The organism is Aquibacillus salsiterrae (genome assembly GCF_028416595.1).
Classification (GTDB): domain Bacteria; phylum Bacillota; class Bacilli; order Bacillales; family Amphibacillaceae; genus Aquibacillus_A; species Aquibacillus_A salsiterrae.
This window is the reverse complement of the sequence record NZ_JAMQKC010000004.1, coordinates 1-115,343: the sequence shown is the minus strand read 5'-3', so window position 1 is coordinate 115,343 and position 115,343 is coordinate 1. Positions and strand designations below refer to the sequence as shown.

Annotated in this window: 112 protein-coding genes and 4 pseudogenes (1 of these 116 running past the window's edge); 94 read left to right on the top strand and 22 right to left on the bottom strand. The window is 37.8% G+C overall.

Annotation, left to right across the window (positions count from 1 at the left end; genetic code table 11):
• The 3 genes from NC799_RS07165 to NC799_RS07155 form a co-directional block, all read right to left on the bottom strand.
• Window positions 1–18, bottom strand: the 5' end (the start) of a protein-coding gene (locus NC799_RS07165) for an SDR family oxidoreductase (protein ID WP_272445710.1). 723 nt of this gene lie to the left of the window's left edge; the window shows 18 of its 741 coding nt (coding positions 1–18); the start codon lies at window positions 16–18; the stop codon falls past the left edge of the window.
• Between the two features lie 105 nt (window positions 19–123).
• Window positions 124–1,482 carry an FAD-binding oxidoreductase gene (locus NC799_RS07160; protein WP_272445709.1) on the bottom strand — a complete coding sequence of 453 codons (1,359 nt, stop codon included), beginning with the start codon at window positions 1,480–1,482 and terminating at the stop codon, window positions 124–126.
• 84 nt (window positions 1,483–1,566) lie between these two features.
• Window positions 1,567–2,463, bottom strand: a complete 897-nt coding sequence (locus tag NC799_RS07155; RefSeq protein WP_272445708.1) for a decaprenyl-phosphate phosphoribosyltransferase — start codon at window positions 2,461–2,463, stop codon at window positions 1,567–1,569.
• A gap of 1,249 nt (window positions 2,464–3,712) precedes the next feature.
• Between NC799_RS07155 and NC799_RS07150 the strand changes: the two genes are divergently transcribed.
• The 12 genes and pseudogenes from NC799_RS07150 to NC799_RS07095 all read left to right on the top strand — a co-directional run bounded on the left by NC799_RS07150 (window position 3,713) and on the right by NC799_RS07095 (window position 14,375).
• Entirely contained in the window at window positions 3,713–5,179 is a 1,467-nt protein-coding gene (locus NC799_RS07150; RefSeq protein ID WP_272445707.1) for an O-antigen ligase family protein, read from the top strand.
• 18 nt (window positions 5,180–5,197) lie between these two features.
• Complete coding sequence (locus NC799_RS07145) at window positions 5,198–6,472, top strand: nucleotide sugar dehydrogenase (RefSeq protein ID WP_272445706.1); 1,275 nt, start codon at window positions 5,198–5,200, stop codon at window positions 6,470–6,472.
• A 4-nt stretch (window positions 6,473–6,476) separates the two neighbouring features.
• Entirely contained in the window at window positions 6,477–7,202 is a 726-nt protein-coding gene (locus NC799_RS07140) for a WecB/TagA/CpsF family glycosyltransferase (protein ID WP_272445869.1), read from the top strand.
• A gap of 394 nt (window positions 7,203–7,596) precedes the next feature.
• Window positions 7,597–10,233, top strand: a complete 2,637-nt coding sequence (locus NC799_RS07135; RefSeq protein WP_272445705.1) for an S-layer homology domain-containing protein — start codon at window positions 7,597–7,599, stop codon at window positions 10,231–10,233.
• A gap of 77 nt (window positions 10,234–10,310) precedes the next feature.
• Window positions 10,311–11,069: a hypothetical protein gene (locus tag NC799_RS07130; protein ID WP_272445703.1), complete on the top strand. Its 759-nt coding sequence runs from the start codon at window positions 10,311–10,313 to the stop codon at window positions 11,067–11,069.
• 144 nt (window positions 11,070–11,213) lie between these two features.
• A complete protein-coding gene (locus tag NC799_RS07125; protein WP_272445702.1) occupies window positions 11,214–11,480 on the top strand; it encodes a hypothetical protein in 267 nt (88 codons plus the stop codon).
• 12 nt (window positions 11,481–11,492) lie between these two features.
• Window positions 11,493–11,657, top strand: a complete 165-nt coding sequence (locus NC799_RS07120; protein WP_272445701.1) for a hypothetical protein — start codon at window positions 11,493–11,495, stop codon at window positions 11,655–11,657.
• A gap of 201 nt (window positions 11,658–11,858) precedes the next feature.
• Window positions 11,859–12,005, top strand: coding sequence for a hypothetical protein (locus tag NC799_RS07115; protein ID WP_272445700.1), 147 nt, complete (start codon window positions 11,859–11,861; stop codon window positions 12,003–12,005).
• Between the two features lie 541 nt (window positions 12,006–12,546).
• Complete coding sequence (locus NC799_RS07110) at window positions 12,547–12,714, top strand: hypothetical protein (RefSeq protein WP_272445699.1); 168 nt, start codon at window positions 12,547–12,549, stop codon at window positions 12,712–12,714.
• Between the two features lie 162 nt (window positions 12,715–12,876).
• The gene (locus NC799_RS07105; protein ID WP_272445698.1) at window positions 12,877–13,239 is read left to right on the top strand and encodes an acetyltransferase; all 363 of its coding nucleotides are present in this window, start codon (window positions 12,877–12,879) and stop codon (window positions 13,237–13,239) included.
• A gap of 802 nt (window positions 13,240–14,041) precedes the next feature.
• Window positions 14,042–14,200 (top strand): annotated as a pseudogene (locus tag NC799_RS07100) (UPF0236 family transposase-like protein); the annotation flags it as partial.
• A gap of 34 nt (window positions 14,201–14,234) precedes the next feature.
• Window positions 14,235–14,375: a hypothetical protein gene (locus tag NC799_RS07095; RefSeq protein WP_272445697.1), complete on the top strand. Its 141-nt coding sequence runs from the start codon at window positions 14,235–14,237 to the stop codon at window positions 14,373–14,375.
• A 17-nt stretch (window positions 14,376–14,392) separates the two neighbouring features.
• Here the strand turns inward: NC799_RS07095 and NC799_RS07090 are convergent, their stop codons facing one another.
• The 5 genes from NC799_RS07090 to NC799_RS07070 form a co-directional block, all read right to left on the bottom strand.
• The gene (locus NC799_RS07090; RefSeq protein ID WP_272445696.1) at window positions 14,393–14,665 is read right to left on the bottom strand and encodes a hypothetical protein; all 273 of its coding nucleotides are present in this window, start codon (window positions 14,663–14,665) and stop codon (window positions 14,393–14,395) included.
• 393 nt (window positions 14,666–15,058) lie between these two features.
• On the bottom strand, window positions 15,059–15,343 hold the full coding sequence (locus NC799_RS07085; RefSeq protein ID WP_272445695.1) for a hypothetical protein: 285 nt from the start codon (window positions 15,341–15,343) through the stop codon (window positions 15,059–15,061).
• Entirely contained in the window at window positions 15,343–15,609 is a 267-nt protein-coding gene (locus NC799_RS07080) for a hypothetical protein (RefSeq protein WP_272445694.1), read from the bottom strand. Before NC799_RS07080 ends, NC799_RS07085 begins: the two co-directional genes overlap by 1 nt.
• A gap of 644 nt (window positions 15,610–16,253) precedes the next feature.
• Window positions 16,254–16,658 carry a zeta toxin family protein gene (locus NC799_RS07075; protein WP_272445693.1) on the bottom strand — a complete coding sequence of 135 codons (405 nt, stop codon included), beginning with the start codon at window positions 16,656–16,658 and terminating at the stop codon, window positions 16,254–16,256.
• Window positions 16,655–16,930 carry a transposase gene (locus NC799_RS07070; RefSeq protein ID WP_272445692.1) on the bottom strand — a complete coding sequence of 92 codons (276 nt, stop codon included), beginning with the start codon at window positions 16,928–16,930 and terminating at the stop codon, window positions 16,655–16,657. Before NC799_RS07070 ends, NC799_RS07075 begins: the two co-directional genes overlap by 4 nt.
• A 205-nt stretch (window positions 16,931–17,135) precedes the next feature.
• On the opposite strand from NC799_RS07070, the gene NC799_RS07065 reads away from it, so the two are divergent.
• The 3 genes from NC799_RS07065 to NC799_RS07055 all read left to right on the top strand — a co-directional run bounded on the left by NC799_RS07065 (window position 17,136) and on the right by NC799_RS07055 (window position 19,218).
• Complete coding sequence (locus NC799_RS07065; protein WP_272445691.1) at window positions 17,136–17,366, top strand: DarT ssDNA thymidine ADP-ribosyltransferase family protein; 231 nt, start codon at window positions 17,136–17,138, stop codon at window positions 17,364–17,366.
• 61 nt (window positions 17,367–17,427) lie between these two features.
• On the top strand, window positions 17,428–17,772 hold the full coding sequence (locus tag NC799_RS07060) for a macro domain-containing protein (protein ID WP_272445868.1): 345 nt from the start codon (window positions 17,428–17,430) through the stop codon (window positions 17,770–17,772).
• Window positions 17,773–18,231: 459 nt separating this feature from the next.
• Complete coding sequence (locus NC799_RS07055; RefSeq protein ID WP_272445690.1) at window positions 18,232–19,218, top strand: RpnC/YadD family protein; 987 nt, start codon at window positions 18,232–18,234, stop codon at window positions 19,216–19,218.
• 340 nt (window positions 19,219–19,558) lie between these two features.
• Here the strand turns inward: NC799_RS07055 and NC799_RS07050 are convergent, their stop codons facing one another.
• The gene (locus tag NC799_RS07050) at window positions 19,559–20,161 is read right to left on the bottom strand and encodes a hypothetical protein (RefSeq protein WP_272445689.1); all 603 of its coding nucleotides are present in this window, start codon (window positions 20,159–20,161) and stop codon (window positions 19,559–19,561) included.
• Window positions 20,162–20,438: 277 nt separating this feature from the next.
• Here NC799_RS07050 and NC799_RS07045 point away from each other — a divergent pair, with 277 nt between their 5' ends.
• The gene (locus tag NC799_RS07045; protein WP_272445688.1) at window positions 20,439–20,912 is read left to right on the top strand and encodes an ImmA/IrrE family metallo-endopeptidase; all 474 of its coding nucleotides are present in this window, start codon (window positions 20,439–20,441) and stop codon (window positions 20,910–20,912) included.
• Here the strand turns inward: NC799_RS07045 and NC799_RS07040 are convergent.
• A complete protein-coding gene (locus NC799_RS07040; protein ID WP_272445687.1) occupies window positions 20,882–21,658 on the bottom strand; it encodes a helix-turn-helix domain-containing protein in 777 nt (258 codons plus the stop codon). The two genes, NC799_RS07045 and NC799_RS07040, sit on opposite strands and share 31 nt — an antisense overlap.
• A gap of 1,636 nt (window positions 21,659–23,294) precedes the next feature.
• Between NC799_RS07040 and NC799_RS07035 the strand changes: the two genes are divergently transcribed.
• From NC799_RS07035 to NC799_RS07020, 4 genes are all read left to right on the top strand, one after another.
• A complete protein-coding gene (locus NC799_RS07035) occupies window positions 23,295–23,816 on the top strand; it encodes a hypothetical protein (protein ID WP_272445686.1) in 522 nt (173 codons plus the stop codon).
• A 1-nt stretch (window position 23,817) separates the two neighbouring features.
• On the top strand, window positions 23,818–24,300 hold the full coding sequence (locus tag NC799_RS07030; RefSeq protein WP_272445685.1) for a site-specific integrase: 483 nt from the start codon (window positions 23,818–23,820) through the stop codon (window positions 24,298–24,300).
• A gap of 13 nt (window positions 24,301–24,313) precedes the next feature.
• Window positions 24,314–24,586 (top strand): 26S proteasome regulatory subunit family protein, encoded by a 273-nt coding sequence (locus tag NC799_RS07025; RefSeq protein WP_272445684.1) that lies wholly within the window; start codon window positions 24,314–24,316, stop codon window positions 24,584–24,586.
• Between the two features lie 214 nt (window positions 24,587–24,800).
• Window positions 24,801–25,229, top strand: a complete 429-nt coding sequence (locus NC799_RS07020) for a hypothetical protein (RefSeq protein WP_272445683.1) — start codon at window positions 24,801–24,803, stop codon at window positions 25,227–25,229.
• Here the strand turns inward: NC799_RS07020 and NC799_RS07015 are convergent, their stop codons facing one another.
• Entirely contained in the window at window positions 25,230–25,634 is a 405-nt protein-coding gene (locus NC799_RS07015; RefSeq protein ID WP_272445681.1) for a hypothetical protein, read from the bottom strand.
• 269 nt (window positions 25,635–25,903) lie between these two features.
• On the opposite strand from NC799_RS07015, the gene NC799_RS07010 reads away from it, so the two are divergent.
• The 5 genes from NC799_RS07010 (at window position 25,904) to NC799_RS06990 (ending at window position 32,179) form a co-directional block, all read left to right on the top strand.
• Window positions 25,904–26,152, top strand: coding sequence for a hypothetical protein (locus tag NC799_RS07010; protein ID WP_272445680.1), 249 nt, complete (start codon window positions 25,904–25,906; stop codon window positions 26,150–26,152).
• Window positions 26,153–26,601: 449 nt separating this feature from the next.
• Complete coding sequence (locus NC799_RS07005; protein WP_272445679.1) at window positions 26,602–27,852, top strand: replication protein; 1,251 nt, start codon at window positions 26,602–26,604, stop codon at window positions 27,850–27,852.
• 180 nt (window positions 27,853–28,032) lie between these two features.
• Window positions 28,033–29,415, top strand: a complete 1,383-nt coding sequence (locus tag NC799_RS07000; RefSeq protein WP_272445678.1) for a S41 family peptidase — start codon at window positions 28,033–28,035, stop codon at window positions 29,413–29,415.
• Window positions 29,416–29,693: 278 nt separating this feature from the next.
• Window positions 29,694–31,358: an AIPR family protein gene (locus tag NC799_RS06995; RefSeq protein WP_272445677.1), complete on the top strand. Its 1,665-nt coding sequence runs from the start codon at window positions 29,694–29,696 to the stop codon at window positions 31,356–31,358.
• A gap of 434 nt (window positions 31,359–31,792) precedes the next feature.
• Window positions 31,793–32,179 (top strand): ACT domain-containing protein, encoded by a 387-nt coding sequence (locus NC799_RS06990; protein WP_272445676.1) that lies wholly within the window; start codon window positions 31,793–31,795, stop codon window positions 32,177–32,179.
• 221 nt (window positions 32,180–32,400) lie between these two features.
• Here the strand turns inward: NC799_RS06990 and NC799_RS06985 are convergent, their stop codons facing one another.
• On the bottom strand, window positions 32,401–32,805 hold the full coding sequence (locus tag NC799_RS06985; RefSeq protein ID WP_272445675.1) for a hypothetical protein: 405 nt from the start codon (window positions 32,803–32,805) through the stop codon (window positions 32,401–32,403).
• 338 nt (window positions 32,806–33,143) lie between these two features.
• Between NC799_RS06985 and NC799_RS06980 the strand changes: the two genes are divergently transcribed.
• The 6 genes from NC799_RS06980 (at window position 33,144) to NC799_RS06955 (ending at window position 36,264) form a co-directional block, all read left to right on the top strand.
• Window positions 33,144–33,305, top strand: a complete 162-nt coding sequence (locus NC799_RS06980) for a hypothetical protein (protein ID WP_272445674.1) — start codon at window positions 33,144–33,146, stop codon at window positions 33,303–33,305.
• 145 nt (window positions 33,306–33,450) lie between these two features.
• A complete protein-coding gene (locus NC799_RS06975; protein WP_272445673.1) occupies window positions 33,451–34,293 on the top strand; it encodes an Rpn family recombination-promoting nuclease/putative transposase in 843 nt (280 codons plus the stop codon).
• A gap of 356 nt (window positions 34,294–34,649) precedes the next feature.
• Window positions 34,650–34,901 (top strand): AbrB/MazE/SpoVT family DNA-binding domain-containing protein, encoded by a 252-nt coding sequence (locus NC799_RS06970; protein ID WP_272445672.1) that lies wholly within the window; start codon window positions 34,650–34,652, stop codon window positions 34,899–34,901.
• Window positions 34,901–35,299 (top strand): type II toxin-antitoxin system death-on-curing family toxin, encoded by a 399-nt coding sequence (locus tag NC799_RS06965; RefSeq protein WP_272445671.1) that lies wholly within the window; start codon window positions 34,901–34,903, stop codon window positions 35,297–35,299. The genes NC799_RS06970 and NC799_RS06965 overlap by 1 nt, the downstream gene beginning before the upstream one ends.
• 114 nt (window positions 35,300–35,413) lie before the next feature.
• Window positions 35,414–35,674, top strand: coding sequence for a hypothetical protein (locus NC799_RS06960; protein ID WP_272445669.1), 261 nt, complete (start codon window positions 35,414–35,416; stop codon window positions 35,672–35,674).
• 74 nt (window positions 35,675–35,748) lie between these two features.
• A complete protein-coding gene (locus NC799_RS06955; RefSeq protein WP_272445668.1) occupies window positions 35,749–36,264 on the top strand; it encodes an LURP-one-related family protein in 516 nt (171 codons plus the stop codon).
• A gap of 264 nt (window positions 36,265–36,528) precedes the next feature.
• Here NC799_RS06955 and NC799_RS06950 read toward each other — a convergent pair whose 3' ends face one another.
• Entirely contained in the window at window positions 36,529–37,710 is a 1,182-nt protein-coding gene (locus NC799_RS06950; protein ID WP_272445667.1) for a DHHW family protein, read from the bottom strand.
• Window positions 37,711–37,728: 18 nt separating this feature from the next.
• Window positions 37,729–39,135 (bottom strand): MBOAT family O-acyltransferase, encoded by a 1,407-nt coding sequence (locus tag NC799_RS06945; protein ID WP_272445666.1) that lies wholly within the window; start codon window positions 39,133–39,135, stop codon window positions 37,729–37,731.
• A gap of 1,098 nt (window positions 39,136–40,233) precedes the next feature.
• Between NC799_RS06945 and sda the strand changes: the two genes are divergently transcribed.
• Window positions 40,234–40,410 carry a sporulation histidine kinase inhibitor Sda gene (gene sda / locus NC799_RS06940; protein ID WP_272445665.1) on the top strand — a complete coding sequence of 59 codons (177 nt, stop codon included), beginning with the start codon at window positions 40,234–40,236 and terminating at the stop codon, window positions 40,408–40,410.
• Window positions 40,411–40,723: 313 nt separating this feature from the next.
• Here the strand turns inward: sda and NC799_RS06935 are convergent, their stop codons facing one another.
• Window positions 40,724–41,512, bottom strand: coding sequence for a hypothetical protein (locus tag NC799_RS06935; RefSeq protein WP_272445664.1), 789 nt, complete (start codon window positions 41,510–41,512; stop codon window positions 40,724–40,726).
• A 161-nt stretch (window positions 41,513–41,673) separates the two neighbouring features.
• Here NC799_RS06935 and NC799_RS06930 point away from each other — a divergent pair, with 161 nt between their 5' ends.
• The 7 genes from NC799_RS06930 to NC799_RS06905 all read left to right on the top strand — a co-directional run bounded on the left by NC799_RS06930 (window position 41,674) and on the right by NC799_RS06905 (window position 47,718).
• Window positions 41,674–43,677 (top strand): S-layer homology domain-containing protein, encoded by a 2,004-nt coding sequence (locus NC799_RS06930; protein ID WP_272445663.1) that lies wholly within the window; start codon window positions 41,674–41,676, stop codon window positions 43,675–43,677.
• 213 nt (window positions 43,678–43,890) lie between these two features.
• Entirely contained in the window at window positions 43,891–44,178 is a 288-nt protein-coding gene (locus tag NC799_RS06925) for a hypothetical protein (RefSeq protein ID WP_272445662.1), read from the top strand.
• A 219-nt stretch (window positions 44,179–44,397) separates the two neighbouring features.
• A complete protein-coding gene (locus NC799_RS18490; RefSeq protein WP_334313849.1) occupies window positions 44,398–44,634 on the top strand; it encodes an ATP-binding cassette domain-containing protein in 237 nt (78 codons plus the stop codon).
• 6 nt (window positions 44,635–44,640) lie between these two features.
• The gene (locus NC799_RS18485; protein ID WP_334313852.1) at window positions 44,641–44,832 is read left to right on the top strand and encodes an oligopeptide/dipeptide ABC transporter ATP-binding protein; all 192 of its coding nucleotides are present in this window, start codon (window positions 44,641–44,643) and stop codon (window positions 44,830–44,832) included.
• A gap of 100 nt (window positions 44,833–44,932) precedes the next feature.
• Window positions 44,933–46,537: a gamma-glutamyltransferase family protein gene (locus NC799_RS06915; protein ID WP_272445867.1), complete on the top strand. Its 1,605-nt coding sequence runs from the start codon at window positions 44,933–44,935 to the stop codon at window positions 46,535–46,537.
• Between the two features lie 72 nt (window positions 46,538–46,609).
• Window positions 46,610–47,191 carry a chromate transporter gene (locus tag NC799_RS06910; protein ID WP_272445661.1) on the top strand — a complete coding sequence of 194 codons (582 nt, stop codon included), beginning with the start codon at window positions 46,610–46,612 and terminating at the stop codon, window positions 47,189–47,191.
• Complete coding sequence (locus NC799_RS06905; protein ID WP_272445866.1) at window positions 47,191–47,718, top strand: chromate transporter; 528 nt, start codon at window positions 47,191–47,193, stop codon at window positions 47,716–47,718. Before NC799_RS06910 ends, NC799_RS06905 begins: the two co-directional genes overlap by 1 nt.
• Window positions 47,719–48,025: 307 nt before the next feature.
• Here the strand turns inward: NC799_RS06905 and NC799_RS06900 are convergent, their stop codons facing one another.
• Together NC799_RS06900 and NC799_RS06895 are read right to left on the bottom strand one after the other, a co-directional pair.
• Window positions 48,026–48,400 carry a hypothetical protein gene (locus tag NC799_RS06900; RefSeq protein WP_272445660.1) on the bottom strand — a complete coding sequence of 125 codons (375 nt, stop codon included), beginning with the start codon at window positions 48,398–48,400 and terminating at the stop codon, window positions 48,026–48,028.
• A gap of 2 nt (window positions 48,401–48,402) precedes the next feature.
• Complete coding sequence (locus NC799_RS06895; protein WP_272445659.1) at window positions 48,403–48,573, bottom strand: hypothetical protein; 171 nt, start codon at window positions 48,571–48,573, stop codon at window positions 48,403–48,405.
• A 325-nt stretch (window positions 48,574–48,898) separates the two neighbouring features.
• On the opposite strand from NC799_RS06895, the gene NC799_RS06890 reads away from it, so the two are divergent.
• The 10 genes from NC799_RS06890 (at window position 48,899) to NC799_RS06845 (ending at window position 58,963) form a co-directional block, all read left to right on the top strand.
• Window positions 48,899–49,945, top strand: a complete 1,047-nt coding sequence (locus NC799_RS06890) for an RpnC/YadD family protein (RefSeq protein WP_272445658.1) — start codon at window positions 48,899–48,901, stop codon at window positions 49,943–49,945.
• A 170-nt stretch (window positions 49,946–50,115) separates the two neighbouring features.
• A complete protein-coding gene (locus NC799_RS06885; RefSeq protein WP_272445657.1) occupies window positions 50,116–51,093 on the top strand; it encodes a hypothetical protein in 978 nt (325 codons plus the stop codon).
• Between the two features lie 168 nt (window positions 51,094–51,261).
• A complete protein-coding gene (locus NC799_RS06880; protein ID WP_272445656.1) occupies window positions 51,262–51,801 on the top strand; it encodes a glycerol-3-phosphate responsive antiterminator in 540 nt (179 codons plus the stop codon).
• 553 nt (window positions 51,802–52,354) lie between these two features.
• The gene (locus NC799_RS06875) at window positions 52,355–53,185 is read left to right on the top strand and encodes an MIP/aquaporin family protein (RefSeq protein WP_272445655.1); all 831 of its coding nucleotides are present in this window, start codon (window positions 52,355–52,357) and stop codon (window positions 53,183–53,185) included.
• 21 nt (window positions 53,186–53,206) lie between these two features.
• The gene (glpK, locus tag NC799_RS06870) at window positions 53,207–54,697 is read left to right on the top strand and encodes a glycerol kinase GlpK (RefSeq protein ID WP_272445654.1); all 1,491 of its coding nucleotides are present in this window, start codon (window positions 53,207–53,209) and stop codon (window positions 54,695–54,697) included.
• A gap of 214 nt (window positions 54,698–54,911) precedes the next feature.
• Window positions 54,912–56,603: a glycerol-3-phosphate dehydrogenase/oxidase gene (locus tag NC799_RS06865; protein WP_272445653.1), complete on the top strand. Its 1,692-nt coding sequence runs from the start codon at window positions 54,912–54,914 to the stop codon at window positions 56,601–56,603.
• A 93-nt stretch (window positions 56,604–56,696) separates the two neighbouring features.
• A complete protein-coding gene (gene dhaK / locus NC799_RS06860) occupies window positions 56,697–57,689 on the top strand; it encodes a dihydroxyacetone kinase subunit DhaK (RefSeq protein WP_272445652.1) in 993 nt (330 codons plus the stop codon).
• Between the two features lie 102 nt (window positions 57,690–57,791).
• Window positions 57,792–58,409, top strand: a complete 618-nt coding sequence (dhaL, locus tag NC799_RS06855; protein ID WP_334313848.1) for a dihydroxyacetone kinase subunit DhaL — start codon at window positions 57,792–57,794, stop codon at window positions 58,407–58,409.
• A 4-nt stretch (window positions 58,410–58,413) separates the two neighbouring features.
• Window positions 58,414–58,785 (top strand): dihydroxyacetone kinase phosphoryl donor subunit DhaM, encoded by a 372-nt coding sequence (gene dhaM / locus NC799_RS06850; RefSeq protein ID WP_272445651.1) that lies wholly within the window; start codon window positions 58,414–58,416, stop codon window positions 58,783–58,785.
• Window positions 58,786–58,810: 25 nt separating this feature from the next.
• Window positions 58,811–58,963, top strand: a complete 153-nt coding sequence (locus NC799_RS06845) for a hypothetical protein (protein ID WP_272445649.1) — start codon at window positions 58,811–58,813, stop codon at window positions 58,961–58,963.
• Between the two features lie 262 nt (window positions 58,964–59,225).
• Here NC799_RS06845 and NC799_RS06840 read toward each other — a convergent pair whose 3' ends face one another.
• On the bottom strand, window positions 59,226–59,546 hold the full coding sequence (locus NC799_RS06840; protein WP_272445648.1) for a hypothetical protein: 321 nt from the start codon (window positions 59,544–59,546) through the stop codon (window positions 59,226–59,228).
• Between the two features lie 297 nt (window positions 59,547–59,843).
• The gene (locus NC799_RS06835) at window positions 59,844–61,454 is read right to left on the bottom strand and encodes an amidase family protein (protein WP_272445647.1); all 1,611 of its coding nucleotides are present in this window, start codon (window positions 61,452–61,454) and stop codon (window positions 59,844–59,846) included.
• Between the two features lie 411 nt (window positions 61,455–61,865).
• On the opposite strand from NC799_RS06835, the pseudogene NC799_RS18480 reads away from it, so the two are divergent.
• The 37 genes and pseudogenes from NC799_RS18480 to galE all read left to right on the top strand — a co-directional run.
• A pseudogene (locus tag NC799_RS18480) lies at window positions 61,866–62,090 on the top strand (IS4 family transposase); the annotation flags it as partial.
• A 264-nt stretch (window positions 62,091–62,354) separates the two neighbouring features.
• On the top strand, window positions 62,355–63,371 hold the full coding sequence (locus NC799_RS06830; protein WP_272445646.1) for a LacI family DNA-binding transcriptional regulator: 1,017 nt from the start codon (window positions 62,355–62,357) through the stop codon (window positions 63,369–63,371).
• Window positions 63,372–63,398: 27 nt separating this feature from the next.
• On the top strand, window positions 63,399–64,727 hold the full coding sequence (locus NC799_RS06825; protein ID WP_334313847.1) for an ABC transporter substrate-binding protein: 1,329 nt from the start codon (window positions 63,399–63,401) through the stop codon (window positions 64,725–64,727).
• A 179-nt stretch (window positions 64,728–64,906) separates the two neighbouring features.
• Window positions 64,907–66,178 carry a carbohydrate ABC transporter permease gene (locus NC799_RS06820; RefSeq protein WP_272445863.1) on the top strand — a complete coding sequence of 424 codons (1,272 nt, stop codon included), beginning with the start codon at window positions 64,907–64,909 and terminating at the stop codon, window positions 66,176–66,178.
• A gap of 12 nt (window positions 66,179–66,190) precedes the next feature.
• A complete protein-coding gene (locus tag NC799_RS06815) occupies window positions 66,191–67,012 on the top strand; it encodes a carbohydrate ABC transporter permease (protein ID WP_272445644.1) in 822 nt (273 codons plus the stop codon).
• Window positions 67,013–67,345: 333 nt separating this feature from the next.
• Window positions 67,346–67,699 (top strand): IS66 family insertion sequence element accessory protein TnpB, encoded by a 354-nt coding sequence (gene tnpB, locus NC799_RS06810; RefSeq protein WP_272445643.1) that lies wholly within the window; start codon window positions 67,346–67,348, stop codon window positions 67,697–67,699.
• Between the two features lie 100 nt (window positions 67,700–67,799).
• Window positions 67,800–69,392 (top strand): IS66 family transposase, encoded by a 1,593-nt coding sequence (gene tnpC, locus NC799_RS06805; protein WP_272445862.1) that lies wholly within the window; start codon window positions 67,800–67,802, stop codon window positions 69,390–69,392.
• A gap of 1,107 nt (window positions 69,393–70,499) precedes the next feature.
• Complete coding sequence (locus tag NC799_RS06800) at window positions 70,500–70,700, top strand: hypothetical protein (RefSeq protein ID WP_272445642.1); 201 nt, start codon at window positions 70,500–70,502, stop codon at window positions 70,698–70,700.
• Between the two features lie 519 nt (window positions 70,701–71,219).
• A complete protein-coding gene (locus NC799_RS06795) occupies window positions 71,220–72,542 on the top strand; it encodes an ABC transporter substrate-binding protein (protein ID WP_272445640.1) in 1,323 nt (440 codons plus the stop codon).
• 61 nt (window positions 72,543–72,603) lie between these two features.
• Window positions 72,604–73,557: a carbohydrate ABC transporter permease gene (locus NC799_RS06790; RefSeq protein ID WP_272445639.1), complete on the top strand. Its 954-nt coding sequence runs from the start codon at window positions 72,604–72,606 to the stop codon at window positions 73,555–73,557.
• A 12-nt stretch (window positions 73,558–73,569) separates the two neighbouring features.
• Window positions 73,570–74,403: a carbohydrate ABC transporter permease gene (locus NC799_RS06785; protein WP_272445638.1), complete on the top strand. Its 834-nt coding sequence runs from the start codon at window positions 73,570–73,572 to the stop codon at window positions 74,401–74,403.
• A gap of 65 nt (window positions 74,404–74,468) precedes the next feature.
• A complete protein-coding gene (locus NC799_RS06780; RefSeq protein ID WP_272445637.1) occupies window positions 74,469–75,347 on the top strand; it encodes a sugar phosphate isomerase/epimerase family protein in 879 nt (292 codons plus the stop codon).
• Between the two features lie 78 nt (window positions 75,348–75,425).
• Window positions 75,426–76,397 carry a Gfo/Idh/MocA family protein gene (locus NC799_RS06775; protein WP_272445636.1) on the top strand — a complete coding sequence of 324 codons (972 nt, stop codon included), beginning with the start codon at window positions 75,426–75,428 and terminating at the stop codon, window positions 76,395–76,397.
• A 13-nt stretch (window positions 76,398–76,410) separates the two neighbouring features.
• Window positions 76,411–77,499, top strand: coding sequence for a Gfo/Idh/MocA family protein (locus NC799_RS06770; protein ID WP_272445635.1), 1,089 nt, complete (start codon window positions 76,411–76,413; stop codon window positions 77,497–77,499).
• Between the two features lie 63 nt (window positions 77,500–77,562).
• On the top strand, window positions 77,563–78,246 hold the full coding sequence (locus NC799_RS06765; RefSeq protein WP_272445634.1) for a YesL family protein: 684 nt from the start codon (window positions 77,563–77,565) through the stop codon (window positions 78,244–78,246).
• Between the two features lie 24 nt (window positions 78,247–78,270).
• The gene (locus NC799_RS06760; protein WP_272445861.1) at window positions 78,271–79,578 is read left to right on the top strand and encodes a glycoside hydrolase family 125 protein; all 1,308 of its coding nucleotides are present in this window, start codon (window positions 78,271–78,273) and stop codon (window positions 79,576–79,578) included.
• 195 nt (window positions 79,579–79,773) lie between these two features.
• Complete coding sequence (locus tag NC799_RS06755; protein WP_272445633.1) at window positions 79,774–80,871, top strand: GntR family transcriptional regulator; 1,098 nt, start codon at window positions 79,774–79,776, stop codon at window positions 80,869–80,871.
• A 235-nt stretch (window positions 80,872–81,106) separates the two neighbouring features.
• Window positions 81,107–81,349 (top strand): hypothetical protein, encoded by a 243-nt coding sequence (locus tag NC799_RS06750; RefSeq protein WP_272445632.1) that lies wholly within the window; start codon window positions 81,107–81,109, stop codon window positions 81,347–81,349.
• Window positions 81,350–81,671: 322 nt separating this feature from the next.
• Entirely contained in the window at window positions 81,672–82,400 is a 729-nt protein-coding gene (locus tag NC799_RS06745) for a YveK family protein (RefSeq protein ID WP_272445631.1), read from the top strand.
• A complete protein-coding gene (locus tag NC799_RS06740; RefSeq protein ID WP_272445630.1) occupies window positions 82,393–83,085 on the top strand; it encodes a CpsD/CapB family tyrosine-protein kinase in 693 nt (230 codons plus the stop codon). The genes NC799_RS06745 and NC799_RS06740 overlap by 8 nt, the downstream gene beginning before the upstream one ends.
• Before the next feature lie 283 nt (window positions 83,086–83,368).
• Window positions 83,369–84,133, top strand: coding sequence for a tyrosine-protein phosphatase (locus tag NC799_RS06735; RefSeq protein WP_272445629.1), 765 nt, complete (start codon window positions 83,369–83,371; stop codon window positions 84,131–84,133).
• 97 nt (window positions 84,134–84,230) lie between these two features.
• Window positions 84,231–86,063 (top strand): polysaccharide biosynthesis protein, encoded by a 1,833-nt coding sequence (locus NC799_RS06730; protein ID WP_272445628.1) that lies wholly within the window; start codon window positions 84,231–84,233, stop codon window positions 86,061–86,063.
• A gap of 179 nt (window positions 86,064–86,242) precedes the next feature.
• A complete protein-coding gene (gene galU / locus NC799_RS06725; protein ID WP_272445626.1) occupies window positions 86,243–87,115 on the top strand; it encodes a UTP--glucose-1-phosphate uridylyltransferase GalU in 873 nt (290 codons plus the stop codon).
• A 149-nt stretch (window positions 87,116–87,264) separates the two neighbouring features.
• Window positions 87,265–87,669 carry a prepilin-type N-terminal cleavage/methylation domain-containing protein gene (locus NC799_RS06720; protein WP_272445625.1) on the top strand — a complete coding sequence of 135 codons (405 nt, stop codon included), beginning with the start codon at window positions 87,265–87,267 and terminating at the stop codon, window positions 87,667–87,669.
• A 467-nt stretch (window positions 87,670–88,136) separates the two neighbouring features.
• Entirely contained in the window at window positions 88,137–89,147 is a 1,011-nt protein-coding gene (locus NC799_RS06715; RefSeq protein ID WP_272445624.1) for a virulence RhuM family protein, read from the top strand.
• Window positions 89,148–89,799: 652 nt separating this feature from the next.
• Complete coding sequence (locus NC799_RS06710; protein ID WP_272445623.1) at window positions 89,800–90,429, top strand: sugar transferase; 630 nt, start codon at window positions 89,800–89,802, stop codon at window positions 90,427–90,429.
• A 28-nt stretch (window positions 90,430–90,457) separates the two neighbouring features.
• Window positions 90,458–91,357 carry an SDR family oxidoreductase gene (locus tag NC799_RS06705; RefSeq protein WP_272445622.1) on the top strand — a complete coding sequence of 300 codons (900 nt, stop codon included), beginning with the start codon at window positions 90,458–90,460 and terminating at the stop codon, window positions 91,355–91,357.
• Between the two features lie 23 nt (window positions 91,358–91,380).
• Window positions 91,381–92,487, top strand: a complete 1,107-nt coding sequence (locus tag NC799_RS06700) for a glycosyltransferase family 4 protein (protein WP_272445621.1) — start codon at window positions 91,381–91,383, stop codon at window positions 92,485–92,487.
• Between the two features lie 17 nt (window positions 92,488–92,504).
• The gene (locus NC799_RS06695) at window positions 92,505–93,887 is read left to right on the top strand and encodes a nucleotide sugar dehydrogenase (RefSeq protein WP_272445620.1); all 1,383 of its coding nucleotides are present in this window, start codon (window positions 92,505–92,507) and stop codon (window positions 93,885–93,887) included.
• A gap of 2 nt (window positions 93,888–93,889) precedes the next feature.
• Complete coding sequence (locus NC799_RS06690) at window positions 93,890–94,864, top strand: SDR family oxidoreductase (RefSeq protein WP_272445619.1); 975 nt, start codon at window positions 93,890–93,892, stop codon at window positions 94,862–94,864.
• Complete coding sequence (locus NC799_RS06685) at window positions 94,864–95,982, top strand: glycosyltransferase family 1 protein (RefSeq protein ID WP_272445618.1); 1,119 nt, start codon at window positions 94,864–94,866, stop codon at window positions 95,980–95,982. The genes NC799_RS06690 and NC799_RS06685 overlap by 1 nt, the downstream gene beginning before the upstream one ends.
• A gap of 33 nt (window positions 95,983–96,015) precedes the next feature.
• Window positions 96,016–97,002 carry an EpsG family protein gene (locus NC799_RS06680; RefSeq protein WP_272445617.1) on the top strand — a complete coding sequence of 329 codons (987 nt, stop codon included), beginning with the start codon at window positions 96,016–96,018 and terminating at the stop codon, window positions 97,000–97,002.
• Between the two features lie 62 nt (window positions 97,003–97,064).
• Window positions 97,065–98,153 (top strand): glycosyltransferase, encoded by a 1,089-nt coding sequence (locus tag NC799_RS06675; protein ID WP_272445616.1) that lies wholly within the window; start codon window positions 97,065–97,067, stop codon window positions 98,151–98,153.
• Between the two features lie 210 nt (window positions 98,154–98,363).
• A complete protein-coding gene (locus tag NC799_RS06670; protein WP_272445615.1) occupies window positions 98,364–99,260 on the top strand; it encodes a glycosyltransferase family 2 protein in 897 nt (298 codons plus the stop codon).
• Window positions 99,261–99,798: 538 nt separating this feature from the next.
• Window positions 99,799–99,937 (top strand): annotated as a pseudogene (locus tag NC799_RS18405) (DapH/DapD/GlmU-related protein); the annotation flags it as partial.
• 251 nt (window positions 99,938–100,188) lie between these two features.
• The gene (gene murJ / locus NC799_RS06660) at window positions 100,189–101,706 is read left to right on the top strand and encodes a murein biosynthesis integral membrane protein MurJ (RefSeq protein WP_272445613.1); all 1,518 of its coding nucleotides are present in this window, start codon (window positions 100,189–100,191) and stop codon (window positions 101,704–101,706) included.
• A gap of 23 nt (window positions 101,707–101,729) precedes the next feature.
• Window positions 101,730–102,725 carry a UDP-glucose 4-epimerase GalE gene (galE, locus tag NC799_RS06655; protein ID WP_272445612.1) on the top strand — a complete coding sequence of 332 codons (996 nt, stop codon included), beginning with the start codon at window positions 101,730–101,732 and terminating at the stop codon, window positions 102,723–102,725.
• Window positions 102,726–102,820: 95 nt separating this feature from the next.
• On the opposite strand, the gene NC799_RS06650 is transcribed toward galE, so the two are convergent.
• Genes NC799_RS06650 through NC799_RS06640 form a run of 3 tightly spaced genes read right to left on the bottom strand, consistent with a single transcriptional unit; the run spans window position 102,821 to window position 106,058 of the window.
• A complete protein-coding gene (locus tag NC799_RS06650) occupies window positions 102,821–104,605 on the bottom strand; it encodes an AAA family ATPase (RefSeq protein ID WP_272445611.1) in 1,785 nt (594 codons plus the stop codon).
• A complete protein-coding gene (locus NC799_RS06645; protein WP_272445610.1) occupies window positions 104,606–105,061 on the bottom strand; it encodes an ABC-three component system middle component 2 in 456 nt (151 codons plus the stop codon).
• Window positions 105,054–106,058, bottom strand: coding sequence for an ABC-three component system protein (locus tag NC799_RS06640; RefSeq protein ID WP_272445609.1), 1,005 nt, complete (start codon window positions 106,056–106,058; stop codon window positions 105,054–105,056). Before NC799_RS06640 ends, NC799_RS06645 begins: the two co-directional genes overlap by 8 nt.
• Before the next feature lie 227 nt (window positions 106,059–106,285).
• Here NC799_RS06640 and NC799_RS06635 point away from each other — a divergent pair, with 227 nt between their 5' ends.
• From NC799_RS06635 to NC799_RS06600, 8 genes and pseudogenes are all read left to right on the top strand, one after another.
• Window positions 106,286–106,630 (top strand): rRNA biogenesis protein rrp5, encoded by a 345-nt coding sequence (locus tag NC799_RS06635; protein WP_272445608.1) that lies wholly within the window; start codon window positions 106,286–106,288, stop codon window positions 106,628–106,630.
• Window positions 106,627–107,817 carry a DUF2800 domain-containing protein gene (locus NC799_RS06630; protein ID WP_272445607.1) on the top strand — a complete coding sequence of 397 codons (1,191 nt, stop codon included), beginning with the start codon at window positions 106,627–106,629 and terminating at the stop codon, window positions 107,815–107,817. The genes NC799_RS06635 and NC799_RS06630 overlap by 4 nt, the downstream gene beginning before the upstream one ends.
• A 17-nt stretch (window positions 107,818–107,834) precedes the next feature.
• Window positions 107,835–108,380 carry a DUF2815 family protein gene (locus tag NC799_RS06625; protein WP_272445606.1) on the top strand — a complete coding sequence of 182 codons (546 nt, stop codon included), beginning with the start codon at window positions 107,835–107,837 and terminating at the stop codon, window positions 108,378–108,380.
• A 5-nt stretch (window positions 108,381–108,385) separates the two neighbouring features.
• Window positions 108,386–110,335 (top strand): DNA polymerase, encoded by a 1,950-nt coding sequence (locus NC799_RS06620; protein WP_272445605.1) that lies wholly within the window; start codon window positions 108,386–108,388, stop codon window positions 110,333–110,335.
• Between the two features lie 22 nt (window positions 110,336–110,357).
• On the top strand, window positions 110,358–111,179 hold the full coding sequence (locus NC799_RS06615) for a phage antirepressor (RefSeq protein ID WP_272445604.1): 822 nt from the start codon (window positions 110,358–110,360) through the stop codon (window positions 111,177–111,179).
• A gap of 180 nt (window positions 111,180–111,359) precedes the next feature.
• Window positions 111,360–113,762, top strand: a complete 2,403-nt coding sequence (locus tag NC799_RS06610) for a virulence-associated E family protein (protein ID WP_272445603.1) — start codon at window positions 111,360–111,362, stop codon at window positions 113,760–113,762.
• 255 nt (window positions 113,763–114,017) lie between these two features.
• Complete coding sequence (locus tag NC799_RS06605; protein WP_272445601.1) at window positions 114,018–114,296, top strand: VRR-NUC domain-containing protein; 279 nt, start codon at window positions 114,018–114,020, stop codon at window positions 114,294–114,296.
• Window positions 114,293–114,922 (top strand): annotated as a pseudogene (locus tag NC799_RS06600) (SNF2-related protein); the annotation flags it as partial. The gene NC799_RS06605 and the pseudogene NC799_RS06600, both read left to right, overlap by 4 nt.
• Window positions 114,923–115,343: the final 421 nt, after the last annotated feature.

The following is a 115,343-nucleotide window of genomic DNA, read 5'->3' as shown; positions in this document are numbered from 1 at the left end:
CACAAGTATAGAGCCCATTCTCATCACTCCTTAAAATTTGTTGGGAGACGGTTATCCTGCTCCCATTTCGAGCCTCAAAGCAAGGATAGAGAACCTGTCCCCTTCCTGCCCGCAGTAGTCAGCTTATTTACTTAATCCTAATCGTCGTCCCATCGAGGAAGAGAACAAATGACCCGGGTCAACTTTCTCCTTCACGTCTAAGAAATCCTCCCATGTCGGGTACATTTCTTGGAACGCCGAGATTTCTAAGGATGAATCCTTCGCCAAATAGACGCGTCCGCCGTAATCAAGCACCAACTCATCAAGCTCCCGTAAAAACGGGAACAGACCGTCGTCCTTGATCGGGATATCGAGTGCCAACGTATAGCCTTCCACCGGGAACGACAACAAGCCGCCATTCCACGGGCCCGAGCTCTTTAACACGGCTAGGAAAGAGGAGCGCCGTGCATCACTAAGCTTCGTCAACAGCTTGCGCAACCCTTCTTTCGGGTTATTATGTTTAGGAAAAACAGCTTGATATTGGATGAAGCCGTTTTTACCATACATTTTGTTCCAATCAGTAATCGCATCGAGCGGGTGGAAAAACGACGATTGCTCGACCAACTTGTCTTCATCCTTGTACATACCGTAGTATAATTTGTTAAAAGCCGAAATGCTATAATAATTGAGTGCCATCCCTGGTGCATGAATCGGCATCTTCAGCTTAAATTTATCGGCCGGCTTTAACGGGTCAACAATCGATGCTGGCAAATCATCGACCCGAGCATGGTCACCGCGCATCAACACCGATTTACCAAGCGAGTCGCCACTTGCCAAACAGTCAATCCACGCCACCGAATATGTAAAATCAGCGTCTGCTTGAAATTTAGCAAACGCCTCATCCAAGTTCGAAGCCTTTTCATAACGAACATTAATGTAAGCCGTCTCGACTGGAATTAGCTTAAATGTAGCCCGCAAAATCAAACCAGTTAGCCCAATCCCACCGACCGTTGCCCAGAAAATATCAGCATGACGGTCACGCGTACATGTAATTATTTCACCAGAAGCGGTCAGCAAGTCAAACGATGCGACAAATTCACAAAACGTGCCATCGACATGATGGTTTTTGCCGTGGACATCATTCGCAATCGCACCACCAACGGTAACCATCTTCGTCCCCGGTGTGACCGGCAAGTAATATCCGCGTGGTAAAAATACGTCAATAATTTCGTGTAAGGTTACACCAGCTTCACACGTGAGGAAGCACGTTTGTTCATCAAAATCAATAAAATGATTCAAGCGGCTCGTCCCAATCACGCCAGCCCCGCGATTTAGCGGAGTATCCCCGTAACTACGACCGAGTCCATAAGCTATGTAACTACTATATTCCTTCGCTGTTACTATTTGCTTCAATTCATCCAAATGCTCTGGCCGAAACACATACCCAGACTGAACCGGATAATTGCCCCAACCACTAAGCCTTTCCTTTCGTGCCTTCACCATCCAACCGCATCCTTTCATAGGAAAAGAGGGAAGGCTCTCGTGCTTCAACGTAAATGAAGCACGAGAACGGTCCCCAAGCTTCCGTTATTCAAATATCGCAAAAATAATGACAACGGCTACCGCATAGAGGATAACTGTCACCAATATATGTTTGTCTTCCAATAAAATCCGCTCTGGTGCGCCGCCTTTTTGCTCGACATGGATCAAATACAAATAACGAAACATGCCGTAAATAACAAATGGGATGGTCCACATTAAATGGACCGTGTTGCCAGAGGTGAATGTAAAGACCGCATAGCTGACAATCGTTGCCGCTGTCACAATACTCGTCATTTGATCGAGCAGCGTAATCGTGTAATCATTTAACACTTTCCGGTGCGAACCGGAACTTTCCTTTTCAAGCACCAACGACAGCTCATGCCTCCGCTTACCGATTGCCAAAAATAACGATAACAGCATCGCACATAGCAAAAACCACGGGGTAAACGGCACATTAATAATGACCGCACCACCAATCGCCCGAAGCACAAACCCGGCAGCAATAATCATAATATCAATAATGACAACATGCTTGAGCCAAAAGCTGTATAATAAATTCATCACAAAATAAATGAGTAACACCGTAAAATATAGCTTGTTTAAAACGAACGAACTACCGAGCGCAAGTAAAAGTAGTAGAAACCCGGCGACGATTGCTAGCTTCGGATCAAGTACCCCCGACGCCATTGGACGGTGCTTTTTCTCCGGGTGATGCCGGTCAGCCTCGCGGTCATTATAATCATTCATAATATAAATGCTACTTGCTGTGAAACAAAAACTAATAAACCCATAAATCGACAGGATAACCGCATCTAATTGAACGATGCGAAATGAAAACAACAGCGCGGCAAACACAAGCACATTCTTCGCCCATTGTTTCGGACGAAGCTGCATCCACAGTGCCGCTAGTACGGATTGTTTTGCCAAAACTATTTCCCCCAACTTAAAATCTCTAGGCTCATTATAGCACGAACAATATCCATTATTCACCAACATTGTGGCGAATCAAATCACATAAAAAATGAATGTGGTTGTAGTTTCGTCCAATCGTGTGTAAAGATACGTAGGTACGGTCAAAAACGGGAGAAAAGTACCGAAAATCTATTGCGAGGTAATTGGTAATTTTGATGAAGGGGTTAGTTAATATGTTAACCCCCGAGCGCAATGACGCTCGAGCGAGCCCAATTAACGAGCGCTCGGTAGTCAATCGAGCGCAATGCCGCCCGAGCGAGCCCAATTACCGAGCGCTCGGTAGTCACCCGAGCGCAATGACGCCCGAGCGAGCCCAATTAACGAGCGCTCGGTAGTCAATCGAGCGCAATGACCCCCGAGCGAGCCCAATCACCGAGCGCTCGGTAGTCAATCGAGCGCAATGACCCCCGAGCGAGCCCAATCGCCGAGCGCTCGGTAGTCACCCGAGCGCAATGACCCCCGAGCGAGCCCAATCGCCGAGCGCTCGGTAGTCAATCGAGCGCAATGACCTCCGAGCGAGCCCAATCACCGGGCGCTCGGTAGTCACCCGAGCGCAATGACCCCCGAAAGAGCTCAATCGCCGAGCGCTCGGTAGTCACCCGAGCGCAATGACGCCCGAGCGATCCCAATCGCCGAGCGCTCGGTAGTCAATCGAGCGCAATGCCGCCCGAGCGAGCCCAATCGCCGAGCACTCGGTAGTCAATCGAGCGCAATGCCGCCCGAGCGAGCCCAATCGCCGAGCGCTCGGTAGTCACCCGAGCGCAATGATGCCCGAGCGAGCCCAATCGCTGAGCACTCGGTAGTCACCCGAGCGCAATGACCCCCGAGCGAGCCCAATTATTATGCCAACCTTAACCTAAGCCGTGGAACGCTTCTATGAATGGACTCACAGAAACAAGTGGCATTTATTAAATAACAAGTACTTTTTTTATTTAATAAACACCCAATTTAAAAAATCTATCGACAATCTTCATTTAATTGTTGCAAGATATCGACCAAAATGTATATGCTATTATCGTGTGCAAGTAATATAGGGAAGAAAATTATCCCGATCGACCACATCGCAAAAATATCAAAGCGTAAACCATGGCGAGCGCCGCCAAGATTAACTGTGCAACCATGGCAAAGCAACAAGCCAACTGCCAGCGCCCGCATGGCCAAGCGCCCAGGACCAGATCAGGTCGCCTTGCACGACAATCATGATTTTGGAGTTGAATGTATGAATAGTCAAAGGAATTTTTACTTATTTATTATCGCAACCATTGCTGTTCTGGGATTTGGACTTATCTTACCTCCAACCGTATCAATGGTACTATCATCTGCATTCTTCGCGGCGATCACTTGGTTCAAGCCAAAGTGGATCATGCCGCTGTTGATTTTATATTTCCCAGTTCGCCCGTTTTTAGTGGAAATAAATAGCGGATTAAAGTTAGCAGGCGACCTCGCGATTCTCGTCCTTGTCATCGTCGTCCTTTACCATGCATTGAAAAAAAAGGACATCAAATCAATCTTTCAACTGGAAATCTATGAATGGGCCTACCTTGCCTTCTGTGTCGTCGGAGCCATCTCCGCACTCATCACCGGAGTCTCGCCAACGGCCATCATTTTCCAACTAAGAAAATTTCTAACGATGTACTTGCTGTTCTATGGAATAAAGCGCCTATCCTGGACCAGTCAAGACTTCACCACGATTGCAAAAGTGATCGTTGGCGTTGGTGTCGTGCTTAGCTTACACGGCTTCGTCGAAAAATTATCGCAACGTAATTGGCTGCTACCAGACGCTTGGGTCGATATGTTTGTATCACAAGCAAATGCTGACCGAATCTATGGTCTAATCGGAAACCCGAATTCGATGGGTTTATATATGATTATCGCCATTATGGTAACCTTTATGCTCCTTCGCACGACAAATGATAAGAGATGGTACATTGCCTTATCCTTATTTGTCGGAACGATGCTGCTTACGTATTCGCGCGGTACATTTCTCGGCTTCCTTATTGCTGGCGCCGTTTACCTCGCCCTATCCAAGCGCTGGATCATTCTGAAGCAGTTAGCAATAGCGACCATTGCCGGTCTCATTCTCGTTTACTTACCAATTGATTTTGCTGACCAAGCGTTAGAAAATGCCGGCGTCGAGCAAAGTGATGGGGTGAAAGGGGAATCGTCAGACGATAACGGTGGCTTAGCCGGCCGGTTCAACAATAAAGAAGAAATCGAACGGAGCTCGAACAGTGGTCGTGTCTTTTTTGTTAAAAAAGGCTTCGAGATCTTCATGGATTACCCAATCATCGGTACCGGCTTTGGTACGTTCGGTGATTCAGCAGCACTCGTATATTCTTCGCCGATTTATGAAGACTATGGCATAGCAGGTATTTATGATTATTTAGATAAAGATTTTTATTCCGATAACCAATACATTCAAATTATCGTTCAGACAGGTGCAGTCGGTGTCATTTTGTTCGCTATCTTCCTATTAAACATGGCGTACCGGATATGGCAGCTCAGACCGACCAACAAAGCGGTCGCTAATGCAACAATTGCACTGTGGTTGTTCACCAGTCTCGTTGGAGTCGTTTATAACATATGGGAGAATCAAGTGTTCCCAATGTTCGTGTTTGCTATTATTGCATGGGTGGAAACAATTAAACAAGGCAAGACCGTTTCCGTACCCGGAGATAACAACTAGAAAGGGAGATATATCTTTATGGAAAAAATTTGTGTAATAGGCCTTGGCTATATCGGTTTACCAACATCGATCATGTTTGCCAAGCACGGTTTTCAAGTACATGGAATGGACGTTAATGAAACAGTGATTGATAAATTACAAAAGCAACAGCTTCATATCGAAGAGCCAGGCTTACAAGAAGCATTAGATGAGGTCGTTGCAGCTGGAAAGCTCACGTTCTCGACAGCACCAATCGAAGCAGACGTATTCATCATTGCGGTGCCGTCACCAATTACGAAGGAGAAAACAGCGAACCTTGACTATGTCCGTGCAGGTACAGAAAGCATCGTACCGTTCGTAAAAAACGGCAACCTCGTTATTTTAGAATCAACTGTACCACCACGTACAGTCGAGGACGTGATGATGCCAGTCTTGGAAAAAACAGGCCTAGACCTGCATGAAGACATCTATATTGCCCATTCACCAGAACGCGTCATTCCGGGCAAAATTTTTCAAGAATTGGAAGAAAATGACCGAATCGTCGGTGGGATTAATCAGAAATCAAGCGAGCTAACAAGAAAGCTTTACAAGTCGTTTGTCAAAGGTGAAATCCACCTTACCGACGCAACAACGGCTGAAATGGTAAAAGTCATCGAGAATACGTACCGTGACGTCAACATTGCGTTTGCCAATGAGCTTGCAAAAATTAGTGAAAAAATTGGTGTCAACGCCTGGGAAGCGATTAAGCTTGCGAACTACCACCCGCGCGTTAATATTCACCAGCCTGGACCTGGTGTCGGTGGACATTGTATTGCGGTTGATCCGTGGTTCCTTGCCGAACTACAACCAACGATCGCGAACATGATTACCCTGGCACGGAACACAAACGACGACATGCCAGCATATACGGTTGACCGGATTGCTGCAATTGCTGAGGAACATAATCTGATCCGGCCCAAAGTAGCGTTGCTCGGTTTATCGTTCAAAGGAAATGTCGATGATATGCGAGAAAGCCCGTCCTTAACGATCATGGAGCATTTAAATAAGAAGAAGATCGATTACAACGTATTCGATCCGTACATTAAAGACATTCGCGTCCCAAACCAAGTACTTACCCTTGATGAGGTAACAAAGGATGCCGATATTATCGTAATTTTGACCGATCACAAAGTATTTAAAACGTATGAACCAAGCGACATTAAGCAAAACATGCGAGCAAACATCGTATTTGATACTAAAAACTGCATCGGCGAACAAGCATGGCGGGAAGCTGGCTTTGATTACATTCGTCTTGGCGATGCAAAAAACAGGTGAGCAGATGACACAACAAAAAGAAACGATACTAGGCGTCAACGTTTCCGATGAGACGTACACAACTATAGCGAAAAAATTATTCCTTGCTATCGAAGAGAAAAAGCAATCCTTTATCGTCGCGGTGAACCCAGAGAAGATCATCAAAGCTTCGAAGGACCCCGAGTTAAAAGAGCTTATTAATAGTGCGGATTATCAAATTCCTGATGGGGTTGGCGTCCTGATTGCTTCCAAGCTTCAGGGCGGCAACATTTCTAACCGGATTACCGGAATCGATTTAATGAATACATTAATCGGTGTCGCAGCGAAACAACAAAAGCGCATCTTCCTTTACGGGGGAAAGCCCGGTGTTGCCGAAGCTGCCAAACAAAAGCTAATACAAATGTATCCAGATTTAAAAGTCGCTGGTGTGATAGATGGTTACCAAAAGGATAACCAGTTGATCATTGACACAATAAACGCGGCAAAGGCAGATCTGCTTTTTGTTGCGATGGGAAGTCCAAGGCAAGAAGAGTGGATTCGGGCCAATCGAGATAAGTTAGATGTGTCTGTCTTCCAAGGAGTGGGCGGGTCATTTGACGTCGTCGCTGGCAACATTAAACGTGCACCAGCAAGCTTTCGTAAATTAGGCCTTGAATGGCTATACCGATTGATGATCGAACCGTGGCGGATGAAACGACAATTAGCTTTGCCGTTGTTTCTTGTTGAAGTATTCAAACAAAAGAATAAATAATTGGTCTAACGACAGTATCTAGTCATATAGTAGATAGGGTGATTCGAAAGGGTTTGGCAAAACTGGTAAAACTTGCTGATAGGAAAACACTTTCAAAGCCTTGTATTCTAGCAGATATGCTAGTAAAATAAGAATCAACCCAAGGACAACTGATTGGTCATTATTCCGGCAGTCACTGACTACATACTGTCAGTCTGTAAACTAGTAATTATTTAATATATCATTTTCATTTACAAATTACTAGAAATAGTTGACAAATCATGCCATCATTCTCTATACTAGTCATGTGCCAATAGTTTACTAGGGGAATTACTATTTTCCAAGGCTTACATATTTGGCCGAAGGAATAGTGTTATATAAATTTTACAGTTATACTAAGGGAGGATAAAGATTTATGAGTCAGAAAAAATTACGCAAAATTACAGCTACCTCTATCGCAGCAACAGCAGCGTTAGCAGCAGTAGCACCAGCAGCGGTTGCAGCTGCGGAAGATTTCAACGACCTTAAGCCAGGAGAGTCACACTACGATGCGGTTCAAGCATTAGTAGAACAAGGTGTATTCAAAGGATATCCAGACGGATCATTCAAGCCTTATCAAGAATTATCTCGTCAACATGCTGCAGTAGCATTCGCAGCTGCACTTGACTTACAAGCTGAAGATGTTGAAGGAACTCTAGCTGCTTTCACTGACGTTGATGCAAGCTCCCCATACGCTGAGCAAATTGCTGCAGTAGTAGAAGCTGGAATCTTCGTTGGTAACAATGGTGAATTCAACCCTAACGATACATTAACTCGCCAAAACATGGCAGTAACACTTGTTAATGCATTCGGACTAGAAAACACTGGTGAAGCGGTAAACGTTAACCTTGATGGTGTTTACTACAAAGATGCTGTTACAGTTCTTGCTCAAAACGGAGTAACTACAGTAACTGACTTCCGTCCAAACGATGCAGTAACACGTGGAGCATTCTCTACATTTGTTTATAGTGCACAAGCAGCTGTTGAAGCGCAGACTCCTGCGGTTGAGAGTGTAAGTGCGATTGACCGTAATGGAGTAACTGTTACATTCCCAGCAACAGAAGAAGCTCAAGAAGACTTCTCAATTGAAGTTATTGACAACAATGGTGATGTTGTTGCTGTTGATTCAGTTGATTTAGTTAAAGGTGAAACAATCGCAACATTCTACTTCAAGTCTCCACTTGGTGAAGACCCAGAAGGTACTTGGACTGTAGGTGGACTTGAAATCGATCTTGATTTCTTAGCATTGCTAGATGATGTGAACACTGCTTCTACTCAAGTTGATCTATATAATGCATTAAAAGCTGTTGGAGCTGAAAATCTAGTAGTTTCTAATGCTGATGAGTATTTTGCTGAATTTGGTACTCTAACAGACGATTTCACTTCTTTAGAAGGAGTACAAGAATTTGTTGATGGAGTAAACAAAGATGTTATTGAATTAGGGGACACTGAAACGATTATTGAAGGAATTAATGATGCTTTAGAAGCTCAGAATATGGTTCAACTTCTTTCAGCTTTAGAAGCTTCATTTGACCGTGTAAACCCTGACAATATTGATGATTATGAAGTAGCACTTGATGGAGCAGACCCTGGTGATGATGCTACAAGCCTTACAACACTAACTGGTGTTCAAGATGCTATTGATGGGGTTAACCTAACTGCTGCAACAAATCTAGTTGCCGCAGCACAAGCTGCAGATGCTGATCGTGACGATTATAATGCTGCTTTAGAAGCGGTATCATTTGTTGCTCCAGATGAAGAAGATGTAACTACAAAAGCTGATTTTGAAACTACTTTGAAAGAAGTAGACCGTGTTCTAAGAGTATTTGAGGCATCAACTGTTGCTCAGTTGTCAGTTGCTTACAATAACTTAGTATCTCTTGTAGATGATGAAGGTATCATTGGAGATGCTCCATTCTTCGATGAAGCTCGTTCTTTCTACTTAACTAAATTAGAAACAGCTGGTCTTGCTCGTACTTCTAGTGCTGTTGAAGCACAAATCGTTGCTGGTAACGCTGAAGCTCAACTTGATGCAGTTACAACATTAGATGGATTAGCTGCAGATGCAAGCACATCTACTGTATTATCTGCACTTGAAGGACTTGCAGCAGTAACTGAAGATACTGTATTTGATTTCGCTGATGTAGCAACTGATGATGATACTGTAGCTGATTACAGAGACGCAATCCTAGCTATTACTACTTATGGTGCTGGGGATAATGCTGAAGCTCCAACTCTTGCTTCAGTAACAAATGATATTGCTGATGTGGTAGGAGCAGTTGACTTAGTGAACAACCCTGCTGCAGGAACTATCTTAGCTGATATTGATGATCTTGCAACTGCTGCAGGAACTGAAACAGCAGGTACAGCAGGTACAGCAGCGCAATTCTATGATGGAGTAAATGCTGTACAAGGTCTATCAGATCTTTTCGAAAGATTTAATGTTGTTGAAGATTATCAGGCTGCATACTTTACAAACGTAGATGCTTTTGCGGGAGCAATCACGAATGAGGGAGATGCTGTAAATACGGTAGAAGAACTTAAGGCTGCTTCAACTGCAACTGAAGCTAGAGCTGCACTTACTACTTTAGCATTAAACACTTATGCTAGTGGAGTATCAGAAACAGTTAACTATATTAACCTGACATCTACTCAAAAGCTTGAATTAGCTGAAAGCATTCTTGATGTAGACTTCTCAGGCGATACTGCTGAAGAAGTTGCTGTAGCAATCTTTGATGATGCTACACCTGCTGCAGCTGGTTATGTATCTGATTATGTAGGTTTATTAGATGGTGTAAATGCTGCAGACACTATTGCTGAAATGCAATCTGCTTTAGCGGCTATTGGTTATGATGCATTTGATGATCTTACAGCTCAACGTCAAGTTGAAGTTTCAGAATCATTCCTTGCAGAATTCCCTATGAACGATGCTGATACACCAGCTCGTATTGACTACAAATCATTAGCATCTATTAAAGCTGATGTTGATGTAGCAATTGATGCAACTAATTAATATATTCTACTAATTTATAAAGGCCAATCACAATAGTGGTTGGCCTTTACTTTTAATAATTATAGGAGGTTCTATTCATGGATTTATTTCATCAAGGAACAATAGCAGAAACAGAAGAATTAGAATTGATAATATCTCCTGAGTGTCGAATTACAGTAACAGAATGCTACAATAACGAGTTAATTGTTGAAAAGATGGAAGCTATAATCACAAAGTTAGAAAGTAAAACGCAAGGCAACATAAATGATTTTGCTGAATTATCCCCTTTATTAAAACTTCTCCCACGTAAATATGAGCCAAGATTAGAATTAGAAATTCGTATGAATTCTTTAAAAAAGAAGTGGAATATAGAAAACTTTGAAAAGAAAGAAACAGTTAAGGATAAGAAAGCAATAGACTCTTATGAAAATATTTTAATTGAAAATAATCATACTGATTTTATTAACCTGGGAAAAGAAGGTAGAAAATGGGTATTAGATAGAATAAGTAAAGCAAATGATGATATTGATTTGAATATACTTTTTAAAAAAGTAGATAGTCTGATTAAAGATATAAAAGAAAAAGTCGTAATAGTACAGACCCATGTTGATATAAATGTTATTCTAAGCACTCTTAATTCACTATTTGGAGAGTCTTTTGGTATATTAAATAGTAGTATTAAAAAGGAAACTGTAAATAAAATTATCGAAATGGAGAATAAGCAATTTGAAACCCTCAATGATCTGAAAGGAACCCTTGCTAGAATATATACAACAATATTAAAAGAGAGAAATATGGCTTCTACAATTAATAAAGAAGAGTTTCGATCTTTTTCTGAAAAAGTAGAACAATTTTAAAATCAAAAACAGGAGAATCGGTACCAGGTACCTAAAAAAGACAAAATGGTGTTTTGTCTTTTAGAAGTGGACACTTGATTAGAATATAGGATCTAGTGTCAGGTACCACAAATGTAGTTGCATATGAAATTAAAGAGGGATGGATTGAATTACAGCTTGTTGAAAGCGCACCGTGGAATATTGGACGTGACAAAGACTTTATTGGGGTTGGTGCTCATCTATCTCTTTGCTGTTGCTTGTAAAAAAAGCTTTGAATTAGGCTTTGAAGGATATATGGCATTACATGCGAAGTCCAAGTTAGTAGAGCATTACCAAGAAGTTTATGGTGCAATTTTAATAGACCCTAGTACAAGTAGAATGATAATCGATCCTTATGGTGCAAGGAAATTGGTGAATCAATATTTTGATTAAGGAGGTACCTTCATGAGTGCACAAACTTTTAGTCAAGAATATCTAGAAAAAATAAAAAAGTTAGAAGAAGCCGCTGAAGGAGTATATGTAGTACCAAATTACCACCTGAAAAATCAAGATGAAATGACCAAAGAAGCAATTAGGAAATTGAAAGAAAGAAATAATATTAAAAATTAAAAGGTATGGTCACAGTGACGACTCGAATTTTGTCGAATGATAAGAAGAAAAAGCTCTGTGGAGAGAAACCTCTCTGCAGAGCTTTTTTTTTAATATATATATGTAATAGTTGGATTGTAAAATGATAGAATGAAATAGCAGCTGAATATGAGGGTGGTTGGTTGTTGTTCTTCTTTCCGTTTAGGAAAGGAGGTGATAATCATGGAAACATTTCTTGAATTTCTACGAGAAGTTCTGAAGGGAATTGTGCGTGAAGTAAGCGCTTATTTCTTTCGAAAGTACATATTAGAAAACAAGAAAACCACCCTACGCCGTCGAAAGCAAAAGGGTGGTTCTCATAAAAAATAGATAAACATAGACAACTACCACCCTTACGGTAGAAGTTGCAGGGTGAAGTGTTAGTAGCACTTCACCTTTTATTATATTCCTATTATACATAATAATATTCCTGATGAAAAGGGAAGGGAAATATTTAGGTTTTGGTTTTGGTGTCTGTAGGTATGCTCACAGTGACGTCCGAAATATGTCGAACTATCAAGGAAAGCTCTGTGGAGAGAAATCTCTGCAGGCCTTCTTTTTAAAAAAAGGAACAATTGCTCTTATAAGCATATATTATATTCATGTATAGAGCGTATGTTCTGGGTCTTGGTGTCAGGCACCACATATGTACCATTCTCTTGGCTAGGGAGTCTTGGTGTCAGCGTATAATAGGAAAACATAGGGGCCAACATAGGTGCCTGACCCTGTCGAAAGACAAATTAACAATAATTCCACCTACGTAGGAATCTGGTGTCTAGGCATCACAAATGCAGCCTTTGAACGAAATAGCTGAACGGACCATTTATTTTTTTAGAGAAATGACATATAATAGGTATAAGAGGTGATAGGTATGGCTACATCTTCTTTTGAAAAGCCGATTGAAATCCAATCAGACGAGGCTGCCAAACGTCTTGTTGACGTATTAGAGTCTCAAAGTAGCCAACCTGTTAAAAAAACAGGGGTATTGAAGAATATTGAAAGAAGCGAAGAATTATTAAAAAGACTATATTCTCATTAAGAACATTATTGGAACTAGCAGGTCTAGACAGAGTTATTCCTGCTGTTTCCGAATTTGATTGTAAGGTGAAATAGGGATGTCCAAGATTTCCTTCGCTCCAAAGCCATTGAATTTGAATATAAAAACATAGGTCGTACTTATGTATTTTTGGATGAAGACCAATTGGCGAATGATGATGTAATTGCTATACTTGGTTATTTTACCATTACAATGAAATCCATCACTTTTAACGATGCAGTATCCAAGTCGCTAAGAAAAAAAGTAACAAGCAACAAAAATGCTGATCAAGCAATAGGTTACTTAATTGGGCAATTAGGAAAAAGTGATGATTACACAGAATACATATCTGGACAAGAATTAGTTAAAAACTGTATCGAACTCATTTATGAATTGTTTGATAAGCTTGGTGGAAGGTTTGTACTTATTGAATGTGAAAACCACCCCAGCTTCATTGGGTTTTATGAACGATTTGACTTCAAGGTGATTCAGGAGGACGTGTATGTTCAACTGTATCGTGCCTTATAAAATTATATTAACCAGAACATATACATATATCCGATAAAATGCTTGGAATTATTTGATCAATAGGACTCCTTATAATATACAATGGTCCTTTTTTTCTGGTTGGGCAACACCCTTACCCAGGCGCTATGGTGTCAGACACCACATATGTACCATTCTCTTGGCTAATTTTGTGAGAGTATAAACATTTGAACACATGGGATAGAAACGAAAAAGACCTCCACCGGTTGGGTAGAAGTCTGATTCAGGGGATCATGTGGCTGGTTTTACGCTTAAAGCAACCCTTCCACTACATTTCCCTTATTACTATTATATATTTCAACTATTTAATTATTCATTTAAGTTAATATAAAAAGAGATTAACTGTAATTAAAAATTAATCTCTTCATTCAGGTTACCTGTGGCTGGTCTTAAGTATAATACTGCCCTTCCACACTAATCAAGTTTTATATAAGGCTGGATTTACACTTCAGTTACCCTTCCTTAAATTCATGATAACAAGTTCATACATTTCTGTCAAACACTAATTTACTTGTATTGTCATAAATGAATTGTCGTAGTTAATATTATAATTAGCTATATTAAAAACTCTCTTACATATTTCATTGATGTCTTGTTCAGTTAGCCAATGAAGCTCACTTTTTTTGGAAGGTCTTGGTGTCAGGCACCACAAATGGACAAATGAGTGTTTATTCCGTGTAACGTGGAAATAAAGAAAATGGGGGACTGTCATGATAAATGACAGTCCCCTTTTGCGAGTGGCAGCACAGAATCGGTACCAGGTACCTAAAAAGAAAAGCTTAGAGAAAAGGGAACTGATACGGAGGGATTCCGTCCGATGAGAAGCGCAGAGGGAACAATGAGTGTCTTCGCTAAACGATTGAAAAATGGCCGAAGTTGGAGCGAAGTAGGCCTGGAGAAGTTTAGTGATATCATGGTCGCTCTGAAAGAACTTGGACATTAAAACACTCCAGGGAAGACTAGAACAGGTCATAGAAATGGATGATAAAAAAGAGCAAGAGAAGCCACCGAAACACTTCGTAGAAAAGCTTACAAAGCATGTTGGAGAAGCAACAAGAAACAATATCGCATACCTTCAGCAAACGATTCCCAAATTAAGCATAATTCAAATTCAGTAAAAAGGACTTTATATCCCTTATAATTTTCTTTTTTCATTACGCTTAGCTTTCAGTTCACTTCCGGTGTATCGCTTCATACCTGGGTTATCTAAATACCTTGTCAATGACTCTTTTAACTCAGGATAACCTTCAATCTCTTGGGATAAATCTTCCTGTGGTAAATCATTATGTGAATCATTATTTTCAACTTCAATGGAGACTAATTTACCATCTACAACAAAGACCCCAGACTGCTTTCCATTTAATGCATTAAATAATTCTTGTTTAGCATCTTCACTTAAAGTGTTCACTTAACATCACCTCAGCTAAATTATAACAAATTTAAGTTAGTGAATTCCATTTGTTTACTAAATTAATGATAAACATTGTTTTCAAGGTTTCAGTTAAACAGCTCTATAATAAAATTTCCATCCTTCTTATTATTCTTTGAACTCGCAACTCTTTCGGGGCGTCACTGTGACCAAGAGTTAACTGTCTAGTTTCCATCCAAATCTGATAGTTAATTTTTAAAAAAGCTATTTATGTCTAAGGGGGAAGTATGCCCTTTTTTTGGCATAATATTAGCGAATATTCAGTTAATTACACTACATCAAAATAAATTTACTTTAATTTCCATTTATGGAAATTCAGGTGGACATTGCTGGGCTGAATTTTTTGTTGTTTGGGTGCTTTTTGAACAACCTCTAATATTTATTTTCACCTGGAAACAATACCGCAATAACAATTACATCATTGTCGTCTTGTTTAAAATAAAATTGAAACTTCCTTACTACAATTCGAGATATTCCTTTATATTTTCCAAATTCCTCAGTATAATTCTTCCCGATCACAGGATTTTTCAAAACATCCTCTGTTTCTAATACGACTTGGGAAATAAAATCGAGTGTTTCTACCGGCGTAAATCTTTCACTCCTAAATTCAATAAGCTTTTCCCTTACAATTGGTGTCCATGTAATATTACGAGACATTACATGAAATCCTTCTCTGAAAATGATTTTAAGAGGTCTGCGGTTGAAATTCCTAGTCCTTTTTTGTATTGTTCTTCACTTTCTTTAAACATACGTTCAAGTTGAGGATTCTTCTCAACATCTGATTTTATTGACTGTTCATCCTCTTCTTGTAAAACAAGAGTAAACTTACCCTTACCAGGAATAGAAAACTGGACAACTGAGTTATCACTATTCATTTCATTGATATACTTCATAAGCTCCTCTGAAGATTGAACTTTCCCCATACTATCACCGCCGTATAAAATAACTTATATAAACATAATACCACACACCATGAATTCAAAGAAACGGCTTAACTATTCTAATATTTCCTCTTTTGATTACGTTTATATCTTAAGAGTCGGTACCAGGTACCTAAAAAAGACAAAATGGTGTTTTGTCTTTTAGAAGTGGACACTTGATTAGAATATTAAATAAATGGGTTTCTAATCGGTAATATATTAGGTATTCCACAGAGCCATATAAGTAATGGAAGATTATTTACCTTAATAGCATTTCTTAAGCTTGTTTTACCAAAAAAGGATCATAAACAACGCATTAGTAGACTTAAATTACTATTCAAAGAATACAATAATGAGTTTTCATCTGTCACTTTTGACGACATTCTTTTTAAAATGAGCTTTCGCAATAACGGGGAACCATATTTTTAGTGCGCTATAACCAAACAGCTTAAATAGAGATCACCAGAGGATGATTTCTATTTTTTTGCGAGTGGCAGCACATGCGCTACAGGGTGTTTTTGTATCAGTAGCGATTAAACCAATCACTACTCTAAATAAACTATGTGTATCTCATCGGACAGTTGTTCAATTAACAGTAAAAAAACCGATTATCTTAAAAAATCGGTTTTTATTATGGTATTGGTTATTTATTTCTTTTTGAATTGTTCCCATACTGGTAGTGTCCAATCAGGGAGGTTACTTGATTCATAAGTAACAATACCATTATTTATTTCGAGTACCCTATCACCATCATCTTCGCTGTTATCAACTAAATTATCAATGATAGCTGCATAGTCATAAAGGTGTTGAAAAGAAGTTTTGTTTCTTCTAATGATATCTTCTGTTGGGATGTGATGACCACCATTTTTAACTCGCAGCGCAGCCCGTTCGATATTTTGGTTGACATTACTGAGTGCAACGTAGAACATGGTTACTTCATAGCCCATCTTTTTCGCTTTTTGTATTTGCCTGATGGCGTTTTTCCCGGCAAGAGTTGTCTCGATGGAAAAATCTTTTCCCTCTTTGATATACGCATGAACGGATTTAATCACTTCTTTGCCCGCTGTAACTCTTTTGGACTCCGGTCTACGAGCTGTCTGCATAATTCTCGAAAAGACGTAACTTCTGGGCAAGTAAAATACAAATAATGCATCCGAAAGTATACCCTCGGATCCACAGGAGGACGACCGCCGTCCTTATAAAGTGGTTTGCTTTTCTCTAATACAGTGGAATCGTCTACATGATCTATGTAATCTATCAGTTCAACATCAAACCCGAGTGTGTTATAATAGTGGAAAGGAATTAGTTCCAATTGAAATTCCATGAAAATGCACCTCGCAAATTGGTATTTTTGGTTGTTTAGCCACTTCCATTTTACCATATTTAGCTGAGGTGCATTTTTCTTTTTTATAAAATTATAGGGCTTTTTGAACACGCTCTTATAGTGAACTTTATTTACAATGTAATAATAATGTGGCATAATTAAGCAGGAATATATGTTCGTATATTTTAAACTGAAGGATAAATTTATGACTTATCTTAATCGCTATCTATACCACTTTACCCATATTAGTAATTTTGAATCAATTCTTAAGAATAAAGGACTCTATTCTAATAATCTAATGAAAGTACACGGACTTCATTACAAGGATATTGCTCAAAATGAAATTCAAACTCGAAGATCAGCTACTCTAATTCCTGTACCACCATTTGGTAATTTACATGACTATGTACCATTTTATTTTGGGATAATGGCTTAGATACTAGTGTCAAAATATTGGATCGTTGGTATTTTTAAAGGAGGTGCAGTAGTTGATTAAAGTGAGGAATGGTAACCTTTTAGAAGCGCGGGTGGAAGCGTTAGTGAATACGGTTAATTGTGTTGGAATAATGGGAAAAGGTATTGCTTTACAGTTTAAACAAGCATACCCGGATAATTTTAAAGAATACCTAAAAGTATGCCGTTTACAAGAAATACAAGCTGGTAAAGTTTTTACTGTTTCAACTGAATCGATGCTGAACCCTAAATATATTATCAACTTTCCAACGAAAAGGCATTGGCGACAAAAATCAAGGATGGAAGATATTGAATTAGGATTAGGTGATTTAGTCAGAGAAATTAAGCATTTGAGCTATGGTACCTGGTACCCAAAAAGGACAAAATGAGATATTTGTCTGTGTGATAAAGACAGAAGAAATTAAATAGTTTATTAATTTATAAGAAGCCTTGTGGAGAGAAAACTCTGCGAGGCTTTTCTTTAAGGTTTGGTCACAGTGACACCCCGGATTATCATTTCTTTTACTTTTTCTAACAATTGTCTAATCGGTTTGGTGTCAGGCACCACAAATGGGTACAGGTACCCAAAAAGTGAGTTAAATATGATAAGTCTAGACCGTAATTGACCGAATTTTGAAGCGCATATCTCTCACCTTTTCCTCTAGTTTAAAACGAATCTAGTTTCCATACCTTCATCAATCGTTAATTGAACCAACGAGATAAAAGACGTTGTTTGTTATATTTTTTAATCTACCGCCAAACACCAAGAAAGGAAAAATTAATATAGAACATTTGTTCTTGATTGTGATATAATCATGTTATCAAAAAGTAAAGGTTGTGGTAAAATAATGCTAACAAATATCGTATTAGAACGACCAAATGATTATCGTGTAATTGATCATGATGGCTTGTGGAAAAAGATTATTCAAGAATTATTTGAGGAGTTCATTTTGTTTTTCATCCCAGATTTAGCAGAAGAACTTGATTTTTCCAAGCGGCCTGAGTTTCTTGAACAAGAATTGTTTAAGGAGATTATTCAGGAAAAGAAAGGGAAACAAATCGCAGACCAAATTGTTAAGGTATATTCTAAGACTGGCGAAGAAAAATGGCTGATTATTCACATTGAAATTGAGGGAAGTCCAAGAGAGAATTTCTCGAAAAGAATGTTTCGATATTTCTACCATATTTATGATAAGTTCAATGTCGATGTTGTGGCAATGGCGGTATTAACGAACAATTCCAATGTTCTAACAAAGGGTGAATATCACTATGCGCTGCATGGGACGTCGTTAACGTATCAATATAATTTGTTTAAAATTAGTGACTACAGCGAAGACGAGCTACTTAATTCGGATAACCCATTTGCAATGGCGATACTAGCAGCGAAATACGTTCATGAAACAAAAGATGACGTGGAGAAACGCTATCAATTTAAGATCAAATTGATGAAAATACTGTCACAGAAAAGAAAATATCCTCACGAATATAATCGCATGTATATTTCGGTATTAATCTACTTCATTGACTACTTACTACAAATTCCACTAGAACTAACAAAAAAGCTGAGAGAACAATTAATCGAAATAAAGGAGGGAAAAGAAATGGTTTATATTAATCGCGATAGTATGCCAATTTCTTGGGGCGAGTTTGAGAGAATAGTGAAGGCTGAGGGGAGAGAGGAAGGTAAAGCTGAGGGTAAATTAGAAGGCAAAAAAGAAGGAAAGAGGATTGTTGCGAAAAAATTGCTAGAAGATGGAATGTCTTTTGAGTTTGTAGCAAAATATACGGAAATACCAATGGAAGAATTGAAAAAATTAGTTAATATACCAAATTAAGCTAGGTTTCTTGGTGTCAGGTACCACATATGGACAAATGAAGGCTTATTCCATGAAATGTGGAGAATAAAAAAATGGGGGACTCTTATTGCTCTCTCTAAAATAAATTGGGTCACATAAGTCCGAATACGTGCTCCATTCGGACAGGGAAAGCGTCAACAAATGTTTTTAACATTTAAAACTCCTTTTCTTTTTAAGCATAAGAAAAAAGTATGATAAAATAAGGAAAAATCCCAGGGCGACCAACCATTTGGGATTTTTCCTTTAATTATTTAATTCTGTAGTGGTTGTTTATGATTGTATCGGATGGTAAACAAAGGGTCTTTTTGATAGGCAAAAGTTACAATTGGCGGTTCACATTAGGCGTTGGGTATGGGACCTCGTTTATTTCTGCACCTTGTTCGTCTACTCCCTTTGTTAGGTTACCATCCAATTCAGCCATTCTTGGTAAAACAACAGTAACCTCTACCCGTCCACCTTGTGGATGGATACCTAATCCATCAAATGGGACACGAATCTCAAATTCATAACTGTTTGCATTTCCTTGTTGTGGAAATATTTTATATTCGTATGTTAATTCGTAGGTATTTTTTGAGCCAGCAACGGGAACTAGTTGAGACTTTTCCATTAATGATAGTAAAAGTAATTTCGCTGCATCACTTAGTGTTTCTGAAGGATTTCCGTTTAACGCTTGTTCTTGGATATCCTCTGTACCTTTAAGAAGAGTACTTGCTTTAAAAGGAGTAATTTCTAATCCTTGTAACTCCAATATTTTAAAAATGTCGGGGTTTGCTGTGACACCACTTGGTACATAGTACTCTTCCGTGATAGGCTCGTCCGAGTGTAAGAGTGTTTTGATTAAAACTGTATCAAAGGCATTTTTGTTGTAACGAGAAGTTCCATTAACAAAAATCATAACATCTTGTAGTTTAATATTTGGCATGTAACATCGCTCCTTGGCAATTTATTATAGGACTTGCTATGACGTGACTGAAAAGCTGGTTATTTCTTAAGGGACTTTGTAACGGAATAACATATCTAAACACTTCCCTTCTCTAAATTTTAAAACAGGGTCTTAAATGATGTTTCCTATAGTTTATATGTGTTGACCAATATGATATCTTTTGTTTTTTGAAAATTTATTTTAAAAAATTTAGCCACCTGTATAACAAGGTGGCTAAATTAATTTGACAATAATCTTATAGAAGGAGTGAAACTCAATGCGTACAGCTTATGTTCGCCGCATAACGAAGGAGTTAATTGAAAAATATAATTATCAACCGCCTATTCCAGTTGAAGATTTAATAGCAAAGTTAGGTCTTACGATAAGAGAAGTTTCTACAGAGTTAGATATTGATGCTAAATTGGATGCTAATAAAATGAGAATTACAGTCAATCGTTTTCAGACAAACCCTTTTAGACGTAGATTTTCGCTTGCTCACGAACTTGGCCACTTTGTATTAAACCACCATATCAAACCTTGGGAGTTTGAGGATCCTGAAACTGGTAAATCATTTGTTGAACCTGAAGCAGATGAATTTGCTGGTTCATTACTTTTACCACAACAGTTATTAACGGAACATATTAAAAAGGGAGTACCTCTAAATGATATTCAGACTAAATTTCAGGTCAGTAATCAAGCTTTATGGGTACGTCTAGAAATTTATCGATTAACAAAATTTTTGAGAGTTTGAATAAACTCATCTCTTTCTTCTGCTTCGTCTTGAACCATAATTTGCTTTTCCATATCAATCATAGCTTTTTTTTGTTCTCTTTTATTCATATTCTTTGCTCTAGGTAATTGGATTCCATCTATATTTACGTCCTTAGAATTAATAATAATTGTTTTATTTTTCAAGCCTTTAATAAATTCATCGATAGATATATTTAACGTATGGAGAATTTGAGCTACTTCTTCTATTGTTAATTTCCAGGGCATCATTTTACCATTAATAATTTTCTTTAAAGTTTGTATATTAATTCTTGTTTTATCACTAAGTTGATCAATAGTCATATTGAAGTCTTCTAAAGCAAATTGAATTAACATTGTGCTATCTAAACTATGTTCTTCATTCATAAAATCATCTAGTTCTTCTTCTGTACAAAAATTAGATATGGAATTGTTATTTTCCGATGTATCTATGAGAATAGCTTTCTTTTTACGGATGAAGTTTTTGGTTACCCACTTTGTAGATTGGCAGATCCACGACCGAAAGGGAACTCCTGGTTCTACTTCTTCTATCTTCTCGACTATTAAAATGATTAATTTTCCTGTGATTGCTTCAAAATCATCATTTCTTAATTTTGTATTCATTTCTACAGCAACTTCATTCGCTAAATACTTTACTTTTTTAGGTAGCCAGTTGTGTAAAAACTCTATAATAATAGGGTCATCAACTGATTCTTCCTTAAAGCATTGGTGCAAGGTAACAAAATCCATTTGTAACATTCCTTTCGCCTAACATGACCCAGGTGGTAATAGAGGATATTATACCTCTTTATGTTATATATGTGTTTAATCATAACAAATCTTTACTTTATGCCATAAAAAATTTGTTCAGGTTTTTAATCACAAAGCAACCATTGAAGAGGGTAGAGGTAAAATATCCCCCTTAAATTCCGTTATTAGAGATAGTCCCTTCTATACCCTTCATTTTTTGTTTTTTTAAAAGGTTTAAGTAAAACAGAACATTTGTAAACGAGATATTTCTTGAAATTCCAGAAACATTGTCTTATATTAAAGTTATATATTTATTTAATTTTGTTTATTTTTTGCGCGGAGCAAGCGCTCTGCAGCGGTGTAGTTATTAAACAGTGGGGTCTTTGGGACTCAACAAATAGACACTACCAGTGTGTCTAAAAAAGACGTTAAAGTCTGTCGGTTAATGCTATATAGTAAACATTCAAAAGAAATTCCTTATTTTCAAGGGATTTTCATGTATGAGAGTAATGCCCTATGGGTCAATCATTCCTTTTGGGAGAGGTGTGCCTATAGGGCTTTTTTGCGGAATCAGGTATATCCATTTATTGAATAATTTGATAGAATTAGAGCATAAAGTTTTTTATTTGCTCTATGGAGCCTGATTTTGAAGAGATAAGCCCTATTGGTGGGTGGTGTAGATTTCTAGGAGGAAGTCTGTCCACATGTCCAATAAGGGCTTTTTTGTGTGACAGATAAGATGTTAAACTTTATTACACTGTTAGAAGCTGAATAGAAAAATCAAAAGTCCATGCCTGGAGAGGAATTACATGAAATGCGGTATACCGTAGAGGAATGTGTAATGAATCATCTTTAGGTATGGACTTTTTTACATAGATGAGAGGTATAGAGAACAATTACTTGGACGCTATATCGTCCTAAGGAGTATTGCAATGGGCGGGTTGCTACGACGTTCATTATTCAACACAAAATAGGTAGCCGGATTGCAGGACGCCGTAAAGGTTCGATCGCCAAGGATGGGGCGGTTTATAAAAGTTCCTCCCTCAGATTCCAGGTGCCGGCCTTGGATTCGGAGTATTTCGCTGGATAAGTAACGACTACACGAAGGAAAGTCAGTGTAGTCAGCTCTTCTGCAAGGGAATAAGGCACAGGAGATAACGGTAAAGAATGGTTTGATCAATGGATTTAAGATCATCCGACTCTAATCGATGGAAGGACGATGGAGTATAAAACTTTAGAAGAAAAGACTCGATCAATGGAAGGAAGATCGATTGAACCTCCAAGCCAAGGAAGAAGGTAAGGAGAAAAGGGAACAGATAGATGTCAATGAGAGACGCTATCAGCTCGACCGAATGGAAGACACGGGAGCATAAATGAAATGGATGAAAAGACAGAGGGTTAATAGCTCCCCTCTATAAAAAAGAGCGGACTCAATGATGAGGTTAAATAGTTGTCCTTTGATAATTGGATAGACAAAAGATCTTTCTTTAAATACCACACCTTATGACAGGGTTGGTTAAAGAACGCTATAGCCCAAGAGTTTTGTTTTTAGATTGATAGAAAGATCATACACCAAATGATAAACGATTTTCTTTGAAAGGATGTGATAAAAGTGGGACGAAAAGGGAGAAGCAGTATGGTTCATGAGGTAAAGGTAGCCATTACAGCCGTAAATAAAATTGGTGAAAGTAAACGAGAAGCACGACTTCAGGGGAGAAAAGAAATTCATTCAATTAAGCAAGTAAAAGAGACCTTGTCGGCTGCTCAAAACTTTGTGAAATGGGTTCGACAAGAATATCAGGTTAGAAGTATTTATGCGCTGACCGAAGAACATTACCTGCAATATCTCGATGATAAGAAAGATAAGGGGCGTAGTGGAGGCCACCTGCAGAACATTGAAACGTCTTTACGGCACCTTCAAGAAGGGATGAATATCCGAAGTAACCAGCTTGGACTTGATCCAGTTCAATTCGTTCCCAAAAAGCGCGTCATCATGTGGGAGGAATTAAAGAAACCAGAGGATAGAAGTTATGCACTAGAGGAATTTGAATTGATCGCTTCGTTAGTATCGAAAGGGGTAAGAGAGGCTATTTCGCTTTGTTATCATTTAGGACTCCGTGTTCGGGAAGCGACTAATGTTCAGGTGAAACCATTTTAAATTGGATGGACATTCTATTCGATTAGATATAGAGGATGGAAACGGAATTACCAAAGGAGGTCGTTTTCGAAAAACACCTGTCCCTTTGTATTTTGAAAAAGATATTCTTCGCATGGTTGGAGGAAAGGGACCTGAAGAACGTTTGGTTTCAGTGAAAGAAGCTACGGTTCGAAAAGGGGTATATGTGGTATGTAAAAAAGCTGGAATCAACCAGAATGGTCGTGGTACCCATGGTTTCCGGCATAGTTATTGTCGGAGAAGACTTCAAGAGTTGCTGAAGGAAAAAGGGATTTATGCAGAAGGGAAAGCTATGATGGACCGTATCATGAATAATCGAGACGTGGGTAGAGATGCAGATTATGGAATACTTACTACTCAAGACCAGTCTGTATATATGCAATTAAAAGAAGTGATTGACCAGGTACACAGTGAAATTGGCCACGGGAAAGACCGTTGGGATTTAGGTGAACGTTATTTACGATAAAGAGAGAATGGAAATGTCAGTTAACATAGAAATGGAAAAGAAGTATTTTCAACAAAAGATACATGATTTAGAGGAACGAAATCGCCTTTTAGAACAACACCTTCGTTTATTGGAGGAGAAAAACAAAAAACAGCAAAAGGAGTTGGATCTTCAAAAGGATCATGTTAAACGACTGCAAGAATCTGTAGGAAGTTGGAAACGAAAGGCCAAAGAACAACCGGCACAATATAATTTATACGGGAAAGCCATGATGGAGGAAGTCATTATAAGAATTTGCTTTAAATGATATTCCTGGTGACCTTCTATATCGAGAAGATGAACGGGGGAAGTACGCCCCTTATCACTCCTTTCGTCGTTCCTAGCGTCTTGGTATGGAGGGTTTGTCAACTCCTTATCCTCCCTTCGGTCCGGTACCGTTGACAAAAAACCTTCCAATTATGGAAGGTTTTTTATAAAAATATAGAATATGTAAAATAAATACATAAAAAGGAGATAGAGAAATGAAAAAAATATTTATTATTTTAACTGTTTTTACACTAATCACTGTGGCAATTCCATCATCAGTATTTGCTAGTGGTGGAATTCAATATGGTGCAGGAGAATGGGATTTGTTATATGAAGGTGGACTTTATCTCACAACAGATTCATATGAAGAAATTCAAGTTAGTTCTGGTGGTGGAAACTTAGAAATTTGTGTGTTTGATATGAGTCCAAGTAATAATGGTAATTTTATCGTTGAAGAACAAGATCCAAGTGGAAGGGACTTCGTAGCTTATGGTTATATATATCCGGATTCTAGCGGTCAAGATTGTGTTGTATTAACGGACTTAAATTCATATGTAGATGGTGATAATAACAAAGCAGAGTTTGTTATAGGATTTGATGTAAATGGATTTAATGAAACGGTTACTGTTAGAATAAGAGATTAATTAACTTTTATTTTCTCTAAATACTATTTCAAATTTTTCTTTTTCACTGAAATTTTTCGACTGAATTATATTATGAATTGTATTTTTTATATTTTGTTTTTCTTTTAACGTTGTATTTTTAATAGATTTTATGTAGATTACTTGAGTTGGATACTTTTCAGCACGTAATAAAATAGTATTAAGCTGAAATTTAGTCCCATCTAGCTTTTTAATAATGCTTTCTCCTAAGTCTGCGGTTCTTTCGTTTAAATCATTAAAATATTTAGACGATACCTCTTTATTATTTATTACAAGAGGTTCATCTGAAGATTTTTTTTGATTAGCCATTAATGAAACGCTAAAAAATGAAATTACTGCAATAGTTATACTTAAAAAGAATATTAGAATAAAATTCTTTTTTTTCACTATGATCACCAACCTTATTTTCTAACTTTGTCCTGTTAATAAATAAATATGCGCTTTAAAGGCAAATAATGATAACAGTTATTTTAAATTACAAATAAAAGCCATAGATCATTGACGGTCTATGGCTTTTATTTTTTTACTTCAACCCCAATATCTTCCCTTCATGTGGTTTAAGACATGTGAAACGAAACGTTTTGCCTAAGCCTTATCCATATAAATACCATAACCTTTATGTCAGTAAACGTTATGGTGGATGGGTGGTTAAACTTTTGAAAAAGGATCCAGTAGATATGAGTTATGCCCCAAAAGAAAAACAAGTAACGGCAAGAGAGGAGCTACATCAGCTGCAGTGGTATTTAATGGAGGATATTCGCCGTTGGGAAACGGCAATTGTTGATACAGCCATAGATGCAGAAAAAAGTGACCAGGATAAAGCCGATTATTTAGTTGCCTTATTATGGGAAATTTTCTCAAAGGTACAGCAAACACGGTTCGATGGATGGGGGGATTCTCAATAAACTTCAAATCATAAACTACCAAAATTAATAGTGTTATAACCGTAAATCATAGCAATTTAAATACCAATATTGTGATATTATTAATAGCAGTAAAAAATAAACTAGATGTGAAGGTTTAATTTTATAAGCATATTAGGGATGATAAAGAAAATTGCCAATCCTCTCTATAAGGGTAATATAAACATCATTCTTTAAAAGATAGTTTTTTTAATATTTTAATAGAAACGTCGGATTTTCGGTGATAGAATAAGAGAAAGGAAAAAATTTGTCTAGAAATGAGAAAAACTCCCCTAGGTTTGGCGGCCATTGGGAGTTTCTCGAGCAGGAAAGGAATACACATCAAAAAGTATAACCCTTTATTAAAGGTATCTTTGTATCCTTTTTTAAATTTTCTGTTTCAAATATACCACAGGTGTAGATTCCTTTCCACTAGGGAAGGAGAAAAAATTATGGAAATTAGGAATGCTGCAAAACAAGCTCAGTATCATGCCTGGTTTCACCACAATGGAGCTGACGGTTTTATCACCATTGCAAAGAAGACCGAGCAAGGTCACTTTAGGCAATATCATTACAAACCGGAAGAACTAGCTCAGCAACTCACTAGGTGGCTAGGAGAGGATGTTTTCTTTAGTCAGAATACATTCTTTCGACCAAAGCGTGGCATAGAAAACATTCGCCAGCTACGCTCCCTATATGTAGATTTAGACTTTTATTTGTTCAATTACGACCCGTCTTGGGTTATGGGAAAGTTAGAGCACGAATTTTATGGTGAATCAATACCAGAACCGAATTTAATCATCTTTTCTGGACAAGGGATTGTTCTTATATGGTTATTAGAACCGTTACCATATAAAGCGTTGCCTTTATGGCAAGCTGTCCAAAATTATTTGTTAGCTAAGTTGCAGGACCTTGGTGGGGATCCGAAGGCAGCAGACGCTGCGAGGGTGTTTCGTATTGCAGGATCTACGAACTCAAAAAACGGTGCTGAAGTGTACGCAGAGTATCGTCACGATTATCGTTATGAGTTACGTCAGATTCAAAGTGATTACCTTCCAGAACTAAATGACGAAATAAACCCGCCCAAAAAGAAACGTACGGGGCGAAAAAATAAAGTTGCACAACTGTTTACCACCTATAAGTTGCATTATGCTAGATTACTTGATTTAGTAAAATTAGTGGAATTACGAGATTTTGAGGTTACTGGAGAACGAGAGTTGATATGTTTTTTGTATCGCTATTGGTTATGTTGTTATACCAACGACCCGACAGAAGCTCTTAATCAGACCATGACGTTGAATTTACAGTTCACAGTACCTTTAACCCTTAAAGAAGTAGAAAGGGCCACGAGAAGTGCCGAGAAGGCGTGGAAAGCACGAAATAATGAAGAAGCAAACCGTATTGCGATTGAAAAAGGATATCCAGGTGCAGGGTACAATATCAGCAACAAGAAATTAATCAATTGGTTAGATGTGACTGAAGAAGAACAAAAGTTATTACAAACGATCATCGGACCAGGAGAAAAAAAACGTAGAAACACTGAATATCAGCGAGAGAAACGCCGTGATCAGGGCGTAAAGACCAGGGAAGAGTATTTACAACAGGAGCAAGAAAAAACACAAGACAAGCTTTCGATGTTGCGAGAAGCGCTAGAGGATAATCCGCAGGTAAAAGGAAAAGCCTTGGTCAGTTTGATTTATTGATTAACTTATTTAACAAGGTTTACGCAGTGGCCTGGTGTCTGACCCTGTCTGAAGACAAATAAGCAATAATTCTACCTATGAGATACACCTCAATCTAATTCTCTCCTCACGATTCTATTGACCTCTCCTGTCTTTCACTCTACAATTTTACTATTAACCAAAACTAGGAGGATTCTGATCTTGTATTTCAAAAAAAGCATGACCAATTTGGTCGCATTCCTATCATTTATTATTCTATTAAGTATGCCACTGCAGGCGAGTGGGGCGGCGATTGATGATGTTCGTACACTAGTTGATCGTTATTATGTCGACCCAGTTGGGGAAGAGGTACTTAATCAACCGACAATTGATGAGATTGTTGCACAGCTTGATGACTATTCGGTTTACTTTACAGCAGAAGAGTTTCAACAATTCAGTGATGGCCTCAATAATTCCTATGTTGGTATAGGTGTTGCCGTCCAGGCGGTGAATGAGCAAGCTGTTATTACGCAAGTTTTTCCTAATAGTGCAGCAGATGAAGGTGGCGTCGAGCCAAATGACCAAATCGTTTCCGTTGGTGGAGAAGTAATATCTGACTTAACTTTGGAACAAACGATTGCCAAAATCACTGGACCAGAGGGAACAACGGTATCGATCACCTTTTATCGCCCGGAAACGGATAGTACGTTTACCAAAACATTAACGAGAAAAAAGATTTCGTTTCCGACCGTATTTGCTGACAAGCTCGCTGGAAATGTTGGCTATATGGCGATTAATAGTTTCAACCAATCTACTATTGAACAAATGGTAGACGCAAAAACAACTTATCGTGATGTTGAGCATTGGATAGTAGATTTGCGCAACAATGGCGGTGGCTATTTAGATGTTGCGCAAAAGGTTGTCGGGATGTTTCCTGGTGCAGAGATCACGCTCGTTGAGGAAACGAGAGATTCGCGGCAAAAACTAGCATCGATCAAGCAGGAGACACAGTTCTCTGAAAAAATAGACTTACTCGTCAATGAGTATAGTGCGAGTGCATCTGAGATTACCGCTGGAGCATTACAAGATTACAATCTAGCAACGCTTTACGGGGAGACAACGTACGGAAAAGGTGTCATGCAATCCCTGTTTCAATTTCCTAGTGGTGATTATATGAAGCTGACAACAGCTAGATTTTACACGCCAACCAATCGCATGATCAACAATGTCGGTATCTCACCCGACGTCTGGACCGAGACACCTTTAGCCGACGCACATCTTGCCTGGTTTGAAAAGAAGTACGCGAACTACAAAGAGCTTACGACAATGGAAGATGTTGCACCAGATAAAGTATTTCACATACAAGCATCCACATCGGTAAACGCATCCACCTTTACCGATGACAAGATCGAGCTCATTCAATTAGGTAGGAAAAATGTCCCAATTACGATCACCAAGGATAGATTTAATCAAATAAGTGTCACGCCGAAAGAAGACCTAGTCGCCGGGGCTGAGTATTTGTTACTAATTCACCCAGGCTGGCAAAGCACAGCAGGAAAAGCAAGCGACACAGGCATTCGGATGAAAGTGACTGTGAAGCAGTAGTTGGCATTACTCTTCGCTAGTTTAGGTTGACAGTCTTTCTAACTTGGTAAGAAAAAGTACCTAGCCCTCCCGAGTCGTAAGTTAGTCCTCTATAGGGCAAAAAACCCTGCTCAAAGCTATAAGGTTAATGATTGTCTCCTCTGTTTTTCAAAATGGTGGTAGATAGTATATAATTGAAGGAGAAGCTGTAGTTATGCAGTATTTGTTTTTTGCGGGAGAGTTTGTTAGGTGGACGATTAGTCCTGATCTAACTCTATTAGTATTAGGGTGGTGTTCTAGTGGATATAAATAAGCAAATCGTGGACCAAAGAATTAGAAAAATAATATCCGATAACGAAGATTGGTTTGTTAGTGAAAAAGATGAGAAGAGAAAGCAAGCTAAGGCATTTGTATTGCTAGCAACTGCATCCTACTTGAGAGTTGACTTATCAGAGGCAATCACTTTTTTAACAGAAGGTGGTAACGATGCTGGCATAGATGCACTATTTGTTGGAGACCCAATCGATTATGAGTTTCCTGTCACAATATTTCAAGGAAAATATAAATTTGACCTCGAGTCAGATTCAAACTTCCCATCCAATTCATTAATAAGAGTTTTAAACACGGTTAACACAATATTTGACCCATCCAATGAGGTTAAGTTAAACGAACTGTTACAGCCAAAGGTTGAAGAAATACTCTCTTTAATTTCAGACGGATATATTCCAAATGTAAAATGTATCATGGTTAATAATGGCTTGTCCTGGAATGACGAGGGGGAACATCATATAAAAAACGCTGGTATTCCAGAAAATCAGGTGGTATTCGAACATTATAATCACGATGACATTGTGGAGCATCTAAAGAGTAAAAAAGAAATAAATGATACAATTACCATGGTTGGCAAAAGTATTGTCGAAGAGTTTAATTTTAAACGAGTATTAATCGGAAAGGTAAGAGTTACAGACGTTGCAGCGTTAATGGATAGGCACGGGGATGATTTACTAGAAAAAAACATCCGGAAATATCTTGGATTAAGAAAAACAAGAATTAATGAGAGTATAAGTGAGACTTTAACAGGAGAGAAAAGAAGTAACTTTTACTTTTTTAATAATGGGATAACAATGGTTTCAGATCAATTTAGCCATAACGCATTAAGTGCAGAAAATTGGCAAGTAAGAGTTAAAGATATACAAATCATTAATGGTGGTCAGACATGCAAAACCATTCAGGAAACAGTTAACAAACATTCTGATTTGGATTTCTCCGAAGCATACGTGCTATTGAGGTTATATGAGTTGTCGGGAGAAAGCCATGAAGAATTACAATACGATATAACAATTGCGACAAACAGTCAAAATCCAGTTGACTTGAGGGACCTAAGAGCAAATGAGAAAATTCAAAGGGATTTGGAAATTGCTATTAATGAGCTAGGTTATTCTTATAAGAGGAAAAGAGAAGGGATAAGTAGTTCTGTAGAAGCAATTCCCTCAAGTGTTGCTGCAGAAGCAATTTTTTCCATCTGGAAGCATAAACCCCACCTGACAAAGTTTAGGAAAAATGAACTGTTTGGTAAGTTTTATTTTGACATCTTCAAAGATGTTAATGCAGCGCAGTTAGTTATTGCGGTGTTGATCTTCCGTTACTGTGACAGTCAAAGGAAGAAAACATCACTATTAAGCAACTACCCTCACATTTCCTATAGTAATTATTTTCTTGCAATGTTAATGGGGGAAGAATTGTTAAAAAAAATGAATATTAACTTGGCTCAGTTGACACATAAAAATTTTTCTTCGGCCAAACAGATTTTGGATCAACATAAAGAGGACTTTTATAAGCTTGCCAATCAAAGACTGATAAAGGCGTTAAATGAGCTGTATGTCGAGGGCTATGAAAAAGTTGAACTACGTCGATTATCTTCCACATTTAGACGGGGCGACCTTTTAGTGAAATTAGGTTATTAGTATTCAGTTTGGATAAACGCTTGATTTTGAATTGAATAGAAAGCTTTAAGAATAAGATTTTAATCTAGCGGGTTCAGTTCTAGGAAATACAATATTAAATAACACATTAAATAGGAATACAAATCGCATAGCGGTACGTACTCCTATTTTTATTGATATAACAACGTTTATTAGTTGTTAACACCTCAATTCACATTACAAATAGCAACCTTTTTTAACAAAGGTACATAGATTTATGTACAGCTAGAAATTAAGGTTAAATGTCATTTGTGATGCTAATAGTGAGTTGTTCCTGTTTATAAAAGGTTTTTTGGGATTTTATGTTAAAATATATAGAGGGAAACAGAACAGACTTATTCAACTAACGGGCATTTTGTGAAAGAAGAGTTGGAAAGAAAAAATGATAAAATAACTCTAAAAGGAGTGGTGCAAAGATGAAATTAAAAATTTTAGATTCAACCTTTTCCGTTATTAAACTTTCACCCATAGAAACAATGCCATCTTGGGTAACTAATTGTGATGTATTTTCTATTACTCGTACAAATGAAGAACTTTCTATTGTATGTCCTTCAGAATGTTTACCGACTCATGGGGAGTTTAAAGAAGTTGAAAATGACTGGAATTGTATAAAAGTAGAGGGGATTTTAGACTTTGGATTAACAGGTATATTAGCTTCTTTAGCTAATCCATTAGCAGAAAATAAGATAAGCATCTTTGCTATTTCAACCTTTAATACGGATTATCTGCTTATTAAAAGCCATTCAATTGAAAAGGCAAAAGTCGTATTAGAGAATGAAGGTCACACATTTAGCGATATTTAAAAAATTATTGTACTAACGACACGTCAATCTAGGTGTTATAAAATATGATAGTTACAAAAATCGAAGCTTGTTATTGATACAGGTGCAGCTCATACTCTTATTTCATCTGATATTGTTGATGAGATAGGCATATACTTTGAGAATGGAGATCCTCTTCATGATTAAGTTATATTGGAATAACACGCTTGAGGGTCGGACCTCTATCGTGAATAAAAAACGATTTATATAGTTTGCTTTTTAAATCGGGAAATCCATTTTATTGCAAAATAACTAATTGGTGAAATTAACATAGCTGCACCCAATGAGTATAAAATGTTAAAAATGATAATTGACTCCCAGTTAAGGCCACTTCCTGGGTTATTTGCAATAGCCTTTGCTTCAAAATAATTCTTTATTGCAAAAGCGAGTAAGCTAATTACGAATAGAGAAATGAAACCATTTAGCCAAGATTTAAATTTTGTTATATCTGTCTTAATCTGATAAGTTTGGATTACAAAAATCAAAACCGAGGGAATGACACTAGTTAAAAATACTGGAGCAAATGGTACATACGGTATTAAACTTATAATAATTGAGCCTATTAGTGAAATAACAACCCCTACTACTATTCCAATAACGACTAACATTTTCTTACCCTCCTCGACTACATAAACGTACTATAATATTTTTTAATAACCTGATAGTTAGTTCACGATCGAAACTTCACATTTTCATTTAATTGTATCACAAAATGGTAAGGATTTTGGCGAAAAATAAGAAGAAAGCAGACCTTAGAATTTGGCCTGTTAACATGCTTGATGGTTAATCTGTTAAATAATGTTTTGACTATCCTATTAGTAATTACAATTTTCTCCGAACCGAGCCCTTTAAGTATTAAGTGGCTCTTTTTTTATGTTTGTGCTAGAACAAATGTTCTATTTGATGTATAATGGGTTTAACAAAAGATAAAGGGTGTGATAAAATAATGGCAATAAATATCGTGTTGGAGAAGCCCGCTGAGTATGGTGGCACAGATTATGATGGTCTATGGAAGAAGATGATTCACGAATTATTTGAAGAATTTATCCTGTTTTTTATTCCAGAGATGTCTAGCTCCGGACGCCTACCCCCTCGAGGTCTTAAATGAAATATCTTTGTGACAAAGAGCGCCACATAGATATTTCATTTAAGCTTGTCGGGGGTAAGCAAGGCGTCCTACGCTTTTCTTTCTATCAGAGGAAATTGATTTCTCTGTAAAACCTGAGTTTTTACAACAGGAGCTTTTTCGCGAAGTGATTGACGATAGGAGAGGAAAGAGCATTGCAGACCAAATTGTGAAAGTGTACTTAAAGGATGGAAAGGAGAAATGGATCCTTGTTCATATTGAAGTACAGGGCAACGCGGATCCTGATTTTGCTAAACGAATGTTTCGTTATTATTACCGGATCTATGATAAGTTCAACAAAGACATTGTAACGATAGCATTAATAACAGACACTTCAAACAGCTATAGGCCAGACACTTACCACTACTCGTTTCACGGAACATCACTTACGTATACATACAATATGTTCAAGTTTACTGATTTCAAAGAAAGTGAATTAATGGAGTCAGCTAATCCCTTTGCCATTGCGATATTGGCTGCGCAATATGCGAATCAAACAAGAAATAACGATGAGAAGCGGTATCGATTTAAATACAAGCTTTTCAAAATGATTTTACAAAAGTCACACTATCCTTCCAACGAACAGCGCATGTATATCGCTTCATTACTATACTTCATTGATTATTTACTACAAATTCCGGTAGAACTATCAAAAAAACTAAGAGACGAAAATTTGCAAACAAAGGAGGGAAAGCAAATGGTTTATATTGACAAGGAAAACCTACCGTTGTCTTGGGCGGAATTGGAAGTTATTTTTCGAAAAGAAGGGGAAGAAAAAGGAGAGAAGAAAGGGATAGAAAAAGGGATAAAAAAAGGGATAGACCAAGGAATAGAAAAAGGAAGAGAACAAGAAAGAAAATCTGTAGCCCGAAATATGCTTGAAGAAGGAATGTCTGTCGAGCTTGTGGCCAAATGTGTTGCCTTATCAATGGATGAGGTGAAGAAAATAGCGGAAGAAATGAGCAAGTGACGATACGAGGCCTGAGGCCATAAGATAAAGATAAGCCTTCTGTAGGGAAAGGGTACTGCGCTAGGGTTTGTTCTTATGCCTGTCTTAGGCCTAAAGCACCAAGGAGCACTTCGAAGGCGAGAGTTGTGCTTTTCCATTCGTACTCTAACGGAAGCGCCTAAATCGTCCCCATGCTTATTCCCATCTTATTCAATAGTACATTTCAACCCCTATGCAGCAATAACAAAAGAAACAAATGCCTTATTAAGCATTTACTACCCGTTACTTTATGTGTGTTATTTCAATTCTAACAGATTTTTTCGTACTCACTTCCATGTGTTATAATCGTTATAACATTGTAAAAAGGATGTGATCTTTTGGAACAATTCGAAAGAAAAGTTACGAAGATTGGAAATAGTTTTGGAATTACCCTTCCTACTGAATTACTCAAACAAGTTGGCTTAGCACAAGGAGATAATGTCCAAGTTGAATTGAAGGATGGAAAAATTGTTTTGAGAAAAAAAGAGCAGGTAACCCTTCCTGAAGGCGTTGATGCAGAATTCATGGATATTTTAAATGATGTCATCAATGAGCATGACAAAGCGTTTAAAGGATTAGTGAACAGATAATGGATGAAGTCATCTATCTTACAACAAACCAAGTAATAGCTATTAATACAGTACAAATTCGTCTATATTCCCCAGGTGAACCATTAGGTGTAAAAGACCCAAACCTACTTGATTCAGCTATTAATCGTCCAAAACAATCCGTGTTCGGTAGTGATGCTTATCCAACAATTCAAGAAAAAGCTGCGGCACTTTTTGAGTCAATAGCTAAGAATCACGCTTTTCATAATGCGAATAAGCGAACAGCCCTTGCATCATTAATTGTCTTTTTGAAAATAAACCATTTTCGTTGGACAATGGGTATTGAAGAAGAACAGGACTTCACAGTTGATGTAGTTAATCATAAATACACCTTTGACGAAATTGCTTCAATAATGGAAGCTCATGTCGAAAAACTATAGATTCATTTTCTATGTAACTTGAGAATGGAATTATAGTTTGGATTTAGCAAAGATTTTATTATAGATAAGCACCCTATGGAAGATGAAATTTTGCAAACAAAGGAGGGAAAACAAATGGTTTATATTGACAAGGAAAACCTACCGTTATCTTGGGCAGAATTGGAAGTTATTTTTCGAAAAGAAGGGGAAGAAAAAGGAGAGAAGAAAGGGATAGAAAAAGGGATAGACCAAGGAATAGAAAAAGGAAGAGAACAAGAAAGAAAATCTGTAGCCCGAAATATGCTTGAAGAAGGAATGTCTGTCGAGCTTGTGGCCAAATGTGTTGCCTTATCAATTGATGAGGTGAAGAAAGTCGCAGAAGAAATGAGCAAGTGACGATACGAGGCGTTCTGTATGAAACAAATCAGCACTCCTATTCGTAGATAAGTTAGAGCGGAAGGAGGGATTTGGTGGGGGATTCTATTTATTTTACAGATAATTTTTTCTCGGCAGGAATAACGGAAATTTATGATAGCGGGCAAGAAAAGGTGGGATCGCTCGATTTGAAGAGCGCCTTTTCATCAAGTGTCGATATTTTAGACCTTGAAGGTAATATAATGATGAAAGGTCATTTTCCATTTCTTTCAAGAGGTTGGGTCGTGAAAAACGCAAGCGACCAAGAGATTGGCAAGCTGAAGCAACGTTTTTCCTTTTTCACAAAAAAGTTTGTCTATCAGTCCTATTTACATGGCGATTTTGAAATCCAGTCAGAGCCATTCTCCAAGGAATATACCATTCTTGATTCGCAACAGAGCGTAATTGCTGAATTCAAGAAAATCAGTGGTTTCTTTCAATCGTCCGCATTCGAACTAACTAACCATTCATCCGTGTTAACAAATGAAGAATTAATTGCTATTGTCATGGGCGTCAGTATGGTCATCAAGCGCAACAGCTCGGCGGCAGCTAATGGCGGAGCAGGTAGCTAGCGCTAATGTGTTATTGGGCAAAGACTAATTGGAGCGGATTAACATAAAAGGCAAGCGGCGATTTACTTATTCCCCTTGCCTTAGGCTTAGCACCAAGGAACACTTCGAAGGCGCCAGCGCTTTTGTTAAAAAGAAAAGAAAGTATAAAAAGACCCAAGAGCTGTCCACCTCGCTTCCTAGCCCGCCTGAGGTCATAAGACAAGCCCTTCTGTGGCAAAGACCGCTACGTCAGGGCTTGTCATATGCCTGCCTACGCTTTTATTATTAATCAAATTGATAGTCGGCTCCGGTTAGATGGTTGGAGTTGTAGAAAATCGTGACTGCGTCAAAATCGCCGTCCTCGATATACTGAGTCACCGACCGGTCCCGGTTGAACCTCGGGTCATAAACAAACGTTTGATAGAAATCCTGGGCAATTGAGAAAGCTATCGCATTGGCGTACGAATCCTTAATAATCAACAGCTTCTTGCCACTGTCTTGCTTCGCTGGATTCGTGATAATCAGCTCGCGCCAATCGTTGGTAAAGATATCGGCATAGCTTGTCGTCTCCGCATCACTTGTAAATGTAGAACCCAACACACTTGCGACACTAGACTTTTCCCCATTCCGGACAACCTCAAAATTAGCAAAATCATCACGAACATAGCTACACGTCAACTCGTCCGCATCAACCGTCATGTACAGCTGCCGATTGTAGCTACCAACAAATTCCTTCCCATCGACACATGTCTTCTCATAGTTATCCCGTTCAACCTCCGCATCAATCCCGAGCCCAGTGGCTGCGAACGTCTCCTTCATCACCCGGTAACCCTCGATCGCACCATTTCCGTTCCAATGGTGATCCGTTTTAAAAAACATCTGCTCCAACTCATCGTCCCGAAACCGCTCAAAGAACAACTCAACCATATTCACACTCGTCAAATTTGGGTCGTCCAGCTGCTCCATGAAAAAGTTCGTCTCTGCCCGGTACGTCCCTTTTTCAATATAATCCGGAATCAAAAACTGGGTCATCGTCACCTTATTCGGCGCTGCAAAATAGTACAGCGGAATGTCTTTTTCTTCTAAAAAAGAGGCGAGCTGATTGACTTGTCTGGCAGCATCAGACATTTCCTGTTTCGGTACGGTGTAAGTCGGCTTCGGCAGTATCCAGCCTGTGTCCGTGACGAAATAATCATAAACAAACGTTTTATTCAATAAATATTGAAGCTGGATATACGCTTTTAACCACGTATCACGGAATGGAAATTGATCAGTGAAATAAACTTCAAACTCTTTCATGAAGCTGCCACCAAGAATTGTGTCGAGCTTTAGCTCAGGTACTTGTGCAAGTGTGCGATTTTCCACATCTGAAACGTCCCGATCAGGAGTTGCAATCATCCAGATGCCAACAACAAACAAATAAAGCACAAACGCACTAGTTAACATAATTTTTCCGAACTTTTTCATCGTAAAACTTCCTTACTATTAAAATCTGAAATAGATAAATGGATTGTATGTCGAGTTCACTAACAGAAGCATCGAACTAACCATTAGCATTAAGTAAACGACCGGTGTCACGACAGATAAAACTGGCTGCCACTGTTCGCCAAGACGACTTTTCACCCAGATGGCAACAGGGGTGCTAAAAATCATGCCGAGCAAGAACACATACCAAAAATCGTTCCAGTAAATGATTGCGGTCGTATCAAGTCCGGCGTTGCCACCGATCCCGGCCATTGCCTGTAAAAATTGAAACGAATAGCTGAATTGATCGGCACGGAAAAATACCCAGCCAATCATAACAACGAGTAACAGGTAGACGTGTTGGAGCGGTGTCCATAATTTACTCAGAAGCTTGGAAAAACCGAGTCGCTCCATGACGATAAATAAGCCGTAGTAAAAGCCCCAGGCGATAAACGTCCAACTTGCTCCGTGCCAAAAGCCGGTAATTGTCCAGACAATTAGTAAATTGCGGATTGTTTTTGCGCTGCCTTGACGATTGCCGCCAAGCGGAATGTAGACATAATCACGGAACCATGCCCCAAGCGAAATATGCCACCTGCGCCAAAATTCGGTCACACTTTTTGCAATGTATGGGTAGTTGAAATTTTCTAGGAAATCAAAGCCGAACATTTTGCCAAGCCCGATCGCCATATCACTATAGCCGGAAAAGTCAAAGTAGATTTGCAACGTGTAGGCAAGAATCCCGAGCCACGCACTGGCAACACTCAGTTCTGTTGCTGGTGTGCTGAAAATCGCATCAGCAATTTCACCAAATGAGTTGGCGAGCAACACTTTTTTCGCCAAACCGATGATGAATCGCTTCACACCATCGGTAAATTTATCCAGGTTAACAAAGCGCTTCTTGATTTGATCTGCAACAGTATTGTAGCGCACAATCGGGCCCGCGACGAGCTGCGGGAACAGGGCGATGTATAAGGATAGTGACACAAAGCTCTTCTGTACCGCCGCATCCTTACGGTAAACGTCGATGACATAGCTCATCGCTTGGAATGTGAAAAACGAAATCCCAATCGGTAAAGCAATTGGCTCGATTTCAAGTGTCAAGCCAAGCAAGCGATTTAGATTAGTGACAATAAATCCGGCATATTTAAAGAAGCCTAAAATCGCTAGGTTACCAATGATAGCGAAGGCGAGCGCGTACTTTTTTTGCCTAGGCTTGTCCGATAGACGATCAATCAACAGCCCAAACGAATAGTTCATCACCATCGAAAAAATCATCAGGAATACATACGTCGGCTCACCCCACGCATAGAAAATTAAACTTGCGATTAATAAAATGATATTTTTACTTGCCTTATTTGCTAAAAAATAAACGAACAAGACAACCGGCAAAAAAGCAAAGATAAACACTAAATTACTAAAAACCAATTCGAGCACCTCGAGTAAGAATTGTTAGTTTGTTTAAAAAACTATTCAAATTATATCATGTCTCGCGGAAATGGAAAGTGGACAAAGCGGGGTGCTATATGAATTAGTCGCAAAGTACACCGAATTATCGGTCAAACAATTGAGATAATTATCAATGGACTAGGCACTGCATGATTTAGGGACTCTTAGCGGAGTTCCTTTCTTATTTTAAGAAAAGAAAATATAAAAATTCAAGATTTGTTTAGATCCGGCGCAGAATCGAGGTTGAATTCGGACAGAAAAGAGCGAATCTGAGTAGATTGAGTCCGAATAGAGGTTGAATTCGGACAGAAAAGAGCGAATCCGAGTAAATAGAGTCCGAATAGAGGTTGAATTCGGACAGAAAAGAGCAAATCCGAGTAGATTGAGTCCGAATCGAGGTTGAATTCGGACAGAAAAGAGCGAATCTGAGTAAATAGAGTCCGAATTGGGGTTGAATTCGGACTCAAAAGAGCAAATCCGAGTAGATAGAGTCCGAATTGAGGTTGAATTCGGACTCAAAAGAGCAAATCCGAGTAGATAGAGTCCGAATTGAGGTTGAATTCGGACAGAAAAGAGCAAATCTGAGTAAATTGAGTCCGAATAGAGGTTGAATTCGGACAGAAAAGACCAAATCCGAGTAGATAGAGTCCGAATTGAGGTTGAATTCGGACATAAAAGAGCAAATCCGAGTAGATTGAGTCCGAATAGAGGTTGAATTCGGACTCAAAAGAGCAAATCCGAGTAGATTGAGTCCGAATTGAGGTTGAATTCGGACAGAAAAGAGCGAATCCGAGTAGATAGAGTCCGAATTGAGGTTGAATTCGGACATAAAAGAGCAAATCCGAGTAGATAGAGTCCGAATAGAGGTTGAATTCGGACAGAAAAGAGCGAATCCTTTCTCATTTTGGTCGAAATTATAACTTTTGATATATGACGAATAGAAGCATTTTTGATAAAACTAAAGGAGAATCTTTTTTAATATCAGTCGATAGGATAAAATGGATGGAAACTATTAAATGATGTTATAAACTTCAAATCTATCACGGTGTAGTCATTTTATAGGAGGGGAGAAGGGTCATGAAGAAATTGAGTGACGAGTCACTGTTAGAGCTGTACGAGCATACTCAAAAGATAGAGGTTGAGCAGGCATTTAAGGAACTGGTGTGGAAAGAAATGAAAAGACGGAATTTAAAGCCAACCGCTAGCCGAAAGAAAAAAGCTCGTATAAATCGTGGGAATATGGACTTGTTTTAATTACTTTTCTTATATAAAAGCTTGAGCGCGAATGTCGCCCGAACGCGGCCCGCTCGGCTAGAAACGGTAGTTATATCGAGCGAATACCTACTCAAGGCGGTTCGCTCGGCCACAGACGGTAGTCAAATCAAGCGAATGTCGCCCGAACGCGGCTCGCACGGCTGGAAACGGTAGTTATACCGAGCATATGATTACCGAATGCTGCCCGCTCCTACTTAACGGTTATAGTATTTGAAAAAAACAGCAGGCGGAATCGGGATTTCCCTATCAGCCTGCAATTTTCATGTTTGTTTGTTGCTACGGTAGAATAAGACTACATCGAGCCCATTGCCTTATCTAAGATAAAGCCTTTTCGTTGTTCTTTTGCTTCTTCATATTGGTCTTTAAAATCATTAGCCGCATTACCACTATAGCCATTTTCCTTAAGATCTTTGACGAGTGATCCATAGATTTGGTCAAACGCTTGATCCGTTTTTGCTTCTAGGTTGTCAGCTGCTGTTTTGTACTTTCGGTAAAAGTAGGCAAAATCAATTTTTTCATCGTTTTCTTTCTTTGTTTGATATTCCTCGTATGCGAGCTGCAGCAAGTTATTTAATTTTTGCGTAGCCTGGACTTCTAAACTTTTAAAGGCCGGCTTATATTGTGCTTTAATTTCTTTCCGTGACAACGTGTCATCTTCTTGTCTGTCTCGTCCGGTTGACAGATCAGAAGTAGATTGATCCGTTGTCGATTTTGCTTCCTGATTAGTAGAAGCGGATTGCTCAGATTCAGTGTTATCAGATGAATTAGCTTTGGTAGTTGTCGAAGGTTCGGTTGATTGTGCCTGCTTCGGTTTTTCAGACGTTTCAGGTTCTTCCGGTTCCGCAGCGTTTTCAGCTCCTTCAGACGCTCCATCACTATCAGCTTCTTCCATTTTATTGTCCACACTGGTTAACTTGGGAATGTCTATTACAAAATCGGTCTCGTACACTTCACTTACTTTAGCGTCAGCGGTGTCATATGATTTAAGATTAAACGTATAGTAAACCCATCCCCCACCACCAGCTAGCAAAACGATTAAGGAAGATAGGACGATTAGTAGGATTTTAGTTGTTTTTTTCATTGAGGTTCCTCCACAGATAGATATAGCAACATCTTAACACATTTCGATAAAGAAGAATATAACCACAATATACCTAAATTTAATTGATATAATACCTCTGCTAAACTATAATGGAACTAGTAGATTACATAATTTGTAATAAATAGGGAGAGGTTAAAATAATGAAAGGAAAGACGTGCAAATCAATCGTAAGTTTATTTTCAATCTTTGTATTATTGTTGTCGGCTGTAGTGCCGGTAAGTGCCGTCACTTCAAATACTAGTGTAAGTAGTCTCGTTACAGATGTTACTGAAATCTATAGTTTTATGAGTGACACACAGAAAGGGACAGTTGAAACTGCCAGGTCAGCTGTGGCAGGACTAACTGATACAGAGATTTCTACTATTTTAAAAGAGAATGGAATCACACAAGCAAAAATTGAAGCATATCCTAGTTTAATAGGCTTAGCGCGAGACATTGCTGAACTAGGTTATGTCGATGGTGCTAATCTACAAGCTAAAATAGATGCCATCCGTAACAATTCGGACTATACAAGTACTTTTGATACATTGTTTTCTTCTGAATTAACAGTTGATGATATGATTGCATTTTTAGTAGCTTTAAAAGAAAAGCTTATAACCGAAATCGGTAATAACATTTTTCAAATCCTATTAGGTGAAACTGATTTTGATAGTGTTGTTGCTTCAGCAGCCACAGACCTTTCTACTACAACTTATTCTGAATTTGATGGTAAACTTCAAACTGGTTTAGGAATAGGTGTTGTTGATCTTATAGCAATAAAAGATGGAATCGAAGCTAAATTAGATGCTAACGGTGATATCGCCAAAAATGCTAAGGCAGCTTTATTGGCGGGTGCTTTGGAATCATTGACTAAAGATTCTAATACTGGTGGTGGTTCTTACGTGCCAGCGCCTACTCCGTCACCTGAACCTTCAGCAGACGGGGCAGCAGAGGTTGAACTTAGTGATGATGCTGTGTCCACTGAAACAGATACAGATGGTACGGTGAAAACAACGGTAAAAGTCGACACGGCAAGCATTTTAAATCTAATCAATACAGCAACAGATTTGAAAACAGTAAGCATCACTGTTCCAGACGACGATAGCAATGCAGCAGTCGTTAGTGTACCTTCATCAGCATTTTCAGCATTAAAAGACAAAAATGAAGATGCAGTTGTAACGATAAATTCAAAGACAGGCTCTTATAGCCTTGGCGTGAAAGAAATCAATGTCGAAGCACTAGCAGCGTCTCTAGGTGCATCTAGTACGGATGATGTGGAAATTAGTATTGAAATTACTCAATCAGAAGACACAACAAATGCTGTCGCAAGTAATGGACTAGCAGCTGCTTCCGAAGTAGTAGATTTCAAGATTACCGCAAAAGCTGGTACTGACGAATCAGAAGTGAACAATTTCAACAGCTATGTGGCTCGTTCGATTCCATTAACAACAACGGATGTGAACCCAAGCCAATATACGGCTGTTCGCATTAATGCAGATGGCACATTAACAGCTGTTCCAACTAAAATTGTCGATGGAAAAGCAGTGTTCAGTAGCAGAACGAACAGTAAATATGCGGTCGTTAAAAACAACGTAACATTTACTGACGTAGAAGCTGGCGATTGGGCTGCACCTGAAATTACAAAACTCGGAAACAAGCTAATCATTAACGGGAAGGAAGATGGAAGGTTTGCTCCTGCAGAAGGAACAAATCGCATTCAAATGACAATCCTCCTTGTTAAAGCGCTTGGTTTAACAGCTAGTGGCGAGTACGATGGTTCTTTTACCGATGTGGAAGGTGACGAATGGTTCATCGAGCCGTTAGTTGCTGCTGTAGAAGCTGGTATTATCAAAGGACGCGTCGATGGAAGCTTTGACCCATATGCGAAGGTCAATCGCTCCCAATCAGCTGCCATGCTAGCTCGTGCGTTAGAGTTTACCGGCTATGATGTGGCAAAATTAGATAAGTCCAAATCAATCAACCAATTTGATGATGTTAACTCGATCGGTGATTGGTCTAAGGCTGACGTAGAATTAATGCTAGAAGCAGGTATTTTCAGTGGTCGAAACAATGGTACAATTTTTGACCCAGCTGGCACAACATCACGTGCCCAAACAGCTGTCGTCTTAAATGGCTACTTGAAGTTTGTTGATTTTATTAACTAATAAGTTTTAGTTTAGGGGTTACTTCCTTGGGAGTAGCCCTTTTTATACGTCCTTATTCTTTTAAAAAAGCAAGATGTTTTGTCTTCCAAGTCCTGACAATAACGCAATACCGAGTCGTTTAAAAAGAAATAATTTTCTACAAAAGGTTACAAATTTTTTATTGCCGGCACAGTTTATGTGATAAAATAAAATTAATTGAGGGAGGTGATCATGATGGAAGTTGGCAACAATGAGATTTTACAGGCAATCAGAGAGTTAAACGATAATATGAATAGAAAGTTTAAGCAAGTTGATGCAAAATTTGAACAAATCGATGAAAGGTTTGAGCAGATAGATAGAAGATTCGAACAGATAGATAGAAGATTTGAACAAATCGAAAACCGTCTTGACAATATCGAGCACCGTTTAGGCTCAGTCGAAAAGAATACGAGTTTCCTTTATACCGAGGTAGGTAAAAATTCTTTAAAAATTAAACAACTGAGTGGACAAGCTGAACAATAACTACCTTCCATGTAAACTAACTATTCAATCTCAACTCCAACATGTAACATCCGCCATACTATTCAATCCACTACGCAAGCGGGGGTCAGACCCTGTCGATGAATAAAAAGGCAAGGGTGAATTGACGCCCTTGCCTGATTTGATTTGACGGGTAAACAATTTTTGTTTTAACAACCCCACCTGTACACCCAAAATGTTGGTTGCAGAAGGTGTCCACCCATGACAAATCAGCCACTTCTTGAAGTGAAAAATGTGAAGAAATACTTTCCGGTCAAAAGCGGGATTTTAAAGCGAACAACTGGTAATGTCCAAGCTGTTGAAGACGTCAGCATTGATGTTTTCGAAGGGGAGACCCTAGGAGTGGTCGGTGAATCGGGCTGTGGAAAATCGACGTTAGGTAGAACGATTTTTAGGCTTAGAGGATTTAACGGATGGTTCGATCAAATTTCGTGGTGAAGTGCTATACCTCGGCCAATCCCTGGTAGGAAAAAAGATCGGGTCCGTTTGGAGGGTGATTTACCAAATCCAGCGAATTATCCAAAAGGATGCCCCTTCCACACACGTTGTCCGGTAGCGACAGAGCGGTGTAGACAGGAAAGGCCTGAATGGCGCGAAATAGAAGAAGGTCATTTTGTCGCGTGTCATGAAGTATAAATAGATATTAGTTCAATTGGCCAAATTAGAAACACATAGATAGATGTGGTGTAGTTTTCGGACTTTTGAACAACATCTAGAAAGGAGCGGTTAGATGAAGATGGATTATTTGCATTATCCATACCCGTCAAGTCGAATGACGACGGTTGCCAATAAAGGGATGGTAGCGACGTCTCAGCCTTTAGCTGCACAAGCAGGCTTGGATATTTTAAAACAAGGAGGCAACGCGATTGATGCTGCGATCGCAACCGCGGCAGCCTTAACTGTTGTCGAGCCAACCTCAAACGGAATTGGCGGTGATGCGTTTGCGCTTGTTTGGACGAAAGGGAAATTGCACGGTTTAAATGGAAGTGGCCCAGCTCCTGCATCGATCTCGATCGAGCAGGTAAAGGAACGTGGCCATGAAAAAATCCCGACATTCGGTTGGACTCCGGTCACTGTACCAGGTGCACCAGGCGCTTGGGTCGAGCTGTCGAAGCGCTTCGGTAAGCTGCCGTTAACAGATGTATTGAAGCCGGCAATCGAGTATGCTGAGCATGGTTATCCGATTTCCCCGGTGTTAGGGAAGTTTTGGAAACTCGCTGCAAAAAAATACAAAGAAGTGTTTAAAGGTGATGAATTCAACCACTGGTTTGAAACATTTGCCCCAAATGGAAAAGCACCAGAAATCGGTGAGGTGTGGAAGTCACCGGGCCATGCCGCAACACTACAAGCAATTGCCGATACGAATGGTGAGGCGTTCTATCGTGGTGAGATTGCTGATAAAATTGCTGCATTTTCCAAGCAATATGACGGCTTTTTAGCAAAAGAAGACCTGGCAAATTATCAACCGGAATGGGTCGATCCAATTTCGGTATCTTACCGTGGCTATGATGTTTGGGAAATCCCGCCGAACGGACAGGGACTTGTCGCGTTAATGGCGTTAAACATCTTAAATGGTTACGATTTTCCGGAAAAAGAATCTGTCGAAACGTACCATAAGCAATTGGAAGCGATGAAGCTTGCTTTTACGGATGGACAATCGTATATTACAGAGGAAAATCATATGTCGCATTCGGTTGCTGAGCTTTTAGCAGAAGAATATGCCGAAAAACGCCGGGCGTTAATTGGTGAGGAGGCCATCACACCAGAACCTGGAACACCGCCAAAGGGTGGTACGGTTTACTTAGCGACAGCCGATGACGAGGGGAATATGGTGTCGTTTATTCAAAGTAACTACATGGGATTTGGTTCAGGCTTGGTCGTACCAGGTACCGGAATTGCGCTGCAAAATCGAGGGCATAATTTTTCCTTAGACCCAAGCCATGATAATGCTCTACAAGGAGGAAAAAGAACGTTTCATACGATCATTCCAGGTTTCCTAACAAAAGGAAACGAAGCGGTCGGGCCATTTGGTGTGATGGGTGGTTTTATGCAGCCGCAAGGACACGTCCAAGTAGTGATGAATACGATTGATTTCCATTTGAATCCACAAGCTGCTCTTGATGCACCACGTTGGCAATGGATGGAAGGAAAGAAAATTATCATCGAACCAACCTTCCCGACAGCAATTGCCGAAGCACTAGCTAGGAGGGGACACGAGATCCAAGTCCAGTTAGAAAAGGGTGCATTCGGCCGTGGGCAAATCATTTGGCGTGACAGCGAAACAGGAACGTTATATGGTGGAACAGAAGCAAGAACAGACGGCACGATTGCTGCTTATTAAGCGCCTATTTATGGCGCTTTCGTTTTGCTTTTCTAAAAAAATAAGATAATCGTTTGTTCGGGGGACTTAACTATGACGCAGTGGCATATTTTTATAGCCTTTTTTCGAGTTGGGATGCTTGGCTATGGAGGTGGTCCTTCATCCATCCCACTTGTAAAAAAAGAAGTAGTCGAGAAATATAAATGGTTAGATGATGAAGAATTTTCTAACATCTTAGCTCTATGTAATTCATTGCCAGGCCCGATTGCAACCAAGATGGCCGGCTATATTGGCTACCGTGTTGCGGGGCTATGGGGTATGGTAAATGCTGTACTCGCAACGATTATTCCGACAATTGTTATTATGATCTTGTTATTAACCTTTTTAGCGTCGATGAGTGATCAGCCATGGGTGCAAGGGATGACTCGTGCCGTTGTGCCGGTAGTTGGTGTGATGCTTGCCGTTCTAACCTATGAATTTTTGAAAAAAGCAAAAGGTGGGCTCGGCTGGGTAGTTATGAGTATATTAGTAGTCGTATCGGTATTATTAATTGAAGTTGCAGGTGTCCACCCTGCATTTTTGATTGGTGCTTTATTAGTTTATGCACTGGTCAAGCCTCATAAGGAAAAGGAACAGAAAGAGGATGAAAAGGTGAGGGGGAAAATGAGCTTATGATTACTTATTGGCAAATTTTCATCGCATTTTTCATTCCGGGTATTGTCGGTTACGGCGGTGGTCCGGCGTCGATTCCGTTAGTTGAAAATGAAGTAGTTGGACGTTTTGGCTGGATGTCGGTCCAACAATTTAGTGAGATGTTGGCAATGGCAAATGCGCTGCCCGGACCAATTGCAACGAAGATGGCTGGATACATCGGCTTTCAGCAAGGTGGGGTATTGGGTGCGGTTGTCGGTGTGTTTGCGACGGTTGCTCCGTCGTTGATTTTAATGATTGTCTTGCTTAGTGTCTTAAACAAATTTAAAGACTCGCCAAAAGTAAAGTTGATGACCGCTTTAATTAGACCAACGATCGCAATTTTGTTAGGGGGAATGGCGTTTAGCTTCTTCCAAACCTCCTACGATGGCGTTGGTATCTGGCAGACTATCCTTTTAGTTGTTGTTAGCTTTATCTTATTGGAAAAAGTAAAGCTAAATCCCGCCTTTGTCATTGTATTTGCTTTGGCGTATGGTGGAATCTTTTTATAAGGGGTCAGACCCTGTCGAAAGACAAAAGGTGTGTTTTGTCCTTGGAGTGAGGACATTGAAAGATATACGTCGTTACGAAACGAAGGGAAGTGTTCACGCACTTCTCTTTTTCAAATGAAATGGTTTATATTAACCGCGATAGTATGCCAATTTCTTGGGGCGAGTTTGAGAGAATAGTGATGGCTGAGGGTTAAATAAGAAGGCAAGGGTCAGCAATCACCCTTGCCTGATTTGATTTAACGGGTAAACAATTTATTCTAATCTCATCAGCAAGGAAGCGCAAGAACTGTCCCTGCATTCCTTTTATTTAAGAAGTACCTTGTTTCTTATGAGGATCATGAATATACTTTTTGATAATTTTGATTATCTCACTACTTGAAATATCTTCTTTATCTGATTTCGAATACATGGTCAGTAAAAAGATTTCTTCTTCACTAGTTAAAACATAATAGATAACCCTAAACCCACCACGTTCCCCTTTATTAGCATCTGAATTTGGCAGTCGTGTTTTAAAGACTTTGTTATTAGGAATATCTAAACCGGGGATATCATCACCTAATAAATTTCCTTTTTCTAATTCATCAATTAGATGTTCAACCTCATCAAATGAATGAGGATACTTTTTAATTAATTTTCTTAATTCACGTTCGAAACGTGTAACAGTATCAACAAAATAGCCCATTATTACAAATTACCATTCTCCATATCTTCTTTAATGCTTTTCAACATATCTCTTGCTGATCTTCTAGGGAGTTTTCCCTCTTTTTTGGCATTCATTTCATTAACAGCATCTTTAAGGGACTCTGCAATATACTCTTTTTCTGATTTAATTTTTACATGCATATCTAATGCCATTTCTTCATCCCCTGTTTCACACATACATCTCACCAACCCTTTTCCTAGTGGTAACAGTGTATGTCTATACTTATCTTTATTATACATTTTTTATCAAACGAAGTCTAACCAAATTCATATAGACGGGGGTCAGACCCTGTCGAAAGACAAAAGGTGTGTTTTGTCCTTGGAGTGAGGACATTGAAAGATATACGTCGTTACGAAACGAAGGGAAGTGTTCACGCACTTCTCTTTTTTAATTAAAAAAACATTAAATAAATAAGAACATTTGTTCTATTTATATGGTATAATCATGTTATCAAAAGCTAAAGGTTGTGGTAAAATAATGCTAACAAATATTGTATTAGAACGACCAAATGATTATCGTGTAATTGATCATGATGGCTTGTGGAAAAAGATTATTCATGAATTATTTGAAGAGTTTATTTTGTTTTTTATCCCAGAATTAGCAGAAGAACTTGATTTTTCCAAGCAGCCTGAGTTTCTTGAACAAGAATTGTTTAAAGAGATTATTCAGGAAAAGAAAGGGAAACAAATTGCAGATCAAATTGTTAAGGTATATTCTAAGGCTGGCGAAGAAAAGTGGCTGATTATTCACATTGAAATTGAGGGAAGTCCAAGAGAGAATTTCTCGAAAAGAATGTTTCGATACTTCTATCACATCTATGATAAGTTCAATGTCGATGTTGTGGCAATGGCGGTATTAACGGGTCATTCAAATGTTTTAACAAAGGGTGAATATCACTATGCGCTGCATGGGACGTCATTAACGTATCAATATAATTTGTTTGAAATTAGTGACTACAGCGAAGACGAGCTGCTTAAATCAGATAACCCATTTGCAATGGCGATACTAGCAGCGAAATACGTTCATGAAACAAAAGATGACGTGGAGAAACGCTATCAATTTAAGATCAAATTGATGAAAATACTGTCACAGAAAAGAAAATATCCTCACGAATATAATCGCATGTATATTTCGGTATTAATCTACTTCATTGACTACTTACTACAAATTCCACTAGAACTAACAAAAAAGCTGAGAGAACAATTAATCGAAATAAAGGAGGGAAAAGAAATGGTTTATATTAATCGCGATAGTATGCCAATTTCTTGGGGCGAGTTTGAGAGAATAGTGAAGGCTGAGGGGAGAGAGGAAGGTAAAGCAGAGGGTAAATTAGAAGGTAAATTAGAGGGTAAATTAGAAGGTAAATTAGAAGGCAAAAAAGAAGGAAGAGAAGAAGGCAAAAAAGAAGCAAAGAGGACAGTTGCGAAAAAGTTGCTAGAAGATGGAGTGTCTTACGAAGTAGTTGCAAAGTATACGGAATTATCGGTAGAAGAATTGAAAAAACTTATGGATGGAATAAATTAAGCACACTTTTCTCATGGATGAATAACAAGGCAAGGGTGATTGCTGACCCTTGCCTTTGCATTTAAACGGGTAAAAATTTTAACAACATCAGCTAATAAGGAAGCGAACCGGCCCCGCGCTTCTTTAACCATGGCAAAATAAAGTAGGGATGCGTGAAAGGAATGATGAATATGGCCAATAACCGTATGTTCAAGATGGAGCAACTGTCCCTCGATAGCTTTTTGGATGACGTAAACGAATGGGACAATGTTGCTTCCTCTACTAAAATAAATAATCAAAGCACAGACCTTAGACAAGACAGAAAAAGATTTCCAATCCATATCGTACAAGATTTCACACGATTTATTGAATATATAGAGAAAGAGCCTGTTCCAATCACTAAGACCGCTGAGTATATTTATGAGAAAAGCTTGCCCAAGCTTAATGAGTGTATGTCCGTTAAGGCAGAGAATGTAACAGCTAACAGTCAGCAGATACATTACCCGTATATTCATTTCTTCTATCACATAGCACTCGCGGGGAGGTTAGTTGAAAAAACTTTACTTGATTCAACTACACCTAGATTGCTCATAACCGATTTATCGCGCGTGTTTTACAAGCTGACTGATACCGAAAAGTACCTTTTTTTACTAGAAACATTCTGGGTAGACGTCAATTGGAAAAGACTTTTAGATAAAAAAGTAAGTGGTGTGCATGATATACTTCCAGATGTTTTTAACATATTAATTAGTGAAAAGCTGAAATCAGGTTTACAGTTAGACAAAGAACGATTGCTTTCCAACTTAACCTTTGACTGGAATTACCTCTTTCTTTACTTGGAATGGTTAGGGATTTGGATGTGCGAAGAGGATCAAGCGAGAATCGATGACTATGGTAGTGAAAAATATTATTTTGTTAAAAGCATAGCACTTACGTCGTTCGGTAAGAAAGTGGTTCCTATATTAGTAGAAGCGCGAAACATAAAAAAGTGGAACATCCCCTTGCGTAAAGAGTACGGAGAAGTCAATCCATTACCGGGGTCAGAACTACCTGATATAGACGTTTTACATACAAGCCGGAAAATCAATAAGGTTCCACCGTTTTATCGAGCCTTTTCTGACATTTTCGATAAGCGGGATATTGGAAATACCATTCCTAGAAGTTATTAAATCTCCCTTGGTTGACACATTTTAGTAGCTTGAGATAAATATTTTTAGCGTAAGGTCGTCTTATCAGCCGATTGATTTTCATACTATTAATATGTGGGCAGATCCGATTAAATCGAACGCGATGAAAATTGGCATTGGCTCTAAAAATATAAGAATTGGAGAATTTATATGGAATTAACTGGAATATTACCGGCAATAAGAAATATGAAAGATTTCGAGAAGGCAATAGAGGGTAATCATAATCACGTTATTTTCTTGGAGACAAGACTTTCGCAGATTGGTAATTTAGTCAAGTATTCCAAACAAAAAAACAAAATTGTTTTTGTACATGCGGATTTAATCCAAGGGCTAAAAGCTGACGAATTTGGCATGGAATACTTGGTGAATGATTTAAAAGTGGATGGTATATTATCAACAAGAGGTAGTGTGATATCCTCTGCAAAAAAACATAAGGTAATAGCTATCCAAAGGTTATTCGCTCTAGATAGTACAGCGATAAACCACAATATTAAGTTAATAAATAATCTGAAACCTGATTATATTGAAGTTTTACCAGGAATTGTACCTTCAATTATCTCAGAAATCTATGATAAGACAGGCCTTCCTATTATTGCAGGTGGACTAATAAGAACTACACAAGATGTACGTAATGCATTAGCGGGTGGCGCACAGGCGATAACTACTTCAAGAAGTGATCTCTGGAATTGATGAAACGTCTTTCTATTCGTGACCTTCAATATGTATACAAACGCTAATTGTGTCTACTGATAAAATAGCCAAAGAAGTTCAAGTTGGTAAAAATTCTAATACTGGAATGTTATAGATATACTTGATGAGAAGAAAAGGAGCCGTGAAAAATTTGAGATTTCGTTTTCGCCTGATCTCTTAATCTGGTCCATGGGGTAACCTCCTACAAATTAGGCTTTTGGGATAAATAAAGTAAGATTAATTAATGCAACTTGTCCGAGTTCTTTTATTTAATCAATGAATTTATTTATCCCAAAAGTGTTGAACCGTTTTATTTTAATTTTTTGAATAAAAATGATTCGATGTATTGACAGCGTTTACAATAATGATATATTATGTATCTATAACAAGTTAAGAAATTGTGATGGAGATTCGGAGCCCACACAACAAGTTTTGTACTTTCCTAGGAAAAAGTACATATCTTGTAGTGTAGGCTTTTTTGGTCTCTATTGATACGTGCACGTAATTTGTTAAGGTTTACATCTTCTAAACTATGATTAAGGGGTGGTTTTCGATGTCAGAGTTTTTAGCAGAACTTATTGGTACAATGATTTTGATAATTTTTGGTGGTGGAGTTGTAGGTGGTGTCGTATTAAAAAAATCAAAAGCAGAAGGATCGGGTTGGATTGTCATATCAATTGGTTGGGGTCTTGCTGTTACGATGGCAGTTTATGCAGTTGGTAGTATTTCAGGTGCACACATAAACCCGGCCGTTACTATTGGTTTGGCGTCAGTAGGTGATTTTCCTTGGGAAAAGGTACCTTCGTATATACTTGCTCAAACGATTGGCGCATTTATCGGAGCAGCAATTGTTTACTTTCAATATCTTCCACACTGGAAGGAGACCAAAGATAAGGGAGCAAAGCTAGCTGTATTTTCAACAGATCCAGCAGTGCGTAGTCCTCTGTCTAACTTAGTAAGTGAAATTATTGGTACGTTTGTCCTTTTAATGGGTTTATCCTTTATTGGAGCAAATGAATTTTCACAAGGGCTAAATCCTGCAATTGTAGGTTTATTAATAGTAGCAATCGGTATGTCACTAGGTGGTACAACTGGGTATGCGATTAATCCAGCTCGTGATCTTGGACCACGAATTGCTCATGCTGTTCTACCAATCATCGGTAAAGGAGGTTCAGACTGGGGTTATGCTTGGATACCGGTTGTAGGACCGATTTTAGGTGGCGTCTATGGGGCGCTTTTCTATAAAGCTATTTTCGCTGGTGAATTTTCTGTTTCGTTTTGGGTATTATCAATTATCATTGGAGGAATCATTATTGCAGCTGTAAATGCAGAACTAAAGAAAGAAAAGTCACATGCAGCAGAAACGATTGAAAAGGCTATTTAAATATTTGAGGGAGGAATATAAATGAAAAAATTTATTTTATCTTTAGACCAGGGTACTACTAGCTCACGAGCGATTTTGTTTAATCATGATGGTGAAATAGTTGAAACTGCACAAAAGGAATTTGAACAGTTTTTCCCGAAACCAGGTTGGGTTGAGCATGATGCTAATGAAATTTGGACTTCTGTGTTATCAGTTATTGCTGAAGTTTTAAGGAAAGCAGATGTGGAACCGGCGCAGATAGCTGGTATTGGGATTACCAACCAACGAGAAACAGCTGTTGTTTGGGATAAAAATACAGGTAAGCCGATTTATAAAGCTGTTGTTTGGCAATCACGTCAAACAGAAGGGATTTGTAAAGAACTACGTGATCAAGGGCATAATGATTTATTCAGAGAAAAAACAGGCTTATTAATCGACCCTTATTTCTCTGGAACAAAAGTCAAATGGATTCTTGATAATGTTGAAGGTGCGAGAGAAAAAGCTGACAAAGGTGACTTGCTATTTGGAACAATTGATACATGGTTGATATATAAGTTAACTGGCGGAGAAAAGCATGTTACTGATTATTCTAATGCATCACGTACACTGATGTACAATATCTATGAGTTAGAATGGGATCAAGATTTATTAGACATCTTAACTGTCCCGAAGAGCATGTTACCGGAAGTACGTCCTTCCTCTGAGATTTATGGGAATACAGTTTCATATCACTTTTTTGGCCATGAAGTACCAATTGCAGGAATTGCTGGTGACCAGCAAGCTGCATTATTTGGGCAAGCGTGCTATGAAAGTGGAATGGCAAAGAATACCTATGGTACGGGATGTTTCATGCTTATGAATACAGGTGAGAAGGCTGTCCCATCTAAACATGGATTATTAACAACTTTAGCATGGGGAATTGATGGAAAAGTAGAATATGCATTAGAAGGTAGTATATTTGTTGCTGGTTCAGCTGTTCAATGGTTACGTGATGGTTTAAAACTGATTGAAAGTGCACCAGAAACAGAAACTCTTGCCACACAAGTTGAGTCAACTGATGGTGTTTATCTTGTTCCGGCATTCGTAGGTCTTGGTACCCCGTATTGGGATAGTGATGCACGTGGAGCCGTATTCGGACTCACTCGCGGAACCAATAAACAGCACTTCGTTCGTGCAACATTGGAATCACTTGCATATCAAACAAAAGACGTGTTGGATGCGATGATCGCTGATTCTGGCATCGATTTAAAAGCATTAAGAGTTGATGGTGGTGCAGTAAAAAACAATTTCTTAATGCAATTCCAAAGTGATATTCTTGATGTACCAGTCGAACGCCCAGAGGTAAATGAAACAACCGCATTAGGTGCTGCATATCTCGCAGGACTCGCAGTTGGTTATTGGGAAAATCGTGAAGAAATTGCTAAACAGTGGAAGAAAGAACGTACATTTACATCCGAAATGTCTGAAGAAAATCGTACACAGCTTTATTCTGGTTGGCAAAAGGCCGTAGAAGCAACGAGAGTTTTTAAATAAATGGTTAATAATTAACTCTCAAGTATGTTATAATAGTAATACAAGTTAATAGGATGGTGCGGAGAAAAGAGAAGGCCACAGTGCTCTAATGAAATAATTTCATAGGGGTATCTGTGGCCTCTTTTCTTTTCTAATTTAGATGCTTTTCTTTGTTAGGGACATGGAGAATATCAAGAAAATGACATCGTTACTAAAAAAAGGGGAGCGATGGAATATGTTATTTTCAAGTCTGAATCGATCACAGACGTATGACAAGATGGAGAATGAGGAGCTTGATTTACTCGTCATTGGTGGAGGAATTACAGGTGCTGGGATTGCGCTCGATGCTGTAACAAGGGGAATGAAAGTTGCAGTCATAGAGAAACAAGACTTTGCTGCAGGTACTTCAAGCAGATCTACAAAACTAGTTCATGGAGGGTTACGCTATTTAAAACAGTTTGAAGTGAAAATGGTGGCTGAAGTTGGTAGAGAACGAGCGGTTGTTTATGAAAATGGCCCTCATGTCACAACACCTGAGTGGATGATGCTACCCTTTTACAATGGTGGAACATTCGGTCCACTATCAACTAATCTAGGATTGAGAGTCTATGACTTCTTAGCTGGAGTGAAAAAAAGCGAACGACGAAAGATGTTTAATAAGTCAGAAGCACTTGAACGAGAGCCATTGCTTAATGATAAGAACTTAAAAGGAGCTGGCTGCTATGTCGAATATAAAACTGATGATGCTAGATTAACAATAGAAGTTATGAAAAAGGCAGTTGAGAAAGGTGCTTTAGCTCTAAACTATGCGAGCGCTGATAAATTCCACTACAAGAATGGAAAGCTTATGGGTGTTGAGGTTAAGGATCAAATTAACGGTGAGAACAGAATTATATCAGCAAGATATTACGTTAATGCAACCGGGCCATGGGTAGATACTTTAAGAGAAATGGATAATTCCAAGCAAGGAAAAACGTTAAGATTAACAAAGGGGATTCATTTGGTTTTTGATCAATCTAGCTTCCCGTTAAAACAAGCAATCTATTTTGACACGCCGGATGGTCGAATGATTTTTGCAATCCCTCGAGACGGAAAAACTTATGTGGGGACAACAGATACCGTTTACGAAGGTGATATTGCTCATCCTACGATGACTATGGATGACCGTGATTATCTTCTAAAGGCTATAGATTCCATGTTTCCGCAGGTAAATATTAGGTCAAAGGATATTGAGTCAAGTTGGGCAGGATTACGTCCCTTAATTTATGAAGAGGGGAAAGACCCATCTGAAATCTCAAGAAAAGATGAAATATTTGAGTCTGAGTCTGGCTTAATTTCAATCGCTGGCGGAAAACTTACAGGGTATCGTAAAATGGCGGAAAGTGTTGTCGATCTGGTGGCAAAAAAGGTAGAAAAAAATGAAGCAAAACTTTTTGCTAAGTCGTCTACAAAACATTTGCCGATTTCTGGTGGAGACGTCGGTGGGTCTAAAGGCTTTGAATTGTTCAAGTCAAAGACTATTACCCAAGGAAAACAACTAGGGTTTACGGAAAAAGAAGCTACGGAAATTGTTCATCGCTACGGCTCTAATGCAATGATAATTTTTGAAATCTACCAAGAGGAAAAAAAACAACCAAAACATCTAGACTTAGATCCATTTGTTTACGCATTACTGAGATATGCAATTGACTACGAGCTTTGCTATAAGCCTGTTGATTTTTTTATAAGAAGAACAGATGCCTTATTCTTCAATATCAACTGGGTTAAGCAACATCAAAAGGTAGTAATTGATTACATGTCTACTGTCTTTAATTGGTCAGGGTATCAAATAAATGAATATACTAATGAATTAAATCGTATGCTTTATGAAGCGGTTAATCCAGAACAAGGACAAACAGGTGAGACAAAGGAAGATCAAGTGTTATAAAAAATAGCGTCATTTCAGTGGACTTGCGATGAGGTTATTAAATTACTAATCTTAAGTAAATTATAACTATTTTTCCGAGAAGGAGAGATTTAAATGAAAAAAATTATTAACGACCCAAATAAGGTAGTCATGGATATGTTAAAAGGTATCGAGCTTGCATCCCCTGATAGACTAAAGGTGGTGCCTGACACAACGGTGATAGCTCGCAAAGATGCTCCAGTCGCAAATAAAGTAGCTCTTATAAGTGGAGGAGGCAGTGGTCATGAGCCTGCTCATGCTGGGTATGTTGGTCCGGGTATGCTCGATGCTGCTGTTGCGGGAGAGGTTTTCACTTCACCTACTCCTGACCAAATTCTTGAAGCGATTAAAGCAGTCCATGGTGGGTCTGGCGTTTTTCTCATTATTAAAAATTATACTGGTGACGTGATGAATTTTGAAATGGCTGCTGAGCTAGCTGAAGCTGAAGGGATTGAGGTAGAAAAGGTAGTTGTAAATGACGATGTTGCTGTCGAAAATAGTTCTTTTACAACTGGTCGTCGTGGTATAGCTGGAACAATTTTTGTTCATAAAATTGCAGGAACAAAAGCTGAAAGTGGTGGTTCGCTTGCCGAAGTAAAAGCTGTTGCTGAAAAGGTCAACATGAATGTTCGTTCTATGGGGATGGCACTTAGTCCTTGTACTGTTCCTGCAGCTGGAAAACCAAGTTTTGTGCTTAATGAAAATGAAATGGAAATTGGTATAGGTATTCATGGTGAACCTGGTATTGAACGTAAAAATATTACAACTGCTGACGAAATAGCTACTGAACTAACGAAAAGGATTTTGGATGACATTGATTATACAGGTTCAGAGGTAGCAGTAATGGTCAATGGACTTGGTGCTACTCCTGAAATGGAATTGTATATCGTCAATGCTAAAGTTCATTCTATTCTAGCTGACAAAGGAATAAAGGTATATAAAACGTTTGTTGGTGAATATATGACATCCCTAGAAATGGCAGGATGCTCGATCTCGATATTAAAATTAGATGATGAGTTGAAAGATTTACTTAACGCAAAATCTCAAGCGTCTGCATTCAGAGTATAGTTGATTGGGAAGTAATAAACTACGACATTCTATTTTGTAAAACGAATGTCGTAGTTTTATGATAAAAGAAGGATTTTACTGAATAAAAAGGGAGTTGATATTTTGTTAACGACTGAACAGACAATTATGTGGATGGAAAAAATGAGTATTAAAGTGCAAGAAAACAAAGAATACCTTACTTCCTTAGATCAGGCAATCGGTGATGGCGATCATGGTATAAACTTATCGCGAGGCTTCAGCGAAGTAGTGTCAAAAATATCTGCTACTAATTATAATTCTTCATCAGATGTATTAAAAGATGTTGCGATGACCCTGATGAGTAAAGTTGGTGGTGCTTCCGGACCTTTATACGGTACAGCCTTTTTAAAATTATCAATGGCTCTAAACGAAAAGGAATCTACTTTTGAAACATTTACTACTGGTGTAGACGAGGCGCTAAATGGAATCATCATGCGAGGTAAAGCGCAACCGGGAGAAAAGACTATGGTCGATGTGTGGTCTCCTGTTGTAAAACTTTTTAAGGAAACTAATGAATTTAATTCAGATAAACTAAAAGATGTAGCAAGGGAGGCAGCAGAAGCAACGAAAGATGTAAAGGCCACAAAAGGACGGGCTTCATACCTTGGTGACCGATCAATTGGACACATTGATTCGGGATCTATGTCCTCCTATTATTTATTCGAAGCCCTAGCAGAAGTACTTTCAGAAGGAGCGAAATAACTACATGTCATCAGTTGGAATAGTTCTAATCTCACATAGTTCAAAGATAGTTGATGGAGTTTATGACCTAATAAGCCAAGTTATGACTGATGTTCCAATTAGTGTTGCTGGTGGTACGAATGATGGTGAAATTGGAACAAGTATCGACAAGATCTTAGCAGCTATTGAAGAGGTATACAATGAAAAAGGTGTCTTGCTCCTATATGACCTTGGAAGCGCAATGATGAATGCTGAACTAGCAGTTGAACTTTCTGGATATGAAAACATCATAGTCGGAGAAAATGTTCCGCTAGTTGAAGGGGGCTATGTTGCAGCCGTAGAATCATCAATGGGAAAAACATTAGAAGAGGTATATGCAGCTGTTAAGACCATTTAATATAGTAAACTGGAGATGCCGGTATTTGGTATCTCCATTATTTTGGTATCATCATGGTGGAAATAATAGCATATTTGTTTTTCTACACAATTTTATCCTGATTGAAGAATTGTTTAAAGAGATTATTAATGAAAAGAAACGGAAACAAGAAATAGAATGGCAAAAAAAACTCGAATAGAATTGTTGTAAAAGTGCTAGAAGATGGAATGTCTTACGAAGTAGTTGCAAAGTTTACGGAGCTTTCGGTAGGAGAATTGAAAAAGCTTATGGTTGAATAACAAGGCAAGGGTGATTGCTGACCCTTGCCTTGTTTTAGTAAGCGGGGGTCAAGGCTGGTGAGGAAAAATGGCTTATTATTCACATTGAAATAAAGGACCTCGTTAACGTATCAATACAATTTGTTTAAAATTAGTGACTACAGTGAAGACAAACTACTTAAATCAGCCTTCCTCTCTCCCCTCAGCCTTCACTATTCTCTCAAACTCGCCCAAAGAAATTGGCATACTATCGCGGTTAATATAAACCATTCCCCTTCCCTCCTTCGTTTCAATTACTTGTTCTCTTAGTTTTTTTGTTAATTCTAGTGGAATTTGCAGTAGGTAATCAATGAAGTAGATTAATACCGAGATATACATACTATTATATTCGTGAGGATACTTGCTTTTTTGCAACAGTAATTTCATTAATTTAACCTTAAACTGATAGCGTTGTTCTGCATCACCTTTTGTTTCATTTACATATTTCGCTGCTAGTATTGCCATTGCAAACGGATTTAAAGCAGAGGGTAAATTAGAAAGCAAAAAAGAAGGAAGAGAAGAAGGTGAAAAAGAAGCAAAGAGGACGGTTGCGAAAAAATTGTTAGAAGATGGAATGTCTTACGAAGTAGTTGCGAAGTATACGGAGCTATCGGTAGAAGAATTGAAAATGCTTATGGATTGCATAAATTAAACACACTGTTCTCATGGATGAATAACAAGGCAAGGGTGAATTGACGCCCCTTGCCTTGTTATATTGCAAACGGAACCGCGGAGAGGGTTCTTGCGCTTCCAAAAAATTATTTATTTCCACACGGGTGCAACACGAACTTTTGAATGCTGTTCATAGGAATAGGCAAGTTCGATTAAACGTGCTTCGCTATAAGCCGTTGCTGAGAATGTAACACCAACAGGCATACCGGATTCTGTGTAACCTGCTGGGACGGTAATAGATGGGTATCCTGCTTTAGCAGGTGTTGCTGCGCCATTATTATTAGCAAAAAGTAATGCATCAAGATCATTATCTTTCATAACAGAGTCAATAGCTTCTCTAGAGTATTTCAGGTCATTCGCACGTTGTTCTAGGTAAGTCGGATTGTCTAAGCTATCGCTGAGAGCTTGAGACCGTTCTAAGTGAATTTGGCCATACTTCATTCTAACCTCTGGATCTTGTTTATTAAATTCAATGATATCTGCAAGGGTTTTAACTGGTACATCATCAGAAGTTTTACTCAAATAATCATTTAAATTATGTTTAAATTCATACCACAATACTTGAGAACGATGAGTAAGTCGTTGGATAGTTACCTCATCAATAATAGCTCCTTGGCTCTTCATTACCTCTATTGCTTCTTCGATAACCTCTCTTTGTTCACTATTTCTAAGGTATCCGTAATCAATACCGATTCGTGCGCCATCTAATCCATTAATTTTAAGGTGTTTAGTATAATCAGTTAATGCTTTTCCTTCACTTGTCTCGGTAATGGGATCTGTCGGATCAACACCTGTTAACACCCCTAATGTAACTGCTGCATCTTTAACAGTTCGTGCCATTGGACCAGCTGTATCTTGACTCATAGAAAGGGGAATAATTCCTGTGCGGCTCACTAAACCAACTGTCGGTTTAATTCCAACAATTGAGTTTGCGCTAGACGGACTAAGGATAGAACCAGATGTTTCAGTACCGATTGCTACAGTAGCGAAGTTCGATGCAATAGCTGCCCCAGACCCTGAACTTGATCCCCCTACACTTCCAGCAGGAAATGTGTCTGGTCCATAAGGGTGTTTCACCTGTCCGCCTATGGCGCTATAACCACTTGGAGCACCTTGTGTCATGAAATATGCCCACTCACTCATGTTTGTTTTTCCGAGAATGATTGCACCTGCTTCGCGAAGTTTTGCTGCAACCCATGAGTCTTTGCTTGCGTAGTTATCCTTTAAGGCAATTGTTCCAGCTGTTGTTGGCATATTATCTTTTGTGTCCACATTGTCTTTTAAAAGAACTGGGATACCGTATAAAGGACCTTTTTTGCCTTTGCCACGCTGCTTGTCCATTTCGGCAGCAATTTCAAGCGCGTCGGGATTTAGAGTTAAAACTGAATTAATGGCCGGTCCTTTTTGATCATAAGCCTTGATTCGGTCTATATACATTTGGACTAGTTTAACAGAGGTAAGTTGCCCTGTCTGAAGAGCTTTTTGAATTTGTGCAATTGTTGTTTCTTCCACTTGGAAAGTTCCGATTCCAGTAGACTGTCCTGCATTCGGATTTTTCAAGACATTTTCTACAGCAGTTTGATTTTTGGAAATAGCAGATTCAGCGTTTCCGTTAGCTGCATAACTCAAAGTGGGCATGGTTAAAATTGCGCTACATACTGAGACGGTTACGAAAGTTTTTGCGGTTTGATTGAATTTCATTCGGTTTCCCTCCTGTTATTGAAAGATTTTATCTTTATGTTTAGTAATTCTAAACGATTAATAAAGGGAAATAACTAATCGTGTTAGGATTTATCACAAACAACTAGTCGACATATTTTTTAAATGGCTGAGAGGGTTCTTGCACATCCACAACGGTAGTTAACCTACAATCTTAACTCCCGTTTGGCAGTTCGTTGAGCTCCGAAAAAAGGTACCTGGTACTTCAAAAGGACAAATGTCCATTAAAGTATCAGGTATCATTAAACCATTCTTCTGTGACAATCAGAAATTTCACGTGTACGCTTAATACATAATCAGAAAAAGACATAACTAGCAGATCAAATCCGCTAGTTATGTCTTCTTTATCGCAAAACTTCCGATTGTTCTCTAAAAGAATAGTTCCTGCGTTTTTTTGTGCGAAACCGAAATTAGAAAAGTCAGTGGTTAGCTATAGGAGTAATGAACTGTACGTTTAGTGAAAAGAGTTAATACGCATTTATGGAATGCACTGGGACATTGATTACTTATTTAAAACGACTAAATCTCTTTTCAAAACTTCAAAAGGAACTCCAAGGCAGATCTTATGACTCTCCTATAGAGCATACAACTTTTATGTTTACTAGGTACAGAATCGTTATAGTAGTGATGGCGCTGATAGATTATCTCGAATGTGTATCGCTGTAACAGTCAATCGAGCTTTTGAACATACAAAGTTTTGTGAATGTTAGTAAATATATAATGAATTTTAAAATATTGTTGCAAAGAAAGCGCTTACGTGTTATATTGTTACCGTGGAAGTGTGAACGTTCCCAATTTAAAAACGACCTCTATGTGAACGTTCCCAACGGTGAAACGTAGGAGGGATAAAATATTAGTAGATTTATAGTCTGAGGTGGAATAATGAAAATAAAGACAAAAGCTATAACAATTGAAGATGTTGTTAGACTATCGGGGGTATCAAGGGGAACAGTTTCAAGGGTTATCAATGACCATCCCCATGTCAGTGAAGAAAAAAGAAAAAAAGTCAAGGAAGCAATAGAACAATTAGATTATATGCCTAATGTTTCTGCACAGCGCCTACGAAATATAAAAACTAAAACAATTGCTGTCATAGTTTCAAGTATTAGCAATCCATTCTTTGGATTGTTGTTAGAGGAACTTGAGAAAGATGTCATAAAATTGGGATACCAGTTATTACTTTGTAACACTCGAAATAGTAAGAAAAAAGAAATTGATTTTCTTAGATTACTCATTACAAATCAAGTCGACGGCATTATTCTTGCTTCAATGGCCAACTACTGGGAAAACATAAAAGAATTTGTTAATTATGGTCCTATCGTTTGTTGTAATCAATTTGATCCAAAGGTAGAAGTCCCGAGCATTGGTCTTGATCACGAGGAAGCCGCGTATATTGGAACTAAACATTTTATTGACAACGGGCATGAGAAAATTGCTTTTTGTGGCGGTATATCGCAATTTAACATTTCGGTCGGAAGAAAACAAGGCTATGAAAAAGCACTGAAAGAATCAGGTTTAAAAATTAATAAGGACTGGATCTTTGACAATGTATACGGAACTGCCGGTGGTATTGAGGTTTTTAATAATGTTGCAAATATGAGAGTTAGGCCAACTGCAGTTTTTAGTGGAGGGGATGAAATAGCTGTTGGATTTATCAAAGCAGCACTAGATTCCGGGTGGAAAGTTCCTCAGGATATATCAGTTATGGGTTTCGATAACCAGCCAATAGGGACATTCGTTTCCCCGGAATTGACGACAATACAACAGCCCATCGAACAGATGGGTAAAATAACAATTCAGAAAATGATTGAATCTATCAATAACATTCAGTCAATGCGATCCGAGGAAATTATTCTAAAGGCAAATCTTATCGAAAGAAATTCTGTTAAAACTATCTGAAATAATCAGTAACTAGAGGAGGTTTTTATGATGAAAGCAAAATCGTTACTTTATTTTTTAATAATTACATTTATTTTGATATTAGCGGCGTGTAGTGGGCAAGGGAAGACAACTACGCCTGAGTCATCCGAAAACGATGAAGGAAGTAACAAAACTGAAGAACCAGAAGTAACTGAAAAAATGGAAGAAGAAACTATCACAATTACATGGGCAAAGTCTAAAGCTGGTAATGTAGACCCATTAATTCAAGCGTTTGAAGAAAAAAATCCAAACATTAAAATTAATCTACTTGAATTGCCGGATACGAGTGCAGCACATGACTACTTTGTCACTACATTTGCGGGAAAAAGTTCAGAAATTGATGTATTCGATGCTGATGTCATTTGGCCGGCAGAATTTGTACAATCTGAATATTCATTACCTCTTGACCGTTTTATTGAAAGAGACAATATAAAGTTAGATGAGTATTTTCCTGGAACTGTTCGTGCCGGTAATATAGATGGTAGGCAGTGGGCGATACCTCGTTACACTAATGCAGCACTACTATTTTATAGGAAAGACATTGTTGAAACCCCTCCAACAACTTGGGATGAATTAATAGAAATGGCTGAAGAATATAAAGGGGAAAACGGCACAGACATCGGATATGCTTTGCAGGCGAATCAATATGAAGGATTGGTTGTAAATGCTATTGAATTTATCGAAGGCTATGGGGGAAGTGTGATTGACGAGAATGGGGAAGTTGTAATAAATAGCCCAGAAGCAATCAAAGGAATTGAAAAAATGATTGAGATTGTTCAATCGGACATTACACCTAGTAACATCGTAAACTTTCGCGAACTTGAAACAGAAACAGCATTTATAGATGGACACGCAGTATTCGCACGAAATTGGCCCTACATGTGGAATTCAGCCCTAGATGAAGAACGTTCTGTTGTAAGTGAAAATGTAGGAACAGCTTTACTTCCTGCTGGTGATAAAGGCTCTGCAGCTACTTTAGGTGGATGGATGACGATGATTAGTCGATTTACTGAAAATACCGAGGAAGCTTGGAAGTTTGTGAAATTCATCACGGGTGAAGAAGGACAGAAGATTTCTGCTATGACAGACGGAAGACCTCCTACCATTGAAGCTCTCTATGAAGATGAGGATGTTACTGAAGCTGTGCCGATTTTTGGAAATCCTGATTTTGTTGAAACATTATTGACTGCAGTTCCACGTCCGGTAACAGGAATCTATCCTGAAGTTTCTGATATTATGCAAATTGAACTTTCAAGTGCCCTTGTTGGTGATATTACAGCTCAACAAGCTGTTGAGAACATGGAAAAGAAAATTACGGAAGCTTTAGACCAATAACATAATAATCATATAGGGGAGATGAATCGTTCATCTCCCCTAAAATAAAAGAAAGGGGCCCTTAGATGGATAACCATAATACCTCTCTCTCAAAATCGGTAACATCGATTAAGAGGGATAACAATAAGGTCAACCGAAAAAGATCATTTTCATTAAATGAAAAACAGTTAGGCTATTTGATGATTCTCCCGTCTATTATCTTAATTATTGCAGTTATTATATGGCCCATAACAGTTTCATTTTGGAACAGTATGTTTGATTACCAATTGAATGATCCGACACGTTCCGAAAAGATGCTCAGTGCTCATATAGATTTAGAGCGCTATGCGGACAATTACTTTCTTGTTAATAATTCAATGAAGAATCTCCAAAGTTTTGACGAAACAGGATTGCAAAAAGAAACCTTTAGTGATTTGATTGCAGGCCTAGACAGTTTCCACCAGCAATTGCTTGCAGATACCGAGATAGAACAAAAGTATCAAATGGTTGAAGAGATGTTAATAAACTTCGAACCTGTTAACGATGATGAGCTAAGGTATTCAAGTATTGATAATGATTTTGCTTTAACCTACAAGAATTACATACAGGAAACACTTAACATCTTATCAAGAGTAGAAGCTAGCTCCACTGATATGGCAAACGCGATTAAAACGGTGAAGGAGCAACTTACTACACTCGAATCTAGTATTCTTCAATCAAATTTTATTGGATTTGAACATTATATTAATTATTTGTTTGACGGACGGATGTGGTCGTCATTATCTCTCACTTCTATGTTTACTGTAATTTCTGTTTTACTTGAGTTGGTATTCGGTTTAATCATTGCATTAATCATTAACCGTGTATTTCACGGAAGGGGATTAGTTAGGGTTTCAGTACTAATTCCATGGGCGATCCCTACTGCTGTTGCAGCAATGATGTGGCGTTTTCTATATGATGGTCAATCTGGTATTATCGCTTATTATTTGGAAAGAATCGGGCTAATTGCTGACACTGGATATTTATTATCAACTAGTGCAGGTGGAGTCATTTCTATCATTCTAGCTGACGTATGGAAGACAACACCCTATATGGCACTTCTACTCCTAGCAGGTCTGCAGACAATACCTGGCCAATTATATGAAGCGGCTCAGGTTGATGGGGCAAATCGCTTCAACCAGTTTTTTAAGATTACGTTACCAATGCTAAAATCAACTATTTTAGTCGCCGTGCTATTTCGAACGCTTGATGCTTTTCGTGTATTTGACTTAATTTACGTATTAACCGGTGGTGGCCCTGCTAATTCTACAGAATCCATTTCGGTCTACGCGTACAAAACTTTTTTCTCGCAACAAAACTTTGGTGCTGGATCTGCACTCTCTATTATTGTCTTCCTTTGCATTGTTCTAATCAGTGTTCTTTTTATTCGATTCATTGGAAGTGATCTTTTTGAGAAAAAGGCAAACAGATAGGAGGGGATATCTATGAATAAGAAGGCAGGTATTAGCTTTTATATTACGATAGCAATTTTTATTTTTCTAACCATGTTTCCATTCATATGGGTGTTTTTAACGTCAATTAAACCGACAAAAGAAATATTCTCTTCATTTGATTGGTTTACTTCAAATGTTACAATGAGTTCCTATAAATCAGCGCTAACATCTCAGCCTCTTTTAAAATACATGTGGAACAGTTTTGTAGTTTCTTCAATTACAACATTAGTAGCAGTGGGTCTGGCGTCGATGTCGGCATATGCTGTTACAAGGCTACCTATTCGTTTTAAAGGTTTATTTCTAGGTTTGGTACTCGCGTCTGCAATGTTTCCTCAGGTTGCAATCATTTCACCGATATATAACTTGATTTCGAGTCTCGGGCTTCGAAATAGTTATGGTGGTTTGGTTATTCCGTATATTACGGTAAGTTTGCCACTGGCAATCTGGCTCTTGTCTACTTTTTTTCAAAAGATCCCTACGCAACTGGAAGAGTCAGCTAAACTGGATGGGGCGACACCTTTACAAACATACAGAAAAATTATTTTTCCTCTCGCGGCACCGGGTGTGTTTACAACAGCCATCTTAGTCTTTATTGCAGCCTGGAATGAGTTTTTATTTGCTTTAACCATCAATACGGAGAATGAGTGGAGAACAATACCTGTTGGTCTTGCCATGTATCAAAGTGAATTTACGGTACCATGGGGAGATATTACAGCTGCAACGGTCATCGTTACAATTCCGATTGTTGTGATTGTTCTTCTTTTCCAAAAACGAATCGTTTCTGGTCTTACTTCGGGTTCAGTGAAAGGTTAATTTTCAGGAGGAGATCTCTATGAAGATATTAATAATTGGTATAATTGGCGGTTCATCGTAAGCCCCCATTTAAACCACGCATTTCAAACACATGGCACCCCTTGGTATGATACTTATATCAATCAAAGGAGGTGCTTTTTCTATGCCACAACAAAAATTAACCATCGTCCCCGTTACACTTCATACCGAGAGTAAAAAGGATTTACCACCCACTTCTCCAAAAGAATCTTTAACCAGCATTTGCACAATCAAAATGGCAAACGTTGAAATCTCCCTTCATAGCGGCGTAGATGAGTACGTAATCCGGACCATTATGAGGGAGCTGAAACATCCGTGAAGTACGATTATACAAGCGTCAAAAACATTTATATTATTTGTGGAAAAACTGATATGCGAAAAGGGATTGATGGCCTTGCCACACTGATTCAGGATACATTCAAACTGGATCCATACGGCGATTCCATTTTCCTATTCTCCGGATGGAGCAAGGATCGTTATAAATGTTTGTACTTTGATGGTGATGGATTCGCTATGCTTTACAAACGTTTGGATAACGGCAAACTTCAATGGCCAAAAGATGAAAATGAAGTACGCAATCTTTCACAAAAGGAGGTTCGCTGGCTGCTAGAAGGGTTAGCCATTCAGCAGCCAAAAGCAATAAAACCATCACCAAAAGGAGTGTTCTAAATCTACCAAAACGTTGATTTATAGCCATTTTTAGCTTCATTTTTCTTGTCCCAAATGGTATAATAGAAGTAACGAAAACGGGCGAAAAGTGGTGAGACGAATGGTTAATGTTTCTTCAAATAATGGGGCACAATATGAAAAATTAATTCAGCTTCTTGAGGAGCAATTGACCAATTCCAATCAGCAAAACAATAGGCTTTCGGAAAAACTCGATAAGGCCTTAAAACAGAACGAGGCATTAACCGAACAAATCCGCCAATTAACCAAAGCTTTATATGGTTCTAAATCAGAAAAGTCAAAGTATCAAGCACCAGACGGTCAAGGCTCTTTATTTGAAGACGATCCGTCTTTTAACGATTCTGAGCAGACAGAAGAACAAAGCACAGAAACAGTTAGCTATACCGTTGTCCGTAAAGTATCGAAGAAAAAGAGAAACGATTCATTTAGCAACGATATTGAGATAGAAGAAGTTCACCATCATCCAGCTAATACGCTATGTGATTGTTGTCTTCATCAAATGACAGAAGTAGGTACAACAATAGCACGTGAAGAAGCAAAATTCATTCCAGCTACAATGAAGCGTGTGCAACATATTGAGCATGCCTATGAGTGCACGGCGTGCAAAAAAGATACCACTCAAAAAGCGCAAATCAAGCGTGGGAAAGCACCGCAAGCTGCCATTCAACGTAGCATTGCAGGACCAACTGTTTTGGCTAAGCTTATCTATGATAAGTTTATTCAGTACTTGCCTCTTTACCGCCAGGTAAAAGAATGGGAACGATATGGTCTACTTACAAATGATAAGAACCTATCTAACTGGGTTATTCGTGCTGCCGAAGATTGGCTTCAACCAATTTATGATTTAATTAAGCAATTATTAACAGCCAAATCTGTGCTTCATGTGGATGAAACTTATGCCCAAATCATTAAACGTTCCGACGGAAAATCCGGGCAATCGAACGCTTATAACTGGGTATGCCGTAGCGTACCAAGCCAAGGGCCTATTATAGTCCTTTTCAAAAGCGCTTTATCAAGAAGCCGAGCTGTATTGGAAGACTTAATTACAGGCTTTAAAGGAACAGTGATTTGCGATGGCTATTCAGCTTACGGTCATTTGCCTGACGTGCAGTTCGCCAACTGCTGGGCACACACGAGGCGTTATTGGTTAAAAGCTGATAGTATAAACGGGCGAATAGGAGTCGATTACTGCGATCGGTTGTATCAGATTGAGCGTAAAATCAAGCACCTCTTACCAGAAGAACGCCAACAAGTCAGACAAAAAGAATCAAAGCCCATCGTGGATGAATTTTTCGCTTGGATTGATCGCTCACTGTTCTTCGGTAAAAATGCGTTGGCGAAAGCAGCTGAATATACGTTGAGCCGAGCAGATGGTTTAAAAGCATTTCTTAATGATGGTCATTTAGAAATCGATAATAATCCTGCGGAAAATGCAATTCGTCCCAACGTAATCGGTCGCAAAAATTGGCTGTTCTCTGTAAGCGAGGCAGGTGCAAAAGCGAATGCTATTTGTCTAAGTTTAGCAGAAACAGTAAAAGCAAATGGTATCGATTTTTATCAATATTTAGTCAAGCTACTAACAGAGCTGCCAACTTTACCGATTCACCAGCAGCCAGATCTTTTACATAACTACATGCCTTGGTCAGAAAATATCCAAGCCACATGTGCAAAATAGCCAACTATCCGAAAAAAATTTCAGATAGCTGGCTGTTCGTTGTGCGTACCGTAAAGGTGCGCTATTTTTTTATATTTCGGGCTTACGGTTCATCCTGATATGAAAATTACATTCGTTTGTGGCAGTTTAGAGGAAAGAGTAAATGAAGAAGCGGTGGCTTATGGTGAAAAGGCATACGTCAGTTATAAGGGATGCTATACCAATATGATCTAGATGCTGTCACAGTCTGCACACCAAATAACTTGCAACATCAACATTAAAAGAGAATGCAGTGAAAATGATTCTAACTGCAAAGCACAACGGTAAAAAGCATATGATTGCCCACATTTAACGTTTTTAACCAGCCTATATAAGGTTTGTCTTAACATGTGGACATAAAAGGATATGCATCGTTTCGAAACGAAGGGAAGTGTCACGCACTTCTCTTTTTTAATTAAAAAGACATTAAATAAAAAGAACATTTGTTCTATTTATGTGATATAATTGTGTTAGTCATGGATCGTCTTTATCTATAATCCATCATAATCAATTACATGCCATGCAGTGCATAGTGAAATTCACCCTTTGTTAGAACATTGGAATTGTTCGTTAATAATGCCATTGCCATTGTTTGAAGAGTTTATTACATTCTTCACCCCAGATTGATTACCTACTACAAATTCCACTAGAATTAACAAAAAAACTAAGAGAACAAGTTATCGAAACGAAGGAGGGAAGGAAATGGTTTATATTAACCGCGATAGTATGCCAATTTCTTTGGGCGAGTTTGAAAGAAAAGTGAAGGAAGAAGGTAACAAAGTGGTTGCAAAAAAATGCTAGAAGATGGAATGTCTTACGAAGTAGTTGCGAAGTATACGGAGCTATCGGTAGAAGAATTGAAAAAGCTTATGGATGAAATAAAATAAGCACACTTTTCAGCACGATAAATATATAGGCAAGGGTGATTGCTGACCCTTGCTTGATTTTGATTTGACGAGTAAATAATTTGTTCTAACAACATCATCTGAATGAAAGCGCAAGATTCGTCCCTGCGCTTCTTCGACAAATTCCACTAGAATTAACAAAAAAATTAAGAGAACAAGTAATCGAACAAAGGAGGAAAAGGAAATGGTTTATAATAACTGCGACGACAGTATGCCAATTTCTTTGGGCGAGTTTGAGAGAATAGTGAAGGCTGAGGGGAGAGAAGAAGGTAAAACAATTATGGCGAAAAGAATGCTAGAAGATGGAATGTCTTACGATGTAGTTGCAAAGTATACGGAACTATCGGTAGAAGAATTGAAAAAGCTTATGAATGGAACAAATTAAGCATATTTTTCTCATGGATGAATAACAAGGCAAGGGTGATCGCTGACCCTTGTCTTGTTTTATTTAAAAGGGATAAACAATTGTATTATCTGGCATCATCATCTAATTGAAAGGGCCTGTGTTCCTAAAATTAAATTAAATGTTATAATATTATATGTTTTATAACCTATGACTTAAAATGTATTATTGACATACGAAAATTGTTGTGTATAATAATGATAACGGTTACAATTTAAAAAATAACATTTTATTTCCTTTTATCGTAAGGTGTTAAAGGGATTTTAATTCAAAGGATATAAATGTTATATAATTATATCAATATAACTCAACTAACTTATGTATTGTTTTGTGTTTTACCTCATCTTTCGCATAACCTCAACTAAGAATCTTCACTCTAAAACAAATAACTTTTTCATTCATCTGTAATCAGAGCTTCTTTTAGCTTTGTTTATAAAAAATATGGGAGGGAGGGTCAATTAGTGTAGTCCTGCATTAAAAAAACAAACGGGAGGTATATTTTTGAGTATTAATAAAATGAAATTTTTGGTATTTCTTCTAATGTTTATTTCTTTCGGGCTTATTACGGGTTGTTCATCAGGTGATCAAACTAGTACGGGTGACTCGAATGCAGATTCGGGTTCTGGTGGAGGAAAAGGGAAAACTACGATAACCTTCTGGCATTCTATGACAGATACATCTGGTGATGCTGTGGAGGAAGTAATAAAAGAATTTGAAAAACAGAATCCTGATATTAAAGTTAATGCATCATATATAGCTAACCAAGGTGAGGGGCAGAATGAAAAACTCTTAACGGCAATTGCTGGAGGGAATCCGCCTGATGTTGCATATTTTGATAGATTTGAGGTGGCGTCTTGGGCTGCTCAGGGTTCCTTAGAAAAGCTTACTGATTTAGCTGAGTCTTCTGGGATAACACAAGATAAATATTATCCATTTTCATGGAAAGAAGCAAGCTATGAAGGAGATTTATATGCAATTCCAACGACAACAGATTCTAGACTACTATTTTATAATAAAGACCAATTTGAAGAAGTGGGCTTAGATCCGGAAAACCCGCCGAGTACAATAGCAGAACTAGAAGAGGCTGCTAAGAAATTAACTATAAAGGATGGGAACAGATTTAAACGAATTGGCTTTATACCTTGGTATGGTCAAGGATGGTTCTATGGATGGGGTTGGTCATTTGGTGGAAAGTTTTATGACTCTTCTACTCAAACAGCAACTGCAAATAATCCAAAAAACGTCGAAGCATTACAATGGATTACTGATTTCGCTAAGGAATACGGAGTAGAGGATATCGCTGGATTCACAGATTCGCAGGGATCCGGGGCGATGGATCCGTTTTTGACCGGACAACTTAGTATGAAAATAGATGGTAACTTTGGTGTAGCGAGTATTGAAAAGTTTAAACCTGACTTGAATTACGGTGTTGCCCCTATGCCTACTCCTACAGGAGATAACTTTACGACATGGTCCGGTGGTTGGTCAGTTGTAATTCCTAAAGGGGCAAAGAATAAGGAAGCGGCATGGGAATTTTTGAAGTTTTTTGGTGGTGAAGAAGGACAAAAAATATTTAGTAAAATAAGTCGAGACTTTTCTGTAATTGATTCAGTAAACGAAGAACTTGGGTACAAAGATGACCCGATCTTCAGTCAGTTTATCAAAATCCTTCCTGAATCTCATGCAAGGCCAGTAATGACTCAAGGATCACTTTATTGGAATGAATTAGCATCCGCTGTTGAAGGTGCAACGCGTGGAAATGGTACTCCAGAGGAAATTCTAACTAAAGTAAATGAAAAAGTGAACTCGGCGTTAAAAGAATAGGTAGTAATAAAGGCAGGGAGATTGCTCTCCTTGCCTTAACAACAGAAGGAGGGGAAACTCTTTGAAACAAGAAATTAAGAATGAGCAAATAAACACTGCTGTTCACGCGCCGGTAGTTGCGAAACAACGAAAAAAGCTAACGAAAAGTTCATCAATACCAGGTTGGTTATTTGCATCTCCTTGGATTATTGGTCTGGTGTTGTTTTATGCATTTCCACTCTTCTCTTCTATCTATTACAGTTTTACGACTTACAGTATATTACAGCCGGGAGAATTTGTAGGACTAGAAAATTACTATAAATTATTCAACGATGAATTGTTTTGGAAATCCATTTACAACACGGTTTACTTTGCGGTATTTTTCGTTCCCTTAAGTATTATTATTGGTGTAGCTTTAGCGATGATGCTTAACATGAAAGTAAAAGGAATGGCAATCTATCGCACTATTTTCTTTTTACCTACCTTAGTTCCACAGGTAGCCTTGGCGGTTCTGTGGATGTGGCTATTGAATCCTGGTTTCGGATTAGTTAATTCATTGCTTGATGTAGTTGGTATTCCAGGGCCGAATTGGCTTGGAAGTGAATTATGGTCAAAACCATCCTTGATATTAATGTCCTTATGGGCGATTGGTCAACCTGTCATCATCTATCTTGCTGGATTAGGTGACATTCCGAATGAGCTTTATGAAGCTGCTGAAGTTGATGGTGCTAATTGGTTCCAAAAGACAATTAGTGTAACACTTCCATTATTAACCCCGGTCATTTTCTTTAATTTGGTAATGGGTTCAATAGGAGCTTTTCAGCAGTTTACATTACCGTATACAATGACACAAGGTCAAGGGACACCTGCAAATTCTTTGACGTTCTATGTAATGTATTTGTACGATAATGCATTTAAATTTTTTAAGATGGGTTACGCTTCTGCGATGGCCTGGATTCTGTTTGTCATCATTATGGCTTTAACGGCGGTTATATTTATTACGTCAAAACGTTGGGTTCATTATCAAGGGAAATAAGGAGGGTTAAAAGTGCAACCAAAAATAAAGAAAAAGTTCCAGGTAACCTTAGCGCAGGTGTGTTTATTAGCTGCATCTGCCTTTTTTATTATTCCTTTTGTCTGGATGGTGTCAACATCGCTGAAACCAATAACGCAAGTATTTACTTATCCTCCTGAATGGATTCCAAATCCTTTTCAATGGAGGAATTATGTCGATGCAACTCAGTATATTCCTTTTTATACTTATTTAAAGAACACTACGGCTATTACGGTGTTCAGTACCTTGGGTGTCGTATTATCCTGTCCTTTAGTTGCGTACAGTTTCGCAAAATTAGAGTGGAAAGGTCGTAATGTGTTATTTGTGATCACAATTGCCGTTATGATGATTCCAATGCAGGTAACGATGATTCCGTTGTTCCTCCTATTTAATAAATTAGGTTGGGTAGGAACGCCTCTTCCGTTGATTGTCCCTGCTTTTTTTGGGGTACCATTTTCTATTTTTTTAATGAGACAATTTTTTATGGGCTTACCTAATACCTTAAGAGATGCAGCTAAAATCGATGGTGCTAGTGAATTTAGAATCTACTGGCAAATTATGCTTCCTTTAGCAAAGCCTGCTGTTCTGGCAATAGGATTGTTTCAATTTATGAATGTTTGGACTGACTTTATTGGGCCGTTGCTCTATTTGACGGAGGATTCTAAATATACTTTATCTTTAGGGCTTCAACAGTTTCAAAGTCAAAAAGGTACTGAATGGGGCTTAATGATGGCTGTATCTACAATGATGACGATGCCTATCATTATTTTATTTTTCTTTATGCAAAAGACATTTATTCAGGGGATTACGTTTAGTGGGATAAAGTAAAGGCGCTTGGATGAATTTAAGATCATCAAGCAAAAAATAAAAATCAGGTAGAGAGGGGAAATATTATGAATTATAAAATTGGGATGAGATTGTCACCGAATATAGCAAAACAAGGTTTAGAAGAAGCAACTCAATGGGCTGCTAAAGTTGGATTGGATGTAATTGACTTACCTTACATTAATAAGGAAGTAAAGGAAATCTGTAAAAATATCGGGTTGGAAATAGGGTCGATAGATGGAGTTGGAGCAGTTGGTAAAACAAAGTTGCTAAGTGTGGACAAAAAAACTCGCGATGCGGCAGTGGATAAGGTTAAGAATCAGATGGTTGAAATGTCTGAATTTGGTGCCAAAGTAATGTTTATGTGTCTTATTCCAGAAGATATAAACATGACTCGTGAAGAAAGTTTTAATCTCTGGAAAGAAACATTTCCTGAAATAGTAAGAAGTGCAGAAGAAAATGGGATTTTTATTGCTCTAGAAGGATATCCTGGACCAGCGCCTCAATACCCTACTATTGGGTGTACACCAGAAATGTTAAGGGCGATGATTAAGGAAATACCTTCAAAACATTTTGGGTTTAATTATGATCCTTCCCATTTAGTTCGTTTGGGAATTGATTATTTGAGATTTTTAACAGAGTTTGGGGAGTATGTAAATTATTGTCATGGTAAGGATGCTGAAATTCTAACAGATGATTTATATGAATTTGGTCATTTACCATCTACATTTGGACATAAATATGATTTTTCTGAAGGTTCCTGGCGATATACCATTCCTGGGCAAGGTGAGGTTAATTGGGGTAAAGTAGCAATTCGTTTGGAGAAAGTAGGATATCGAGGTCCTGTTAGTATTGAATTGGAAGATCATCGATATTGGGGGTCGCTAGAATCCGAAAGACAGGGGATTATAAAGGCTAAAGAACATCTCGAAATCTTTTTTAAATAGATGAATAAACTATTTATTTAATGGACCAATAGTTTCTGGATAGTTTAGGATTTCAAATAATTTTTTAGGGTGTGAACTATGGAGAAAGTTAAAATAGGAATCATTGGAACTGGAGGTATATCCCACATTCATGTACAACAATTATCTAAACTGAATTATGTGGAAATAACGGCTGTGGTCGATCCGGATAAAAAGAATAGAGATATTATCATCTCAAAATTCCAGTTAGAGGACGTAAAAGAATATAGTGACCACCGAGAGATGTTAAAAGAAATTGAACTGACTGCAATTGTAATCTGTAGTCTCCATACTCTTCATTTCAACCAAGCGATGGATTCTTTGAAGCATGGATGTCACGTATTAATCGAAAAGCCGATGGCGTGTTCAGAGGAGGGAGCTCAGAAACTAATTGATACAGCAAATAATTATAATAAAGTCCTTCAAGTCTCCTATCAGCGTCATTTCGAACCGGAATTTTTGTTTATTAAAGATACAATTAGCAACGGTGAAATAGGAAAGTTAACATCCGTAACTGCTTCGTTATATCAAGATTGGAAACATTTAACAGAAGGCACTTGGCGTCAAGATCCCTTGTTATCTGGGGGCGGAATGTTAATGGATTCAGGTAGTCACATTATTGATGTGCTTTTATGGACAACAGGTTTATCCGTTACCGAAGTGAGTACCCAAATAGAGACACATAATTCAAATGTTGAATTAGATTCCTTCACCTCATTACGTTTTGATCAAGATGTACTTGTGGGGTTGAATATCATTGGATATGCTCCTTGCTGGCATGAAACGTATGTGTTCTGTGGTGAAACGGGTGGAATCTTTTATGAAAATGGGAAAATTACAATTCGTAGATTAGGAGGAGTTGTAGAAACACCTGATTTACCGGCAAAAGAGACCAATCAAGACAAAAGTTTTATTGATGCAATTTTAGGTAAGCATGAGGCTTTGGTACCGGGTTATTTTGCGAAAGAAGTAGTTAAATTAACAGAGGCTATTTATCAATCTGCCGGCTATTCGCCGAGAAAAAACAAATAAGGGGTTAATCAAAATGGGGAAAGTAGTGAAAATTGGGATTATCGGTAGTGGTGGAATTGCTGCAGCACATGCGAAAGCATACCTGGAAATGAATGAAGATGTTGAAATTGTTGGGGTTGCCGATGTTGTTCCTGGAAAGGCGAGGGAATTTATAGATAGATTAAACCTTAAAGGTGCTCAGTCTTTTGAAGATCATAACAGGTTATTGGAGTTGGATCTAGACGGAGTAAGTGTATGTACACCAAATGTAGCTCATCATCGAACAAGTATTGACTCCTTAAATGCTAACAAACATGTTCTTGTTGAAAAGCCATTAGCAGTAACTCTAGACCAAGGTATAGAAATGGTTGAAGCCGCTAAAAAACAAGATAAAATTTTGTCGGTTGGATTTCAACCGCGGTATGATCCAAATATGCAGGCGGTCAAAGAGATTGTTCAATCTGGAAAATTAGGTAATGTGTATTATGTTCAGACTGGTGGGGGACGTCGTAGAGGAATGCCTGGAGGGACTTTTATAAACAAGGGACTTGCTGGAGCTGGTGCAATGGCAGATATCGGATGTTACTCTTTAGATTTAGCTTTAAATGCTTTGGGTTATCCAAAGCCATTAACAGTTTCAGCTTATACATCTAATTACTTTGGTACCAATCCAACTTACCATCCAGAAGCGGAAAAATTTGAAGTGGAAGATTTTGGGGTGGCTATGGTTCGATTAGAGGGAGGCAAGGTCCTGAATTTTAAAATATCATGGGCGATGCATATGGATTCCCTGGGACCGACTCTATTTCTGGGTACTGATGCAGGGCTTAAGCTAACGCCCGCAGGAAGTGGCCCTTGGAGTGGAGTATGGGATGGGGGTATTGGCTCAATAAGTTTATTCCATGATATTGATAATCATCATGTCAGCACTGCAATCCCTGTTCAGTCTCATAATATTGATATATTCAAAGAAAAGGTACGAGATTTTGTAGTTTCGATTAAGGAGAACAAACCTGCCCCAATTCCTGGGGAACAAATACTTATCAATCAAGCAATTATTGATGGTGTTTTAAGGTCATCCGAAAAAGGGAAGGAAGTTGACATTCACTTACCGCAAATTTGAACTTTAAATAAGTAAATTGGAGACCTTGGTCTCCAATTTACAATAATGGGGGGGAAGGATGTAATGGAGCTTGATGGCTTAACGGGTAGGGTTTATAAAATCACTGATTGGATACTTGTGTTTGTAACAGTAAACATTATCTGGTTTATTTTTAATTTACCTATTGTCTATTTATCAATTTCCATGTTGTTAATAGATGAAATTGAGCAATATATTCTGTTAGTAACCATGATTTTAATGTTGACTCCATTTGTTTTCTTTCCTTCTACTACAGCTATGTTTGGGGTTATACGTAAAAAGATTTTGGATGATGAGGTAGAACTGAAAATAGTTAAAAGTTTTTGGTTTTATTACAAAGATAATTACAAGCATAGTGTCATTGGGGGTTGCATCATTTCGTTTCTGTGGGTGATTTTAGCAGTAGATTATTATTTTTTCGCGCAGAACCTTAGTGAGTTATTTTCCTATTTGTTTATCGCATTGTCCTTAATTTTATTTGTCTTCACGCTTTATTTCTTTGCTGTAACAGTTCATGTGTACTCGGGTATTGTTTCTGGGCTGAGAAACGCTATTTTTTTTACCTTTGGGAATCCTGTCATCTCTTTTGGTATAGGGTTAATTAGTGTTTTGTTCATCTATGTTAGTTTTCAAATTAGCACTTTTTTTATTCCGTTTTTCTTAGGTTCCTTGATTGCCTATATCTCATTTTTGGGATTTGTAAGAGTTTTCAAGAATATTCAACCTTAATAATAGGAGGAACAAATGAAGGTCATTACTAAAGAAATTCCAGAATCTTTTCATTCATTAATAGCAGAAGTGGAAAAAATTTTTTCTGAAAACAGAAAGATATCAAAACTTTTTGAAAATTGTTTTTTAAATACATATCAGACAACCTTAAAGCAGTTACATGATGGTACGACTTTTGTGGTGACAGGAGACATACCTGCAATGTGGTTAAGAGACTCGGCTTTACAAGTTAGGCCTTATTTAATGGTAGCATCAAAAGATGAACAAATACGTGGGCTAATTAAAGGTGTTATAAAAAGACAGTTTTATTATATATTAGAAGATCCATATGCTAATGCATTTAATCAAAATCCGAACGGGATGGGGCATCAAACGGACGAGACCGACATGTCGCCAATTGTCTGGGAAAGAAAGTATGAGATAGACTCCCTGTGTTTTCCGATACAGCTGGCCTATTTTTATTGGCAGGAGACAGAAGACTTTTCAATTTTTGATAGTACCTTTGACTCCGTTTTGAAGACAATCATTGAAATTTGGAGAGTTGAGCAAAGACATGGAGAGCAATCGTCTTACCGGTTTCTCCGAAGAAACGGTAATTCAACAGATACGTTAACTAACGACGGCAAGGGGGCAGACACTGACTGGACTGGTATGACTTGGTCAGGATTCCGACCAAGTGATGACGCATGCCTATACGGCTATCATATACCTTCTAATATGTTTGCTGTTGTTGTATTAAGGTACGCTACGGAAATTGCCGAGCGGATGGGGGATTTAGGGTTAGCAAAAGAATGTGATTCCCTCGCAACAGAAATAAGAGATGGTATCGAACATTTTGGGACAATTGAACATCCTCTACATGGAAGGGTATACGTTTATGAAACGAATGGTAAAGGTAATTATGTGTTAATGGATGATGCTAATGTACCTAGTTTGTTATCTGCTCCTTATTTAGGTTATTGCGATTGGGATAATGAAACGTATCTTAATACTAGGCAGCTAATCTTGAGTAGAGAGAATCCTTATTACTATGAAGGTAAGCAAGCCAAAGGAATAGGGAGTCCTCACACTCCAGATCATTATATTTGGCATATTGCTTTATCTGTACAAGGGATGACCTCCCGTTCTCCGGAAGAACGCAACCAATTATTAGAATACTTAATTAATACAGATGGTGGAATGGGCTATATGCACGAGGGGTTTAATGCTGATAATTCGTGTGAATTTACTAGAAAATGGTTTGCTTGGTCCAATTCAATGTTTAGTGAGTTTGTATTAAGTCTAACAGGAAATGTCATCAAGAGTTCTCCGTTGAATAAAAAATCGAATTAAGAACGAATTTCCAACTAGAACAGATAACATGGTACATTTATAGGTTTAAAAGTTATTCTGGTAAACGAGAAACTGTGATAGGGGAAGATTTGCTATTTTTGCTAATTTTAAAGTGTTTTTGTTTAATATATTCACCTCATTTGTTAATATTGTTATATTATTATAACAAATAAATCCTGTTGAGGTGGAAGAACAATGAAATCACTGTATGAAAAGGTGTATGATTCCTTGAAACAGGAAATTACATCAGGTAAGTATCAAAGGGGAGAACGTCTTCCGTCAGAAAAAGAAATTTCTGAGAATTTTCAAGTAAGCCGAATAACGAGTAAAAAAGCGTTAGAAAAACTAGTCATGGAGGGGTATGTTTATCGGCAAAGAGGAAAAGGGACGTTTGTTTCCAATAATCGACCTGGGAATAGTTATATTCAAAGGCAAAAGCCCTTAATTGGACTAATAATAACTGCGTTTAATGACAGTTTTGGAAGTGGATTGATTAACTCTTTGGAGAAGGAATCGGATGGGAATTGTTTTATTATCCTAAAACGGTCCTTAGGTGATCCTGAAAAAGAAGAAAAACTAGTTAAAGAGTTAGTTGAATATGGGGTTGACGGTTTAATTGTATACCCTGCTCATTCAGAACATTATAGTTCCGAAATTTTAAAACTAGTGATTAATAAATTTCCGCTGATACTAATTGATCGGGTATTTAAAGGTTTAGGAACGACTTCTGTGGCAACTGATAATCAAGAGGCTGCGCAAAATGGAGTGAATTATTTATTCAATATTGGGCACGAACGGATAGGTGTTTTAATGCCTATTAATTATGAAATGACAACAATTGAAGAAAGGTTAAGCGGGATTGTCCGTGCTTATGCAGAGAAACAGATTAGGGTGGAGAAAGAGCTGTGGTGTTATAATATAAAAAGTACCCTACCAATCCCGCTATGTTCTAAACAAGAAGATATAGACGTCATAAAAGAACATATTAAAGCAAATCCTAAAATGACTGCTATCTTTGCATTAGAATATAACATTGCCATATTAGCAAAAAAAGCAGTAGAACAAATGGGGATGCGTGTACCAAATGATATATCAATCCTTTGTTTTGACAGTCCTTGTCAATGTCAACATCACTCTGAATGGAGTTTTACACACTTAAAGCAAAATGAAGAAGAGCTAGGGAAAAAAGCTGTTCATAGATTGTTAAGTATGTTTGAAGGAGAAATTACAATTAAAAAGGATAGGATTTCAGCAACATTAAAAATAGGTAATTCAACAAAGCCATTAGTATAAAAAAGTTGACTAGAAGGTTATGTAGAAAAACAGTGTCAGGTTACAAACTGTCACTGTTTTTTGTATCATCTGCGTAGATTTTCTGTGGCATTTCGCTTTTCTATGTTTGTAGATGCTATGAAAATGGTTTCGGAAGAAAAGTTAAATATTTAAAATCTCTGTTTCTTAATAGAAGAGCGCGTAAGATATAGTCTGCAACAAGGAACAATTACGAGTTAACAAATCGAGGATACGGATGTTGGTTAAAGCTTTAATCGAAACAATGGAGGAAAAGGAAATGGTTTATAATAACTGCGACGACAGTATGCCAATTTCTTTGGGCGAGTTTGAGAGAATAGTGAAGGCTGAGGGGAGAGAAGAAGGTAAAACAATTATGGCGAAAAAAATGCTAGAAGATGGAATGTCTTACGAAGTAGTTGCGAAGTATACGGATCTATCGGTAGAAAAATTGAAAAAGCTTATGAATGGAACAAATTAAGCATATTTTTCTCATGGATGAATAACAAGGCAAGGGTGATCGCTGGCCCTTGTCTTGTTTTATTTGACCGGTAAACAATTTGTTTTAACAACATCATCTGGAAAGGAAGCGCAAGAATCGTCAGCGCGCTAACCAGCAATCTTACCTCTCGTTTACCAGTCAGTAAAGCCCTAACAGAAGTTAAGATCGTAATCCCATCCCAGCGGCTCGCCCCGGTGCTCCCACCCACAATTTGCTATAAGAAAAATTTATTTCTTAGGTGTTGGGGTTTGTCGGATTATGATATAATTTCGTAGTAAATGTCTACTGCGGGGGGAACCGAATGGAAGAAACAATTTCTTTAAAGGAAATAGTTGATGTGATAAAGAAGCGACTTTTACTTATTTTGTTATTCGTTATTGTCGCAGCAGCTATTAGTGCGGTGGTAAGCTTTTTTGTCTTAACACCAACCTATCAATCTAGCTCACAATTTTTAGTGAAGCAAAAGGTCACGGCAGCCAATAATGAATTAAATGCTAGTGACATCAATACGAGCTTACAATTAATTAATACGTATAATGAAATAATTAAAAGTCCGAGAATACTAGATACTGTTTCGCTCGAGGTTGGGCAGGAAGTAGTAAGTGACAATGTTCAAGTGTCTAGCGCGCAAAATTCACAAGTTGTCACCATAACCGTTACTGACACCGACCCAGAGATGGCGGCAACGATTGCAGATACGATTGTCGAAGTTTTTAAAGTCGAAGTACCGGTGTTAATGAATGTTGATAACGTTAATATTTTAACCGATGCAGAAACAAATCGGAATCCGGTGAATCCGAAGCCGATGTTGAATATTGCAATCGCAGTTGTTGTTGGTGCGATGGCTGGTGTGGGGTTAGCCTTCTTGTTAGAATACCTGGATAATACGGTGAAAACGGAAGCGGATTTGGAAAAAACGTTAAGCCTACCAGTATTAGGGGTTGTCTCACACATTAATGAAGAAGATGTCGTCCGGCGCAAGAGTAAAGGCTCTAGTCGGATGAATAGGAAGGGGAGCTTCGATGTTTAAGAAGAAACGTGCGAAGAAGGTGTCAACGAACAGGCACTTAATTTCGAAAATAAACCCGAAGTCCCCGATCACAGAACAATACCGAACGATCCGAACGAATTTGCAATTTGCCTCTGTCGACAAGCCGCTTGAAACGATGCTCGTCACCTCACCGGGGCCTGCTGAAGGTAAGTCATCGACGGTAGCGAATTTGGCGACTGTGTTTGCCCAACAAGGAAAAAAGGTGCTCGTCATCGATGCCGACATGCGTAAGCCGACGTTACACTATACCTTTCAGCTCGATAATCGAAATGGGTTAAGTAGTGTATTGGTAGGAGAAACAGATTTGAAAGCGGCAATAGAACAAAGTGGGGTTGACAATCTTGAGTTGTTGACGTGCGGACCGATTCCGCCTAATCCGTCTGAATTACTTGGTTCAAAAGCGATGGCGAAACTAATAGAAGATGCAAAGCAAAACTATGATTTAGTCATGTTTGATACCCCGCCTGTCTTAGCGGTTACTGATGCACAGATTTTGGCAAATAGCTGTGACGGGACGGTGCTCGTTGTCCGGAGTAAACAGACCGAGAATGAGGCGGCAGAGAAAGCACATGAGCTGTTGAAGCATGCCAAGGCAAAGGTATTAGGCGTTGTGTTAAATGACCGAGTCCAGAAAAAAGGCAGTTATTATTACTATTATCAATAAAATCAAAGAAATCAGCTAGAAAAGCCTCTTGTGAACCTAACGTCCAAGAGGCTTTCTTTATACTACATTGTCATCGAGCCTTGGCGATATCCCTAGTTTTTATGGCAAAGATTAGTGCAAGTAATTCCTGCATTGATCATGTTTTTAGATGCACCGAAAAAATTTCCAATCTAATGCCAATTTGACATAATCCGACAAAAAATAACGTTTCTTTTAGGTCTTCTTTCCTGTTATACTTAAATTAATTAGGAGATTTTTTACAAAAGCGACAGGATGTGAGTGTATGATTGATATCCATTGTCATATCTTGCCGAACGTGGATGATGGTGCAGCAGATATGGAAGCAAGTCTTCAGATGGCGAGACAGGCAGTAAGTCAAGGGATTGAAGTGATCATTGCAACACCACATCATGCGAACGGCAGCTATTTAAATGAAAAGCAAGCGATTATTGAACGGGTGGACGAGCTGAACGAACGGTTAAGCCTCGAGCAAATCCCGTTAGTCATTTATCCAGGTCAAGAAACGCGGGTCCATGGCGAGATGGTTGAGGCTCTTTCACGCGGAGAAATGTTACCGCTAAATTATAGTAGCTATGTATTTGTCGAATTACCGTCAAATCATGTTCCTCGATATACGAATAAATTAGTGTTTGATCTGCAGGTGAATGGCTATACACCAATTATTGTTCATCCAGAGCGTAATAAAGAGATCATCGACAATCCTGATTTACTGTATCAGCTTGTCAAAAGTGGTGCATTAACACAAGTAACTGCGGCTAGTGTTATCGGAAAATTCGGTAAAAAGATTGAGAAGCTTACCAACCAATTAATTGAAGCGAATTTAACTCATTTCCTTGCCTCGGATGCGCACAACACAACAACACGAGCATTTTGCTTGGATGCGGCTTATCAGTATGTGGAGAAAAACTATGGGATGGACATGGTTTATTATTTTGATGACAATTCCCGAATTTTAGTAGCTGGTGAGACGGTTGTTGGTGACGTCCCAGAGCCTGTCAAGCGGAAGAAGTTTTTAGGGCTGTTTTAGTAGTCAATCACGAGTAGTTTTTTTAGTGTTAAGTATGCCTTTCGTGCTAATTGGAAGCATACGAGCTATCAATTTTTTTGGAAAAGAAGGGGTTTAGTTGAGTTATCAAAAGCGTGTCTCCTTGTTAGTGGTACTTGATTCGGCTATTGTGCTGATGGCGATTTATATTGGGTATTTTACCCTCCATCCATATATTGAACTGTTGACGTTGCCAACGTTGTGGATTAGCTCGATTACCTTACTTGCTAGTCATCATTTGTTTGCCTGGATCTACCGGTTATACCACAAGGTGTGGGAGTATGCGAGTATTGGCGAAATGGTTGCGATTATTCGGGCGGTGACTTTGTCGATTGCAACGACAGGGCTTGTGCAGATGGTTGTCAATGGGGATGTCTATGTCCGGGTGCTCGGGATTACGTGGATGCTCCATATTATTCTAATTGGTGGTTCGCGGTTCTCGTGGCGAATTTACCGTGACCGGTTTATCAAAATGAAACGTGACCCGAAGCGCGCGTTAATTGTCGGTGCTGGGTCGGCCGGAACGATGTTAGTACGGCAATTGTTGAAAAGCAATGATACGGATTTGGAGCCTGTTGCTTTCGTTGATGATGACCATTCGAAGCAAAAGCTGCAAATTTACGGAATTACGGTAAGTGGGAAAACCGAGGATATTCCTGCTCTTGTTGAACGGTTAAAGGTGGACCATATTATCATTGCGATCCCGTCGTTAAGTAAACAAGGAATCCAGTCGATTTACCGGCAATGTGGGAAAACAAAAGCAAAGACGAAGATCATGCCGATGATTGAAGACATCGTAACCGGTAAGGTATCGGTTCACTCGTTCCGTGAAGTAGAGGTTGAAGACCTGCTCGGCCGTGATCCAGTCCAATTGGATACGGGCAGTATTGTGAAAAAAATTACCGGGAAGACCGTGCTCGTGACTGGTGCCGGTGGTTCGATTGGTTCGGAAATTTGCAGGCAGGTGTGTAAGTTCGGCCCGCGGAAAATTGTCTTAGTTGGACATGGGGAAAATTCCATTTATAAGATTGATATGGAGCTAAGAGGGAAATACAGCGTCGAGTTTGAGATTGTTCCTGTCATTGCCGATGTCCAGGATAGTCGGCGTATGCTTGAAGTGATCGATACCCACCGACCTGATGTCGTCTATCATGCGGCAGCACATAAGCATGTGCCATTGATGGAGTACAATCCGGTTGAATCGGTGAAAAATAATGTGATTGGAACGAAAAATGTCGCAGAAGCAGCAGCGACATTTGGTGTTCATACGTTTGTGTTAGTGTCATCAGACAAAGCAGTCAATCCGACGAATGTGATGGGCTCATCGAAGCGGATTGCAGAAATGGTAATCCAGCGGTTAGCCAGACAAAGCCAAACGAAATTCGTTGCGGTACGGTTTGGCAATGTACTGGGTAGTCGTGGCAGTGTGATTCCATTGTTTAAACGACAAATTCAAGCAGGTGGCCCGGTGACAGTAACACACCCGGATATGACGCGGTATTTTATGACGATTCCGGAAGCGTCTAGGCTTGTGATGCAGGCTGGTGCGCTTGCTCGTGGTGGCGAAATCTTTGTGTTAGATATGGGTGAGCCGGTTAAGATTGTTGATCTAGCGGAGAATTTGATTAGGTTGTCTGGCTATACGTTAGACGAAATTCCGATTAAGTTTACCGGAATTCGTCCGGGTGAGAAGATGTTTGAGGAATTGCTTGGCGATGGCGAGGTCCATCCAGAGGCGATTTATCCGAAGATTTTTGTTGGGAAGTCGGTGGAAGTAGATTACGAGCGGGTTGACTTGTTGATTGACAATCATTTGGCGTTTGAACCGGAGTATTTGAAGGAGTATGTGATTAGTTTGGCTAATGACCGGGAGACGCGGGATGTACGGTTGTTGGATGGGGTTTTTGGTTAGGTTGAGGGTTTGTTTTAATGTGATTGGGTGACGTGGTGCCCCCCCTGGCGGGGGTGGGATTGTTGTTTTCCCCTTCGGGGTCTGGGAATGTGAGATGGGGGATTGGTGATTGTCCCCTTCGGGGTTTTATGTTTGGAATGCTGTGCCCTTGCGGGCAATTTTAGTTGGGGGAGATTTTATTGAAACAGGTAAAGAAGGCGATTATTCCTGCAGCGGGGTTGGGTACTAGGTTTTTACCGGCTACGAAGGCGATGCCGAAAGAGATGCTTCCGATAGTAGACAAGCCGACGATTCAATACATTGTTGAGGAAGCGGTTGCGTCGGGGATTGAGGATATTATCATTGTGACTGGTAAGGGTAAGCGGGCGATTGAGGATCATTTTGATAATAATTTTGAGTTAGAGGATAATTTGGTTAAGAAGGAAAAGTTTGCGTTACTAGAAAAGGCAAAGCAGCCTGCTGCGGTGGATATTCATTATATTAGGCAGAAGGAGCCGCTTGGGCTTGGGCATGCGGTTTGGTGTGCGCGGAAGTTTATTGGTGATGAGCCGTTTGCTGTGTTGCTTGGGGATGATATTGTTCGTGCGGAGGTGCCTTGTATGAAGCAGTTGATTGACCAGTATGAGGAGACTGGTGGTTCGGTTGTTGGTGTGCAGCAGGTGCCGATGGATGAGACGAATCGGTATGGGATTGTTGATCCGAGTTTTCAGGATGGTCGTCGTTATACGGTGAATCATTTTGTTGAGAAGCCTGCGCTTGGGACTGCGCCTTCTAATCTTGCGATTATGGGGAGGTATGTGTTGTCGCCGAAAATCTTTGATTTTTTGAATCGGAAGGAGATTGGTTCTGGTGGTGAGATTCAGTTGACGGATGCTATTCAGCGGTTGAATGAGCTTGAGCGTGTGTTTGCTTATGATTTTGAGGGGAAGCGGTTTGATGTTGGTGAGAAGTTAGGGTTTATTCGGACGACGATTGAGTTTGCGTTGATGGATGATGAGCTTGGGCCTGATGTGCGGGAGATGCTTAGTGGTTTGGTTTACGAGAAGGTTTAGGGGGGGACTGGTTTTTGCGGGTTTGTGAGGTTTTTTGTAACCTTCGGTTTGTTTTATTGAGTAAGGGTAGTTTGATAGTGGTGTGATGGTATAAAGTGGCTGGAATATAGACATAACTGATCTAATCTATTAAAAAGGTGGGATTGGTTATGTTTAGGGTTGGTCGAGGTAAGCTATCATCTAGGAACAGGAACACTGATCAAGGATTTACATTAATTGAGGTATTGGTTGTTATTGTTATTTTGGGAATAATTGTTGCGATTGTAACACCCTCTTTTTTAGGTGTTATTGCGAAGGCGAAGGAAGAGGTTTGTAATACAAACATGATAGGGCTTGAGAATGGATATAAAAGAAAGCTGTTCATGGAAAACCTTAATCATTCCGAGCTTCTTTTCAGTCAATATCGGGATAGTGTTGGGAAGGATCTTTGTCCATTGAATGGATCGTTTAGCTATGTTGATGAAAAAGTTCGATGTAGTGTTCATAGTCATGGTGAACCTGTGATCGATGAGGAAATTGTGGAAGAAGAAGGGTCTGCTGTTCCTTTTTTGTAAGAGGAGTTAAGTTAAATGGTTCTTGGTACCCTTCGGGTCCTGGAATAAGATGATATCTCCTTTTACCTCTATCAATGGAGATACTCGACTATGCTGTGGGTCTTAGGACCTTAGACACTTGTTGTCAATAGTATAGTGTGAGGTGGGGTTAGATGCCCCTGTTTGTTTTAATTGCGAAATTTGTATGATTATGATGTAGATTGTCGGGTACTAGCGGGATGGTGGTGAAACGAGAACGCTATTAAGATATAGTAATAGAATGCTAGATTTACCAAGGGTTTGAGTCCCTTTTTAAGTGATTTAAGTATTTAAAAAAGGTGTAAGTAACATCATTCAATCGTAAATGGTTAAGTTACAAAATGGAATTAAATGTTTATTATGATTGATTGATTGGGAATTGAGACGTGGATATGTAAGGTAGCTAGAAACCATGAAAGTTAATCAATCTATATGAAGTAGGTGATCTGATGGATTCAAGAATTATCATGTATCAGACTGAAGATGGTTTAACTAAAATAGAAACAAGTTTTGATGGTGATACTGTATGGCTTTCAATAGATCAAATGGCAGAGCTATTTCAGCGGGACAAGTCAACAATCTCGCGACATATAAAAAATATCTTTACTGAAGGCGAGCTTGAACGTGATGCAGTTGTTGCAAATTTTGCAACAACTGCAGCTGATGGTAAAACCTATCGCGTTGACTACTATAACCTTGATGTTATAATCTCAGTCGGTTATCGGGTAAAGTCGCTACGTGGTACACAATTTCGTATCTGGGCTAACAGTATCTTAAAAGAGTATCTACAAAAAGGTTTTGCTATGAATGATGACCTCCTAAAGAATGCAGGGGGAGGGAATTATTTCCAGGGGCTTTTAGAACGCATTAGAGATATTCGATCAAGTGAGAAAGTCTTTTATCGACAAATACTTGATATTTATGCAACGAGTATTGATTATGATCCAAGAGCATCTGAATCAACTGAGTTTTTCCAAATAGTACAGAGTAAAATGCACTATGCAGCTCATGGCCACACAGCTGCAGAAGTTGTTTATTTACGTGCAGATGCAGAGAAGGAATTCATGGGAATGACATCTTTTGATGGTAAGAGTTTAAGAAAAGCGGATGCCTCAATTGCCAAGAATTATTTAAGTGAAGATGAGATGAAGATTTTGAATAGATTAGTTACTGCTTATTTAGAATTTGCTGAGCTACAGGCAATTAGACAAAGACCTATGTATATGAAGGACTGGATAGAGAAGTTGGATGACTTCATAAAAATGAGTGGTAGTGAATTGCTAAATCATGCCGGAAAAATTAGCCGCGAAAAGGCAAAAATCAAAGCAGAATCGGAGTATCAAAAATATAAAGAACGGAGCAAAGCTCAATTAACGCAAGTTGAGAGAGATTTTATTGAACATGTGAAGACTACCCAGAAGCAGCTTGAACAAGGAAAAGGTAAAAACGGTGGGAGATAAAGTATGTCGACCACCTCTAAAAGCTCTGAAAGTATGAGATTTTTGGGATTAGTGGTCAGAGTGGTTTGAGGGGCTTTTTTGGTAAGAATATTCAGAAAATGGATTGAATGTACATTAGGAAGTGACTATCATAATCAGATAAGGTGCTGGAAGCCTTGTTGAATAAGGGTTTGAGGCAATTTTAGTGATATTTATAGATTGATTGAATGGTTTATATAATAGGAAGAAACTCGGTTTTGGGTGGTAAATGCATGAATATCTATTTCGTATTTGTTAGGTAGATTGAATAGATATTACGAGGTGAGTATCGGAAATTGATAACAAAACACAATATGTAGTGTTGGAATTGGATTATTAACAGTTAAACATACTATATGTTGATATTTTTATCTATTTCTCATATTGCATATTTAATGCGAGGTGAGTATCGTAATATGATAACAATACGCAATATATAGTATTGAAATTTATTTTATAACGACAAAACATACTATATGTTGATTTTTTCATCTATTTCACATATTGCATATATAATGCGAGGTGGCTATGGGAAGTAGATAACAATTTTAGTGGCTTAGAAGTTGGTTGGAGTTTTAAAGATTCCAAGTAAGTCCTAATCTACTAAAGAACAAATTTTAAGGAGTGTAGCTGAATGTATATGAAGGTTAAAAGATTGATAGATATCATTCTTTCTTTAATTGGACTTATAGTATTATCACCAATATTTATAATTCTAATTATTGCTATTAAGATCGACTCAAGAGGTCCGGTACTGTTTAAGCAAAAACGTGTAGGAATTAACAAGACACATTTCAATATATTGAAATTCCGTACCATGAGAATAGATACGCCGAAGGACACTCCAACTCACTTATTAAGTAATCCAGAACAGTATATCACAAAGATGGGTAAATTCCTGAGAAAAACCTCACTTGATGAGCTTCCGCAGATTTGGAATATTTTTGTGGGACAGATGAGTATTATTGGTCCAAGACCCGCACTATGGAATCAGTATGATCTGATTGCTGAACGTGACAAGTATGGTGCCAATGATATCCCGCCTGGACTGACTGGTTGGGCGCAGATTAATGGTAGGGATGAACTTCCTATTGAGGTTAAGTCAAAGCTGGACGGGGAGTACGTTGAGAAGATTAGCCTATGGATGGATGTTAAATGTTTTTTTGGGACCATCATTAGTGTAGTTAAAAGTGATGGGGTTGTAGAGGGTGGTACAGGAGTTAAGAAAGAAGTTGCGGGTACTAAGGAGACGGGCTCTTCATGAAAGTATATACAGTAATTGAGGTGTGGAAATGTTATTAGTAACAGGGATTACCGGCCATACAGGAAGATATTTTTTGCAGGAACTTATTAATCATAAATATGAAGGTCCTATTCGCTGTATTGTCAGAGAAACTTCTGACACAACACTATTAGATAATAGCGGATTAATTATAGAAAAGGTTATTGGAGATTTAGATGATCGAAATTTTATTGACAGAGTGATGGATGGTGTTGAAACGGTAATGCACATCTATAATATTTACCATTCCCCAACAATAGTTCAAGCTGCAATTGAAAAGGAAGTAAAAAGAGTTATTTTAGTTCACACCACAGGAATTTACTCGGAATTTAAGTATGCTTCTGAAGGATATAAGAAAATAGAAAATAAAATAAAAGAACTTAAAAATGATCCCAACTACTCGACGAATATTACAATATTGAGGCCTTCGATGATATATGGAGATCTTTGTGATAGAAATATGAGTAGGTTTATTAAAATGGTAGATAAACTTAAAGTCATGCCTGTTATCAGTGGTGGAAAAAGTTTAATTCAACCAGTAAATGCCAGAGATTTAGGTAAGGCATTTTATACTGTACTAATGTCTCCTAAAGAGACTAATGGGAAGGCTTATGATCTTTCGGGTGAGAGGCCAATCAGAATGATTGATGCTTTCAAGATAATAAGCAAAGAACTCAATAAAAAAACTGTATTCATCAGCGTACCATTAAGTTTAGGAGTGCTAATGGCAAGAGTTCTCAAAACTTTAACATTAGGAAAAATCGATTATATAGAAAGAGTTCAGAGAATGGGAGAAGATAGGAACTATTCTCATGATAATGCGACTAACGATTTCAGTTATAATCCTATGACTTTCGAAAAGGGAATTCAAATAGAGGTTCAAGAGTATCTAGGGAAATATAAAAATTAGTCAAAATGAGTAGGAGCATTGATATGAAAATAGCTGTACTTTCGAGCCATACATCATCATTGTTTTGGTTTCGTATGGATATGATGAAAGACTTTATAGAAAATGGTCATACCGTTATTGCATTAGGCTCTGAGCCTGAAGCGGAATGGAAGAAAAAGTTCGAAGAATACAATATTGATTATAGGCAGCTATATGTTGAGCGAAATGGTATGAATCCACTCAAAGATTTAAAAACTTTAAGGTCTCTTTATACATTCATGAAAAAGGAAAGACCTGATAAAGTATTCGCATACCAAGCTAAAACGGTTGTTTATGGAAGTATAGCTGCAAAGTTAAATGGTGTTTCTGAAGTATATCCTTTAATAGCTGGACTTGGTTCGATATTTAGGGGAGAAGGTTTTAAAAACAAAATAGTAAAAACAATAATGAAAATAGAATACTGGGCTGCTTGTAAATGTAGCAAAAAAGTATTTTTTCAGAATCAAGATGATAAAAATGAGTTTATTCAAAATGGATTAGTAAAAGATAAAAAGACGGTTATAATTAATGGTTCGGGAGTTGATCTTGAAAAATTCAAACCAACACAATTTCCAGAAGAACCAGCATTTCTCTATATTGGTAGACTTATTAAAGATAAAGGAATAAAGGAATACTTAGAAGCTTGTAAAGAAGTTAAAGTTAAACATCCTAAGGTTCGTTGTTTGCTAGTAGGGCCATTTGACAGTAATCCTTCTGCCTTGAAACCAGATGAGCTGAAACCCTATATAGAAAATGGTGTTATTGAATATTTTGGGGAACAAAGAGATGTGAGACCATTTATCTCTCAATGTAGCACCTATGTATTACCATCTTATCATGAAGGTACACCAAAAACGGTATTAGAAGCGATGGCAATGGGGAGGTCAATCATCACGAGTGATGCTCCCGGTTGCAGGGAGACAGTTATTGAAGGACTAAATGGATATTTAGTAAAGGTCAAGGATGTCAAAGGGTTAACAAATAAGATGGAATACATGATATCTAATCGTGGAATATGTAAAAACATGGGGCAAGAAAGCGAGAAGATTGCTAGAGAAAAATATGATGTTAAGGTTGTTAACCAATCAATTATCCAGACAATGGGTTTATAAATAAAGGAGAATTCAATATGAACTTATATGAAAATATTGTTAATAGAGAAGAAAAAATCTCATTGATTGGGCTAGGTTATGTTGGTATGCCAATTGCTGTTGCTTTTGCTAAAAAAGCAGACGTAATTGGGTTCGATGTAAATAAGCAGAAAACTGAACTTTATAAAAGTGGTATAGATCCTACAAAAGAAGTGGGAAATGAAGTAATTAAAAACACAACAGTTGATTTTACTTCAGATGAAGCAAGACTTAGAGAAGCAAAGTTTCATATTGTTGCAGTGCCTACACCTGTAAAAGATGATCATACACCTGATTTAACACCGGTGGAATCTGCAAGCCGCACTTTAGGTAAAAACTTAACAAAAGGTTCGATTGTTGTCTTTGAATCTACTGTTTATCCAGGCGTAACTGAAGATATCTGTGTTCCAATTTTAGAAAAGGAATCAGGACTAAAGTGTGGTGTGGATTTTAAAGTTGGTTATTCACCAGAAAGAATTAATCCTGGTGATAAAGTTCATAGACTAGAGACTATTATAAAAGTTGTATCAGGCCAAGATGAAGAAACACTAGACATTATAGCAAGAGTATATGAATTAGTAGTTGACGCTGGTGTGTATAAAGCAGCAAGTATTAAGGTAGCTGAGGCTGCAAAAGTCATTGAGAATTCACAACGTGATATCAATATTGCTTTTATGAATGAGCTCTCTATTATATTTAATAAAATGGAAATTGATACAAAAGCAGTACTCGAAGCGGCTGGTACGAAGTGGAATTTCCTTAATTTCTCCCCAGGGCTAGTTGGTGGTCACTGTATTGGGGTTGACCCGTATTATCTAACTTATAAAGCAGAGCAAATGGGTTATCATTCCCAAATTATTCTTTCTGGTAGAAAAATAAACGACGATATGGGCAAATATATAGCTGAAAGCACAGTTAAGAAAATGATTAAGGCAAATAAACAAATAAATGGTGCAAAGGTAGCTATTTTTGGTATTACATTTAAAGAGAATACTCCCGATGTTCGAAATACAAAAGTAGTCGACGTGATAAAAGAACTAGAGGAGTACGGAGTAGACATCAAAGTAGTAGATCCTGCAGCGGATAAAGAAGATCTATGGCGTGAATATAGAATTAAACTTTGCGAAATAGAAGATATAAAAGGAATGGATGCAGTAATCTTTGCAGTTCCACACGATGAATTTAAAGCTATTCAATTGGAAAATGTAAAGATGATGTTTGGGACAACCGGATATGTTAATTCAGAAGTTATGAATGAAGTAGCTGCAACATCTGAGTTTGATATAGATATTGATCGTAAAGATTGTGTGCTAATGGACATTAAAGGAATGTTTAATAGAAAAGAAGCAGAGGATACTGGATTTGTCTATTGGAGGTTATAAAAATGGGATATGAAAATATAAAGTTTCCAGAGCACAGCAAATTCTTAGTTACTGGATCCGCAGGTTTTATTGGGTCAAATTTAGTAGAAGCAATACTTAAGTTAGGCTACCACGTTAGAGGGCTTGATAACTTTTCAACTGGTAAAAAAGAAAATGTAGAAGATTTTTTAGACAATCCTAATTACGAATTTATCGAAGGAGATATTCGTGATCTTGAAACATGTATGAAAGCTTGCGAAGGTGTAGATTATGTATTGCATCAAGCAGCTTGGGGGAGCGTACCTAGAAGTATTGAAATGCCTATGTTTTATGAGGAAGTAAATATAAAAGGTACATTAAATATGATGGAAGCAGCTAGACAAACTGAAGTAAAGAAATTTGTTTATGCATCAAGCTCATCTGTTTATGGTGATGAGCCAAATCTTCCTAAAAAAGAAGGTAGAGAGGGAAATGTTCTGTCTCCTTATGCTCTTACAAAAAAAGTAGATGAGGAATATGGAAAATTATATACCAAATTATACGATCTAGATACCTATGGTTTACGATATTTTAATGTATTTGGAAGAAGGCAGGATCCTAATGGGGCCTATGCTGCTGTTATACCGAAATTTATTAAACAATTGCTTAATGATGAACAACCAACAATTAATGGTGATGGAAAGCAGAGTCGTGACTTTACTTATATAGAAAATGTAATTGAAGCTAATCTTAAGGCCTGCAATGCTTCACAAGAAGCTGCGGGGCAGGCGTTTAATATAGCTTACGGAGGAAGAGAGTTTTTAATTGATATATATACGCAATTATTGAATGCATTAGGGAAAGATATTCAACCAATCTTTGGTCCTGATCGGAAAGGTGATATTAAGCATAGTAATGCTGATATTAGTAAAGCAAAAGAGTATTTAGGATATAATCCGGAATGGAGTTTTGAGAGGGGTATTAAGTCCGCTATACAGTGGTATAAGGAGAATTTGTAATGTCAAAGCCAATAAGAGTATTGCAAGTTTTTGCTCAAATGAATAGAGGTGGTGCAGAAACTATGATAATGAATCTGTACCGCAATATTGATCGTTCTAGGATTCAGTTTGATTTTATTGTGCATACCGAAGATGAGTGCGACTACGATGAAGAAATAAAGACTTTAGGTGGTACTATTCATAGAGTTCCAAGATACACAGGTAAGAACCATTTTCAATATAAAAAGGCTTGGTTTGATTTTTTTAGATTTTATCCAGAATATAAAATAATTCATGGGCATGTTAGAAGTACAGCTTCTATTTATCTAAAAGTAGCAAAAAATTATGGCCTAACTACAATTGCTCATAGTCATAGTACGTCTTCAGGAAAAGGAGTTACTGCAATAACAAAAAACATTTTGCAATACCCAATTAGATATACAGCTGATTATTTATTTGCATGTTCTAAATCAGCAGGAGAATGGTTGTATGGTAAAGGGGCATCTAGTAAGAATAATTTTTATGTTTTAAGTAATGCAATAGACGCTGTAAAATATATTTACGATGAAAATATAAGACTAGAAAAGAGAAAGGAATTTCAAATCGAAAATAAATTAGTTATTGGTCATGTAGGTAGGTTCAGTCCACCAAAAAATCATACATTTTTGATAGATATATTTAAAACAGTTCATGATAAAAATGAGAATGCAGTATTATTATTGGTTGGAGACGGAGAACAAAGGTCGTTGATAGAAACTAAAGTTAATGAACTGGGGTTGTATGATAATGTAATTTTTACAGGAATAAGAGAAGATATTCCGGAGTTACTACAAGCAATCGATATATTCTTATTCCCTTCAATATATGAAGGGTTACCAGTAACTTTAGTTGAAGCACAAGCATCAGGTTTACCCTGTGTTATTTCTGATAGAATTACCGAAGAAGTTGCAGTAACTAATTCGATAAGGTTTATTTCGTTAGAAGAAAAAGTCGAGTATTGGGCTGAGACTGTGCTTGAAATTTCTAGTTCATACAAGAGGGATAATAACTATTTGAACATTGTAGAGTCAGGTTACGATATTAAATCAGTTACAAAGTGGTATGCAGAATTTTACGGTTCTAAAGTTAAAGATGCCTAATTATAATATTTTTATTAGTTTTGAGGAGATAAAATGATAGACAATCCCATTTTAGTTAAACAACAAAGTAAAAAAAAATCCGAAACCAAAAGAAATATTTATCTTTTGTTTTCTATACTTTTAGGGCTATTTTTAATATATCCAGATGATATAACATGGGCAAGAGACAGATTAAATTATTTAACTTATGCTGATTCAAGCTGGGTAATTATGCAAAGTTATTTAAATGATAGTATTCTATCTTTTCTTACAAATGAACCTCTATTTTTATTAATAAATATCATTTTATCTTCTTTTCTTTCGCCTGAAAATATTGTTAAATTCATAATTTTTCTCTCTACAGTAATAGTTTTATACTCATTAGGGAAGCTTACTAACTATAACTTTTTTGTACTAATACTTTTTCTACTATTACCTCAAATAGTAAAGAACCATGTTATTCATCTTAGGCAAGGATTAGCGTTAAGTATTTATCTTTTGGGACTTGTTAATAATCAAAAAAGATATGGAAGTATATTAAAATATTTATCAGTTTTTATTCATTCTAGTTTTATATTTTTAATTTTATTTGAATTTCTAGAAAAGATTTTAAAGAAAATTAAATTCAACTTTACTGTAAGAATACTTTTTTCTGCTGTTTTTTTAATCCTTTTTATTCAGCTTATACCAAACTTAGCATTGCTTTTTGGAGATAGAAGATCTTTAGTATATGATTTTTCCATTGCTGAAAGTGCAAGTGGTTTGGGGTTTTTAATGTGGTTAGTTATGGGGACTTTGTTCATATTAGTTGTTAAAAAAGATTATATAAATACGATAGCATGTTATGGTATTGTATTTTACTTGTTATCTTACTTTTTCTTGGATTTCAGTGCTAGGATATTTGAAAATATAATCCCCTTAATCCTAGTAGGTGTGCTAAATATACAGAATATTTATTTGAAATTTTTATTCATTTTATTTTTCATTTTCTATGGTTGTTTAACCTGGTATTCAGGTGGTGGGCTTAATTTCCTGATGTAATATATTGGTCTATCTTTATTTTTATTAAAAGACTAAATTAAAAGATTTGAGGAGTTATGACAGTGGAAAAACTCAAAGTTTTACAAGTTATTCCCAGCTTTGGTGTTGGTGGAGCAGAAAAGTTAGTGTTAGATTATCTAACTTATTTCGATAAGGAAAAAGTCGATATAAAAGCAATATCCATGTACGGAAATAAAAATACAATATATGACGATTTTATACGGGATAAGGGACTTAATGTTGTTTATTTAGATAAAAAGCCAGGCGTAGACCTATCTATGGTATTAAAAATGAAAAAGATAATTAAAGAGTTTAAGCCTGATATTATCCATAGCCATATGAATAGTATGAAGTACATCATTTATTCAGTTATTAATAATAAGCAAGTGAAAATGTTTCATACACTTCATAATGAACCTGAGAAAGATGCTAAAGGACTAGACAAATATTTTAACAAATTTTCATTTAAATATTTGAATTGCATCCCGATAGCTTTAACTGATGAATTAGCTACAAAAGTAAATAGTTACTATGGTTTAGAAAGTGCAATCGTAGTTAATAACGGAATAAATTTAGATAAATTTAAAAATGAAAAGGAAGATAAAAAACATATTAGAAGAAGCCTAAATTTACCTCCAGACTCATTTATAGTAGGTCATGTAGGAAGGTTTATGGGGCAAAAAAATCACGAATTTATAATTGATGTTTTTAAAAAGGTTGTTAATGTAAAAAAGGATTCTTTATTAATTTTAGTTGGTGAAGGAGAATTAAAAAGGGATATTGAAGAAAAAGTAATTGCATTAGGGTTATCAGATAAAGTTAAATTTTTGGGTTTAAGAAAGGATATACCTGAATTATTAAAATCCTTCGATGCCTTTTTATTTCCTTCTTTTCATGAGGGATACCCAATTACTTTAATAGAAGCACAGGCTGCCGGTGTTAGATGTGTAATTTCAAATAGTATAGACAGTCGATGTGTACTTAGTAATGACACTATAAGTGTAAGTTTAGAGGCAACACCAGAGGAATGGTGTGATGTCATTATTGATGAAAATATTAAGGGTACCCCGACTGATACTATTGAAAGTTTCGACATAAAGGGAGTAGTTAAACAATTAGAAAAGTTATATCGTATAGAACTAGAAAAGTGAGATGACTTTTAAAGTGTAATAATGCAAAATGAACCATTATAGTATTTTTCTCATACCCTCTTATATTTGGAAAAAGTAACTAGTACAAATTTACTTTTAATGAAAGTATACTTTTTTACATGTATTAAATAGCGAATATTGAACTATTATTCATAATAAATTAAATGCTAAGTTTTAAAGATAATAGTACTGAAAGTGACGTGCGTAATCATGGAAATACAAGTAACGGTTTTTACACCAACTTATAATAGGGGGTATATTATAGAAAAACTTTACAACTCTCTTAAGAACCAACAGTGTAAAAGCTTTGAATGGGTTGTGGTAGATGATGGATCTACTGACGATACAATGGCTTTGTTTAAAGAGTGGGGAAAAAAGGAACATGGCTTTCCAATCAGATATTATTATAAGAGTAATGGCGGTAAACATCGGGCTATAAATGATGGAGTCAAACATGCAAATGGGAGATTATTTATCATTGTTGATTCAGATGACTATTTAACTGAAGATGCAATTAAGATGATATTGGAGCGAGAAGTAGAAATTAGAGATCAAGGCTCTTTTGCAGGATTGGGATTTAATAAAGGAAAAGATAGAAAAAGTATTGTTGGGAGTACTTTCCAGGGGGAGTCACTTGATGCAACATCAATTCAGAGAATTAATCATAATATAACAGGCGATAAGGCAGAAGTGTTTTATACAAATATACTAAGACACTATCAATTCCCAGAGTTCCCTAATGAGAAATTTATTACCGAGAATGTAGTGTGGTATAAGATTGCAAATGATGGCTACAAGATAAGGTGGTTTAATGAAATCATTTATATTTGTGAATACTTGGATGATGGGCTAACTAGTAATGCAAATTCCTTAGCATTAAATAATTTTAATGGTTATACATATACCATTAAAGAACTATTAAAATATAACTTACACCCTAAAGAAAAGGCAGTATTGATTGGGGTATATACACGAACAGCAAAGATAAAAGGATTAAGTTTTAAAGAGATTTCAAAAAATATAGGGATTAATATATTTGTTTGTTATTTTTTAGAGAAACTATCAAAGATTAGCAGATTCATAAAAAGTTATATAAAAAGTAAATAAAATTATTAATATAAATTCATTTTCATATTAAACTATTGATTTCTTGCAACAATGCTCCCTATTAGTAAATGCCCGGCCTTAGAGCCGGTATTATTATTTGAGCACATATTTACATGTTCAAGTATGCAAAACGTTTTACATACTATGAATTAGTGATTAACAAATTAATCTTATATTTCTTGGGGGAGTGACTATGAAAGGTATTATCAAAATTGCAAGATACATGCTTTTTAATAAAATCCATAATACAAGAATTAGGAGTAAATATGCGAGTTTAAAAGCATCATATGGTGTTGAGGTTGGAGTAGCATATAATTCGTATGTGGAAAGTGATGTTACTATTGGAGATTATAGTTATATAAATGCAAACTCATATATAGAAAATTGTGAGATTGGAAAGTTTTGTTCTGTTTCTTCTGGAGTGTATATATCGCCTTTTGAACACAAAAATAATTTTAGAACCACACATCCGATAATATTTAATAAAAAATACGGATTTATTAACGAAAATTATAACATGGATCGTAAAAAAGTTATTATAGGTAATGACGTTTTAATAAGTTTAAATGTGGTGATTTTAGAAGGCGTAAAAATTGGAAATGGTGCGGTCATTGGAGCTGGTGCTGTTGTAACAAAAGATGTTGAACCTTATGAGGTTGTTGGTGGTGTACCAGCAAAACATATCAAGTATAGATTTGATGTTGAAGAAAGAGAAAATTTACAGGAAATTAAATTCTGGGATTGGGACAAGCAGAAAATTGTAAAAAATATAGACTATTTAAGAAATGTAAGTAATTCAATAGTCTAAAGTTGTGTCTTACATATTGTTCTGGAAATTATTTATTAAACTTAACTTATTCAGACTAAAGGAAAAAAATTGTTATTAATTGGTTTAATCCGATGTAACATTTGAAAGAAAGTGTTAAATTTGAATAAAACAGCTGCACTTATAATGTTAATAACGATCGTATCACAAATATTTGGATTTGGAAGAGAAATTGCTTTATCTTTTTTGTATGGAACTTCAAGCACAAGTGATGCTTATTTAATTTCTACTACTATTCCAGGTGTATTGTTTGGGATTATTACAGCCGGTTTAGTTGCAGGATATATTCCTATGTATAGTAAAGTAGCAAAAGAAGATGGAGAGTCTGAAGCTAATAAATTTACAAATAATCTTATAAGCATTTTATTAGTTATATGTAGCGCTATAGTATTAATTGGACTTATATTTACGGAACAAATAGTCAAAGTATTTGCTTACGGATTTGAAGGAGAGACTCTAAATTTAGCAGTTAAGTTTACAAAGATTAGTTTATTTGCTATTTATCTCTCCGCAATGATTTCAATCTTCACTGGCTATCTCCAAATTAAAAATAATTATATAATTCCAGCCTTAGTTGGAATACCTTTTAACTTTATTGTTGTTCTTTCTATAGTCTTAAGTCATAAAACTAATACAATGGCACTACCACTGGGGTTTGTAATAGCAAGTGTTTCACAATTAATTTTAATGATACCATATATTAGAAAAAGCAAATACAGATATAAGTTTAAAATTGATTTTAAAGATAAAAATATTAAAAACTTAGCTTATATTATGTTGCCTATCATATTAGGAATATCAGTTAACCAAATCAATGTATTAATTGACAGGACCTTGGCCTCACAATTAGCAGTGGGAGGAATCTCAGCTCTAAATTATGCAAATAGACTTAACGGGTTTGTGCAAGGAATATTTGTAATGTCAATAACTTCTGTTTTATACCCAAACACTTCAAAAATGGCAGCAGAAAACAATATGAATGGACTTAAAAGTGCTTTATCAAGGGCAATAACAGGAATTAATCTCTTGGTTATACCTGCTACTTTAGGTGCTATTGTACTTGCTGAGCCGATTGTCACTGTATTATTTGGTCGAGGAGAATTCGACATTCAGGCCACTGCTATGACATCTAACGCTTTAATATTCTACTCAATTGGAATGGTAGGTTTTGGTTTTCGAGAAATCTTATCAAGAACATTTTATTCACTACAGGATACAAAAACGCCAATGATAAATGCTGCTATAGGTATGTTTATGAATATAATTCTAAATATAATTTTATCTAGATTTCTTGGTATTGGAGGACTTGCATTAGCTACAAGTATATCAGCTATTTTTACATCAGGATTAATGTTTATTAGTCTTAAAAGGAAAATAGGTTCATATGGCTTAAAACAACTTTCAATATCATTCATTAAAATTCTATGCGCATCTTTGTTAATGGGAGTTATAGTAAAGTTATCTTTTAACTATTTAACATCAACAATAAGTAATATCACCTCTTTATTTATTGCTATTGGGGTAGGGGCCGTTTCTTACTTTGTAATAGTTAATTTTATGAGGATTGAAGATGTTAATACCATTGTCAAAGCTTTCAAAAGAAAATTGGTGAGAAAATAAACTAATGGGGAGGCTCCTTTACCTTGAATATACTAGTTACAGGCGGTGCTGGATATATTGGCTCACACACCTGTGTTGCTCTTCTGGAAGCAGGACACTCAGTAACTATTGCAGATAATTTGAGCAATAGTAAGTGTGAGACTGTTATGAAAATCATGAATATAGTTGATAAAGAAGTTAATTTTTACGAGATTGATGTAACTGACGCAGAAGCTGTTGATATTATATTCAGAAATTACAAGATTGATGGTGTTATTCATTTTGCTGGTCTTAAAGCGGTTGGTGAATCTGTAGAAAAGCCAACAGAATATTATTATAACAATATTGTTAGTACACTTGTCTTGGCGAAAGCTTGTCAGAAATATGGTGTAAATCGATTTGTCTTTAGCTCATCAGCAACAGTGTATGGAGATAATACAGTACCATTCGTAGAGACAATGGATTTATTGCCAACGACTAATCCATATGGTGAAACAAAAGCAATGAGTGAACGGATTTTAACTGATATAGCTAAAGCAAACCCTGCTTTTTCGGTATCGATCCTTCGATATTTTAATCCAGTAGGTGCTCATCATAGTGGTTTAATTGGTGAGTCACCTAATGGGATCCCAAATAATCTTATGCCATATGTAACTCAAGTGGCAAAAGGTAAACTTGAGAAATTACGTGTGTTTGGAAGTGACTATCCTACGGTGGATGGTACCGGGGTTCGTGATTATATTCATGTGGTAGACCTTGCTGAAGGTCATGTTGCTGCTCTAGAAAGTTTAACTGAAGGTGCTCATGTTTATAATTTGGGAACTGGTAAAGGTACTAGTGTCCTAGAATTAGTAAAAGCTTTTGAAGAAGCTAACGATATTGAAGTTCCTTATGAAATTGTTGATCGGAGACCAGGGGATATTGCTTCATGTTATGCTGATGCTTCAAAAGCAATGCAGGAACTAGGATGGACAGCCAAACGTGATATTATTGCCATGTGCCGAGATTCTTGGCGATTTGAAAAGAATTATAAAGAATAAGCAGGAAATAGAGAGTTTTGCAATTTACCCGCTAAGCTGTTATGGCTTGGCGGGCATATTTGTGTTGCCCGTTATGCAATAAAACTCTAATTCAACTATTCAGTCACACCATATAGTAATCCATAACGACCAATATTCACATCTTTCGTAAATTGTATAAGGTTAGCTTCACTATAATCTAATTGAGGTATTTCATTTTCAATGATTATAATTTGCCCGTTATTTTGATTTTCTAACAAATATTTAAATAATGATAGTTTCATACTATCAGATGCTTGTTCGCTTCCTTTTTCTTTTAGTGATAATATAGGTGAATCAATAACAAGTAAACCTGTTGAAAAAGCACCATATTGAGCTAAATATTCCATAAATGATAGAGCAACAACAGTATTTAGAAACGCTCTATATCCTTTACCAAATGTAAACTTACCTTGGCCATTAATCACTACATCAAAGGAATCTTTACTAAAATACGCAGAGCTAAAATGATCAAAGTTACATTTTTCTAGTATATTTGTTAGTATTTCATCAATTTGATGCATTATTTGTTGGTTAAAATGTTCTTTAGGTTTATATTTGATCTCACTTTCTTCTTCATCTTCAAACTGACGTAAATCATATAGCATTTCTTTTTCAAAGCGCTCTAAAACGTTGGTTTCATTTTGATTCTCGATAGAACTTCGATATTCGTTCAAAGAGTGTTGAAGTTCATTTATTTTAGGTTTTAATTCTGAATTGATAACAGCTTCTATTTCTGAACGCTCAATTTCCAGATGTGATCTTTTGGTGTAAAGGTTGTCTATTTCATTAATAATATCATGTTCAGCCTCGTCTAAATCCTTGAGTTGTGAAACAATTTTTTGTAACTCTGCTCCTGCAGCTTCTATGCATGATTCTTCCTCTTCCTTTTCCAAACCGCCGTTACAAAATGGACACCTAGAAACCTCTTGAATCCCATTTTTATGTACTTCACCTTCAACAATAAATGTTAATCGACTAATATCCGCATTATATTGGCTACGTAAAACTTCGTAACGATTATGGAGCATATTTGATTCGGCAAGTTGACTGTTTACATTATATATTTCATTTGACAAGTCTTTGCTTCGATTAATGGCAATAGATAGTTTTTCTTCCGTATTGGATATTTCATTTAATATAGCATCAATTTTTTCACGAACCTCATAGACACTCAGACTGTTAGGATCAATTAATTCATTTCTTCGAGTTGCTAAAGAGGCTAAATGATTATTAATGTATTTAATAACGGCATTCTTTTTTGCTTCTTTCACCTTTTTTTCTTCACGTGGATCAAAATCTTCAAACGCATCCCCAGTTATAAAATATAGTAATATGGATAGTATCGCAGTTTTGGAAAAGACTGATTTTCTAAAAATAATACTTTCTTTTTGAAACACATTATCCTCTTCGATTAGGAATGTATGTAAAAATGATCGTGCGGTTAATGCTTGTCTCCCAAAAGACTCATTTTTTAATATTTGCGGGGGATTTTCAATCCCCATTAATTGGAGCCATAAATTATTAATACTCTGCTTAGCTTTCCCCGTGCTATACTTTCCTGATGGAATATCAGGATTGGAACTACTTACAATGATTTTATTATCATCAAATTGACGTTCAAGGAAAATACTTCCGCCCTCAGTTGATATCTCCATAGAAACACGATTATACCCTGTATCGTCCCCAATACGAAACTCTTTTACATTACTTCCGAATAAAAAATTAATACATTCTACTATATAGCTTTTCCCAGTGTTTGATGGACCATATATAATGTTTAGCCCTTTATCCAAGTGAATAGAGGCGGTTTCGACATTAGGCCCTGTTAGAAATATTTGCTTTATAAAAAAGTTGGCCAATTAGATCCCTCTTTTCTTTAATGAATAGATGGAGAGTTCATTTATCATTTTTAAAACATCTTTTTCTGTTCGATTTAAAATGAATTGCCGAGCTTTATGACACATTTCTTTATATGTATGAGCATAATTGCTTTCAAAAAGGTTTATATATTTTCTGCCATTATTATTAATGTGATAAGTAAAGCCGTCTTCACTAGGTAACACAGAAATAAGGTTTTGTAACACTAGCTTTTTTACACCTTGCTGTATAAGAGTTCTTCGGCTTGTGAATTCACTAAACTTAAATATATTGTCACCGTGAAGGTTTGTATCCGATATCTCAAATTCAGCACCATAAATAGAAATAAAATCAATGGCTGCAATCGTATCAGTTGAAATATGGGTATCTTGATATTCACTCAGAATAATCAAAATCCTCAATGAAACTTCAAATGTTGAATTAAAAATATTATTCATCAAGATTCACCCACTTTATTTTTCCATCGTTCACTAATATATGACAAACACCTTTCTTTTCGCTTGTGCTGATCCAACCTGGAAGACTATTTAATATGGACTTATTAAGTTGGATACTCGTTACATGCTTCATTACACTTTTAAGACGTTTATATCCATTAATATAGTCATCCTCGTGTACATCTATTATTCCATCGTAAGTTTCTTCTTTTAAAATACTAAACTCATCTTTTTCGTTATCTAATAGTATATCTCTTGCAGATTGTCGAATCGTTTCAGCTGCATAGTAATCTTTTCGGTGTCTCTGAAAATTTTCACCGTACTTAGGATGACTGGCAATGTCCTCCTTTTTTATTGTTTTTTTACCATTGTCATCTATATAAGCAGCAAGTAGTTCACTCACGTAAGTCATTTCATTTTTATCAAGATATTCAGGTGGTGCTTGCACAGTAGGTTTTTTGAACTTTTGTATGAGTTCTTGTAATTTAACTAGATCTTCCTCTAAGTTAATACCATCATTCGCTTTTGGTTTTTTCCTAAGGTGACTAGTCTTTTTATTATCTTTTTGTATAGCGTACAAAAAAACTTCTACTAGAAATTCTGTTAAATCGTTATTTTCATAGAGTGTAAGAAAATCATTACGAGTATAATCTGAAATTTCAGTGTCTGATTCAATGGTGTTTCTCAGATCATGATATAAATCTAGTTCCTTTTGAGGACTTACCTTAGGGACAACGTCACTTTCAAAGTAATCTATAGCTCCTGATGAAATTGCAGGCGAAGCCGCAGCTTTTTTAATTCCATTCGGAATATCTTCATTTTGATGCCACCATTGGTATATGGTATTACCATTTAAATTATAAGGATCCCCATTCTTATTAAGAACATTTTCTTGCTCAATAATAAATCCAATTAATAAATTCGTAACATCTTTATTAGTAGAATTTGGAATCGCTCTCTTTATTGCTTGTGCATAAGATGAAAAATTTAAAAACACTCTCAACTCCTCCTTTCATTGGAACCTAATTTCTACCTAATTTTCTCCTGACTTTATCCAAACTACAAAATAACCATATCTAGATACACTTTAACTTGTAAGGAACAAATCAAATGGCCATTCTATTTGCTCCCTATAATTTCCTATTTTATCACAACATGGACTTTAGAACCATTTAGGTTGTTGTAACAAATCAAGACCAAAGGAAAAGAAAGGAGAACAAGATCATGAGTAAAACCAAGCTCGCACTGGATGTGGTGCAGGATTTACGAGACCTAGCAGGGAGTATGGAAGCGTTAATTTCGGCAATGGAAGGTGCGGCACCAGAAAATGTAGGAACGCCTCAGGAAATTGAACCGAAGGAAAAAGCAAAACCAAAGAAAACGAAACAAGTAGCCAAAACAGAGCTACCCACTTTGGAAGATGTAAGAGGAAAGCTTGCCGCTTTGTCACAAGAAGGGAAGCAAGCACAGGTTAAAGAATTGATTACCAGTTTTGGTGCAAAAAAATTAAGCGATATTCCTACTAATCAATTTCCTGAAGTCCTACAACAGGCGGAAAAATTGTCATGAAGCAAACAAAATTAGAAACCACGAACCATGCTGAAAGAGCACATGCTTCGCTAAGTGCATCTAGTGCCCATCGTTGGATAGCCTGTCCGCCTAGCGTCCGGTTATCAGAGCGGTATGAAGAATCGACCAGTGTATTTGCGGAAGAAGGAACTTTCATGCACGAGCTATCCGAATTGTACCTTGCTTATGAGCTAAATCAACTAAGCAAAGCACAGTGGAACCAGCAGCTACAGAAGATGCGTAAAAATGCCTTTTATAACGAAGAAATTGGACAAGCTGTTCAAAGTTACGTAGATATCGTCATCGAAAAAATAAATGAAGCTAGGGAAAGAAGCAAGGATCCGCTCATTCTTATTGAGGAAAGGCTGGATTTTAGTCCTTGGGTTCCTGAAGGGTTTGGAACAGGGGACGTGGTGATTATTTCAGACGGAATTTTGGAAGTTGTTGACCTTAAGGGTGGTAAAGGGGTCAAGGTTTCCGCTGAAAACAACCCACAAATGAGGCTTTATGCATTGGGTGCCGTGAATGGATTTGGAATGTTGTACGACAATATCCAGACTGTATCGATGACAATTGTGCAGCCAAGATTAGATAACATTTCCAGTGATGAAATTTCGGTAGATGATCTTCTAGATTGGGCTGAAACAGAGGTCAAACCAAAGGCAGAATTGGCATTTGCCGGCGAGGGTACCTATAACGCAGGTGACCACTGTCGTTTTTGTAAGGCAAGAGCAACTTGTAGGGTGAGAGCGGAAGAAAACATGAAGCTTGCTCGTATGGATTTTCTTAAGCCGCCGCTACTGTCAGATGAAGAAGTGGTAGAAGTACTTACGGCTATTGATGAACTGATTAGATATGCAAAGGACGTACAAGAATATGCCTTTGCTAAGGCTATGGATGAAAACAAACAGTGGCCTGGAATGAAGCTTGTCGAAGGCAGAGGCAGCCGGAAATATAGCGATGGAAATGCAGTGGCTGAAGCGCTCGTCGCTGCAGGGTATGACAATGATGTCATTTACAAGAAATCCCTAAATACAATTACCACACTTGAAAAAGAACTTGGTAAAAAAGCGTTTGAAGAGTTGCTTGGTTCTCTTGTTACAAAAGCACCGGGCAAGATAAAGCTCGTGCCAGAAGATGACAAGCGGCCGGAAATAAAATCATCACCAGAAGCAGATTTTCAATAATAAGGAGGAAATGAATCATGATAAAAATTACGATTGGAACTAAGGAGACCCCAGTACGATTCAGTTATGCGAATGTGCACCAACCAGTGAGTGTTAACGGAAGTGACTTGAAATATTCATTGAGTATTATCATTCCAAAATCAGACAAGAAAACCATTAAGAAAGTAAAAGATGCAATCCAAAAAGCGACTCAAGAAAACAAGGACAAGTTTGGTGGGAAAGTGCCTTCGAACTTAAAAACACCACTTCGTGATGGTGATGTGGACCGTGAAGATGACGAAGCCTATGCTGATTCTTATTTTATTAATGCGAACAGCAAAATTAAGCCAGGAATTGTAGATGCGGATTTAGAGCCAATCATGGACCAAAGTGAATTATACTCTGGCTGCTATGGAAGAGTCAGCTTGACCTTTTATGGCTTTAATGTCAACGGGAATCGTGGTATTGCTGCTGGGCTCCAAAACATTATGAAGACGGATGATGGTGACCCTCTCGGTGGCAGAAGTAGTGCAGAGGCAGACTTTGCTGATGACAGTGAAGACGATGATGATATTTTAGGTTGATACCTATGAAACTATTATCCATTGATATAGAAACATACAGTAGCGTGGACCTCATTAAATCTGGGGTCTATGCCTATTGTGAATCAGCTGATTTTGAAGTCCTCCTCTTTGCTTATGCAGTTGACGATGAAGAGGTACAAATTGTTGACTTGGCTTCTGGTGAGGAAATACCAAAGGAAATTCTAAAAGCAATCACGGATCCTAATGTGATAAAGACTGCGTACAATGCCAACTTTGAACGCACATGTTTAGCTAAACAATTTCATACACCAATGCCACCGGAACAGTGGAGGTGCTCATCTGTCCATGCTTTAATACTTGGTTTACCTGGATACCTTGATGGCGTGGCGAAATGTCTAAGGTTACAAGAACAGAAAATGAAAGAGGGAAAGGCTTTAATCCGCTACTTTTCTGTTCCTTGTAAGCCTACCAGAGTGAATGAGGGAAGAACTCGTAACCTACCAAAACACGATCCTGATAAATGGGCTATCTTTAAGGATTACTGTAAACAGGACGTTGAGGTAGAAAGGCAAATTCGAAACAAGCTGGAGGCTTTTCCAATTCCAAAAATGGAACAGAAACTTTGGGAATTGGACCAGAAAGTCAACGATGAAGGTGTTTTGATTGAAACAGACCTAGTTGATAATGCCATTCAAGCGGATAAGGCATTTCAAGATATGCTTTACGAGGAAGCTGTCTGTTTAACAGGACTCGAAAATCCAAATAGTCCAGCGCAGCTAAAAGGCTGGTTATTAAAACAAGGAATAAAAGTGGACAGCCTTGCGAAGAAAAATGTCGAAGCACTGATGGGTGAAGTGGAAAATTTTGAAGTAAAACGATTGTTAAAATTAAGACAAGCAATGTCAAAAACATCGGTGAAGAAATATGAAGCGATGGAACGTTCCATTTGCCATGATCACAGAATAAGAGGTTTATTGCAATTTTACGGAGCAAATCGAACAGGTCGCTGGGCTGGTAGGCTTGTTCAAATTCATAATCTCCCAAGGAACAGTATGAAGGAATTACAGATTGCAAGAGATCTATTAAAGTCAGGAAACTATGAAGCATTGGAACTGCTTTTTGAGAGTGTATCCGATGTTTTATCGCAATTAATCAGAACTGCTTTTATTCCATCCAAAGGTCACCGCTTTATCGTATCGGACTTTTCAGCAATTGAAGCCAGAGTGATTGCTTGGCTAGCAGGAGAACGTTGGCGGATGGATGTGTTTCAATCTCATGGGAAGATTTACGAAGCCTCTGCTGCACAAATGTTCAGAGTACCAATTGAAATCATTGATAAAGGTAGCTCGCTTAGACAGAAGGGGAAAATTGCTGAACTAGCACTTGGTTACGGAGGCTCTAAAGGAGCCTTGTTGCAAATGGGTGCGATTGAAATGGGGCTTACGGAAGACGAACTTCCGGAGCTAGTATCCGCATGGCGAGAGGCTAACCCTAACATTGTGAAACTTTGGTGGGGGATAGAAGGTGCAGCCATTAAAGCTGTGAAAGAAAAAGCAGTTGTTAAGATGCAGTATGGACTAACCTTTCATTACACCAAAGGGATTTTATTTATCACACTTCCATCCAGCCGTTCACTAGCATATGTAAGGCCAAGAATAGGAATAGACGAACGGTTTGGAAAAGAACAACTCACTTATGAAGGAATTGAACAAGGCTCCAAACAGTGGGGAAGGATACCAACATACGGAGGTAAGTTGACAGAGAACATCATTCAGGCCATAGCAAGAGATTGTCTTGCAGTTTCTATGCTTCGGTTGGCTGAAGCGGGATATCTTATAAATTTCCATGTTCACGATGAAGTTGTTCTGGATGTTCCGATTGGAACAGGTTCGATGGAAGATGTAGAAGAACTGATGGTTCAGCCAATTAATTGGGCACCTGGATTGCCTTTAGGGGCAGATAGCTTTGAAACGGATTATTACAAGAAAGATTAAATCGAACAGGAGGAAATATTAGATGAATAATTTACGAGTGTTCAATTCTTCAGAATTTGGTCAGTTAGAAATTATGGTGATTAATGGGAAAGAATATTTCCCAGCAACAGATGTGGCAAAAATGCTTTGTTACAGTAACCCCCACCAGGCTATTATCAAGAACTGCCGGTACCTATCAAAAAGAGAGGTACCTCATCCGCAAAGTGAAGGTAAAACTATTGAGAAGAATTTTATTCCTGAAGGTGATGTTTACCGCTTAATCATCGGTGCTTCATCTCAAAGCAAGAATAAACAAGTGAAGAAAAAGGCTGAGCAATTCGAACAATGGATTTTTGATGAGGTCTTACCGGATATCCGAAAACATGGGTTGTATGCTTCAGAGTCATTATTGAATGATATTCTTAAAAATCCTGAATTAGGGATTAAGCTCTTTACTGATTATAAAGAAGCCAAAGAAAAGGCGAAAAGACTGGAACTTGAAAACGCACAAAATAAACAGATTATTGGAGAACTAAAACCGAAAGCCTCCTATTATGATTTGGTTCTTCAGAATAAATCGGTTGTACCAATAAGCATTATTGCGAAAGATTATGGGCTATCCGCTAGAAAGTTGAATACAATCCTCCATGAATTAGGTGTGCAATACAAACTTGGAAAAACGTGGCTTCTATATCAAAAGTATGCAGATATGGGCTACACGCAATCGAAAACACATGCCATTGATGCAGAAAGAAGTGTCATGCACACCTACTGGACACAAAAGGGGCGGTTGTTTCTTTATGAGTTGCTGAAGAGAGAAAAGAGATTAGTGCCATTAATCGAACGTTCTACTAAATCTGCGTAGCTTGGGAAGTGCCGAGCATGACAGATATGAAAACAGTTAATTTCTTAAAGGACTTAAAACGGTACAAAGATGTACTACCGAAGCACACCGTTAAAACACTTAAAGGTCAGGCTCTTTCCGGCGATTTGGAAGGAGCCAGAAAAGGCCTTCGTAAGCTGATACGCAGGAGGGTTGGTAGATGTGAAAGAGCCCAGTGAAAAAAGAAGCCACAAATTAAAGCATGATAGTAATCTCACCATTGCGACGGGAAGAAACAGAAAAGAATTGAATTGGAAAAACCGAGAAATGCTTTGGTCTGAGTTAGTTAAGAAATTGAGCAGCACTGTTAGAACCCATGAAACCTATGAAGAATATAAAAAGCTTTCCAAATCTAAGCAAGATGAGATTAAAGATGTCGGTGGGTTTGTTGGTGGAACCTTAAAGGGTGGTAGAAGAAAACATGACAGTGTGGTGTGGCGGCAAATCATATCCCTTGATGCTGATTTCGTCAAAGGAGATTTATGGGCTTCTATCGAGACAATGTTTGGTTATGGATGTGCGATGTACTCCACTCACAAACATCATCCGAAAAATCCAAGGTTAAGGCTCGTAATTCCTTTATCACGACCTGTTACTGCTGATGAGTATGTACCGATTGCAAGGAGAATTGCGGCTGACCTTGGAATTGATTTTTTCGATGATACCACTTACCAGGCGCACCGCTTGATGTATTGGCCATCGACTCCATCTGATGGGGAGTTTGTTTTTAAAGTGTTGGATGAGCCATGGATTGATCCTGATGCTGTACTTGCTAGATATCCGGATTGGAGAGACTCTTCTTATTGGCCAGAGAGTTCAAGAACCGTTCATGAACGGAAGAAGCTTGCAGATAAGCAGGGTGATCCCAAATCAAAAGATGGAGTGGTTGGTGCGTTTTGCCGAACTTATTCTGTCATCGATGTCATTGATAAATATTTAAGTGATATCTATGTGTCTTGTGAGGATCCAAACAGATACACATATTCCGCTGGCTCCACAGCAGGCGGGTTGGTGGTTTATGAAGATGGTGATTTTGCCTATTCTCACCATTCTACGGACCCGATTGGTGGAAGGTTATGTAATGCTTTTGATTTGGTTCGAATGCATCTATTTGGTGACCTTGATGAAACGGTCAAAGAGGGAACACCAATCAATCGGTTGCCTTCTTATAAAGCAATGGTGGAAGAAGCCTTAAAGGATAAACAGGTAAAGCTGACATTAGGTAAAGAACAGTTAAACCTTGCTGCAGGTGATTTTGAAGATGAAGAGATGGAGTGGCTATCGGAACTGACAAGGGATCAAAAAGGAAACATTGTCTCCAGTGCACCGAATGTTATCCTCATTCTTGAAAACGATCCAGCTTTAAAAGACCGAATTGCGATGAACGATTTTGTACATCGAGTTGTCATTAAAGATGATTTGCCATGGAGGAGTGCTGAGCGTGGTGAATACTGGTCCGATACAGATGATGCCAGTTTGAGGAATTATCTATATTCCGTTTATGGGATAAAAGGAGCGGGAGTTATTGCTGATGCCTGGAGTGAGGTGGCAGTGAAATATGCCTTTCATCCAATTAAGGACTATTTAAATGGCCTTGTTTGGGATGGTCAAGAGCGGATTGAAACCCTGATGGTAGATTACCTTGGTGCTCAAGATAATGACTGCGTTCGAATATTTACTCGAAAAATCTTAGTTGCAGCAGTGACAAGAATCTATCGACCTGGTGCGAAGTTTGATTACTGTGTTGTCCTTGTTGGTCCTCAGGGTGTTGGGAAGAGTTACATTATTAAGCTCCTAGGCAAAGAATGGCACTCGGATTCCTTAATTACTGTAAAGGGCAAGGAGGCCTACGAACAGCTTCAGGGTGCGTGGATTTTGGAAATGGCAGAGCTAACGGCAACGAAGAAAGTAGAAACGGAAGCGGTAAAGCACTTTATTTCTAAATCTGAGGATACCTTTCGAGTTGCTTATGGTAGGCATAATGAGACATTCAAACGACAGTGTGTATTCTTTGGAACAACGAATGACTATGACTTTTTAAATGATCCGACAGGGAACCGCCGTTTTTTGCCGATTACGGTTAACGGTGGTGGTAGGAAAAACATGTGGGATGATTTAAACGAAGAGGAAGTTGATCAAGTGTGGGCGGAGGCGAAGGTACTGTATGAAAAGGGAGAGACCTTGGCATTAAGCAAGGACATCGAGGAAAAGGCTCGGGAACTTCAAGCTGCTCATACACAGGAGAATCCAATTGCAGAAAGTATTAGAACTTATTTGGAAACCGAGGTTCTGATGAATTGGTATGACCTTGACATCGGTACGAGAAGAGCTTATTTGCATATGGATTCGCAAGATGAATCAGACAAAACGATGAAGCTGAATAAGGTGTGTGCTCAGATGGTTTGGGAGGAACTTTTCCAAAAGGATGTATCCATCATGACCAGATATGATGCAAAAGAGATTAATATGATAATCCAACATACACCAGGCTGGAAAAGGGTAAGCTCTGTTCGATTCGATAATAGCTATGGAACGCAAAGGGGATTTAGAAGAGAAGATTTGTAAACAGGTAAACTTTAAAAAACTTTTATTGTTTACACTCCAAATCCTTACTACTTCTTACTTATATACTTTGTAAACATGATAAACATAACTATCTATATAAAGAAGAGATAGAGAATAACATATATAGCTTATACACCCTAATAGCCATATATGTATAGGTTAACTGTTTTTATGTTTACTTGTTTACGAGTAAGCTGAAAGGCCCGTAAATACTGAGTTTTGGCTGTAAACATTATTTCTAGGGGTGACCAATAGATGAATGAAGCAAGTGTAGAGAAAAGGCTAAAAATGAAAGTGAACGAAAATGGTGGGTTGGCTTTGAAGCTGGTGTCTCCCGGTTTTGCAGGTGTCCCAGACAGGTTGGTGCTCTTTCATGGTTCAAGGGTTGCTTTTGTAGAATTAAAGGCACCAGCTAAGAAGCTACGAGCATTACAACGGAAAAGGAAAAAACAGTTAGAAACGTTAGGTTTTAAAGTTTATAAGATTGATAGTTATGAAGCGGTCGATCGGATGCTAGAGGAGATGGTCCTTTGAATTATAAACCCTATCATTATCAGGATTATGCCACTCAGTGGATTATCGAGAAGGAGAAATCAGCTCTTTTTCTTGAAATGGGTATGGGAAAGTCAGTGTCTACCCTAACGGCTATATTGGAACTGATGTATGACTATTTTGATGTGGCGAAGGTTCTGGTAATTGCCCCGCTTCGGGTGGCTAGTACTACTTGGGAAGAAGAAGTGGAGAAGTGGGACCATTTGAAAGACCTTCGAATTTCCAAAGTGCTTGGAAGTGAAAAGCAAAGGGTAGCTGCACTATTTAAAAGAGCTGATATCTACATTATCAATCGGGAGAACGTGACCTGGCTTGTGGATCGATTTGATTCGGACTGGCCTTTTGACATGGTCGTTATCGATGAATTATCTAGCTTTAAATCTTCAAAGGCCCAGCGGTTTAAATCCTTAAAAAAGGTACGACCGTTTATTAAAAGAATGGTTGGCTTAACGGGAACACCTGCACCGAATGGATTAATCGATTTGTGGCCACAGATTTATTTACTTGATGGTGGAGAGCGATTAGGAAAAACGGTTACTGGTTACCGAGAGAAATACTTTCTTCCGGATAAGCGAAATCAAATGATTGTCTACACATGGAAATTAAGGAATCGGTACCAGGTACCTAAAAAAGACAAAACGATGTTTTGTCTTTTAGACATGGACACTTGAAGAGAGCCCTAAATTAGGGTGAATATTTCACTCGGTACTTGGTGTCAGGCACCACAAAAAGACAAAAAGGGCGTTTTTCCACATGCAGAGGACAGGTGTGGATTTAGTTTAGCCCAAGTTTCGGCAGTTTTTGAGAAAAACAGATCAAAAACTGCTTTTTTGCACTCGAAAATGTTGATTTTACAACGTTCTAATTTAAAAAACGCAAATGTAGTTACCTAAAATAAATTGAATATTAAAAATAATTGATTTCAACTTTCCCGTCGGGTATAATGAAACTATGTTTATAAGGGAAACGATTACCAAAAATAAAGCGACAAATAAATCATATAAAAAGCACGTTCTGGTTGAATCTTAT

Coding starts and splice junctions, on each gene's coding strand:
- NC799_RS06950 (WP_272445667.1), bottom strand. CDS start 37,710: ATGAAAAAGTTCGGAAAAATTATGTTAACTAGTGCGTTTGTGCTTTAT.
- NC799_RS06750 (WP_272445632.1), top strand. CDS start 81,107: ATGTTGGTTAAAGCTTTAATCGAAACAATGGAGGAAAAGGAAATGGTT.
- NC799_RS06925 (WP_272445662.1), top strand. CDS start 43,891: ATGGAAGTTGGCAACAATGAGATTTTACAGGCAATCAGAGAGTTAAAC.
- NC799_RS07055 (WP_272445690.1), top strand. CDS start 18,232: ATGCTAACAAATATCGTATTAGAACGACCAAATGATTATCGTGTAATT.
- NC799_RS06770 (WP_272445635.1), top strand. CDS start 76,411: ATGGGGAAAGTAGTGAAAATTGGGATTATCGGTAGTGGTGGAATTGCT.
- NC799_RS07130 (WP_272445703.1), top strand. CDS start 10,311: ATGGATTTATTTCATCAAGGAACAATAGCAGAAACAGAAGAATTAGAA.
- NC799_RS06670 (WP_272445615.1), top strand. CDS start 98,364: ATGGAAATACAAGTAACGGTTTTTACACCAACTTATAATAGGGGGTAT.
- NC799_RS06620 (WP_272445605.1), top strand. CDS start 108,386: ATGAAACTATTATCCATTGATATAGAAACATACAGTAGCGTGGACCTC.
- NC799_RS06605 (WP_272445601.1), top strand. CDS start 114,018: ATGAATGAAGCAAGTGTAGAGAAAAGGCTAAAAATGAAAGTGAACGAA.
- NC799_RS06705 (WP_272445622.1), top strand. CDS start 90,458: ATGTTATTAGTAACAGGGATTACCGGCCATACAGGAAGATATTTTTTG.
- NC799_RS07040 (WP_272445687.1), bottom strand. CDS start 21,658: ATGGATTTTGTTACCTTGCACCAATGCTTTAAGGAAGAATCAGTTGAT.
- NC799_RS06915 (WP_272445867.1), top strand. CDS start 44,933: ATGGATTATTTGCATTATCCATACCCGTCAAGTCGAATGACGACGGTT.
- NC799_RS06820 (WP_272445863.1), top strand. CDS start 64,907: ATGATTCTCCCGTCTATTATCTTAATTATTGCAGTTATTATATGGCCC.
- NC799_RS06710 (WP_272445623.1), top strand. CDS start 89,800: ATGTATATGAAGGTTAAAAGATTGATAGATATCATTCTTTCTTTAATT.
- NC799_RS06825 (WP_334313847.1), top strand. CDS start 63,399: ATGATGAAAGCAAAATCGTTACTTTATTTTTTAATAATTACATTTATT.
- NC799_RS06695 (WP_272445620.1), top strand. CDS start 92,505: ATGAACTTATATGAAAATATTGTTAATAGAGAAGAAAAAATCTCATTG.
- glpK (WP_272445654.1), top strand. CDS start 53,207: ATGAAAAAATTTATTTTATCTTTAGACCAGGGTACTACTAGCTCACGA.
- NC799_RS07120 (WP_272445701.1), top strand. CDS start 11,493: ATGAGTGCACAAACTTTTAGTCAAGAATATCTAGAAAAAATAAAAAAG.
- NC799_RS06865 (WP_272445653.1), top strand. CDS start 54,912: ATGTTATTTTCAAGTCTGAATCGATCACAGACGTATGACAAGATGGAG.
- NC799_RS07140 (WP_272445869.1), top strand. CDS start 6,477: ATGACACAACAAAAAGAAACGATACTAGGCGTCAACGTTTCCGATGAG.
- NC799_RS07020 (WP_272445683.1), top strand. CDS start 24,801: ATGAAAAAAATATTTATTATTTTAACTGTTTTTACACTAATCACTGTG.
- NC799_RS07115 (WP_272445700.1), top strand. CDS start 11,859: ATGGAAACATTTCTTGAATTTCTACGAGAAGTTCTGAAGGGAATTGTG.
- NC799_RS06690 (WP_272445619.1), top strand. CDS start 93,890: ATGGGATATGAAAATATAAAGTTTCCAGAGCACAGCAAATTCTTAGTT.
- NC799_RS07145 (WP_272445706.1), top strand. CDS start 5,198: ATGGAAAAAATTTGTGTAATAGGCCTTGGCTATATCGGTTTACCAACA.
- NC799_RS06840 (WP_272445648.1), bottom strand. CDS start 59,546: ATGGCAATACTAGCAGCGAAATATGTAAATGAAACAAAAGGTGATGCA.
- tnpC (WP_272445862.1), top strand. CDS start 67,800: ATGGTTAATGTTTCTTCAAATAATGGGGCACAATATGAAAAATTAATT.
- NC799_RS06735 (WP_272445629.1), top strand. CDS start 83,369: ATGATTGATATCCATTGTCATATCTTGCCGAACGTGGATGATGGTGCA.
- NC799_RS07005 (WP_272445679.1), top strand. CDS start 26,602: ATGGAAATTAGGAATGCTGCAAAACAAGCTCAGTATCATGCCTGGTTT.
- sda (WP_272445665.1), top strand. CDS start 40,234: ATGAAGAAATTGAGTGACGAGTCACTGTTAGAGCTGTACGAGCATACT.
- NC799_RS07080 (WP_272445694.1), bottom strand. CDS start 15,609: ATGGGGAAAGTTCAATCTTCAGAGGAGCTTATGAAGTATATCAATGAA.
- NC799_RS06635 (WP_272445608.1), top strand. CDS start 106,286: ATGAGTAAAACCAAGCTCGCACTGGATGTGGTGCAGGATTTACGAGAC.
- NC799_RS06685 (WP_272445618.1), top strand. CDS start 94,864: ATGTCAAAGCCAATAAGAGTATTGCAAGTTTTTGCTCAAATGAATAGA.
- NC799_RS06740 (WP_272445630.1), top strand. CDS start 82,393: ATGTTTAAGAAGAAACGTGCGAAGAAGGTGTCAACGAACAGGCACTTA.
- NC799_RS06900 (WP_272445660.1), bottom strand. CDS start 48,400: ATGGGCTATTTTGTTGATACTGTTACACGTTTCGAACGTGAATTAAGA.
- NC799_RS06890 (WP_272445658.1), top strand. CDS start 48,899: ATGCTAACAAATATTGTATTAGAACGACCAAATGATTATCGTGTAATT.
- NC799_RS06765 (WP_272445634.1), top strand. CDS start 77,563: ATGGAGCTTGATGGCTTAACGGGTAGGGTTTATAAAATCACTGATTGG.
- NC799_RS07110 (WP_272445699.1), top strand. CDS start 12,547: ATGGCTACATCTTCTTTTGAAAAGCCGATTGAAATCCAATCAGACGAG.
- NC799_RS06700 (WP_272445621.1), top strand. CDS start 91,381: ATGAAAATAGCTGTACTTTCGAGCCATACATCATCATTGTTTTGGTTT.
- NC799_RS06800 (WP_272445642.1), top strand. CDS start 70,500: ATGGTTTATAATAACTGCGACGACAGTATGCCAATTTCTTTGGGCGAG.
- dhaM (WP_272445651.1), top strand. CDS start 58,414: ATGTCATCAGTTGGAATAGTTCTAATCTCACATAGTTCAAAGATAGTT.
- NC799_RS06715 (WP_272445624.1), top strand. CDS start 88,137: ATGGATTCAAGAATTATCATGTATCAGACTGAAGATGGTTTAACTAAA.
- NC799_RS07095 (WP_272445697.1), top strand. CDS start 14,235: ATGGATGATAAAAAAGAGCAAGAGAAGCCACCGAAACACTTCGTAGAA.
- NC799_RS06720 (WP_272445625.1), top strand. CDS start 87,265: ATGTTTAGGGTTGGTCGAGGTAAGCTATCATCTAGGAACAGGAACACT.
- NC799_RS06815 (WP_272445644.1), top strand. CDS start 66,191: ATGAATAAGAAGGCAGGTATTAGCTTTTATATTACGATAGCAATTTTT.
- NC799_RS06985 (WP_272445675.1), bottom strand. CDS start 32,805: ATGTTAGTCGTTATTGGAATAGTAGTAGGGGTTGTTATTTCACTAATA.
- NC799_RS06930 (WP_272445663.1), top strand. CDS start 41,674: ATGAAAGGAAAGACGTGCAAATCAATCGTAAGTTTATTTTCAATCTTT.
- NC799_RS06830 (WP_272445646.1), top strand. CDS start 62,355: ATGAAAATAAAGACAAAAGCTATAACAATTGAAGATGTTGTTAGACTA.
- NC799_RS07045 (WP_272445688.1), top strand. CDS start 20,439: ATGCGTACAGCTTATGTTCGCCGCATAACGAAGGAGTTAATTGAAAAA.
- NC799_RS18490 (WP_334313849.1), top strand. CDS start 44,398: ATGACAAATCAGCCACTTCTTGAAGTGAAAAATGTGAAGAAATACTTT.
- NC799_RS07160 (WP_272445709.1), bottom strand. CDS start 1,482: ATGGTGAAGGCACGAAAGGAAAGGCTTAGTGGTTGGGGCAATTATCCG.
- NC799_RS06885 (WP_272445657.1), top strand. CDS start 50,116: ATGGCCAATAACCGTATGTTCAAGATGGAGCAACTGTCCCTCGATAGC.
- NC799_RS06880 (WP_272445656.1), top strand. CDS start 51,262: ATGGAATTAACTGGAATATTACCGGCAATAAGAAATATGAAAGATTTC.
- NC799_RS06645 (WP_272445610.1), bottom strand. CDS start 105,061: ATGAATAATATTTTTAATTCAACATTTGAAGTTTCATTGAGGATTTTG.
- NC799_RS06980 (WP_272445674.1), top strand. CDS start 33,144: ATGGCAATAAATATCGTGTTGGAGAAGCCCGCTGAGTATGGTGGCACA.
- NC799_RS06745 (WP_272445631.1), top strand. CDS start 81,672: ATGGAAGAAACAATTTCTTTAAAGGAAATAGTTGATGTGATAAAGAAG.
- NC799_RS07025 (WP_272445684.1), top strand. CDS start 24,314: ATGTCAGTTAACATAGAAATGGAAAAGAAGTATTTTCAACAAAAGATA.
- NC799_RS06965 (WP_272445671.1), top strand. CDS start 34,901: ATGGATGAAGTCATCTATCTTACAACAAACCAAGTAATAGCTATTAAT.
- NC799_RS06835 (WP_272445647.1), bottom strand. CDS start 61,454: ATGAAATTCAATCAAACCGCAAAAACTTTCGTAACCGTCTCAGTATGT.
- NC799_RS06910 (WP_272445661.1), top strand. CDS start 46,610: ATGACGCAGTGGCATATTTTTATAGCCTTTTTTCGAGTTGGGATGCTT.
- NC799_RS07085 (WP_272445695.1), bottom strand. CDS start 15,343: ATGTCTCGTAATATTACATGGACACCAATTGTAAGGGAAAAGCTTATT.
- NC799_RS06895 (WP_272445659.1), bottom strand. CDS start 48,573: ATGGCATTAGATATGCATGTAAAAATTAAATCAGAAAAAGAGTATATT.
- NC799_RS07135 (WP_272445705.1), top strand. CDS start 7,597: ATGAGTCAGAAAAAATTACGCAAAATTACAGCTACCTCTATCGCAGCA.
- NC799_RS06615 (WP_272445604.1), top strand. CDS start 110,358: ATGAATAATTTACGAGTGTTCAATTCTTCAGAATTTGGTCAGTTAGAA.
- NC799_RS06630 (WP_272445607.1), top strand. CDS start 106,627: ATGAAGCAAACAAAATTAGAAACCACGAACCATGCTGAAAGAGCACAT.
- NC799_RS07065 (WP_272445691.1), top strand. CDS start 17,136: ATGACTTATCTTAATCGCTATCTATACCACTTTACCCATATTAGTAAT.
- NC799_RS06680 (WP_272445617.1), top strand. CDS start 96,016: ATGATAGACAATCCCATTTTAGTTAAACAACAAAGTAAAAAAAAATCC.
- dhaK (WP_272445652.1), top strand. CDS start 56,697: ATGAAAAAAATTATTAACGACCCAAATAAGGTAGTCATGGATATGTTA.
- NC799_RS06990 (WP_272445676.1), top strand. CDS start 31,793: ATGAAATTAAAAATTTTAGATTCAACCTTTTCCGTTATTAAACTTTCA.
- NC799_RS06780 (WP_272445637.1), top strand. CDS start 74,469: ATGAATTATAAAATTGGGATGAGATTGTCACCGAATATAGCAAAACAA.
- NC799_RS06755 (WP_272445633.1), top strand. CDS start 79,774: ATGAAATCACTGTATGAAAAGGTGTATGATTCCTTGAAACAGGAAATT.
- NC799_RS06935 (WP_272445664.1), bottom strand. CDS start 41,512: ATGAAAAAAACAACTAAAATCCTACTAATCGTCCTATCTTCCTTAATC.
- NC799_RS07150 (WP_272445707.1), top strand. CDS start 3,713: ATGAATAGTCAAAGGAATTTTTACTTATTTATTATCGCAACCATTGCT.
- NC799_RS07050 (WP_272445689.1), bottom strand. CDS start 20,161: ATGCCAAATATTAAACTACAAGATGTTATGATTTTTGTTAATGGAACT.
- NC799_RS06875 (WP_272445655.1), top strand. CDS start 52,355: ATGTCAGAGTTTTTAGCAGAACTTATTGGTACAATGATTTTGATAATT.
- NC799_RS06775 (WP_272445636.1), top strand. CDS start 75,426: ATGGAGAAAGTTAAAATAGGAATCATTGGAACTGGAGGTATATCCCAC.
- NC799_RS07070 (WP_272445692.1), bottom strand. CDS start 16,930: ATGGAATTTCAATTGGAACTAATTCCTTTCCACTATTATAACACACTC.
- NC799_RS06625 (WP_272445606.1), top strand. CDS start 107,835: ATGATAAAAATTACGATTGGAACTAAGGAGACCCCAGTACGATTCAGT.
- NC799_RS06960 (WP_272445669.1), top strand. CDS start 35,414: ATGGTTTATATTGACAAGGAAAACCTACCGTTATCTTGGGCAGAATTG.
- NC799_RS07035 (WP_272445686.1), top strand. CDS start 23,295: ATGGTTCATGAGGTAAAGGTAGCCATTACAGCCGTAAATAAAATTGGT.